Origin of the sequence: Exiguobacterium sp. s152 (genome assembly GCF_018618335.1) — a bacterium.
In the GTDB taxonomy this organism is placed as follows: Bacteria; Bacillota; Bacilli; order Exiguobacteriales; family Exiguobacteriaceae; genus Exiguobacterium; species Exiguobacterium chiriqhucha.
Window position 1 is genome coordinate 56,232 of record NZ_JACSLX010000001.1, and the last position, 113,816, is coordinate 170,047.

At 53.4% G+C, this 113,816-nt stretch carries 122 protein-coding genes and 1 pseudogene (2 of these 123 cut by a window edge); 26 read left to right on the forward strand and 97 right to left on the reverse strand.

The window, feature by feature from the left end:
• From KNP72_RS00305 to KNP72_RS00350, 10 genes are all read right to left on the reverse strand, one after another.
• Nucleotides 1-398 carry the 5' portion of a DeoR/GlpR family DNA-binding transcription regulator gene (locus KNP72_RS00305; protein WP_214720213.1) on the reverse strand. The gene continues 373 nt to the left of window position 1, outside the view, so only the first 398 of its 771 coding nucleotides appear in the window; it begins with the start codon at nt 396-398; its stop codon lies off the left edge, out of view.
• Between the two features lie 240 nt (nt 399-638).
• Nucleotides 639-1,253, reverse strand: a complete 615-nt coding sequence (gene plsY / locus KNP72_RS00310) for a glycerol-3-phosphate 1-O-acyltransferase PlsY (protein WP_214720214.1) — start codon at nt 1,251-1,253, stop codon at nt 639-641.
• A gap of 11 nt (nt 1,254-1,264) precedes the next feature.
• Complete coding sequence (locus tag KNP72_RS00315; RefSeq protein WP_214720215.1) at nt 1,265-2,179, reverse strand: M15 family metallopeptidase; 915 nt, start codon at nt 2,177-2,179, stop codon at nt 1,265-1,267.
• Nucleotides 2,180-2,254: 75 nt separating this feature from the next.
• Complete coding sequence (locus tag KNP72_RS00320; protein WP_214720216.1) at nt 2,255-2,674, reverse strand: acyl-CoA thioesterase; 420 nt, start codon at nt 2,672-2,674, stop codon at nt 2,255-2,257.
• A 30-nt stretch (nt 2,675-2,704) separates the two neighbouring features.
• Nucleotides 2,705-4,966 (reverse strand): AAA family ATPase, encoded by a 2,262-nt coding sequence (locus KNP72_RS00325; protein WP_214720217.1) that lies wholly within the window; start codon nt 4,964-4,966, stop codon nt 2,705-2,707.
• Nucleotides 4,967-5,023: 57 nt separating this feature from the next.
• Entirely contained in the window at nt 5,024-5,707 is a 684-nt protein-coding gene (locus KNP72_RS00330) for a hypothetical protein (protein ID WP_214720218.1), read from the reverse strand.
• Between the two features lie 102 nt (nt 5,708-5,809).
• On the reverse strand, nt 5,810-7,378 hold the full coding sequence (locus KNP72_RS00335) for a BCCT family transporter (protein ID WP_214720219.1): 1,569 nt from the start codon (nt 7,376-7,378) through the stop codon (nt 5,810-5,812).
• Between the two features lie 126 nt (nt 7,379-7,504).
• Complete coding sequence (locus KNP72_RS00340) at nt 7,505-7,993, reverse strand: DUF3939 domain-containing protein (RefSeq protein ID WP_251128795.1); 489 nt, start codon at nt 7,991-7,993, stop codon at nt 7,505-7,507.
• A 111-nt stretch (nt 7,994-8,104) separates the two neighbouring features.
• Nucleotides 8,105-10,819: an aconitate hydratase AcnA gene (acnA, locus tag KNP72_RS00345; RefSeq protein WP_214720220.1), complete on the reverse strand. Its 2,715-nt coding sequence runs from the start codon at nt 10,817-10,819 to the stop codon at nt 8,105-8,107.
• A gap of 197 nt (nt 10,820-11,016) precedes the next feature.
• Nucleotides 11,017-12,612, reverse strand: coding sequence for a peptide chain release factor 3 (locus KNP72_RS00350; protein ID WP_021067575.1), 1,596 nt, complete (start codon nt 12,610-12,612; stop codon nt 11,017-11,019).
• Between the two features lie 193 nt (nt 12,613-12,805).
• On the opposite strand from KNP72_RS00350, the gene KNP72_RS00355 reads away from it, so the two are divergent.
• The 3 genes from KNP72_RS00355 (at nt 12,806) to KNP72_RS00365 (ending at nt 15,439) form a co-directional block, all read left to right on the forward strand.
• The gene (locus KNP72_RS00355; RefSeq protein WP_021067576.1) at nt 12,806-13,237 is read left to right on the forward strand and encodes a DUF2621 domain-containing protein; all 432 of its coding nucleotides are present in this window, start codon (nt 12,806-12,808) and stop codon (nt 13,235-13,237) included.
• A 310-nt stretch (nt 13,238-13,547) separates the two neighbouring features.
• Nucleotides 13,548-13,880, forward strand: a complete 333-nt coding sequence (locus KNP72_RS00360) for a DUF485 domain-containing protein (RefSeq protein ID WP_214720221.1) — start codon at nt 13,548-13,550, stop codon at nt 13,878-13,880.
• Nucleotides 13,877-15,439, forward strand: a complete 1,563-nt coding sequence (locus KNP72_RS00365) for a solute symporter family protein (protein ID WP_214714766.1) — start codon at nt 13,877-13,879, stop codon at nt 15,437-15,439. The genes KNP72_RS00360 and KNP72_RS00365 overlap by 4 nt, the downstream gene beginning before the upstream one ends.
• 34 nt (nt 15,440-15,473) lie before the next feature.
• On the opposite strand, the gene KNP72_RS00370 is transcribed toward KNP72_RS00365, so the two are convergent.
• Both KNP72_RS00370 and KNP72_RS00375 read right to left on the reverse strand, forming a co-directional pair.
• Nucleotides 15,474-15,926 carry a CcdC family protein gene (locus KNP72_RS00370; protein WP_034797347.1) on the reverse strand — a complete coding sequence of 151 codons (453 nt, stop codon included), beginning with the start codon at nt 15,924-15,926 and terminating at the stop codon, nt 15,474-15,476.
• Nucleotides 15,927-15,945: 19 nt separating this feature from the next.
• On the reverse strand, nt 15,946-16,644 hold the full coding sequence (locus tag KNP72_RS00375; protein ID WP_021067580.1) for a cytochrome c biogenesis CcdA family protein: 699 nt from the start codon (nt 16,642-16,644) through the stop codon (nt 15,946-15,948).
• A gap of 192 nt (nt 16,645-16,836) precedes the next feature.
• Here KNP72_RS00375 and KNP72_RS00380 point away from each other — a divergent pair, with 192 nt between their 5' ends.
• Nucleotides 16,837-17,019 (forward strand): aspartyl-phosphate phosphatase Spo0E family protein, encoded by a 183-nt coding sequence (locus KNP72_RS00380; protein ID WP_214720222.1) that lies wholly within the window; start codon nt 16,837-16,839, stop codon nt 17,017-17,019.
• A gap of 81 nt (nt 17,020-17,100) precedes the next feature.
• Here the strand turns inward: KNP72_RS00380 and KNP72_RS00385 are convergent, their stop codons facing one another.
• The 7 genes from KNP72_RS00385 to KNP72_RS00415 form a co-directional block, all read right to left on the reverse strand.
• Nucleotides 17,101-18,864 (reverse strand): ABC transporter ATP-binding protein, encoded by a 1,764-nt coding sequence (locus KNP72_RS00385; protein WP_021067582.1) that lies wholly within the window; start codon nt 18,862-18,864, stop codon nt 17,101-17,103.
• Nucleotides 18,854-20,608 (reverse strand): ABC transporter transmembrane domain-containing protein, encoded by a 1,755-nt coding sequence (locus KNP72_RS00390; protein WP_214832251.1) that lies wholly within the window; start codon nt 20,606-20,608, stop codon nt 18,854-18,856. Before KNP72_RS00390 ends, KNP72_RS00385 begins: the two co-directional genes overlap by 11 nt.
• Before the next feature lie 129 nt (nt 20,609-20,737).
• Nucleotides 20,738-20,968 (reverse strand): YneF family protein, encoded by a 231-nt coding sequence (locus tag KNP72_RS00395; RefSeq protein ID WP_021067584.1) that lies wholly within the window; start codon nt 20,966-20,968, stop codon nt 20,738-20,740.
• A gap of 123 nt (nt 20,969-21,091) precedes the next feature.
• Nucleotides 21,092-23,083, reverse strand: coding sequence for a transketolase (gene tkt / locus KNP72_RS00400; RefSeq protein WP_214831770.1), 1,992 nt, complete (start codon nt 23,081-23,083; stop codon nt 21,092-21,094).
• Nucleotides 23,084-23,281: 198 nt separating this feature from the next.
• Nucleotides 23,282-23,515, reverse strand: coding sequence for a DUF896 domain-containing protein (locus tag KNP72_RS00405; protein ID WP_021067586.1), 234 nt, complete (start codon nt 23,513-23,515; stop codon nt 23,282-23,284).
• A 60-nt stretch (nt 23,516-23,575) separates the two neighbouring features.
• Nucleotides 23,576-24,220, reverse strand: coding sequence for a YneB family resolvase-like protein (locus tag KNP72_RS00410; RefSeq protein WP_214720224.1), 645 nt, complete (start codon nt 24,218-24,220; stop codon nt 23,576-23,578).
• A gap of 72 nt (nt 24,221-24,292) precedes the next feature.
• Nucleotides 24,293-24,529 carry a hypothetical protein gene (locus KNP72_RS00415; protein ID WP_021067588.1) on the reverse strand — a complete coding sequence of 79 codons (237 nt, stop codon included), beginning with the start codon at nt 24,527-24,529 and terminating at the stop codon, nt 24,293-24,295.
• A gap of 205 nt (nt 24,530-24,734) precedes the next feature.
• Between KNP72_RS00415 and lexA the strand changes: the two genes are divergently transcribed.
• Nucleotides 24,735-25,355, forward strand: coding sequence for a transcriptional repressor LexA (lexA, locus tag KNP72_RS00420; RefSeq protein WP_021067589.1), 621 nt, complete (start codon nt 24,735-24,737; stop codon nt 25,353-25,355).
• Nucleotides 25,355-25,795, forward strand: a complete 441-nt coding sequence (locus tag KNP72_RS00425) for a metal-binding protein (RefSeq protein WP_214720225.1) — start codon at nt 25,355-25,357, stop codon at nt 25,793-25,795. The genes lexA and KNP72_RS00425 overlap by 1 nt, the downstream gene beginning before the upstream one ends.
• 85 nt (nt 25,796-25,880) lie before the next feature.
• Here KNP72_RS00425 and KNP72_RS00430 read toward each other — a convergent pair.
• From KNP72_RS00430 to hflX, 6 genes and pseudogenes are all read right to left on the reverse strand, one after another.
• A pseudogene (locus KNP72_RS00430) lies at nt 25,881-26,411 on the reverse strand (P-loop nucleotide/nucleoside kinase family protein).
• Between the two features lie 20 nt (nt 26,412-26,431).
• Nucleotides 26,432-27,535: a DNA alkylation repair protein gene (locus KNP72_RS00435; RefSeq protein WP_214831771.1), complete on the reverse strand. Its 1,104-nt coding sequence runs from the start codon at nt 27,533-27,535 to the stop codon at nt 26,432-26,434.
• Nucleotides 27,536-27,691: 156 nt separating this feature from the next.
• A complete protein-coding gene (gene glnA, locus KNP72_RS00440; RefSeq protein WP_214831772.1) occupies nt 27,692-29,032 on the reverse strand; it encodes a type I glutamate--ammonia ligase in 1,341 nt (446 codons plus the stop codon).
• A 46-nt stretch (nt 29,033-29,078) separates the two neighbouring features.
• The gene (locus tag KNP72_RS00445; RefSeq protein WP_214761285.1) at nt 29,079-29,477 is read right to left on the reverse strand and encodes a MerR family transcriptional regulator; all 399 of its coding nucleotides are present in this window, start codon (nt 29,475-29,477) and stop codon (nt 29,079-29,081) included.
• Between the two features lie 93 nt (nt 29,478-29,570).
• Nucleotides 29,571-30,866 carry a methionine gamma-lyase family protein gene (locus tag KNP72_RS00450; protein ID WP_214832253.1) on the reverse strand — a complete coding sequence of 432 codons (1,296 nt, stop codon included), beginning with the start codon at nt 30,864-30,866 and terminating at the stop codon, nt 29,571-29,573.
• A 7-nt stretch (nt 30,867-30,873) separates the two neighbouring features.
• Nucleotides 30,874-32,118, reverse strand: a complete 1,245-nt coding sequence (gene hflX, locus KNP72_RS00455) for a GTPase HflX (protein ID WP_021067595.1) — start codon at nt 32,116-32,118, stop codon at nt 30,874-30,876.
• 102 nt (nt 32,119-32,220) lie between these two features.
• On the opposite strand from hflX, the gene KNP72_RS00460 reads away from it, so the two are divergent.
• Together KNP72_RS00460 and KNP72_RS00465 are read left to right on the forward strand one after the other, a co-directional pair.
• Nucleotides 32,221-33,219, forward strand: coding sequence for a site-specific integrase (locus KNP72_RS00460; RefSeq protein WP_214831773.1), 999 nt, complete (start codon nt 32,221-32,223; stop codon nt 33,217-33,219).
• 62 nt (nt 33,220-33,281) lie between these two features.
• Nucleotides 33,282-33,677, forward strand: a complete 396-nt coding sequence (locus KNP72_RS00465; protein WP_214831775.1) for a hypothetical protein — start codon at nt 33,282-33,284, stop codon at nt 33,675-33,677.
• Here the strand turns inward: KNP72_RS00465 and KNP72_RS00470 are convergent, their stop codons facing one another.
• On the reverse strand, nt 33,678-34,226 hold the full coding sequence (locus tag KNP72_RS00470) for a GNAT family N-acetyltransferase (protein ID WP_214720230.1): 549 nt from the start codon (nt 34,224-34,226) through the stop codon (nt 33,678-33,680).
• A 145-nt stretch (nt 34,227-34,371) separates the two neighbouring features.
• Between KNP72_RS00470 and KNP72_RS00475 the strand changes: the two genes are divergently transcribed.
• Nucleotides 34,372-35,529: an MFS transporter gene (locus KNP72_RS00475; RefSeq protein WP_214831777.1), complete on the forward strand. Its 1,158-nt coding sequence runs from the start codon at nt 34,372-34,374 to the stop codon at nt 35,527-35,529.
• Nucleotides 35,530-35,646: 117 nt separating this feature from the next.
• Nucleotides 35,647-36,195 (forward strand): DUF4256 domain-containing protein, encoded by a 549-nt coding sequence (locus KNP72_RS00480; RefSeq protein ID WP_029595342.1) that lies wholly within the window; start codon nt 35,647-35,649, stop codon nt 36,193-36,195.
• A gap of 24 nt (nt 36,196-36,219) precedes the next feature.
• On the opposite strand, the gene KNP72_RS00485 is transcribed toward KNP72_RS00480, so the two are convergent.
• The 24 genes from KNP72_RS00485 to KNP72_RS00600 form a co-directional block, all read right to left on the reverse strand.
• Nucleotides 36,220-36,702, reverse strand: coding sequence for a hypothetical protein (locus KNP72_RS00485; protein ID WP_214831779.1), 483 nt, complete (start codon nt 36,700-36,702; stop codon nt 36,220-36,222).
• Nucleotides 36,702-36,872 carry a hypothetical protein gene (locus KNP72_RS00490; RefSeq protein WP_214831781.1) on the reverse strand — a complete coding sequence of 57 codons (171 nt, stop codon included), beginning with the start codon at nt 36,870-36,872 and terminating at the stop codon, nt 36,702-36,704. The genes KNP72_RS00485 and KNP72_RS00490 overlap by 1 nt, the downstream gene beginning before the upstream one ends.
• A gap of 320 nt (nt 36,873-37,192) precedes the next feature.
• Nucleotides 37,193-38,374, reverse strand: a complete 1,182-nt coding sequence (locus KNP72_RS00495; protein WP_214831783.1) for a glycine C-acetyltransferase — start codon at nt 38,372-38,374, stop codon at nt 37,193-37,195.
• Nucleotides 38,375-38,389: 15 nt separating this feature from the next.
• Nucleotides 38,390-39,466 (reverse strand): L-threonine 3-dehydrogenase, encoded by a 1,077-nt coding sequence (gene tdh / locus KNP72_RS00500; protein WP_214831785.1) that lies wholly within the window; start codon nt 39,464-39,466, stop codon nt 38,390-38,392.
• Between the two features lie 169 nt (nt 39,467-39,635).
• Nucleotides 39,636-39,896, reverse strand: coding sequence for a stage V sporulation protein S (locus tag KNP72_RS00505; RefSeq protein WP_012726477.1), 261 nt, complete (start codon nt 39,894-39,896; stop codon nt 39,636-39,638).
• 26 nt (nt 39,897-39,922) lie between these two features.
• A complete protein-coding gene (locus tag KNP72_RS00510; protein WP_214720407.1) occupies nt 39,923-40,717 on the reverse strand; it encodes a TIGR00282 family metallophosphoesterase in 795 nt (264 codons plus the stop codon).
• A 48-nt stretch (nt 40,718-40,765) separates the two neighbouring features.
• Nucleotides 40,766-42,328 (reverse strand): ribonuclease Y, encoded by a 1,563-nt coding sequence (gene rny / locus KNP72_RS00515; protein ID WP_029595337.1) that lies wholly within the window; start codon nt 42,326-42,328, stop codon nt 40,766-40,768.
• A gap of 187 nt (nt 42,329-42,515) precedes the next feature.
• Nucleotides 42,516-43,565: a recombinase RecA gene (recA, locus tag KNP72_RS00520; protein ID WP_021067612.1), complete on the reverse strand. Its 1,050-nt coding sequence runs from the start codon at nt 43,563-43,565 to the stop codon at nt 42,516-42,518.
• Between the two features lie 76 nt (nt 43,566-43,641).
• Nucleotides 43,642-44,868 carry a competence/damage-inducible protein A gene (locus KNP72_RS00525; protein WP_214831786.1) on the reverse strand — a complete coding sequence of 409 codons (1,227 nt, stop codon included), beginning with the start codon at nt 44,866-44,868 and terminating at the stop codon, nt 43,642-43,644.
• A gap of 67 nt (nt 44,869-44,935) precedes the next feature.
• Entirely contained in the window at nt 44,936-45,514 is a 579-nt protein-coding gene (gene pgsA, locus KNP72_RS00530; RefSeq protein WP_021067614.1) for a CDP-diacylglycerol--glycerol-3-phosphate 3-phosphatidyltransferase, read from the reverse strand.
• Nucleotides 45,515-45,545: 31 nt separating this feature from the next.
• The gene (locus KNP72_RS00535) at nt 45,546-46,397 is read right to left on the reverse strand and encodes a helix-turn-helix domain-containing protein (protein WP_251128796.1); all 852 of its coding nucleotides are present in this window, start codon (nt 46,395-46,397) and stop codon (nt 45,546-45,548) included.
• 48 nt (nt 46,398-46,445) lie between these two features.
• Nucleotides 46,446-47,222 carry a YmfK family protein gene (locus tag KNP72_RS00540; RefSeq protein ID WP_021067616.1) on the reverse strand — a complete coding sequence of 259 codons (777 nt, stop codon included), beginning with the start codon at nt 47,220-47,222 and terminating at the stop codon, nt 46,446-46,448.
• Nucleotides 47,223-47,319: 97 nt separating this feature from the next.
• Nucleotides 47,320-48,015, reverse strand: coding sequence for an elongation factor P 5-aminopentanone reductase (gene ymfI / locus KNP72_RS00545; RefSeq protein WP_214831790.1), 696 nt, complete (start codon nt 48,013-48,015; stop codon nt 47,320-47,322).
• A complete protein-coding gene (gene yfmH / locus KNP72_RS00550) occupies nt 48,012-49,271 on the reverse strand; it encodes an EF-P 5-aminopentanol modification-associated protein YfmH (protein WP_214831792.1) in 1,260 nt (419 codons plus the stop codon). Before yfmH ends, ymfI begins: the two co-directional genes overlap by 4 nt.
• Complete coding sequence (yfmF, locus tag KNP72_RS00555) at nt 49,268-50,506, reverse strand: EF-P 5-aminopentanol modification-associated protein YfmF (protein ID WP_214720411.1); 1,239 nt, start codon at nt 50,504-50,506, stop codon at nt 49,268-49,270. The genes yfmH and yfmF overlap by 4 nt, the downstream gene beginning before the upstream one ends.
• 8 nt (nt 50,507-50,514) lie before the next feature.
• Nucleotides 50,515-51,066, reverse strand: a complete 552-nt coding sequence (locus KNP72_RS00560; protein WP_214831794.1) for a cob(I)yrinic acid a,c-diamide adenosyltransferase — start codon at nt 51,064-51,066, stop codon at nt 50,515-50,517.
• A 52-nt stretch (nt 51,067-51,118) separates the two neighbouring features.
• Nucleotides 51,119-52,822: a sensor histidine kinase gene (locus KNP72_RS00565; protein WP_214831796.1), complete on the reverse strand. Its 1,704-nt coding sequence runs from the start codon at nt 52,820-52,822 to the stop codon at nt 51,119-51,121.
• The gene (locus tag KNP72_RS00570; protein WP_021067622.1) at nt 52,822-53,538 is read right to left on the reverse strand and encodes a response regulator transcription factor; all 717 of its coding nucleotides are present in this window, start codon (nt 53,536-53,538) and stop codon (nt 52,822-52,824) included. The genes KNP72_RS00565 and KNP72_RS00570 overlap by 1 nt, the downstream gene beginning before the upstream one ends.
• A gap of 159 nt (nt 53,539-53,697) precedes the next feature.
• Nucleotides 53,698-54,882, reverse strand: coding sequence for a c-type cytochrome biogenesis protein CcsB (gene ccsB, locus KNP72_RS00575; RefSeq protein ID WP_214831798.1), 1,185 nt, complete (start codon nt 54,880-54,882; stop codon nt 53,698-53,700).
• A complete protein-coding gene (resB, locus tag KNP72_RS00580; RefSeq protein WP_251128797.1) occupies nt 54,882-56,429 on the reverse strand; it encodes a cytochrome c biogenesis protein ResB in 1,548 nt (515 codons plus the stop codon). The genes ccsB and resB overlap by 1 nt, the downstream gene beginning before the upstream one ends.
• 19 nt (nt 56,430-56,448) lie before the next feature.
• Nucleotides 56,449-57,030: a redoxin domain-containing protein gene (locus KNP72_RS00585; RefSeq protein WP_214720414.1), complete on the reverse strand. Its 582-nt coding sequence runs from the start codon at nt 57,028-57,030 to the stop codon at nt 56,449-56,451.
• Nucleotides 57,031-57,166: 136 nt separating this feature from the next.
• The gene (locus tag KNP72_RS00590; RefSeq protein ID WP_021067626.1) at nt 57,167-57,925 is read right to left on the reverse strand and encodes a pseudouridine synthase; all 759 of its coding nucleotides are present in this window, start codon (nt 57,923-57,925) and stop codon (nt 57,167-57,169) included.
• A complete protein-coding gene (gene scpB / locus KNP72_RS00595; protein ID WP_214831800.1) occupies nt 57,926-58,519 on the reverse strand; it encodes an SMC-Scp complex subunit ScpB in 594 nt (197 codons plus the stop codon). It abuts the gene before it with no gap.
• Nucleotides 58,497-59,264, reverse strand: a complete 768-nt coding sequence (locus KNP72_RS00600; protein ID WP_214720415.1) for a segregation and condensation protein A — start codon at nt 59,262-59,264, stop codon at nt 58,497-58,499. Before KNP72_RS00600 ends, scpB begins: the two co-directional genes overlap by 23 nt.
• Nucleotides 59,265-59,342: 78 nt before the next feature.
• Between KNP72_RS00600 and KNP72_RS00605 the strand changes: the two genes are divergently transcribed.
• Nucleotides 59,343-59,813 carry a DUF309 domain-containing protein gene (locus KNP72_RS00605; protein ID WP_214720416.1) on the forward strand — a complete coding sequence of 157 codons (471 nt, stop codon included), beginning with the start codon at nt 59,343-59,345 and terminating at the stop codon, nt 59,811-59,813.
• An 11-nt stretch (nt 59,814-59,824) separates the two neighbouring features.
• Here KNP72_RS00605 and KNP72_RS00610 read toward each other — a convergent pair whose 3' ends face one another.
• The 6 genes from KNP72_RS00610 to xerD form a co-directional block, all read right to left on the reverse strand.
• Entirely contained in the window at nt 59,825-60,181 is a 357-nt protein-coding gene (locus tag KNP72_RS00610) for a GCN5 family acetyltransferase (RefSeq protein WP_214720417.1), read from the reverse strand.
• An 89-nt stretch (nt 60,182-60,270) separates the two neighbouring features.
• Entirely contained in the window at nt 60,271-60,711 is a 441-nt protein-coding gene (locus KNP72_RS00615) for a peptidylprolyl isomerase (RefSeq protein ID WP_029334855.1), read from the reverse strand.
• 114 nt (nt 60,712-60,825) lie between these two features.
• A complete protein-coding gene (locus KNP72_RS00620; protein ID WP_214756568.1) occupies nt 60,826-62,127 on the reverse strand; it encodes a pyrimidine-nucleoside phosphorylase in 1,302 nt (433 codons plus the stop codon).
• 28 nt (nt 62,128-62,155) lie between these two features.
• Nucleotides 62,156-62,965, reverse strand: a complete 810-nt coding sequence (locus KNP72_RS00625; RefSeq protein WP_021067633.1) for a purine-nucleoside phosphorylase — start codon at nt 62,963-62,965, stop codon at nt 62,156-62,158.
• Nucleotides 62,966-62,978: 13 nt separating this feature from the next.
• A complete protein-coding gene (gene deoB / locus KNP72_RS00630) occupies nt 62,979-64,145 on the reverse strand; it encodes a phosphopentomutase (RefSeq protein WP_214831801.1) in 1,167 nt (388 codons plus the stop codon).
• A 23-nt stretch (nt 64,146-64,168) separates the two neighbouring features.
• Entirely contained in the window at nt 64,169-65,053 is an 885-nt protein-coding gene (gene xerD, locus KNP72_RS00635; protein ID WP_021067635.1) for a site-specific tyrosine recombinase XerD, read from the reverse strand.
• Nucleotides 65,054-65,278: 225 nt separating this feature from the next.
• Here xerD and KNP72_RS00640 point away from each other — a divergent pair, with 225 nt between their 5' ends.
• Genes KNP72_RS00640 through KNP72_RS00655 form a run of 4 tightly spaced genes read left to right on the forward strand, consistent with a single transcriptional unit; the run spans nt 65,279 to nt 68,696 of the window.
• Entirely contained in the window at nt 65,279-66,277 is a 999-nt protein-coding gene (locus tag KNP72_RS00640) for an ROK family transcriptional regulator (RefSeq protein WP_214831802.1), read from the forward strand.
• Nucleotides 66,278-66,288: 11 nt separating this feature from the next.
• Nucleotides 66,289-67,470, forward strand: a complete 1,182-nt coding sequence (locus KNP72_RS00645) for an MFS transporter (RefSeq protein WP_214720422.1) — start codon at nt 66,289-66,291, stop codon at nt 67,468-67,470.
• Nucleotides 67,467-67,847 carry a VOC family protein gene (locus KNP72_RS00650; RefSeq protein ID WP_021067638.1) on the forward strand — a complete coding sequence of 127 codons (381 nt, stop codon included), beginning with the start codon at nt 67,467-67,469 and terminating at the stop codon, nt 67,845-67,847. Before KNP72_RS00645 ends, KNP72_RS00650 begins: the two co-directional genes overlap by 4 nt.
• A gap of 12 nt (nt 67,848-67,859) precedes the next feature.
• The gene (locus tag KNP72_RS00655) at nt 67,860-68,696 is read left to right on the forward strand and encodes a Cof-type HAD-IIB family hydrolase (protein ID WP_214831803.1); all 837 of its coding nucleotides are present in this window, start codon (nt 67,860-67,862) and stop codon (nt 68,694-68,696) included.
• Between the two features lie 46 nt (nt 68,697-68,742).
• On the opposite strand, the gene fur is transcribed toward KNP72_RS00655, so the two are convergent.
• Nucleotides 68,743-69,222, reverse strand: coding sequence for a ferric iron uptake transcriptional regulator (gene fur / locus KNP72_RS00660; protein WP_016509373.1), 480 nt, complete (start codon nt 69,220-69,222; stop codon nt 68,743-68,745).
• 112 nt (nt 69,223-69,334) lie between these two features.
• Nucleotides 69,335-69,865 (reverse strand): NUDIX domain-containing protein, encoded by a 531-nt coding sequence (locus KNP72_RS00665; RefSeq protein ID WP_214831804.1) that lies wholly within the window; start codon nt 69,863-69,865, stop codon nt 69,335-69,337.
• A gap of 76 nt (nt 69,866-69,941) precedes the next feature.
• On the opposite strand from KNP72_RS00665, the gene KNP72_RS00670 reads away from it, so the two are divergent.
• Nucleotides 69,942-70,772, forward strand: coding sequence for an aldo/keto reductase (locus KNP72_RS00670; protein ID WP_214831805.1), 831 nt, complete (start codon nt 69,942-69,944; stop codon nt 70,770-70,772).
• 3 nt (nt 70,773-70,775) lie between these two features.
• On the opposite strand, the gene KNP72_RS00675 is transcribed toward KNP72_RS00670, so the two are convergent.
• Entirely contained in the window at nt 70,776-71,315 is a 540-nt protein-coding gene (locus KNP72_RS00675) for a PadR family transcriptional regulator (RefSeq protein ID WP_021067642.1), read from the reverse strand.
• 127 nt (nt 71,316-71,442) lie between these two features.
• Here KNP72_RS00675 and KNP72_RS00680 point away from each other — a divergent pair, with 127 nt between their 5' ends.
• Nucleotides 71,443-71,757 (forward strand): thioredoxin family protein, encoded by a 315-nt coding sequence (locus tag KNP72_RS00680; RefSeq protein WP_029595313.1) that lies wholly within the window; start codon nt 71,443-71,445, stop codon nt 71,755-71,757.
• A gap of 39 nt (nt 71,758-71,796) precedes the next feature.
• Here KNP72_RS00680 and KNP72_RS00685 read toward each other — a convergent pair whose 3' ends face one another.
• From KNP72_RS00685 to KNP72_RS00725, 9 genes are all read right to left on the reverse strand, one after another.
• Entirely contained in the window at nt 71,797-72,726 is a 930-nt protein-coding gene (locus KNP72_RS00685; RefSeq protein WP_214831806.1) for an NAD(P)/FAD-dependent oxidoreductase, read from the reverse strand.
• A complete protein-coding gene (locus KNP72_RS00690; RefSeq protein ID WP_214831807.1) occupies nt 72,723-73,304 on the reverse strand; it encodes a CDP-alcohol phosphatidyltransferase family protein in 582 nt (193 codons plus the stop codon). Before KNP72_RS00690 ends, KNP72_RS00685 begins: the two co-directional genes overlap by 4 nt.
• Nucleotides 73,304-74,191 carry an ABC transporter ATP-binding protein gene (locus KNP72_RS00695; protein WP_214831808.1) on the reverse strand — a complete coding sequence of 296 codons (888 nt, stop codon included), beginning with the start codon at nt 74,189-74,191 and terminating at the stop codon, nt 73,304-73,306. Before KNP72_RS00695 ends, KNP72_RS00690 begins: the two co-directional genes overlap by 1 nt.
• On the reverse strand, nt 74,188-74,889 hold the full coding sequence (locus KNP72_RS00700; protein WP_214831810.1) for an ABC transporter permease: 702 nt from the start codon (nt 74,887-74,889) through the stop codon (nt 74,188-74,190). Before KNP72_RS00700 ends, KNP72_RS00695 begins: the two co-directional genes overlap by 4 nt.
• The gene (locus tag KNP72_RS00705; protein WP_214831811.1) at nt 74,886-75,659 is read right to left on the reverse strand and encodes an ABC transporter permease subunit; all 774 of its coding nucleotides are present in this window, start codon (nt 75,657-75,659) and stop codon (nt 74,886-74,888) included. Before KNP72_RS00705 ends, KNP72_RS00700 begins: the two co-directional genes overlap by 4 nt.
• Nucleotides 75,646-76,815, reverse strand: coding sequence for an ABC transporter substrate-binding protein (locus KNP72_RS00710; protein WP_214831812.1), 1,170 nt, complete (start codon nt 76,813-76,815; stop codon nt 75,646-75,648). The genes KNP72_RS00705 and KNP72_RS00710 overlap by 14 nt, the downstream gene beginning before the upstream one ends.
• 34 nt (nt 76,816-76,849) lie before the next feature.
• Nucleotides 76,850-77,596: an SDR family NAD(P)-dependent oxidoreductase gene (locus KNP72_RS00715; RefSeq protein WP_214831813.1), complete on the reverse strand. Its 747-nt coding sequence runs from the start codon at nt 77,594-77,596 to the stop codon at nt 76,850-76,852.
• A complete protein-coding gene (locus KNP72_RS00720; protein ID WP_214831814.1) occupies nt 77,593-78,570 on the reverse strand; it encodes an MBL fold metallo-hydrolase in 978 nt (325 codons plus the stop codon). Before KNP72_RS00720 ends, KNP72_RS00715 begins: the two co-directional genes overlap by 4 nt.
• 101 nt (nt 78,571-78,671) lie before the next feature.
• Nucleotides 78,672-80,108, reverse strand: a complete 1,437-nt coding sequence (locus KNP72_RS00725) for an NADP-dependent glyceraldehyde-3-phosphate dehydrogenase (protein WP_214832257.1) — start codon at nt 80,106-80,108, stop codon at nt 78,672-78,674.
• Nucleotides 80,109-80,335: 227 nt separating this feature from the next.
• On the opposite strand from KNP72_RS00725, the gene KNP72_RS00730 reads away from it, so the two are divergent.
• Complete coding sequence (locus KNP72_RS00730; protein WP_021067653.1) at nt 80,336-81,211, forward strand: chemotaxis protein CheV; 876 nt, start codon at nt 80,336-80,338, stop codon at nt 81,209-81,211.
• 43 nt (nt 81,212-81,254) lie between these two features.
• On the opposite strand, the gene KNP72_RS00735 is transcribed toward KNP72_RS00730, so the two are convergent.
• Complete coding sequence (locus KNP72_RS00735; protein ID WP_214831815.1) at nt 81,255-81,632, reverse strand: Hpt domain-containing protein; 378 nt, start codon at nt 81,630-81,632, stop codon at nt 81,255-81,257.
• A 141-nt stretch (nt 81,633-81,773) separates the two neighbouring features.
• Here KNP72_RS00735 and KNP72_RS00740 point away from each other — a divergent pair, with 141 nt between their 5' ends.
• The gene (locus KNP72_RS00740; protein ID WP_021067655.1) at nt 81,774-82,709 is read left to right on the forward strand and encodes a magnesium transporter CorA family protein; all 936 of its coding nucleotides are present in this window, start codon (nt 81,774-81,776) and stop codon (nt 82,707-82,709) included.
• 37 nt (nt 82,710-82,746) lie between these two features.
• Here the strand turns inward: KNP72_RS00740 and KNP72_RS00745 are convergent, their stop codons facing one another.
• Nucleotides 82,747-83,865, reverse strand: a complete 1,119-nt coding sequence (locus KNP72_RS00745) for a PP2C family protein-serine/threonine phosphatase (protein ID WP_251128798.1) — start codon at nt 83,863-83,865, stop codon at nt 82,747-82,749.
• Between the two features lie 155 nt (nt 83,866-84,020).
• On the opposite strand from KNP72_RS00745, the gene ytzI reads away from it, so the two are divergent.
• Nucleotides 84,021-84,188 carry a YtzI protein gene (gene ytzI / locus KNP72_RS00750; protein ID WP_021067657.1) on the forward strand — a complete coding sequence of 56 codons (168 nt, stop codon included), beginning with the start codon at nt 84,021-84,023 and terminating at the stop codon, nt 84,186-84,188.
• 24 nt (nt 84,189-84,212) lie between these two features.
• On the opposite strand, the gene KNP72_RS00755 is transcribed toward ytzI, so the two are convergent.
• A complete protein-coding gene (locus KNP72_RS00755; protein WP_214831816.1) occupies nt 84,213-86,339 on the reverse strand; it encodes a DNA topoisomerase III in 2,127 nt (708 codons plus the stop codon).
• A gap of 124 nt (nt 86,340-86,463) precedes the next feature.
• Here KNP72_RS00755 and KNP72_RS00760 point away from each other — a divergent pair, with 124 nt between their 5' ends.
• A complete protein-coding gene (locus tag KNP72_RS00760; RefSeq protein ID WP_214831817.1) occupies nt 86,464-87,333 on the forward strand; it encodes a DMT family transporter in 870 nt (289 codons plus the stop codon).
• Here KNP72_RS00760 and KNP72_RS00765 read toward each other — a convergent pair.
• From KNP72_RS00765 to KNP72_RS00775, 3 genes are all read right to left on the reverse strand, one after another.
• Nucleotides 87,328-88,710, reverse strand: a complete 1,383-nt coding sequence (locus KNP72_RS00765; RefSeq protein WP_131471238.1) for an MATE family efflux transporter — start codon at nt 88,708-88,710, stop codon at nt 87,328-87,330. The genes KNP72_RS00760 and KNP72_RS00765 overlap by 6 nt on opposite strands.
• 81 nt (nt 88,711-88,791) lie before the next feature.
• Complete coding sequence (locus KNP72_RS00770; protein WP_214831819.1) at nt 88,792-90,045, reverse strand: peptidase U32 family protein; 1,254 nt, start codon at nt 90,043-90,045, stop codon at nt 88,792-88,794.
• Between the two features lie 9 nt (nt 90,046-90,054).
• Complete coding sequence (locus tag KNP72_RS00775) at nt 90,055-90,957, reverse strand: peptidase U32 family protein (protein ID WP_214831820.1); 903 nt, start codon at nt 90,955-90,957, stop codon at nt 90,055-90,057.
• Between the two features lie 150 nt (nt 90,958-91,107).
• Here KNP72_RS00775 and KNP72_RS00780 point away from each other — a divergent pair, with 150 nt between their 5' ends.
• Nucleotides 91,108-91,902, forward strand: a complete 795-nt coding sequence (locus KNP72_RS00780) for an SDR family NAD(P)-dependent oxidoreductase (protein WP_021067663.1) — start codon at nt 91,108-91,110, stop codon at nt 91,900-91,902.
• Between the two features lie 67 nt (nt 91,903-91,969).
• On the opposite strand, the gene KNP72_RS00785 is transcribed toward KNP72_RS00780, so the two are convergent.
• The 7 genes from KNP72_RS00785 to rnz are packed head-to-tail and all read right to left on the reverse strand — an operon-like array spanning nt 91,970 to nt 96,625.
• The gene (locus KNP72_RS00785) at nt 91,970-92,290 is read right to left on the reverse strand and encodes a hypothetical protein (RefSeq protein ID WP_214714680.1); all 321 of its coding nucleotides are present in this window, start codon (nt 92,288-92,290) and stop codon (nt 91,970-91,972) included.
• A 35-nt stretch (nt 92,291-92,325) separates the two neighbouring features.
• Nucleotides 92,326-92,871, reverse strand: coding sequence for a hypothetical protein (locus KNP72_RS00790; RefSeq protein WP_214831821.1), 546 nt, complete (start codon nt 92,869-92,871; stop codon nt 92,326-92,328).
• Entirely contained in the window at nt 92,847-93,806 is a 960-nt protein-coding gene (locus KNP72_RS00795; protein WP_214831822.1) for an ATP-binding cassette domain-containing protein, read from the reverse strand. The genes KNP72_RS00790 and KNP72_RS00795 overlap by 25 nt, the downstream gene beginning before the upstream one ends.
• On the reverse strand, nt 93,775-94,443 hold the full coding sequence (locus tag KNP72_RS00800) for a hypothetical protein (RefSeq protein WP_214831823.1): 669 nt from the start codon (nt 94,441-94,443) through the stop codon (nt 93,775-93,777). The genes KNP72_RS00795 and KNP72_RS00800 overlap by 32 nt, the downstream gene beginning before the upstream one ends.
• Nucleotides 94,421-94,813, reverse strand: a complete 393-nt coding sequence (locus tag KNP72_RS00805) for a DUF4430 domain-containing protein (RefSeq protein ID WP_236355691.1) — start codon at nt 94,811-94,813, stop codon at nt 94,421-94,423. Before KNP72_RS00805 ends, KNP72_RS00800 begins: the two co-directional genes overlap by 23 nt.
• Before the next feature lie 14 nt (nt 94,814-94,827).
• Nucleotides 94,828-95,718: a hypothetical protein gene (locus KNP72_RS00810; protein WP_214831824.1), complete on the reverse strand. Its 891-nt coding sequence runs from the start codon at nt 95,716-95,718 to the stop codon at nt 94,828-94,830.
• Nucleotide 95,719: 1 nt separating this feature from the next.
• Nucleotides 95,720-96,625 carry a ribonuclease Z gene (rnz, locus tag KNP72_RS00815; protein ID WP_214831825.1) on the reverse strand — a complete coding sequence of 302 codons (906 nt, stop codon included), beginning with the start codon at nt 96,623-96,625 and terminating at the stop codon, nt 95,720-95,722.
• A gap of 75 nt (nt 96,626-96,700) precedes the next feature.
• On the opposite strand from rnz, the gene KNP72_RS00820 reads away from it, so the two are divergent.
• Nucleotides 96,701-96,874, forward strand: coding sequence for a hypothetical protein (locus KNP72_RS00820; RefSeq protein ID WP_021067671.1), 174 nt, complete (start codon nt 96,701-96,703; stop codon nt 96,872-96,874).
• 44 nt (nt 96,875-96,918) lie between these two features.
• Here KNP72_RS00820 and KNP72_RS00825 read toward each other — a convergent pair whose 3' ends face one another.
• Nucleotides 96,919-98,049, reverse strand: coding sequence for a M20/M25/M40 family metallo-hydrolase (locus KNP72_RS00825; protein WP_029595289.1), 1,131 nt, complete (start codon nt 98,047-98,049; stop codon nt 96,919-96,921).
• Between the two features lie 179 nt (nt 98,050-98,228).
• Nucleotides 98,229-99,218, reverse strand: coding sequence for an aromatic acid exporter family protein (locus KNP72_RS00830; protein WP_214720388.1), 990 nt, complete (start codon nt 99,216-99,218; stop codon nt 98,229-98,231).
• Between the two features lie 109 nt (nt 99,219-99,327).
• On the opposite strand from KNP72_RS00830, the gene KNP72_RS00835 reads away from it, so the two are divergent.
• Nucleotides 99,328-100,365 (forward strand): N-acetylglucosaminidase, encoded by a 1,038-nt coding sequence (locus KNP72_RS00835; protein WP_251128799.1) that lies wholly within the window; start codon nt 99,328-99,330, stop codon nt 100,363-100,365.
• Nucleotides 100,366-100,458: 93 nt separating this feature from the next.
• On the forward strand, nt 100,459-101,223 hold the full coding sequence (fadH, locus tag KNP72_RS00840) for a 2,4-dienoyl-CoA reductase (protein ID WP_034777934.1): 765 nt from the start codon (nt 100,459-100,461) through the stop codon (nt 101,221-101,223).
• Nucleotides 101,224-101,255: 32 nt separating this feature from the next.
• Here the strand turns inward: fadH and KNP72_RS00845 are convergent, their stop codons facing one another.
• The 8 genes from KNP72_RS00845 to KNP72_RS00880 form a co-directional block, all read right to left on the reverse strand.
• Complete coding sequence (locus KNP72_RS00845) at nt 101,256-101,843, reverse strand: HD domain-containing protein (RefSeq protein ID WP_214831827.1); 588 nt, start codon at nt 101,841-101,843, stop codon at nt 101,256-101,258.
• Nucleotides 101,843-102,517 (reverse strand): metal-dependent hydrolase, encoded by a 675-nt coding sequence (locus tag KNP72_RS00850; protein ID WP_214753165.1) that lies wholly within the window; start codon nt 102,515-102,517, stop codon nt 101,843-101,845. Before KNP72_RS00850 ends, KNP72_RS00845 begins: the two co-directional genes overlap by 1 nt.
• A 39-nt stretch (nt 102,518-102,556) precedes the next feature.
• Entirely contained in the window at nt 102,557-103,279 is a 723-nt protein-coding gene (locus KNP72_RS00855; RefSeq protein ID WP_214831829.1) for an amino acid ABC transporter ATP-binding protein, read from the reverse strand.
• A complete protein-coding gene (locus KNP72_RS00860) occupies nt 103,276-103,935 on the reverse strand; it encodes an amino acid ABC transporter permease (protein WP_021067679.1) in 660 nt (219 codons plus the stop codon). Before KNP72_RS00860 ends, KNP72_RS00855 begins: the two co-directional genes overlap by 4 nt.
• Before the next feature lie 57 nt (nt 103,936-103,992).
• Nucleotides 103,993-104,781: a transporter substrate-binding domain-containing protein gene (locus tag KNP72_RS00865; RefSeq protein ID WP_029595285.1), complete on the reverse strand. Its 789-nt coding sequence runs from the start codon at nt 104,779-104,781 to the stop codon at nt 103,993-103,995.
• Between the two features lie 183 nt (nt 104,782-104,964).
• The gene (locus tag KNP72_RS00870; RefSeq protein WP_021067681.1) at nt 104,965-105,306 is read right to left on the reverse strand and encodes a DUF952 domain-containing protein; all 342 of its coding nucleotides are present in this window, start codon (nt 105,304-105,306) and stop codon (nt 104,965-104,967) included.
• Between the two features lie 55 nt (nt 105,307-105,361).
• On the reverse strand, nt 105,362-105,790 hold the full coding sequence (locus KNP72_RS00875; protein WP_214720382.1) for a BrxA/BrxB family bacilliredoxin: 429 nt from the start codon (nt 105,788-105,790) through the stop codon (nt 105,362-105,364).
• Nucleotides 105,791-105,824: 34 nt separating this feature from the next.
• Nucleotides 105,825-107,018 (reverse strand): class I SAM-dependent methyltransferase, encoded by a 1,194-nt coding sequence (locus tag KNP72_RS00880; RefSeq protein ID WP_214831830.1) that lies wholly within the window; start codon nt 107,016-107,018, stop codon nt 105,825-105,827.
• A gap of 90 nt (nt 107,019-107,108) precedes the next feature.
• Between KNP72_RS00880 and KNP72_RS00885 the strand changes: the two genes are divergently transcribed.
• Entirely contained in the window at nt 107,109-107,885 is a 777-nt protein-coding gene (locus tag KNP72_RS00885; RefSeq protein ID WP_214831832.1) for a sporulation protein, read from the forward strand.
• Nucleotides 107,886-107,966: 81 nt separating this feature from the next.
• Here KNP72_RS00885 and KNP72_RS00890 read toward each other — a convergent pair whose 3' ends face one another.
• The 6 genes in view from KNP72_RS00890 to KNP72_RS00915 are tightly spaced (at most 21 nt apart) and all read right to left on the reverse strand, a layout consistent with a single transcriptional unit that may run on beyond the window.
• Entirely contained in the window at nt 107,967-109,286 is a 1,320-nt protein-coding gene (locus KNP72_RS00890) for a dihydrolipoamide acetyltransferase family protein (RefSeq protein WP_214831834.1), read from the reverse strand.
• 11 nt (nt 109,287-109,297) lie between these two features.
• Nucleotides 109,298-110,275, reverse strand: coding sequence for an alpha-ketoacid dehydrogenase subunit beta (locus KNP72_RS00895; RefSeq protein WP_029595281.1), 978 nt, complete (start codon nt 110,273-110,275; stop codon nt 109,298-109,300).
• Nucleotides 110,275-111,273: a thiamine pyrophosphate-dependent dehydrogenase E1 component subunit alpha gene (locus KNP72_RS00900; RefSeq protein WP_214720401.1), complete on the reverse strand. Its 999-nt coding sequence runs from the start codon at nt 111,271-111,273 to the stop codon at nt 110,275-110,277. Before KNP72_RS00900 ends, KNP72_RS00895 begins: the two co-directional genes overlap by 1 nt.
• Nucleotides 111,274-111,294: 21 nt before the next feature.
• The gene (gene lpdA / locus KNP72_RS00905) at nt 111,295-112,704 is read right to left on the reverse strand and encodes a dihydrolipoyl dehydrogenase (RefSeq protein WP_214831836.1); all 1,410 of its coding nucleotides are present in this window, start codon (nt 112,702-112,704) and stop codon (nt 111,295-111,297) included.
• Nucleotides 112,688-113,779 carry a butyrate kinase gene (gene buk, locus KNP72_RS00910; RefSeq protein ID WP_214831838.1) on the reverse strand — a complete coding sequence of 364 codons (1,092 nt, stop codon included), beginning with the start codon at nt 113,777-113,779 and terminating at the stop codon, nt 112,688-112,690. Before buk ends, lpdA begins: the two co-directional genes overlap by 17 nt.
• A 1-nt stretch (nt 113,780) precedes the next feature.
• Nucleotides 113,781-113,816, reverse strand: the final stretch of a protein-coding gene (locus KNP72_RS00915) for a Glu/Leu/Phe/Val family dehydrogenase (protein ID WP_214720377.1). Its footprint extends 1,086 nt past the window's final position; the window shows 36 of its 1,122 coding nt (coding positions 1,087-1,122); its start codon lies off the right edge, out of view; its stop codon occupies nt 113,781-113,783.

Below are 113,816 nucleotides of genomic sequence, written 5' to 3' on the forward strand. Positions count from 1 at the left end.
TTGGCCCGTTGTTCAAAGAGCGCCTTGGCGACCATGAGCGACGGAGTGACGACGGTCAAATTTCGTCCACGAAGTCTGGCCGCAACTTGCTCTGGGGCGACGCCGTGTCCGATATACAGCAACATATCATCCTCGACGAGCTGAAACGCCGTATAGGCGATGCGACGAATCCCGTCCATGTTCGAGATCATCATCGGTTGGAATGAGACGCTCTGATGGAGCACCGCCCCGCCATACACCCGCTTGATTCGATGCTCTTTCTCAAGCTCTTCTAAGTAGCGGCGAATTGACTCCCCCGAGACGTTCAACCGTTCAATCAACTCGCTCGTCTTCACTTTGCCTTCCCGTTCAATCCATTCAACAATCTTTTGTTTACGTTCTTCTCCAATTAAAGACACTTCCCTGCCTCCTCCGCAAATATCGCTTCCTTTTTCAGTGTAGCGAACGGATGTAAATTTAACGTAAACAGAAAGTAAAGAACGGGCAAATCCAACAGTTTTTTCGAACTTTTCGGCAAAAATCAACGGAAATCCACAAAAAGACAGCCTCATCAAAATGGTTGAAGTTTCACCTTCTCGTTATTTAATGAAAAAACGACCATCCCTTCTCTGTATATCGAGCAGGATGGTCATCGATTGTTACTTTCGCTTTTGAAACAGCGGCACTTTAGGCTCTGTGCCCGCACGGATTCGTTGCCAGTTCGAGCGGTGCTTGATGATGATGAACAAGGCGAGCGGGACAATGACGATGAGCGGCAACCAGTCTTTGGCGATGATGCCATAGGCGACGACGGTCACGATGCCAACAACAGAAGCTGCTATCGATGAGAGCGACACCATCTTTGAAATTAGCAACGTCACGATGAACGTGCCGACGACGACGACGAAAAACCATGGGAACGCAGCAAGCAGGATACCCGCGCTCGTCGCCACCGATTTTCCGCCCTTAAATTTGGCGAAGATAGGGTAAGAGTGGCCGATGATGGCCGGAATCCCAGCGAGGAGCAGACTCATTTCGCTTCCGAATAGAAGCGGCAATAATGCCGCGACCAAGCCTTTCCCCATATCCCCTAATAGGACGATCGTACCCGCTTTCTTCCCAAGCACGCGAAACGTGTTCGTCGTGCCCAAGTTCCCGCTCCCGTGCTCGCGGACATCGACTTTATAGCCGAGCTTACCGACGAGGAGGGCGAACGGGATTGAACCGAGTAGATAGCTGATGATGATAATGATGATTTCTGTCAAATAAGGCATCGCGATTCCCCTTAATTCATGGATTGCTCGAGGTAGCGTTCAAACGGGACGTTCGTCTTATGAACGTTCGTCGCATGCTCCACCCCGATGTAGCGTAAGTGCCACGGTTCAAACATATAACCCGTCTCCGCCTCATAGGCGCGTTGATAGCGGACGATGAACCCATACGTATGGGCATTGTCGGCCAACCACTTGCCTTCTTTCGTCTGTTCAAGGCTCTGTGTCAATTGATACCCGACCGAGGCGCTCGAGACGTCTATGGCGAGTCCCGTCTGATGTTCTGAATGACCCGGCGGTGCCGAATACTTCATCGCTTGTTCTTTTCCGTCTTTGGCGACATAGGCGTTGAACAATTGCACTTGATAGTCGTATGAACGGAACGCGCTCGTCCCTTTCAAATCGATTCCGGCCGTTTTCGCACCGGTCATCAATTTTTCGATTGCCTGTGCCGCTTCTTTACGGAGCATCCTCCGCTCCCCGGACGCCGTGTCGACAAAGTCGATGTTCGCCGTCACGAGGTCGTTCGGTTTGTAACCGGCCGGCAAGGCGATTTTTTTATTGACGAGGATAAGCGTATCGAGTTTCACGTTCGCCATCCCGTTTTGTTCAAGCGGCTGGCTCGGCGTTTGAGCCGGTTCTTCTACAGGCGGTGCTTCCACAACAGGTGCTTCTTCGGCCTCAGGTTCGTCTGCTGCCGGTTCTTCCGCAGGCTCGTCTTCTGCAGGGGGCTCGGCTTCAGTCGCCGGAGCTTCTTCAACCACTTCGTCTTCTGTATCCGTCGACGCAGCGGCCGGAGTTTCTGTTTGTTGTTCGGTTTCAGCCGGTTTGTTATCGGCTTCTTCCGTTTCGTTTTGGTTGCTCGTGTTACAGCCCACCAACGTGAGCGTCAAGGCGCAGCATACCATCAACAGAGATGGTTTTCGCATGCGATCTTCCCCTTTCTTTGTACAAAAAATACCGTCAAGATATGATACCATACTGACGGTACAAAAGAACCACTGTTATGTGACGGGACTCATGACACGCATATACATGTCATGCCACTCTGGAAACTCGCGGTCGAGACGGACCGGCTTGAAGTCGCCCTGTTTGACGACGACGTGGGTCGTCTTCGCCGAACCGACGAGATTTCCGTCTTGATCGGTCAACTCATAGCCATAGACGGTCCGAATCTTGGAATAGCTGTCGACCCATACCCGGACGTGGACCGTATCGCCGAACGTGACGCTCTTCTTATAGTCGACCGAGACGTTCGTCACCGGAGAGACGAAGCCCGCCTGTTCCATGTCTTTATATTCGACCCCGAGCTCGCGCAATAATTCAGTACGAGCGATTTCGAGATACACTAAATAGTTCGCATGATAGACGATGCCCATCATGTCGGTCTCTTGGTAGCGGACCGGAATCTGAATCGTATGCATTAAATCGTCCTCGCTTTCAAGGTCATTATATTATAACTTGGTCTTAATATCTACTACTAAAATCTGATTCAAGTCGTCAGTTTCAGCCTGTCTTTCAATCAAACGGTATGACTGTCTCGCGATGGCTTCATCAATCAACGACAGTGCCGTCCGCGCGTTCGGCCGGTCGATACCAGACAGTCGCTCTTTAAGCGCTTGCTCCACCGTATCGTCATACGTATAGCCAAATTTCGCGGCATACGTCTTAGCAATCTCGACGAGTTGGTCGGTCGAATAATCCTCGAACTGGATGGTTCGCTTAATCCGACTACTCAGTCCAGGATTGGACTCGATCAATCGCCGCATCGGCGCCTCGTATCCCGCCATGACGACGACGAGGTTGTCCCCGTGCTTCGGCATCTCGTCGACGAGCGTATCGATTGCTTCACGACCGTAATCGTTCGGTCCGCCGTTCAAACTATAAGCCTCGTCAATCAACAACACACCGCCGAGCGCATCGCGGATGGCAGCCTTCGTCTTCTGTGCCGTCTGACCGACATAACCACTGACAAGATCGGCCCGGCTGACGACTTTCAAGTGTCCGCGTTTCAAGTAACCGGTCTTCTTCAGCAATTGGGCATAAAGGTGGGCGAACGTCGTCTTCCCTGTCCCGCTGTTGCCGACGAGTGCAGCATGAAGTTGGACAGGTGCCGTCTTCAATCCAAGTTCGCGGCGCCGTTTTTGAATCGTGACGAGCGCCTCGATTTCACGCAGTTGCCGTTTCGCCTCTTCCATCCCGACCAAGTCGTCGAGCGTCGGGGCTGACGTGTCCTCGGTCGCATCCATCTCAAAATCGATTTCCGTCAACAAGGCCATCTCGTCGAGCGGGGCATCGGCACCGAAGCGAGATCCTTTTTTGAACATGGCGTCGAGTAAAATGTTATGCACCGTGCGCGCGTTCCCGAACGTGGCGTCGACCCGTTCCCGGTCAATCCGCGCAATCAAGGCGCGCTTCGCCTCGACCGTCAGGACGTAATTGTTCTCCGCTGCCACTTTCTCGCCGATGGCGACGAGCTCGTCATCACTGTAGTTCGGCAACTCGTAATGGTTCGATTCCGGGAAACGCGAACGTAGTCCCGGATTGGCCAATAGAAAGTGACGCATCTCTTCCGGATAACCGGCGAGGATGACAACGAATTTCCCAGCGTACTCACCACTCGTCATCGCGGCGACGAGCGTATCGATGGCTGCCTGTCCATAGTCACTCCCGCTCGCATCCTGACGTTTAAGCGCGTACGCCTCGTCGATGAACAGGACTCCGCCCTCGGCTTCTTTCACTTTGTTCATGACTTGCTCTTCCGTCTGTCCGACGAACGCGCCGACGAGACTCGACCGATCCGCCTCGACGACGTCGGGACGAGCGAGCAAACCGAGCTCAAAATAAATCTCGGCCATGAGGCGCGCGAGCGTCGTCTTACCGGTGCCTGGGTTTCCCGTGAACACGAGATGGAGCGAAGGTTGGTGTTTGGACGAGAAGCCTGCCTTCTCCCGTTCTTTTTGAAACAAGAGGAAGCGGTACCACGCTTTGACACGTTGCTTCACGTCCGTGAGCCCGATCATCGCCTCGAGTGATTCAATCGCGCTCGACCGAACTTGTTCCGTCTGTTCCGGCAAATGTTCGACGATCGTGGCCAGTCGCTGTTTGACGAGCCCGACCCGCTCACCGAAACGGTGGAACGCCTCACGGCTGAAGTAATTGCCTTGCATCGATGCCAAGAGCGAGGCCGTGTCATCTTCGAGTGCGGCCACTTCTTGCATCGCCTCGATGACGACAAGGAATAACCGCTCGAGCTGTCCTTTGAATTCCGAGTCCCGAAGGTCGGATTTGGCACGGTCAATCTCGTCGTGAAGCTGTTCAAGTTGCTCGAGCAGTTCCGACGTCTTCGCTTCGTATTCGGTTAAAATTTGGACTTTCATCGACGCGTAATCCGCCTCACGTAATTTCGGCCATTCGACGTGCAAATGTTGTTTATGACGTCGCAACACTTCGTATAATTGACTGACGCGGAGAGCTGGCGGTAATGCGTTGAGCGACTCCAATTCCTTGACCCAACGATGTAATAACGGGTCGATAGTCTGGCGCGCTTCGAACCGTCTCGTTGCGAGGAGCGTCAAGGTGCGAATCAACTCTTGACGGTGACCGGTCGCGCGCGACCAATGGGCGTAAGACAATAGCGCCGCTTCCTCGATGCGTCCACCCGCTTCCCAGGCCGTCAAGTCCGATTGCACTTGATCCAAGGTGATCTGTTTCATAGTATTCTCCTTTTTAGACGACAAAGGAGCCGACGTTTTAGTCTGCTCCTCGCCGGATTATCGTGATTCAAAAGAAGTCATCCGAATCGAATGGAACAACTTCCCGTTGTTTCGTGATTCGGCAGCGAGCAAGATTCGCTCGTTCGCGTCGACGTAATACGTGACCGCTTCTTCATTGTCGTCTTCACTGAATATCGATGGGTACTTTTCGACCCATTCTGCCGGGACAGCTTCAGGTGACTCTTTCTTGACGAACGCTTGCGCGGTCCGTCCGATAATATCGACGTCACCTTCGCTCGAACCGAGCGTCCCATCGTCGAGCCATTTACGAATCTGTTCATTCGTCGCCCGCGACAAGAATGGGTGCGGAGCCACGGCGCCGGAGCTCGTCTCTTGACTATTCGTCTCCTCGCCGTCCGGGTTGAACTCACGATAAACGGTTCCGTCCCACTCGGCCCGGGCACCAACGTTAGGGCCCTCCACGACCTCAGACACGAAGTGACCGTCATCATCGTATGTCACTTCATATTCGCGAACTTCCAACGTCTCGCCGTTTTCCGGCAATTTTTTCTCTTCATATCCGATTATGACGGATGTATAGAACGGTTCGGCCCGGTTGACGCGGCCCTCGTCGTCATTCAAGTTCATGATCGAGTAAAAGTTATAGGCGAGCAGGGCGCCGACAATGAGGATTCCCGCAAAAATCACCCAACTCAATCGCTTTTTAACATGTTGTTTCATAGAATGCCCTCCCAATCTTCTTCACTTACTATCCTACACTAGCGAGAGGGTCCTGCAAAACATTTACAACCAAAAAAGGGCCTCGACCGAGACCCTTTCCTTTTATCCGAGCTTATCTTCTTCTTCCTGCTTATACGCTTCAATATACTTGTCCCGTTCGTCCGGTTCATCAGACAAATCTTTGAACAAGGCGACAATCATCAAAATTAATACGAAGATGAACGGGAAAGCGACCAGGATGGCGACCGCTTGTAGCGCTCCGAGTCCACCGACGTATAAGAGCACGGCGGCAATCGATGACTGAATGAGACCCCAGATGAGCTTGATCCGCATCGGCGGCACAAGTTTTCCGTTCGTCGACAACATGCCGAGCACGTATGTCGCCGAGTCCGCTGACGTGATGAAGAAGACAGAGACTAAGAAAATGGCGACGACACTAAGGATCGTGCCAAAGCCACCAAACGTCTCGAACAAGGCGAACAGACCGACTTCCGTGCCGATTTCGTTGACCGTTGCAATCAAGTTTGCCCCACCGTTCAAATCAGCCCAGATGGCCGCACCGCCAAAGACGGAGAACCAGAGCAGACCGAACGAGGTCGGCACGAGCAAGATGCCGATAATGAATTCACGAATCGTACGTCCTTTTGAGACACGAGCGATGAACGTCCCGACGAACGGGGACCATGAAATCCACCAAGCCCAATAGAAAATCGTCCATCCGTTGATCCATTCGCGTTCCACCGGCTCAAACGCGGCCGTCCGGAAACTCATCGACGGTAACTGTTGCAAATATGTCCCGATCGTCTGCGTGAACAGATCGAGGATGAATGCACTCGGTCCGACCATGAGCGTTGCGATCAAGAGGACGATGGCGAGAAAGATGTTCGTATTACTTAAGATACGAATCCCTTTCTCAAGCCCCGTCGAGGCACTGATCATATAGAGTACCGTCACGACGGCAATGATAATCAATTGGGTCGAGAACGCGTTCGGTACGTTCGGAATCAAGAAGTGAATCCCGCCGGCAATTTGCTGGGCCCCGAAGCCGAGCGAAGTCGCCACACCGAACGCGGTCGCGATGATGGCCAACACATCGACCGTCCGTTTGACCGGTATTTCGTAGCGGTCTTTGACGAGTGAGCCGATGGTCTCCCCGATCGTCGCCGGACGCCCTTTCCGGAACGTTGAGTAAGCGATGGCGAGCGCGATCATCGCGTAAATCGCCCATGGGTGCAAGCCCCAGTGGAAAAACGAATATTGCATCGCCGTACGGGCATCGCCCTCAGGTGTGCCCGAATCGAATGGCGGCGCGTGAAAATGTGAAAGCGGTTCGGCTGCCCCCCAGAAGACGAGTCCGATCCCCATCCCGGCACTGAACAACATGGCGAACCATGACAGATACCCGAATTCCGGACGATCCGTGTCTTTCCCGAGTCGAATTGACCCGAACCTCGAGAAGATTAAAAAGATGGCGACAAGTAGAATTCCGGTCGCACTGAGTAAATAAAACCAGCCAAAGCCGTTCGAGAGCCAGCCTTGCAGTTTCGTCGTCACATTTAAGAGACTGGCGTTACCGAGGATACTCTCTGGGATGACACCCCAGATCGTGAATAAGACCGTAATGATGGCTGAAACGAGAAAAACGGTCGTTACTTTGCTTTTCCTTTCCATAATCTCACTCCTATTCAATTTTCTTATTTTCATATACGTTTTCCACCGTAACATAGTTTGTAAACCAGACTCAACCCCGCGACGTGCTCGGACGACCATGTCAAAAAAAGTGACGATGGCATGTCGTCACTCTGGCGGTTTCGGTTCCAAGGACACGATTAACGTCTCGTCAACGACGTAATAGGGCCGTTTCGGCAGTACTTTCAAGTAGCCGCCTTCACGTAATCGAGTCAAATCCAATTGCAGTGTCTGTTGAAATTTTCGAAACGGTATTTTTTTTTCTTGTTCAAAGTATAAATCGAGCGCCCGTTGCACTTGATCCATCTCATAGACCAATTCCCGTTCGTCCTCAGGGACGATATGAAACGTTTCTTTTGACATATAGAACCGCTGTCTCGGTTTACCGGGCAAGTGTTTTTTCAGTCGAGCCAAATCGATTTCTTGCGTCTCGTCGAGCAAGACCGTACGATTGAGGCCTTTCGGTAACGTCTGTTCATATTCATGGATGGCTTCGCGCAGCTGCGGAAGCGTGAGGTCGAACTCTTCCTCCGCCACTTCCTCTTTTTGCGTCATTCGTTGCCACCAGTTTTTACCTGATTTCGTCTGTCGTTCCATACACTCCCCCCTCTCACCATTCTCTTCCCGATATGAGTCATCCTCTCACCTTTTATTCGCATATTCACAAAAAAAAACCTTCCTTTTTTGCAAAGGAAGGTTTTACGTTGCTTATTTCAATTTGTTGCGGAGAACCATCTGCAAGATGCCGCCGTGACGGTAGTAATCGATTTCGACTTCAGAATCGAAGCGAGCGACGACTTTGAACTCGGTCACTGTGCCGTTCTCATGTGTTGCTTTGACGTTCAGGATATCACGTGGGCGGACTGACTCGTCGACTTGGATGTCGATCGCTTCTTCGCCTGTGAGTCCGAGAGAGTCGGCCGACTCCCCGTCCATGAACTGAAGTGGCAAGACACCCATCATGACGAGGTTCGAGCGGTGAATCCGTTCGAAGCTCTGCGCGATGACGGCACGAATTCCGAGCAAGTTCGTTCCTTTGGCTGCCCAGTCACGTGACGAGCCCATACCGTAGTCGTTTCCAGCGAAGACGACAAGGCCTGTGCCTTGCTCTTTGTACTTCATGGCCGCATCGTACATCGGCATGATTTCGCCCGTCGGCCAGTACGTTGTAAAGCCGCCTTCAGTGCCTGGTGCGACTTGGTTACGGATACGGATATTCGCGAACGTACCGCGCATCATGACTTCGTGATTTCCGCGGCGTGAACCATACGAGTTAAAGTCGAGCGGTGCGACACCTTTCGATTGAAGGTATTGGCCGGCTGGTGTCGTTTTCGAGAATGCTCCAGCTGGTGAGATGTGATCGGTCGTGACCGAATCGGCAAACTTCCCGATGACACGAAGGCCGTTCAATGCGTGAACTTCTCCAGCCTCTGGCTCGAGGTTTTCGAAGAACGGTGGGTTTTGGATGTACGTCGAGTCGTCTGAGAAGTCATACAAGTTGCCTTCTGGGACGTCAAGCGCGTTCCAACGTTCATTGCCCGTGAAGACCGTATCGTACTCTTTGCGGAACGCTTCCGGTGAGACGACGTCTTGTACGACCATCTTGATTTCATCGTTCGATGGCCAGATGTCTTTGAAGAAGACTTCATTGCCATCTTTGTCCGTTCCGAACGACTCGTTCATGATATCGAAGTTGACCGACCCAGCGAGTGCGTATGCGACGACGAGTGGCGGTGACGCCAAGAAGTTCGCTTTTACGAGTGGGTGGACGCGGCCTTCGAAGTTACGGTTCCCCGAGAGGACCGACGAGACGAGCAAATCGTTCGATGTGATCGCTTCTTCGACTTCGCGGTCGAGTGGACCCGAGTTGCCGATACATGTCGTACAGCCGTAACCGACGGTGTTGAAACCGAGTTGGTCAAGGTATGGCGTGAGACCGGCTTTGTCGAGGTAGTCGGTAACGACTTTCGAGCCCGGAGCGAGCGACGTCTTCACGAATTTAGGAACGGTGAGCCCGCGTTCGACGGCTTTCTTCGCGACGAGACCTGCGCCGACCATGACGTATGGGTTCGATGTGTTCGTACAGCTCGTGATGGCTGCAATCGCCACGTCACCCGTGCGCATGTCGACAGCGCCGTCCGTGTAGTTGACAGCTGCCGTCTTTTCAAGCTCAGCTTTTTCAAGACCGAAGCCGCTGTGTCCGGCTGGCGCCGTCACGCTGTCGACGAATGCCGACTGAAGGTCTGACAAGTTGATGCGATCTTGTGGACGTTTAGGTCCAGCGAGCGACGGCTCTACTTTCGACAAGTCGAGCGTGAGCGTTTTCGTGAACGACGGGTCGGCCTGGTCTGGCGTATAGAACAAGTCGTTCGCTTTCGAGTAGGCTTCGACGAGGTCGATCAATTCTTCTGGGCGACCTGTCGTGCGCATGTAGTTGAGCGTCTCTGTATCGACTGGGAAGAAGCCACATGTCGCACCATATTCAGGTGCCATGTTGGCGATTGTCGCCCGGTCCGAGAGCGGCATCGTGTGAAGCGACGGTCCGAAGAACTCGACGAACTTGCCGACGACTTTCTCGTTACGGAGCATCTCGGTGACGACGAGCGCGACGTCAGTCGCTGTGACACCCGGGTTGACTTCACCGACGATTTTGACGCCGACGACGTCTGGTACCGGGAAGTAAGACGGTTGTCCGAGCATGCTCGCCTCGGCTTCGATTCCACCGACACCCCAACCGAGGACGCCGAGACCGTTGATCATCGTCGTGTGCGAGTCTGTCCCGACGAGTGAATCTGGATACGCGACATTGCCTTCATCATCGTTCTTCTCGAGGACGACCGAAGCCAAGTACTCCAAGTTGACCTGGTGAACAATCCCTGTCGCAGGCGGTACGGCACGATAGTTATCGAACGCTGTTTGCGCCCAACGCAAGAACTTGTAACGCTCTTCGTTGCGCTCGAACTCGATGTCCATGTTTTTCATGAGTGCGCCGGCAAATCCGTACGCATCGACTTGGACCGAGTGATCGACGACGAGGTCGACCGGGATTTCTGGGTTGATTTTGTTCGGGTCTCCCCCGAGATCGCTCATTGCTTTACGAAGCGAAGCGAGGTCAACGACCGTCGGAACCCCTGTAAAGTCCTGAAGAACGACGCGAGCCGGTTTAAACGGAACATCGATGTCTTTCGAAACTTCGGCAGTACCCCATTTAGCCAAGTTTTCGACGTGTTCTTTCGTGATGGCGCGGCCATCCTGTTGGCGAAGCACCGATTCGAGCAAGACACGAATCGAGTACGGAAGTCGACTAAGTTCCGTCACCCCTTCTTCTTCAAGCTTTTTAAGCCGGTAATAATCGTACGCTTGTCCATTGACCTCGAACTGCGTCCGAGATTTGAAAGCGTCTAATACGTTCGTCTGTTCCATACGATATCCCCCTTTTTGAAAGCGGCGACTTAGGCACGTGCCGTAATCGCTTACTTATCACATGCTTATCATAATACAACTATAGCGTGACGTAAAATACATTCCGTCACAAATTAGTCATAAGTAAAACTTATCAATAGTGTCAGACTCACTGAAACAAGAAAAGACGGCCCTTGGACTAGAGCCGTCTTTAATCATTATTCTGCGCCAATCTCGACGTTGACGTCGAGGGCGTCGACGAGCGTGAGCTCATCTTCATACCGTTCTTTGAAGCGATCGAATGTGAACTCGTTGGCGAACAAGAACACGGGACGCTCCCAACGATCCGTCACGAGCATGTTGCGTGAGTCCTGGAACGGCTTGAGCGCCTTCAACTCCTTGTCCTTCACCCAACGCGCAACGCTGTACGAGACTGGCTCCATACGGATGTCGACGCCGTATTCGTTGTTCAAGCGATACTCGAACACTTCGAATTGGAGTTGACCGACCGCACCGAGATAAATCTCGTTATATTCGTTGCGATACACTTGAATCGCTCCCTCTTGGGCGAGCTGCTCCACACCTTTGTGGAAATGTTTCGACTTGAGCGAGTTGATTGGCGAGACGCGCATGAACAGTTCAGGCGGGAACGTCGGCAACGCCTCGAACGCGATTTTCTGTTTCGACGTCGTGATTGTATCGCCGATTTGGTACGTCCCCGAATCGTAAATCCCGATCACGTCTCCAGCGAACGCCTGATCGACCGTTTCGCGGTCGTTGGCCATGAGCTGCGTCGATTGACTCAATTTAATTTTCTTCCCTGTCCGCGTGAGTGTGACGTCCATGCCGCGCTCGAACACGCCCGAACAGATGCGGACGAAGGCGATGCGGTCACGGTGGGCCGGGTTCATGTTCGCTTGAATCTTGAAGACGAAGCCGCTGAACTCTTCTGACGTCGGGTCGATTGGACCGACATTTGACTTACGGGCCTCAGGGGCCGGTGACATGGCGAGATAGTGGTTCAAGAACGATGTCACACCGAAGTCGACGAGGGCCGTCCCGAAAAAGACCGGAGTCAATTTCCCGTGCTGAATCGCATCGACTTCGATTTCATTGCCGGCACCGTCGAGAAGATCGATTTCGTCTCGAAGGTTCGTCAAGTTCTCTTCCGTCAAATAGTCGGCGAGAATCGGGTCATTGACGCCGTCCTCGTTTAACGTGAGCGTCGATTTTTCACCGCGGAACAAGTGAACTTCGTTCTTCAGACGGTCGTACACGCCTTCGAACTGCATCCCGCTCCCGATCGGCCACGTGACGGCGACCGAAGGCATGCCGAGCACTTCTTCGAGCTCTTCCATGAGTTCAAGTGGGTCTCTCGCTTGGCGGTCCAATTTGTTCATGAACGTGAAGATTGGAATTCCCCGCATCCGACAGACTTGGAATAATTTCTTCGTCTGCGTCTCAATCCCTTTGGCCGCATCGATGACCATGACGGCACTATCGACCGACGTCAACACACGATACGTGTCTTCCCCGAAATCGTTGTGTCCGGGCGTGTCCATAATTGAGACGACCTTATCTTGATAGACGAACTGCATGACCGACGAGGTGACCGAGATCCCACGTTGTTTCTCGATTTCCATCCAGTCCGACTTGGCATGCTTGGAATTTTTGCGGGCTTTGACCGTCCCCGCCTCACGGATGGCACCCCCGTGAAGGAGCAACTTCTCCGTCAGCGTCGTCTTACCGGCATCTGGGTGCGAGATGATGCCGAAAATACGACGCTTCTCAACTTCTTGTTTTAATTGATTCATGTATGGCTCTTTCCTTTCTGGACAATACGATTTATACGATGTCTTGCTCACTGCAACGCTATCTATTCTAACGAAACCGGCCCGTTTCGTCCATCTTTATAGTAGGGAATGAATAGCTGTAGCTTTTGTATCGCGCCCCTTTTTTGTATACTTAGCTTGAATGATCGTGAAATGACAGAACGGGGGAAAAACGATGCCAGAAAACTTAATGATGTATTTCATTGTCTTCTGGGGATTCGTGATGATCGGGTTAATGTCGATCGGCGGTTACTTTATGTTCCGTAAATTTTTGAAACGAATGCCAAAAGAAGATGGACGCTCACTACTCGACATCGAGGATGACTACATCGACAAGACGCGCCACTTATGGACGCCGGAGACGCGAACGTTGCTCGACCGCCTCGTCACGCCGGTACCAGAGCTGTTCCGCGACGTCGCCATCCGCAAGATCGCCGGTAAGATCGGACAATTCGCCCTCGAGACCCGGGCCCGTGAAATGACAACCGAGCTCGTCGTCAAAGGCTATATCGCCGCAACACCAAAACGGGATCATAAGTTCTTAAAGAAGGCACTAGAAGAAGAGCAAATCGACTGGAAAGTGTATCAACATTACTTCCAACAATGAGACGAGACGTCAGGACATGTGCCTGGCGTCTTTTTGTTCACTCTTGATGTCGACTCATCGTAGCCGACTGATTATGTTTCCTGCTTACGAAATTGTGCCATACGACTAATAGGTCAAAAGTACCCTTTTCACGAGTGATAACTATCTAAAGATAATGTTCATAATATAGACAATATTGGAAACGCTTACATTAAAGTGGTATGACCAATCTTAGTATAACAATTTCGTTTTCCGCAATAAAAAATGGATAGCTTTTCCTTTATTTACATTTCTATAATGTACGTATCTTGATGCCGAAGGAGGTTTTTATATGCATGATGTCACACAAGTTACGCAAACCGACAGTACCCGCTCCGCCGAAGCGATTGTCGAGAGCCAGACGTTTCACAAACTGATGCGAGAAAAGAATCGGTTCATTGTTCCATCCATCATCTTCTCCCTTATCTTCTACTTCACGTTGCCAATCTCGACAAGTTACTTCACCTTTTTGAATATCCCGGTCGCCGGAGACATCACATGGGCCTGGGTGCTCGCCTTCGCCCAATTCTTTATGACCTGGATGTTCTGTGTGATGTACAGCCGCCGGGCCCGTCGGTTTGACGAACTCGTCACCGCCATCAAACAAGAGGAGGACGACCGATGAACTGGACCGCTATTTTATTATTCCTCGCGATTGTCGGGCTCACGCTCGTCATCACGTTCTTCGCCGCTCGTAAAACGAAGACCGCGAGCGACTTTTATACGGCCGATGGAGGGTTGACCGGTTTCCAAAATGGGCTCGCCATCGCCGGGGACTATATGTCGGCAGCTTCTTTCCTCGGGATTGCCGGGATGATTGCCCTCGCCGGATTTGACGGTTTCTTCTATTCAATCGGCTTCTTGGTGGCTTATCTCGTTGTGCTCTACCTCGTGGCCGAGCCGCTCCGTAACCTTGGCAAGTATACGATGGCCGATATGATTGCGGCTCGATTCAACAAACCGCGCGTGCGCGGTGTCGCCGCCATGAACGCCATCGTCATCTCGATTTTCTATATGATCGCCCAGCTCGTCGGGGCCGGCGCGCTCATCGAGTTATTGCTCGGCATCCCATACACGACGAGTGTCGTCGTCGTCGGGATTTTGATGACGGTGTACGTCGTCTTCGGAGGGATGACCGCGACGTCATGGGTACAGATCACGAAAGCTGTGCTATTGATGATCGGGACCGCCATCATCTCGTTTCTCGTGTTCGCTCGCTTTGACTTCTCTGTCTTCACCATGTTCTCCGAAGTGAGCAAGGCGACGCCGCTCGGCGACAGTTTCTTGAACCCAGGCAACAAGTTCAAGCTCCCGCTCGACACGATCTCGCTCAACTTGGCACTCGTCCTCGGGACGGCGGGGCTGCCCCACATCCTTATCCGTTTCTTCACGGTCAAAGATGCACCGACAGCACGCCAATCGGTCGTCTATGCGACATGGATCATCGGTGCGTTCTACATATTGACAATCTTCCTCGGATTCGGGGCTGCCGCATTCGTCGGCTCGGATGCCATTATCGCCGCCAACCCGGCCGGGAACATGGCCGCACCGCTCCTGGCCCAAGTGCTCGGCGGCGACTTGTTGTTCGCCTTTGTCGCGGCAATCGCATTTGCCACGATCCTTGCCGTCGTCGCCGGCCTCGTCCTTTCGGCCGCCTCGGCATTCGCCCACGACTTCTATGGACATATCGTCCGTAAGGGAGAAGCGACTGAGAAAGAACAAGTCACGGCTGCCCGCATCGCTTCGATCGCTGTCGCCCTCGTCTCGATGGGACTCGCGTTTTTCGCACAGTCGATGAACGTCGCTTTCCTCGTCTCGCTCGCTTTCGCCGTGGCCGCCAGTGCGAACTTGCCGGTCATCTTGTTCACGATTTACTGGAGACGGTTCAACACCGGAGGAGCCGTGTTCGGCATGATTGTCGGCTTGTTCTCGTCACTCTTCCTCGTCGCCATCAGCCCGAACGTATGGGCGCCGGACGGTTCCGCCATCTTTATCGGTGAGGCTCTGTTCCCGCTCACGAATCCGGGCATCGTGTCGATCCCGCTCGGTTTCCTCGCCGCTATCGTCGGGACGTACGTGACGAAGTCAGATGAAGTCGCCGGAAACTTCGAACGGATTCTCGTCAAGGCCAACACCGGAATCGATGCCGAGACCGAAGCAGCCATGACCAAAAAATCTTCTTAATCGACAAAACGGCGTCCCTCGCAAGGGACGCCGTTTATGATGCTACGATTTGTTTGTACTTTTGATACATGGCGATGCGCCACGGGACAATCATGCCCCAGGCGATCAAATAGAACAGGCCGCCCGTCGCGAATATGTTTACCTCGTCCCCGAGAAACGCCTTCATGACCGTCCGGATGGCCAATAAGACAAACACGACGATAAAGAACGCTTTCGAACGGGATAGATAAACTTCCCCGTCACGTTTCTCGAAATTCGACGTCTTGATGAGGAACACGCTGAAAATCAATCCGACGATCAGCGCCTCTCCGACCTCGAGCCAAGTCAGCCGAAACGCCGGGACGAGAAATTGTAACATGCCCGTCGACATCGCCAGCGGCGGAATCAAAATCTTTTTCGCATTCGTCGGACGTGCTGACGCTTTGACGCGAACGAAGCTCGCAATCAAGCCCATCATCAGTGCGACGAGGGTCGATCCCCAAAATATCGACATTCGGTCAACCCCTTTAAAATCCGGTGAATCCTACTAATTCGCTCATCCAAGCAGCGAAGCGGTTCATTCCATCAAAATATAATACGACACCGAAAGCCATCATCAAATAGCCTCCGAATCTTGCTACCTTGGCACTGTTGCGTGCCAAATACTTGATTTTGCCGACAAAACCGGCCATGACGAGGAACGGGATGGCAAAACCGATGACGTAGGCCAACATGTACCCCATTCCCTGACTCGGGTTCGAGGCCGCGAGGGCGATGACGCCAGCAAGAATTGGTCCGGTACAAGGTGTCCACCCTGCCGCGAAGCCGATGCCGATGAGTGCCGTCCCAAAATAGCCACTCTTGCGCTCTCCCAATGCGAGCTTTTTCTCGCGCATCATAAAGCGTGGTTGCCATAGCCCTGCCAAGAAGACACCAAATACGAAGATGAGGATGGCACCGAACATGCGCAAGCTATCTTTGTATTGAATGAACACGTCGGCGATCAGCGAGGTCGACAAACCGAGCACGAGAAAGACGATGGAGAAACCGAAGAGAAATGAGAACGTATGAAACCATGCCGTGCGCTGCCGCAGTCCTTCACTCTTCAAATCAGAGACAGAGACCCCAGTGATATACGATAAAAAGACTGGATACAACGGTAGCGTGCACGGAGACAAAAATGACAAGACGCCCGCCCCAAATGCGAGCCAAAGGGTAACTTCCATGCGATCTTCCACCTTTCAGCCCCATTATAGCGAAAACCTTTTCAAAATGCTCGAATCTTTTTCTGCAACGATTTTTTGAGTGAAATTGTAATCTTTGAAATGGAAATGAAACTTGTAAACAGTAGTGTTAGATGCTAAGATTTGGATATTCCTAAGAAACAGTTTTGACTTTATAACGATGGGGGAAATACCGTGGCGGTCATCACAGCTGAAAACTTACATTATGCCATTGAACAGAAACGCGATGAACTGTACGAAATCGCTTCACAGCAAAGTTGGACGTCTCCTGAAGTGATTCACGTCAGCCAAGAGTTAGACAAGCTGATCACACGTCACGTCCTGGCTATACATGCTTCAGAACACCTAAATTTTTAAATGAACGGCTCTCCGCATCACATTTGTGGAGAGCCTTTTCATGGAAAAAAAGACGCCGGTATTGGCGTCTTTTTTTGTAATTTATGACATCAGACGTTGGCCTGATTGAAGTTCATACATCTTTTTGTAGAGCCCGTCTTGTTTCAATAACGATTGATGATTACCTCGTTCGACGATTTCACCTCGATGGAGGACGAGAATCAAGTCGGCATCTTGAATTGTCGAGAGCCGGTGTGCGATGGCAATCGTCGTCCGACCACGTCTCATCCGCTCGAGGGCGAGCTGAACGCGCTCCTCGGTCTCGGTATCAATCGAACTCGTCGCCTCATCCAAAATCAAGATTTTCGGATCCCGGGCGACCGTCCGGGCGAACGCGAGCAATTGCCGTTCCCCGCTCGAGAACGTCGCCCCCCGTTCACCGACCGTATGCCCGTAGCCGGCCTCGAGTTTCTCGACGAACGTATGGGCTTGGACGAACTCAGCTGCTTCCCGGACTTTGTCCGAGTCAATCGTCGGGTTAAATAGTTTTAAGTTGTCCTCAATCGTCCCTGTGAACAAGAACGGGTCTTGGAGCACAAGGCCGACTTTGGCTCGAAGTTCGGCTTCCTCGAACTGCTCAATCGGATGCCCATCGATCGTGATTTGTCCTGATTGATACGGATAGAACCGAGTCAACAAGTTGATGATTGAACTCTTTCCGCTCCCGGTATGACCGACGAGCGCGACTGTCTCTCCCGGCTTGGCGACGAACGAGATGTGTTTCAATACGTCGACTTCTCCGTCATAGCTGAACGTGACGTTTTCGAAGCGTACTTCTCCGGAGCCAATTTCAGCCGTTCCCTCCAAGCTCTTTCCTGGGGCCGGTTCATCCGTGTCCAAGACTTTGAAAACTCGGTCCGCTGAAACGACCGCCTGTTGAAATTCGCTCAAGCGTTGCATGATATCGAGCACGGGACGGAAGATTCGTTCGATATAGCTGATAAAGGCGTAGACGACCCCGACTTGTACTTGCTCGGTCGTTGACAAGACGCCGTAATAGCCGAGCAGCCCGATAATTGAGAAGGCGAGCAACAATTCGATGATCGGTCGCAATAACATACTGTCGAGCTTCAAGTTCCGATAACGTGCTTCTTGGTGGGCCTCGTTCGTCTCTTCGAATTGGCGGACAAGCCGCTCTTCTTGACGGAACTGTTGAACGATTCCCATCCCGTTAATCGACTCATTCAACTGTCCGTTCAATTGTGACAGCAGATCACGCACTTGGGCGAAATACTTCGTCGAGTAGCGACGATACACCCAGATGATGAGCCAGAACAATGGCACGAGCACAAGCCCCATCGTTGCGAGCGTCGGTTCGAGGATATAAAGGAACACGTATGTCCCGAGCAGCTGCACGGCCGATTGGACGAACGTGCTCATCACCCCGACGTAAAGCTCCTTGACCGCCTCGGTGTCGTTCGTAATCCGCGAGACGAGAACGCCTGCTGGCGTCCGGTCGAAATAGGCGAGACGCATGCCCATGACGTGACGGAAAATATCCATCCGAATGTTTTGAACGATTTTTAAGGCAATCTTTTGGAATGAAATCGACTGTAAATAGTCGAAGATGATCGCCGACACATGCAAGACTAAATAAACGACGAGCAATGTGACGACCCAGTTCGTCGGATAGACGCCTGGCGTCACGAACTCGTCAATAAAGACCTTGATTAAAAACGGTCCCGCGAGCTTCGCACCGGTGGCGAGCAACAAAAAGACGAAAGCGAGACTGAGTGGGCGTGAGTAACGATTCGTATAGGCCAATAGACGTTTGATGACCGCCCATTCCTGAACGTCATGCTTCATGGTGGCCACCCCCTTCTACGATTGCTTCGAGCTGTTGACGATCATACGTATCTTTGTACCATCCCGGTTCGCGAATCAAGTCCTGATGCCGGCCCCGTTGGATGATACGACCGTCTTCGAGAACGAGAATCTCGTCGGCGTGCTCGACCGCAGACAGTCGGTGCGCGACAATCAACCGAGATTGATCGGGATTCCCGGCCCGGAAATGCTCGATGATCGCTTCTTCCGTCTTCGCATCGACGGCGGAGAGAGCATCGTCTAGAATCAATACGTCTGCCTCGATCATGAGGGCACGTGCAATCGAGATGCGTTGTTTTTGGCCGCCCGATAGCGTCACGCCCCGTTCGCCTACAAGCGTGGCATAACCTTCTGGTAACCGCATGATGTCATCATGCACTTCGGCGATTTTAGCTACTTCCATAATCTCGTCAAGTTTTGCTTCCGGTTTTCCGAACGCGATATTGTTTGCAATCGAGTCGCTGAACAAGAAATGGTCTTGCGGGACGACGGCGACTTTGTCGAGCAGGAGTGACTTTTTCACCTGTCGGATATTGATGCCCCCGATTTTAATCGTGCCGTCATGGACGTCATACTCCCGCGTCAACAATCGAACGATTGTCGTTTTACCGGAACCGGTCCGCCCGACGATACCGAGCGTGTGGCCGCGTTCGATTCGGAACGTGACGTCCTGCAGGACAGGCGTCTCATCATAGCGGAAGACATGAATGTCCGCCTCAATCTCCGAATGGGCAAGTTTCGCCGCCGCCATCGGGTCATCTTGAATCTCAGGTTTGACGGCGAGCATTCGCTCGATTCGGTCATAAGACGCACGACCGCGTTCGACGATATTGAACAGCCAGCCGAACGCGAGCATCGGCCAAGTGAGCAAACTGAGATACGCCGTGAAACTGACGATTTGACCGATTGTCAGCTCGCCTTGTTCAATCAAATAGGCACCATAGCCAATCGATAAGATATATGAGAGGCCGACGATTCCGAAGATGGTCGGGTCGTATAGGGCATCGATTTTGGCGACGCGGACGTTCTTCGCCATGACTTCGTCGGATAACTTCTCGAACGAGTCGACGTCGCGGCCGACTTCCCCGGCCGATTTCAATACCCGGACACCGCTGACGCTCTCTTGGACTTTATCATTCAGTTCGGAGAATGCCGCCTGAGCGACCCCGAACCGATTATGTAATAGTTTCCCGTATCGTGTCGTTAACGCGACCATGATCGGCAGCGGCAACAGCGCTACGACCGTCAACTTCCAACTAATCGTCGTCACCATCGTGATGATGACGAACGTCCCCATAGTAATGCTGTCGACGAGTGTCAAAATCCCCGCACCCGCCGTCGTCGAGACGGCTTGGACATCGTTCGTCGCATGGGCCATCAAATCCCCGACCCGCGACTTCTTATAAAAGCGTTGATCTAAATCGGTGAAATGGCGATAGAGCTGACTCCGCAACATCCGACCGAGCCGAATCGAAGCCCCAAAGATAAAGTACCGCCAGAAGAAGCGGGCCACATAGTTTCCGATGCCGACGGCCGCGAGCCCGCCGAGCAACATCCACAATAAATCTGTTTCGAGCGATTCTCGGTTGATCTCATCGACGATTCGGCCGATGATGCGTGGCGGCACGAGTTCGAGCGCCGCAACGAACATGAGTAGGACGATACCGAGCGCATACGTCCGCCATTCGAGCTTGAAGAACCAAGCTAATTGTTTGAATACACGAATCTGAAACACCCCCTATGTTGTCTTGAATTCAGACTATTCTTTTAGATTAGCGAAAGTTTGTTCGATTGTCTAACAAAAAATGGATACAAAAAGCACTTTGCGGGCGCAAAGTGCTTCGGTCGATCCGGTTTATTTCTTTTCGTTCTTCATTTGAACGTTCATGGCGCGCATCACTTGGTTGACTTTCTTCTGTGACGGCTTTTGACCCATTTGCATCATCAATGTACGAATCATATCTTCGTTGATCGGTGGGTTCTGTTCGAGGTAGTTCATCATGTATTTACGAGCGATAAAGAAACCGATCGCAATACCCCCGATTAGTGCTGCCACGATCAGAAGAATCCAGAATAATGTACTCAAGGCTTAACCTCCTCTACCATATGAAACATCGTTTTTTACTATACACTATATTACGCTAATTCGCTAGTCGTCTGTAAAAAAAGTGGTGACCCAAAACTCCGGGCCACCACTGATAGTAAGCGATTAAAGTGATTTGACAGCAGCGACGACGTTGTCGACCGACATGCCATATTCTTTCATGAGGAGATCCCCAGGGGCAGAGGCACCGAACTTGTCGATTCCTAGTACTTTACCGCCGAATCCGACGTATTTGTACCAGCCGAGTGTCGCACCCGCTTCAAGCGAGACACGCTTCGTGATTGACGAAGGAAGGACCGACTCTTTGTATTCTGCTGACTGTGCTTCGAACAATTCCCACGAAGGCATCGAGACGACAGCCGCGTTCACGCCGTCAGCCGCGAGTGCTTCGCGAGCTTCGACGAGGACGTGTACTTCAGAACCTGTACCGAGAAGGAGGACGTCCGCCTCGTTCGAGTTACCGGCGACGACGTAGCCACCTTTAGCCGCTTCTTCAATCGACGTGCCTTCGAGTTCTGGCAACGCTTGACGCGTCAAGACGAGAAGTGACGGTGATGATTTCGTCGTGATCGCTTGCTTCCAAGCCGCAATCGTCTCTTTTCCGTCAGCCGGACGGAGAACAGACAAGTTTGGCATCGCACGGAAGCTCATCAAGTGCTCGACCGGTTCGTGTGTCGGGCCGTCTTCGCCGACCGCGATCGAATCGTGTGTCAAGACGAACGTCGATGGGATTCCCATGAGGGCCGCGAGTCGTACCGCTGGACGCAAATAGTCTGAGAAGACGAAGAATGTCGCGCCGTAAGGAAGGACACCACCGTGGAGTGCCATACCGTTGACGGCAGCTGCCATTGCGAATTCACGGACGCCGAACCAGATGTTGCGGCCTGCTGGATCTTCATCGAAGTCCGCAGCACCTTTAATCATCGTGTTGTTCGAGCCTGCGAGGTCAGCCGAGCCACCGAAGAGTGTCGGCACCGCTTTAGCGATTGCGTTCAGTACTTCACCGCTCGTTTGACGTGTCGCTTTCTTCGAACCGATTTCGAACGTTGGCAACTCGCTGTCCCAACCTTCTGGGAGCTCGTTGTTCACTGCACGCTCGAACTGGGCACCGAGTTCAGGGTGTGACGACTTGTAAGCCGCGACGAGTTCGTTCCAGTCCGCTTCCGCTTTGGCACCTGGCTCAACGACTTTCTCGTTGAACAAGTCGTACACTTCGGTCGGTACGTAGAAGTTTTCGCCTTCCCACTTATAGAACTGCTTCGTGAGCTCGATTTCAGCTTCGCCGAGTGGTGCACCGTGTGATGCCGATTTGCCTGACTTGTTCGGTGAACCGAAGCCGATAACCGTCTTCACTTCGATGAGGGTCGGTTTCGACGTTTCCGCCTTCGCTTCGTCGATTGCTTTCGCGATTGTATCGATGTCCGTGCCATCTTCAACGCGAATCACTTGCCAGCCGTAAGCGTTGAAACGATCTTCGACACTTTCTGAGAACGACTTGTGAAGGTCGCCATCGAGTGAGATGTCGTTTGAATCATAAAGGACGACGAGCTTTCCGAGTTTCAAGTGACCAGCGAGTGAGGCAGCTTCTGCCGACACGCCTTCCATCAAGTCACCGTCTCCGCAAATCCCGTATGTGAAGTGGTCAACCACTTTAAACTCATCACGGTTGTAAGTCGCTTCCAAATGCTTTTCAGCCATCGCCATACCGACTGCCATGGCAATCCCTTGGCCAAGCGGTCCAGTCGTCGCGTCGACACCAGGCGTGTGACGGTACTCTGGGTGTCCAGGCGTCTTCGAATCCATTTGACGGAACGATTTGAGGTCGTCGAGTGAAAGGTCGTAACCAGATAAGTGAAGAAGCGAGTACAAGAGCATCGAACCGTGTCCCGCTGAAAGAACGAACCGATCGCGGTTGAACCAGTTCGGGTTTTTCGGGTTGTGACGCATCTTATCCGTCCAAAGTGTGAACGCCATCGGAGCCGCACCCATCGGCATCCCCGGGTGACCAGAGTTCGCTTTTTGGACCGCATCAATCGAGAGCGTCCGAATCGAGTTAATCGCTAATAATTCTTTAGTAGTTGTTTCCACTAATTTCATCCTCTCTGTTGTTACAAAGTTTCTACCCGTCATATTTTAGCATACTCATTCGTGTGTCACAACTAATTAATTAGTATAACACATTGAATGGAATCGTTTACTTCCTTTCGTCCAAAACCAGTCCAATAAGTCCCCCTGATCCCCGTTCGCGTATAACAAACATGCACACCCTATATGAAATAGGATGTGCATTCGTGGTCACTCCGAGCGATGCCGTTTCTGCTCGTCTTTCAATTTTTCAGGCGTTACATCGTTCCCGTCCGGATCGACGACCTTCATCCCCATCATCTGTGATTTGAATGATTGGCGGAACGCTTGCAAATATTGTTGGCGCAGCGCTTGCTGCTCGTCCATCTCTTCTGATGACAGTCCATCTGTCTTGGCTTTGTTGGCGAGAAAATTGATTCGCTCCAACTGTTCAGGTGCTAGCATCAGGCTCGCCCCCTCTCTACTGAATTTGTTCTTCTACTGTACAAAATCAGCGAGCAGGAATCAAGTTTCTGGCACTGATACGTGCTCCAAATAACGACGGTTCACGGTCGCTTTCGACACCTCATAGCCAAAACCACGTAGCGTGGCGGCAATTTCAGCGAACGTCAGTCCGCGCTCGCGCAGTTGGACGATTTCTTCAATCGGGACTTCGATTCGGCTCCGACCGCCTTGATCGTGATGTTGGATGTTGCGGTGCGGGTTGAACCCGTTCGCGACCGCCCGACGCATGCCGCGTGAGATTTTCGCATTATGGATTTTACGCTGGTACTCCTCGACGACACTGACAATTTCAAGCACCATCTTCTCAGCATCCGAGAAAACGTATTCATCGGACGATTGCATCGTCAACAAGCGGACGTTATGTTTCATGAGCGTATGCAAGATGGCGATTTTCGCGTTCCCTCGTCCGAGGCGGCTGTCATCGCTCACGAGCACGGCATCGAGATTAGACGTCGAGACGTGCTCCAACAAATCGAGCAACCCCGTCCGATTGACCTCATACCCACTCTCTTGCTCACTGATCACATCGACGATTTCGGCGTCAAGACGTTTCGCCATCCGCGTCAGTTCGTCCGCTTGGCGACCGAGTGACGTCTCTTGCGTGGACTTGTTCGTCGACACGCGACAATAAATGACGACTCGCATCCCGTCACTTCCTTTCTTTCCATTCGCCCTCTACGATACACAGTTTCGGGGGCTGTTCGCAATCAGAAAAGATTATTCGGCGGCGAACCACGTCGTCTTGTCGTCTTCTTTCTCAGCGCGTTCGGCGAGAAGCTGTGCCTCGAGCGACTCGGCCTCCGTCAAGGCGACTTCTTCTTCGACGCTGTGCTCGATCACCGGTTCGGTCGCGACGACATCGACGTCGTGGCGCATCTCCCCGACCATATAAAACGCGAACATTCCAAGTGCCAACATGCCGACTAAAATGATTCCATTGATTGTGTCTCTCATAACGATTACCTCCTGGGAATAAGAATACACGTTCTCGAGAACGTCTGTTCGTTTATCTGTTCTCATCATAAAACAAGAACTTCTGTTCGGTCAAGTAGAAAAAAACGAACGAATGTTTGTGCGCTCATGTGTTCTTGTGTTAAACTAAACCCATAAAGAATAGGATGCGTTCGCAGGTTATTCGACATAATCGAGGTGAAATCCATTGAAAAAAATGTCAGCAAGACAACAACAGATTCTTGATTTTATAAAAGCCGAGGTCCGGGCGAAAGGGTATCCACCTTCCGTTCGTGAAATCGGAGAGGCAGTCGGACTCGCATCGAGCTCGACCGTCCACGGCCACTTGGACCGTCTAGAGAAGCGTGGATTGATTCGACGTGACAAGACGAAGCCACGTGCCATCGAGATTTTAGATGAAGAGATGTCAGTCGTGGAAGACCATGATGCCGTCATGTACGTGCCGGTCATCGGGAAAGTCACGGCCGGTACGCCGATCACGGCGATTGAGAACGTGGAAGAGCACTTCCCGCTCCCGGCCCACGTCGTCGGTTCCGACAACGTCTACATGCTCTCTGTCTCAGGGGACTCTATGATTAACGCGGGGATCTTGGATGGGGACCGTGTCCTCGTCCGTCAACAGAACACGGCCGACAATGGAGAGATTGTCGTCGCCATGACGGATGAAGGTGAAGCGACCGTGAAGCGGATTTATAAAGAAGCTTCGAAAGTTCGCCTCCAGCCGGAGAACGACGAGCTCGAAGCGATGTATTTCGATAACGTGTCGATTTTAGGGAAGGTCATCGGTGTATACCGCACGATTCACTAATGGCTAGTGGCAAGACACATACCCGTACGAATCTCGTGGCAATCGGTGCTCTTGCGATTGCCACGCCTTTTATTGACATCGATGTTCCGACCGTGTTCCTGCTTGGCGCCCTAATCGGGACGTTCTGGCTCTCCCCGGACCTTGACTTAAAGTCGGACGCCTATTATCGATGGGGACCGCTTCGGGGCTTTTGGCTCCCTTATGTGAAGATTATGCCCCATCGGTCGTTATTCTCGCATTTTCCGCTCTTGAGCGATCTGATCCGGGTCATCTATCTCGGTTTCCCGCTCACGCTCGTGCTCACGGTCACGCCGTATGAGGAAGCTGTCAGATCGTGGCTCGACCTGAACGGGGCAGCATGCTTCTTCGGACTCGCTTTCGCGACGACGCTACATACGACGCTCGACTATGCGTCCACGTTCTTCAAACGTGCGTTTTAAGCAAATGCTTATGCCATACACCCAAAAGGGCAACCCGTCTATTAGACTGGGTTGCCCTTTTTAAACGTCTGAAGATATTAACGGATTAATCATATTCGACAATTCGAATTCCTTCCGACTCAGAAGGTGCTTCAAAAAATGAAGTGACATGATTGAACACTTCTTTTGTGTCAAATGCTGCCCGTTCAGGCATTTCTGTCCGCCTTTTAGCAATTCGTCTCATACACTGCTCGTCGCTAAGATTCAGATAAATCAATTGATGGTCTGCCCCAACCTTGTTCGCTATGACAAGAAACCATTGACGTAGACCGATTGTGTTGGCAGGGAAATCCATCACGACATTTGTCCCTACTTCAAGCATACGCTGGACAGTTGTTTCTACGATTGGTTTGAGCAGTTCAGAGTGTCGTCAGTAATCTTCGAACATATGAATCTGATTAGGATAAAGTGCCTGCAACCACTCATCCTCGGACAACCGTACCGCATGCTCTTCGAGCTCGAGTCGCTTGGATACCGTTGATTTCCCTGCCCCCATCTTCCCACAAAGAAAAAATAATATTCCTTTTCCCATCGTGATCATCTCTCCTGTCCACACAGATTTGGGTGCTGACATCATATTGTTTCGCAAAGTATGATTCAATCATCGCGTTTATACAACATGATATGATTCTCAGCGACTTCGCGTCCATTGACCAGCAAAACGACACGATGCTCACCCGGATAATGTCGGCGCGTCGTCAAATCTGCCCAACTGTGCATCCTGTTCGCTACCAGTCGCGCACCCCCGGCGACGATTTTATTCGCTAGCAGAAATGCCTTACGACTCGCTTTCCCGTTCGCTTTTATGAAATCGATGGCGTATTCGACCCGAATATATGCAGCATCGCCTGGACGAATCGACACATCGTATTGAATCTCGCACGCCTCCCCGATACTGAGCATGTTCGGATGTATCGAAATCGATGCGTTGACGGTTAAATCCGTTTCTTGCGCATAACCGAACAGCGTTAAGGCGTCGGGGTGAGCGGATTTGATCAATGTTCGACACCCATGTCTGATGACCCAATCGGTATGATCATGTTCGCCCTGCCATCGACGCGAGACCGCGAGCACGGCTTCCGGGTTATCTTTCGAGATATCGTTGAGGTTGTTAGCGACACTTTTCCTTACATATAATGATGGGTCTTCTTTCAATAACTCTAAAACCGCCAACACTGGAGCCGGGTCTGCTTTGAACATCGGTAACGATTCCGCCCACGGAAGACGAGGGCGGCAGCCTTCACTCGCCAATCTCCGCACATGCTCATTCGGATGCTTGGCCCATGCCATCATACGATTCATCACTCGCGTCGAATCACGAAGCAGAAAAGGTCGGATCGCGAATTCCGAAGACGATTTCTGCGTGAAGAGTTCGAGCGCTGACATCGAGCGTTCCCAATGTTCTTCCGCCTGTCCATACACTTCTACGAAGTCGGGAAAGAATAAATATGGAAAGCCGACACAATCGTCTGCAATTTCTATCAAGACGTCTATAGCCGACTCGTAGTGTTGAGGTAAGTACTCCCCGAGCTTTGTCGAGATACGGCGCATACGCCCTTTCAGCGCTAACGCTTCCCATGACTCATCTACGATCGATGCGACAAATGCCTCTATGTCAAACGATGGGTAGACGGATTGTACACGTCGTCCAAATCCTAGCAAAAAGTCCTCATGATATACCTCTCTTAACGGTGCTGCCACGTCTTCCACCTCCTTCAGTTTCGTCTAGTCCGCTCATCTAGCCATACATGCTTCCTCATTATATAGACTGATAGAAAAAGAGTCCTGAACGAGTCTTCACAAGAAGAACTCATTCAGGACTCTGATTGATAGGGTTAACGTCCCCAGTTCATCGACTTAGTAGAGCGTCATGTACTGATCGCGTTCCCACTCTGTTACTTGGGTGCGGAACATATCCCACTCGATTTCTTTCAACTCGAGGAAGTGTTCACCGATGTGGTCACCGAGAGCATCCATCACGACTTTATCGGCACGGAGTACTTCGAGTGCGTCAAAGAGTGTAGCCGGAAGATCATCGATTCCGTTGGCAACACGTTCTGGCTTGTCCATCACGTAGATGTTGCTGTCAATCGGCTTCGGTGCCGTCATGTCTTTCTCGATTCCGTCGAGGCCAGAAGCCAAGAGCGTCGACAAGGCGAGATACGGGTTCGCCGCTGGGTCAACCGAACGCACTTCGATACGCGTCGAGAGGCCACGGGCCGCCGGTACACGAACGAGTGGTGAACGGTTGCGCGCGCTCCATGCTACATAGCAAGGTGCTTCGTAACCAGGCACGAGGCGCTTGTACGAGTTGACAGTCGGGTTACAGACAGCCGTGAACGCACGAGCGTGCTCGAGAATCCCTGCCGTGAAGGCGCGGGCTGTATCTGATAATTCCATGTCGCCGTTCGGGTCGTAGAAGACGTTCGTGTCACCTTTGAAGAGCGACATGTTGGCGTGCATCCCTGAACCGTTGACACCGAAGAGTGGCTTCGGCATGAACGTCGCGTGAAGACCATATTTCGCTGCAATCGTCTTGACGACGAGTTTGAACGTTTGGATGTTATCAGCCGTCGTGACCGCATCTGCGTATTTGAAGTCGATTTCGTGCTGACCTGGTGCGACTTCGTGGTGTGATGCTTCGATTTCGAAGCCCATGTTTTCGAGCTCGATGACGATCTCTTTACGGCAGTTCTCGCCGAGGTCGACCGGTGCCAAGTCGAAGTAACCGCCTTGGTCGTTAAGTTCGAGTGTCGGTTTGCCGTTCAAGTCTTTCTTGAAGAGGAAGAACTCAGGCTCTGGTCCGACGTTGAACGCTGTGAAGCCGAGCTTTTGCATGCGCTCGAGGTTACGCTTCAAGCTGCCGCGCGGGTCACCGCTGAACGGTGTGCCGTCCGGGTTATAAATATCACAAATCAAGCGAGCGACTTTACCGCTGCCGTCTGTCCACGGGAAGACAACCCATGTGTCGAGGTCTGGATAGAGGTACATGTCTGATTCCTCGATGCGTACGAAGCCTTCGATCGAAGAGCCGTCGAACATCATCTTGTTATCAAGTGCTTTGTTCAATTGGCTGATCGGCACCTCGACGTTTTTAATCGTACCGAGGATATCCGTGAATTGAAGACGAATAAAGCGTACGTCCTCTTCTTGTGCGATCCGTTTGATGTCTTCTTTCGTGAACGTTTTTCTGGCCATGGTAAAATGTCCCCTCTCACATTGTGTAATGGTTAATGTACTGGCGTCATCGATAAAAACGTGACAACTCACCTTGAATGAGCGACGTCTTATTGAAACGGCCAGCTTCTTGAAGCTGTGTTTTCAATAATTTGTGTAACTCTTGTTCAGAGATCTTTGGTGGTTCCTCGACCGGTGCTTTTGGTGATTCCACTTCTTTGGCGTCCGCATTGTCGAGCATATGGCGAATCGCCGCCAAATTGAAGCCTTGATCGATAAAATCCTTGATCGCGAGTAGACGTTCGACATCATTAAAGGAATAGAGCCGTCGTTTCGATTCCGTCCGACTAGGCGAAATCAGACCCTGTTCTTCATAGTACCGAATCTGCCTACCTGTCAGTTGGGTCAAATCTTGAACGATTCCTATCGGAAACAACGGGTTGGAGCGACGAAATTGATCGGCCATCTCTTACCCCTCCTTTTCTGTCTCACACTGTGAGAATAATACATGACAACTAACCTGTCAAGAGATGTTAAGAAAGTTAACATGACATTTCGGTTACAACTTTTGTGAGATTTTGTCACGGTCAAATGTGACGAGCTCTTTCGTCCGCAATTGGCTCAAGGCGAGCATGAGCGCGACCTTGACGTGGGCGTACGTCAAGCCGCCTTGCACGTAGGCCGTGTAAGGGGCACGGAGCGGTCCATCGGCCGATAGTTCAATCGACGAGCCTTGAATGAACGTCCCGGCCGCCATGATCACATCATCTTCATAGCCCGGCATATAGGCCGGTACCGGCAACGCATGGGCATTGACCGGTGACGCCATCTGGATGCTCTGACAGAACGCGATCATTTTGTCGCGATCGCGGAACGTCACGGATTGAATCAAATCGGTCCGAGGCGTCGTGTAGTGCGGGTCGGTCTCGAAACCGAGCAATCCGAGCAGGCTTGCCGTCAAGTGAGCCCCTTTCAAGGCTTGGGCGACCGTGTGCGGCGCCATGTAAAACCCTTGATACATCTCTTGGAGCGAATAGAGTGACGGACCGGCCTCGCTGCCGATACCCGGCGTCGTCATGCGGAACGAGCAGCGTTCGACGAGTTTTTTCGTCCCGGCGATATAGCCACCCGTCTTCGCCAAACCGCCACCCGGGTTCTTGATGAGCGAGCCTGCCATGAGATCGGCCCCGACGTGGGTCGGTTCGATCGTCTCGACGAACTCGCCGTAGCAGTTATCGACGAATACGAAGACGTGCGGATGCGCCGCTTTGATTTTTGCGATTGCATCCCCAATTTCTTGGACCGGAATGCTGCGTCGGTTGGCGTATCCTTTCGAACGCTGGATCCCGACGAGCTTCGTCTCAGGCCGAATCCGTGCGATGACGGTCTCGACATCGATTTCGTCGTCTTTCAACTCGACCGTGTCGTAGCCGACACCGAGCTCTTTGAGCGAACCGCGACCGTCTCCCCGAATCCCTACGATCTCTTCGAGCGTATCGTACGGTTTGCCGGTAATATAGAGCAATTCATCCCCTGGCAACAACACACCGAACAAGGCGATCCCGATGGCGTGCGTCCCCGAAATGATTTGCGGGCGGCACAGGGCGAGGTCCGCCCCGAACACGTCGGCATAAATCGATTCGAGCGTGTCGCGTCCCATATCGTCATAGCCGTACCCGGTCGTCGGATTGAAATGGAAATCCGACACTTTATGCTTCTTAAACGACTCGAGGACACGGTATTGGTTGAACTCCGCTGTCGCCTCAATCGTTTCAAAATATGGTTTTACCCGTGCTTCCGCCTCGGTCACGAACGGGGCCAATTCATCATAATACGCAATCTTTTCTTGCCACATCATTGTTTCACACCTCAAATTGTTTCAGCGTCGCATAAAGACGCGTGTCTTCTCTCATATAACCGACAAGTTCGACCGAACCGTCATCGAGGAACTTCTCCTCGAGCCGATACATCGAGTCTTTGGCCGGATGGTAATGCTCGAACGAGCGGACCGGCAAGATGACGTGTACTTTCGTCAACACATCCGCAATCTTATCTTCGATCGCGCCGATGAGCGTCTCGATATCGTTCGAGTCGAGCGCCGAGATGACGAGCGGTCCGCCGACGAAGTCTTCGGTCAACCGGTCTTTCTTATTGTATACCTCGAGCTGCGGCAACTCACTCGCGCCGAGTTCCGTTAAGACCGAGTTGGTCGTGTCGATCTGGTTCATGTAGTGCGGGTTTGACGAATCGATGACGTGCAAGACGAGGTCAGCCCCGAGCACTTCCTCGAGCGTCGAGCGGAACGCGGCGACGAGTTTCGTCGGCAAGTCGCGAATAAATCCGACCGTATCCGTGATGAGCACTTTCCCGCCGCGTGGCAATTCGAGCTCACGCGTGAGCGGATCGAGCGTCGCGAACAATTCGTCCTGTTCGTACGTATCGGCGTCCGTCAAGCGGTTGAAAATTGTTGATTTTCCGGCGTTCGTATATCCGACGAGCGCGACTTGGAACACACGGTTCTCTTTCCGACGTTCGCGGTAACGGTCACGGTGCGCGACGGTGCCTTCGAGATTTTTCTTAATCTCATCGATGCGGCGCTTGATGTGCCGGCGGTCCGACTCGAGTTTCGTTTCACCCGGTCCCCGTGTCCCGATTCCGCCACCGAGACGTGACAGTTGCGTGCCTTGTCCGATTAAACGCGGGAGCAGGTAGTTCATCTGGGCGAGCTCGACTTGGAGCTTCCCTTCTTTCGATTGGGCCCGTCCGGCAAAGATGTCTAGAATCAATTGCGTCCGGTCAATCAGTTTCATCTCGTCCGGGTCGTTCAGCGAGATGCGGATGTTCTTCGACTGGGCTGGCGACAGCTCGGCGTTGAAAATGACGATGTCCGGCTCAAACTGTTCGATGAGCACCGCGAGCTCCTCGACTTTCCCTTTCCCGATGAACGTGCGGCGGTCGACTTGTTGCCGTTTCTGGTCGAGACGGGCGACGACCTCACCTCGTGCCGTATCGACCAATTCGACGAGTTCCCCCATCGATTGTTCATATGTCCAATCGTCGACAGTCGGTAATTGACATCCGACGATAATGACTTTCTCTCGTTGCATAAAAATCCCTCATTCCTATAAGTCTCATCCTCCATCTTACCACGAAACGGCGAATGGAGAACGTCCGTTTGTGGTACGATATGAGGAGAAGGAGGAACGTCCATGACGAAACGTAGAAAAGAGTATCCATTGCCTGAATATATCGAGGCGTACTTGTTCCATCTCGGCGCGAGCGGCCGTCAACCGTCGACGCTGAAACGCTATCGATACGACTTGATCGATGTGCACAAATACTTTCATGACCATAACGTCGAGCTCGATGCCCCGGAGGCGTGGCTCGCCGTCCCGCTCGAATCGTGGAAGACGTTCGTCAACGACTTCCTCATCGAAGAGAAGCAATACCAACAGGCGACGGTCGCCCGAATCGTCACCGTCATCAATAGCCTGACCGTCTTTTTAAATCCGCTCCGGAAAAAGATGCTCGCCTATGCCCAACCGGCTCATACGCTCACCGTCGACCAGATTGCCTTGCCGACCGAGTTCAGCAAGCTCGTCCGGACAATCCGTTCGACAAGCGGGCTGAGTGAGAACCAGCTTCAGGCGCATCCGTATCTCGTCAATCGGAACGAGCTAATCGTCACGTTGTTCTATAAATATGGACTCCGGGTGCACCATATCATCCGTCTTCGGATGAACGACCTGCATCTCGCGAGCCATGAATTCGACGTCTATGACCGGCTCGGCAACCGGTTCACGTTGAAACTCAGTCAAGAGGACCAGACACTCCTTATGAACTATTTGGCTGACATCCCGACGCCGGTCCGTCCGCGTTGGTACTCGGACGATCCCGTCTTCGTCTCGTTCGACTTCTCCCGGATGACGTTCCGTTGGGTGTATGCGAAGAACCAGCCGAAACAGCTGACGATCGTCATGATTACGAAGATGATGCGCCAATTGAATGAACGCAGCGGTCTCAGCCGTTCGGTCACACCGTCGATGCTCCGGAACGCCCACGTCTTGAAGACGTATGCGATCGACATGACGTCACTTGAACGGATGAACGTGACGTGTATGCATAAAGAGTCATCGCTCCGGCGCTATGAGCAGGCGTATGCGGAGTTCGGCGCAACGCTCTATGAATCAGGGGGCGTCACCCCGTAACCCGTCGTCATCTTTGCAGGTGACGGCTTTTTTTACTTGATGATCCGAAAGGTGGGCGTACCGTGTTTTTTCAAAAAATCCAATCTGCTCTCATCAGTCTATTCATTATTCCTTTCGTGTTGCCGCTCTTCTTTCCCTACGCGCTCGATTTGTCATATGGACCGAGCGTGGCCGTCTATTTGCTCTATGCGATCCCCATCGTGTTCATCTACGGGACGTTCACCTCTATACTGTCCGAGTATATAAGCCAAAAGACGCCATTCCGTTCGAAACGGGTGACGTATTTCGTGTTCCATCTGATTGCTGGCTGGTTGTTCGTGGTCCCATATGGACTGTTATTCGATCCATCCATCTTCGAGACAGGTATATTCAACCTCGCATCGTTACTTGGCGTGTCGAGCGCCTTCATTTTCTATGCGGTCGACCAACTGCTTGGCCATCATTTCAAAACGCTGTAGTCAGTGGGCCCACTCATTTCGCAACAAGCCGTATACGACGTGGTCGACGTAGCGGTCATATAGCCACTCCGCGTTGCGAAGCACCCCTTCTTCGAGGAAACCGAACCGTTCCGGCAAGGCCCGACTCTTCACGTTTCCGGTCGCGACCCGAATCTCAATTTTATCAAGTTTCAAGTCACGGAACCCGTAATCAATGACCGTCTCGAGCGCTTGACTCATAATGCCCTTCCCTTGAAAATCTTGGCCGAGCCAATAGCCGACCGTGCCGCACTTGATGCCTCGGTCGATATCGTTGAAGCCGATTGTCCCGGCGAGCTCACCCTGATACACAATCGCGAACGATTTCGGATAGCCGCCCGTCTCCATCAATCCTTTAATTCGCCCTTCGATGTTTTGTCGTGAATCCTCGACCGTCTCGGTGTAATCGAGCCAACCGAGCCACTCGCGAAGGTATGGCTTCGACGCCATCGTCAACTGGAACAACGCCTCCGCGTCATCGATGGTGAACATTCGTAGTTGAAGCTGGTCATTAATGTCATAGTGTAACATGTCGTTTCCCCCTCTTACTTTCCAATTATTGTGTTCTTCATCATTTTATCGTAAACTATTTGTAAATAATTTGAAAGCGGTGAAAGTATGTAAGTCGACATCATGTCATCCACCCAAAATTGAATAGTTCTGGAGGAGAGTCATGATGAAGTCGTTTTACCTGCTGCTGGTCAGTCAATGGCTGGCCAATATTGGTGACGTGCTTTATATCGTCGCCTTGATCGCTTTGTTATATCAACAGACCGGTTCCGCCCTGGCTGCGGCCAGTTTCCCGATTGCCGTCACAATCGGCATGACCGTGAGCGGTCTGTTCTTTGCCCGCGTCTTATCTCGGTTCACCCTCGGTCAGACGCTGCTCGTCACGCAACTGTTGAAGACGACCTTGCTCGGGGCCGTCATTTGGTCGGAGTCGATTCTCGTCCTCGGCCTCGTCGTGCTCATCGCCTTCTTGGATGGGTTCGCCCGTCCGGTCCAAGCGTCGTTCATCCCCCGGCTGACGACGAATCGCCAACAAGCGAACAGTCTCGTCCAAGGGTCGAACCAGTTCATCCAGCTGGCGATGTGGCCGCTCGGTACGATGGTCGTCGCTTCGTTTTCAAGCGCGATTGCCTTGACCGTCGCGTTGATGTTATTCATGCTCTCGACGCTCGTCACGCTTCGCTTCGTCCGTTCACTCGACCGCGACGTGACGGTAGAAGATGGTGAATCAGACATTTCCCTTAGAGACAGCCTCGCCATCGTGCGAACAGTACCTCATGCTCGATTAATCACGGTATTCGTCACGTTCGAGTCTTTCGTCAGCACGCTCTGGATTTCGGCGCTTTTGCTCGTCTATCTGGAACGACACCTCTACATCGATACGGGCTGGTGGGGGACGATGAACGCGAGCTACTTGATCAGCATGATTCTGGCCAGTGCATACTTGTATCGCGCTCAACGGACCAGTTCGCTTGCTTTCAGCTCCCTACTGTCGGTCGGGGCTGCCTTGTTGTTCGGCGTGACGTCTCATATCGTGTTCGCACTCATTGCGCTCGCAATTCAAGGATACGCCACCCAACTCCGCATCATCCAGACGAACACGGTGCTCCAAGAAACGACACCTGCCTCGCAACTTCCGTACGTCTATAGCGTCCAACAGACGGCTTATACCCTCGCCTTCAGCATCGGCAGCCTGACGTTTGGAATGCTCGCGGACGGATTGCCGATTGCCATCGTCTATTTGATTGGCGCAGGTCTGACCGTCCCGCTCATCTGGCTAGGTCGACAAATCGATTTGACGGAAGATGTGATTCAATCTGCATAATAAGACGGCGCCTTCTTGCTTTGAGAGGGCGCCTGTTTTTAAACTTATTTCGGTTGCTTCAGATTCATTCTGCATAGCGTATACTAAAAGAAAACGCTGATTAGGAGGAAGCTAAATATGAATACGTTATCAAATCATGAAAAAGACGAGATATTGCAAACTCTGCATGTTCGATTTAATGACCACCCGGAACGGCATCCTGATTTCACTTGGCACGACGTCTTGACGCGTCTTCAAGCAAACGACCAGAAACTCGGCGTGCTTGCCGAGATGGAACGGACTAGCGGTGAGCCAGATGTCATTCGACTTCCGAATGGTGCCTTAGCTTTTTGCGACTGCTCACCTGAAAGCCCGAGTGGCAGACGCAGCCTCTGCTATGACGATGCGGCGTTAGCGGCACGAAAAAAAAACAAACCGGATGGGAGTGCCGTCGCATCAGCTGAGAAGATGGGAATCGAGCTACTCGACGAAGCAACGTATCGCCATCTGCAGACGCTCGGCACGTTCGACTTGAAGACGTCGAGCTGGATTGCCACCCCGGAATCGATTCGTCAAAAAGGCGGCGCCTTATTCTGCGACCGGCGCTACGACCAGATCTTCGTCTATCATAATGGTGCCGATTCGTATTATGCGGCCCGAGGATTCCGCGGAATGTTCATCCTTTAAGCAAGGCCACGTGCCTTGCTTTTTTTATGTGAAGAGCCAATTGAAGACGATGGGGACATACTTGACGAAAAATAGACTCACCGGGACGATGGCAAATGCTCTAAACACCCACATATACCATCCGTTATATTTTCGAGTGAAAAAGATCAACGCACTATATGTGACTGCATTCCCAGTAACATCTGGTTCTTCCATCCCTTGCGCAATAATTTCTTTCCATCCTGGAAGTAGACCCGGCGCAAACGAGGCCGCAAAGTCCGGCGTGATATCGTACTTCAACCGCACATACCAGGCGATTATATACACCGATATGAAAAGCAGTGACCACAGCGTCAGAGCAATATTAAGTAACAGCCCTTTCCAACTCTCACTCCGAAAATAAAACACACCAATTAAAATCAACACGCTAAAGATGACGTTGATAATGAATGGGGGTGAAATCGTCAGGATAGAAAATGTTTCGGCGTACATGATTGTTCCGACCGCTAAATTCGTGTTTTGCTCCATCACCACGTTCTCACTTCATTCACGTGCGGTAATAGCTCATCATACAATTCAACGTATAGTATCCCCATCCCCATGCCAATCCCGAGGAGCAACAGAAGTGCTCCTATGTGCTTTGTCGTCATGCAGACGATGATGACATGAAGCACGAGCGTACCAATAATGCTGTCCACAGTCGTACTATCCCCTGATACAATTCGTTTCGGCTTGATCAGCAAATACATGCCGGCGGTTGATAAAATGATACCTAGACAGACGCTTAAAAATAGAACAGTCGCTAACATCTTTCTTTTAAACTCCTTTATGTATGAAAATACGGTATGTGAAATAATAAATATCTAAAAACTATGAGTTACCTGTTCAAATTTTAGAGCCTGCCTTCCTATATGTCTACCAAAAATTTCAAATGAATGTACGAATGGGCATGATTGTTTATCTCACGACCACATCGCCCCAATAAAAAAACTGCAGACGATTTGTCTGCAGTTCAATCTTACGCGTGGAGTGTGACGTTCAATTCTTCGGCGACCGCCTTGAAGGCAGCGAGCGCACGTTCGAGGTCGTCACGGGTATGTTCCGCCGTCACGATCGTCCGAATCCGGGCCTTGCCTTTCTCGACCGTCGGGAAGGCGATGCTCTGTGCGAACACGCCGTGGTCTTTCAGCTTATCCGAGAATGTGTGCGCGAGCGTCTCTTCACCGAGCATGACCGGTGTGATCGGCGTCGTCGCATGGCCGATATCGAAGCCGAGATCACGAAGACCCGTCTTGAAGAACTCGGTGTTCGCCCAAAGCTTATCGAACAGCTCCTCTTCTTCTTTCATGACACGGATCGCCTCACGGTTCGCCGCGACGACCGCTGGCGGGTGTGACGTCGAGAACAAGAACGGACGTCCCTTTTGAATCAAGAAGTCACGAATGTCGTTCGAGCAGGCGACGTAGCCACCGAGGACACCGATCGCTTTCGACAGCGTCCCGACTTGGAGCGCGACCCGGCCGTCAAGCCCGAAGTGGTTGACCGTACCGCGGCCGTTTTTGCCCAGCACGCCCGAGGCGTGGGCATCGTCGACCATGACCGCCGCGTCATACTTCTCGGCGAGCTCGACGATTTCTGGAAGCGGCGCGATGTTGCCGTCCATCGAGAAGACGCCGTCCGTGACGACGAGACGCGTCCGATAGTCCTGCGTCTCTTTCAACGCCGCCTTTAAATCGGCGAGGTCGGTGTGCTTATAGATGCGGCGAGCCGCTTTCGTCAACCGGATGCCATCGATAATCGAGGCGTGGTTGAGCGCGTCACTGATGACGACGTCCTCCGGACCGAGGAGGGCCGACAAGACGCCGAGGTTCGTCGCGAAGCCCGACTGGAACACGAGCGCCGCTTCCGTATGTTTGAACTCGGCGAGCTCGCGTTCGAACGCCTCGTGCATCTCGAACGTCCCGGCAATCGTCCGGACCGAACCTGTGCCGGCCCCGAACTGTTCGACCGCTTCAATCGCCGCTTGTTTCAAGCGCGGATGGTTGGCGAGTCCGAGATAGTTGTTCGAAGACAGCTGGACGAGCGATTTGCCGTCGATCGTGACTTCGTTCGCTTGCGCCGACTCGAGCGGCACGAGTGAGCGGAACGTGCCCGCTTGTTTCATTTCATTGACTGCTTCTGTAATATGTTCAAATGCCATATCGATTCCCCCTGTTTATGGTAATAAGACCACTTTACCGCACTTCCCGGCCCGCATGAGCTCGAAACCTTGCTCGAACTCCTCGAGCTTGAACACGTGCGTGATAATCGGTTCTACGTTCAGCTGACCTGTCGCGAGTAGCGTCGACACTTGACCCCACGTCTCATACATCTTACGTCCGGTGATGCCCTGAACGCGCACCCCTTTGAAGACGACGTCACGCGTCAAGTCAATGGCGACCGGCTTGGCTGGTAGTGACAACACATTGACGTCCCCGCCGGCCGTGACCATCTTGAACGCCTGGTCGATGGCGACCGGATGCCCGCTCATCTCACAGACGACATCGATGCCGTCCCCATCGGTCTGATCCATGATCAGCTCGAGCGGATTTTGCTCGAGGCTATTGATGACGACGTCCGCCCCCATGTCTTCGGCGAGCTTCAACCGGTACGGGTTGACGTCAATCGCATAGACGCGGCTCGCGCCCGCCGCTTTGGCGACGCCGACGGCCATGAGCCCGATTGGCCCACACCCGACGATGGCGACCGACTTGGCCGACACGTCACTCGCGAGCACTGTATGGACGGCGTTTCCAAGCGGCTCTTGAATCGAGGCGAGCTTGGCCAGCATCGACTCTGGATTGACCCACAAGTTCTCTTCAGGCATGACGACGTATTCAGCGAAACAGCCTTGCGTGTCGACACCGATGATTTTCGTGTTCTTACAGATATGATACTGCCCGCGCAAACACTGTTTACATTGGTGACAGACGATATGAGTCTCGGCCGATACGGTTTGTCCGATTTGGATGCGTTTCGTTCCTTCCCCGAGCGCCACGACTTCCCCCGCGAACTCGTGACCGAACACGTATGGCGGTTTGACCCGGCTCTTTGCCCAGTCGTCCCACTCATAAATGTGGACATCGGTCCCACAAATCGATGTCGCTTTCACTTTGATTAACACTTCCCCGGTTCCTGGTGTCGGGACTGGCACTTCGACCAATTGGGCCCCGAATCCGGCCGTATGTTTTTGAATCGCTTTCATCACAGGTGTCGTTGCTTCCTTCTCTGTCGTAGACACGAGCTGTTCCATTGAAAACGTCCCCCTCTTCATCTCTTAATCGAACTTCACGTTCTCTTTCATCTTGTCATAAAATGACGAACCTGAGAAGATAGAACGTCGATTTTCCAGACAAAAAAGAGAAGCCATCCGCGCCGATGGCTTCTCTTACAAGAATAGGACCTATGTCCCGACCGCAAGCTCATCGTGGTTCGATGATGAGCTTGATTGCCGTTCGTTCTTCTCCGTCAATCATAATGTCGGTGAACGCAGGGATGCAAATCAAATCCAGCCCGCTCGGCGCGACGAAACCACGCGCGATCGCGACCGCTTTGATGGATTGATTGAGCGCTCCAGCGCCGATTGCTTGAATCTCACACGTTCCTTTTTCACGAAGTACGCCAGCGAGTGCACCCGCCACGGAGTTAGGATTCGATTTTGCCGAAACTTTGAGTACGTCCATTCTTGTTTCCCCCTCGGGTAGGTTGTTCAATCAAACCATACGGTCTGATCATCTAGGTGTATGCGTTCGATTTTCGTGGCTCGTTTCGATTGGTCATCGATTGTGATTAAAACTCCATTTAGTTGTTCCCGTCCCTCGGCAACTTCAAACCGGACCGGGAGCTGGGTGATGAATTTTCTTAAGACGACCTCGGCATCCATGCCGAGCACCCCGTCGAGCGGACCCGTCATCCCGACGTCAGTGATGTACGCCGTGCCATTGTTCAGGATGCGGTTGTCAGCCGTCTGAACGTGCGTATGGGTGCCGACGACGGCTTGGACGCGACCGTCAAGGTGATAGCCCATCGCAATCTTCTCACTCGTCGCCTCGGCGTGCATGTCGACGAAAATCGCATCGACCTCGCCGCGAATCTCTTCGACGAGCGCGTCGACGGTGCGGAACGGACAGTCGAGCGACGGCAGGAACACCGTCCCCATCGCGTTGATGACGGCGAGCTTCTTCCCGCCTTGTTTCAACACCATCATCCCGACACCGGGCGTACCGGTAGGATAGTTGGCCGGGCGGACGATGCGGTCGGCATCATCGATCCAGTCAAAGATGTCACGGTTGTCCCAAGTATGATTCCCCATCGTCACGCCGTGGAATCCAAGCTCGAGAAATTGTTGATAGATTTTTTTTGTGATACCGCGTCCGTTGGCTGCGTTTTCACCGTTGACGAGCATGAACGTCGGGCTATATTTGCTTTTTAAGCGTCCGATTTGGGCGCTCAAGATGTCGCGACCTGGTTTTCCGACCACGTCGCCGATAAATAAGATTTTCATAGTCTTGTCCTCCTCCAATAGAAAAAGCGGAGAATGTCTCCGCTCTTGTTACTTCGCATAATCGACGGCACGCGTTTCGCGAATGACCGTCACTTTGATTTGGCCTGGATAGTCAAGCTCATCTTCGATCCGTTTACAGATGTCACGGGCCATCTTGTTCGCCACGACGTCATCGACGACGTCTGGGCGGACGATGATCCGGACTTCACGTCCCGCTTGGATGGCATATGACTTCTCGACGCCTTCGAACGACTCACAGATCGCTTCGAGGCGCTCCAGGCGTCGGATATAGCTTTCGAGCGTCTCTTGACGGGCTCCTGGACGCGCCGCTGACAAGGCGTCAGCCGCTGCGACGAGAACCGCGATCGTCGATGTCGCTTCGACGTCCCCATGGTGCGAGGCGATCGAGTTGATGACGACCGGATGCTCTTTGTACTTCGTGGCGAGCTCGACACCGATCTCGACGTGGCTGCCTTCGACTTCATGGTCGATGGCTTTCCCGATATCGTGGAGGAGACCCGCTCGCTTGGCGAGCGTGACGTCTTCCCCGAGCTCGGCGGCCATCATGCCGGCGAGGTGGGCCACTTCGACCGAGTGGGCGAGCACGTTTTGACCGTAACTCGTCCGGTAACGCATTCGACCGAGCGTCTTGACGAGGTCCGGGTGGACTCCGTGGATGCCGGCTGAGAATGTCGCTTCTTCCCCGTATTCACGGATGCGTTCATCGACTTCACGACGTGATTTCTCGACCATCTCTTCGATGCGGGCCGGATGGATCCGACCGTCTTGAACGAGTTTTTCGAGCGTCATCTTGGCGATTTCACGACGGACCGGGTCAAATCCAGACAGGATGACCGCTTCCGGCGTGTCATCGATGATGAGGTCGATGCCGGTGAGTGTCTCGAGCGTGCGGATGTTACGTCCTTCACGTCCGATAATCCGCCCTTTCATCTCATCACTCGGCAAGTTGACGACTGATACGGTCGTCTCGGCGACGTGTTCGGCCGCATAACGTTGCATCGTGAGAGACAAGAGGTGTTTCGCTTTTTTATCAGCTTCTAATTTTGCTTTTTGCTCGATTTCTTTTTGAAGGAGAGCAGCATCGTGAAGCGCTTCCTGCTTCGCTTCGTCCATGATGATGGTCCGTGCTTCTTCTTTCGACAAGGCTGCCACGCGTACTAGTTCTTGGCGTGCCTCCTCATATAATTCCTCCACTTTGCTCTCGAGCGTTTCCGCTTCACGCTTCCGTTTCGCGAGTGCAGCCTCACGTTCATCCAAGGCGTCTTCTTTCCGTTCAAGCATGTCTGCTTTCCGGTCGAGAAGCTCTTCCTTTTGGACGAAACGATTTTCTTTCACTTTCTGCTCTTCACGTCGTTCGCGCAATTCTTGTTCGGTTTCATTGCGAAGTTGAATCATCTCTTCTTTTACTTCAAGCCGTGCTTCTTTTTGCATCGCTTCCGATTGTTGTCGCGCTTGCTCTACAATCTTGGTCGCTTCCGTCTCGGCACCTTGAATCTTCGCTTCGGCGATCGATTTACGCACAAAAAAACCTGCAACAAAAGCTATCGGCAAAAGGAGGATCAGAATAAGCTCTAATAGCCATTCCATCATGTTCACCTCCCTTTCGCAAGGTTATTTTATTTTTTCATGAATGAAAACGCGAGCGAGCCCGCGTATAGCTTTATTGTACTTATTTACCTGTTAGAATGCAATGCACGGACAGGATAGAACTACCAATTCATCAAAAAAATTATACTAAAAAAATCTCGCCTGAACCATGTCAGGCGAGAAAGGTTACTTACTCTTCGTCTAAAAGTGAGAGGACGTCATCGTTGTCAGCTTCGACTGTGACCGTCTTTTCACCGTTGAGACCGTAGTGGTCGCGGATCCGTTCTTCAACCGATGCGGCCACCGACGGGTTCTCTTTCATATACTGCTTCGCGTTCTCACGGCCTTGACCGAGACGCTCTTCGTTGTACGAGTACCACGCGCCGCTCTTTTGAACAATATCGAGGTCGGCCCCGATGTCGATGAGCTCGCCTTCACGTGAGATGCCTTCGCCGTACATGATATCGACTTCTGCCGTCTTGAACGGTGGCGCGATCTTGTTTTTGACGACTTTGATTTTCGTCCGGTTCCCGACCATGTCTTGACCTTGTTTGAGCGTTTCAGCACGACGGACCTCGAGACGGACCGACGAGTAGAACTTGAGGGCACGACCACCAGGTGTCGTTTCCGGGTTACCGAACATGATTCCGATTTTCTCACGGATTTGGTTGATGAAGATGACGATTGTCTTCGACTTGTTCGTCGCACCAGACAATTTACGGAGCGCTTGGCTCATGAGGCGGGCTTGAAGACCGACGTGTGAGTCTCCCATCTCCCCTTCAATCTCGGCTTTCGGAACGAGTGCCGCAACCGAGTCGACGACGAGGATATCGACCGCACCAGAGCGGACGAGGGCTTCCGCGATTTCAAGGGCTTGTTCCCCTGTATCCGGTTGTGATAAGAGCAACTCATCGATGTTGACGCCCAAGTTTTGTGCGTATTTCGGGTCGAGCGCGTGCTCGGCGTCGACGAAGGCAGCTTGTCCGCCACGCTTTTGAACTTCAGCGATGGCGTGAAGCGCCACCGTCGTCTTACCTGACGATTCAGGTCCGTACACTTCGATAACACGACCACGTGGATAACCACCTGCACCGAGCGCGATGTCAAGGGCGATTGAGCCTGACGGGGTCACCGAAACTTGCTGATCTGTATTTTCACCGAGGCGCATGATTGAGCCTTTACCGAATTGTTTCTCAATTTGGCGTAATGCCATTTCTAACGCTTGTTTACGATCACTCATAGATTAATGAGCCTCCTTTGATTGATACTTTCATTATAAGCGAAGCGAAGACGATACACAAGTTTTTTGCGAACGTTTATTCGCCTTTTTTCATTTGTTGCAGGAGCGCCCACATTCCGTCTTTCGTAGCCCGGGCTTGAATGACATGCCGCTCTTGATGCGGGTAATCACGTTCAATCACGTCAATCCCGTCCGGTGACCGGATGCCGATGAACACTTTTCCGACCGGCTGACCCGAATTTGACGTCGGACCGGCCTCGCCGGTGAACGCCAGCCCATAATCCGTTCCGGTCTGACGCGTCAGACCGAGGATCATTTCAAAGGCGACTTCTTTTGAGACGACCGAGTGTGAATCAATTGTATCAAGGGACACCCCTAAAAACCTATTTTTTAGCTCGTCGGAGTACGTGACGACCCCGCCCTTGAACACCGAGGATGCTCCTGGAACGGCCGTGAGCATCGCTTGGGCTTGACCGCCCGTGAGCGATTCGGCAATCGACAGCGTCGCCTGACGCGCTTGTAACTCGTGAATCAGCCGTGCGGCGAGCGTATCGTCGTCCGAACCGAAGTAAAAGTGACCGACCCGCGCCAAAATATCCTGTTTGACCCGTTCAATCATCTCCCGCGCCACGGTCTCAGTATCGGCGCGGGCGCTGATGCGCAGTCGTGCCTCGCCCGATTCGGCGTACGGGGCGACCGTAGGGTTCGACCCGGTCATCAAATCGGCGACGGCCGCGTCGAGCGCCGACTCGCCAATCTCATAAAAGCGCAGCGATTCAGAGACGATGGTCATCCCGCCGAATTTTTCTGGGAACGTGGCGTCGACGATCGCTTTCATCTCCCACGGGACACCCGGTAACAACAGCCATGTCGGTTCGTCCTCGATCCACATCCCGGGCGCGAGACCGACCGGGTTGGTGAGCACTTCGGCCCCGGTCAAGACGTCGGCTTGCCGCGCGTCCCCTTCGTTCGGCTCGCGTCCGCGCGAGGCGACGAAGCGACGGATCGTCTCGAGCGATGCCTCGTCACGGATGAGTGGACGGCCGAGCACCTCGGCGAGTGTCGTCTTCGTGATATCATCCGCCGTCGGCCCGAGCCCGCCGGTGACGATGACGAATTCACTTCGTGATCGCGCTTGTTCGAGTGTCGCTCGCAAACGTTCCTGATTATCTCCGACGACTACATGATACAGCACGGACAACCCATATTTCGACAGCTGTTCTGATAAGTAACGGGCGTTCATGTTCGTGATTTCCCCTAAGAGCAGTTCAGAGCCTACCGCAATGATTTCGGTGCGTTTCATCCAAATTCCTCCCCCAATAAAAAAACGAGCTGTTCGGCCAAGCTGAACAACTCGTCTATGCCGATGGTTACATCGACTTTACAATGATCTTATAGTTTTGTGCGAAATATTCGGCCCCTGAGTAAATGGTCAAGACGAGCGCGAGCCACATCGCCCATTCGCCGAACGGGATGCCGACATAGCTGAAAATCGGGTTGCCGAACAGCAGGAAGATGATGGCAAAGAGTTGGACCCATGTCTTCGCTTTGCCCGACTTCCCGGCCGCGACGACGATTCCTTCATCGGCCGCCACGAGACGAAGTCCCGTCACCGCGAACTCACGCGAGAGAATGACGACGACGACCCATGCCGCGACGAGATCCATCTCGACGAGCAGGACGAGTGCCGCCGTGACGAGTAGTTTGTCAGCGAGCGGATCCATGAATTTCCCAAAGTTGGTGACCAAGTTGTGCTTCCGGGCGAGATGCCCGTCAAGCCAGTCAGTGATAGCGGCAATCGTAAAGATGACCGCGGCGATGAATTGATGGAGCGGTACGTCCGCCCCGAGGAAAGCGATGTCTCCCCAATCAAAATCTACGGCGAGTAAGACGACGAACACGGGGATGAGCAACACCCGTAACATCGTCAAACGGTTAGGTAGGTTCATCGAGAACTCCTCCTCTAGAAGGAGAGTCAACTTATTCTGCGTCGACTCTCTTTACAAATATATTTTGTGTGACCGGCGAGTCGGCTAATTCAAGCTCCCGGCCATTGACAACAATTTTCTCGACCCCACCGATCAAGCCGATTCGGATGCGAAGCGTATCCGTCTCCGCGTCCTCGATTACAATCGGGTTTTGTTTCGATTGGTTCGGATATTCCGGAGCGAGGAACGCTCCCTCGAGTGAGGTGTCCCGAACACCGACATATGTCGCCGGCGACTCTTTCACATGAATCTCCGTCGTCAGTTTATCGGCCGTCGCGATCTCATATGTGAGGTCTGCCCCGTTCGTCGACGCGACTGCAATCGGTCCCGTCTCTTCTGCCGGTTCTTCTTCGACCGGTTCTTCGGCCGGCGGTTCTTCTTCGACCGGCTCTTCTTCCGGCACGTCCTTGTTTTGATCAATGGTTACACCCGAGTTCGTCTGTTCAGCCGGTGACGCGTTTTGGTCGCCGAAATCAAGGTTTCGGACGACGTAATAGACGGCCGTCATCAACAGGAACGCGACGAGCACGAGCATGACTTTCGGTACCCAACGCGAGACACGGCTCGACGTCTCGGACGCTTTCGAATAGGTTTGCTTTCGCGATAATTGAACGGTCGGTTGCGGCTCGATTTTCGGCAAGTCTTTCGCATACGTCTCGTACAGTTCATCGACATCAAGTCCTAACGATTCCGCATACGTTTTAATGAACGCCCGTGCATAGAACGAGCCAGGGAGATTTTTGTAATCACCTTCCTCGATCGCGATGATATAGCGTTTTTGAATCTTCGTCGTCTGCTGGATTTGGTCGAGCGTCAAACCGCTCGCCTCACGCCTTTGTTTCAAAAAAGTCCCTAGTTCTGTCACAGGGGTCCACACCTTCCATTCAAGTAGTTATTCAAACCATTCTGCCTCACGATGTGTCTCTTGAGGAATGATAATCTCCTCATCTTGTGAGTTCCTCAGTTCGATGATGTAATCAAAGTCTTCGAACACGCAATCGGTGTTGCGCACGTATAGGTCCGGATGCTCGATGACTTTCACGGACGGCAACCGCATGACTTCTCGAATCAATTGACGATGGCGTTCATCCATCGTCCGGGTCGAGACGGCACCGTCGATGATATAGACGTGGTCCCCTTCGCGTTCTTCTTCGAACAACGAGGTCCTCACCGTCTGCTTCATGAGCGTCGATGACAGGAACAGCCAGCGCTTGTTCGCACAGACGCTCGCCGCAACAATCGACTCGGTCTTTCCGACACGCGGATTGCCGCGCACCCCGATCAACAAGTGCCGTTCTTCTTTCATCAGTTCGGCGACGAAGTCGACGAGGACACCTAAGTCCTCGCGGACGAATTTGAACGTCTTCTTGTCGTCATTGTCGTGCTCGATGTAGCGCCCATGTCGAATCGCGATTCGGTCTCGAAGCTTCGGTCGCCGGAGCTTGATGACGACGATGGCTTCCATCTTGCGCAAAATATGTTCCAGACGATGGACGTGATCCGCGGCCGGGGCCTTTAACAGCATGCCGCGGCGCTGGAGATCGACGCCGTTAATCGTCACGATTGAGATTTGAAGCATCCCCATCAGGGAAGCGATATCCCCCAGGATACCGGGCCGATTTTGGCAAAGTTCATATTCGAGATACCATTCTTCGAACTTATGATCCATCTCGTCCACCCTTTCCGATGTGTGCTCGCTACCTTGTTCATTCTAAATTATTTTAGAAGAATTGAAAAGAACTCGTTTCAGTCGTGGCGACAAAGTTTTATACCCAACCGCCATCGATGCGGAGCACGGCACCCGTCATATAGGCGGCGGCAGGAGAGCAGAGGAAACGAATCGTCTCCGCCACGTCCTCAGGTCCGCCTAACCGGCCGAGCGGAATCTCCTCACGGGCGGTTTGTTTCGTCTCTTCTACGGTATCATTCATCGGAGTGTCAATCCACCCCGGCGTGACCGCATTGATGCGGACATGGAACGGTCCCGCCTCACGGGCGAACGCTTTGACGAATCCGAGCTGGGCGGCCTTGACCGTCGAATAGAGGACTTCCCCGGCCGCACCAACCTCACCCCAGACGCTCGAGACGACCACGATGTCCAGGGGGCGGTCGTACGCTTTTTGCCCGACGACGTGCTGCACGAGCCGGACCATCGAGCGGACATGAATCCGGTACAGCCGATCGAGTTCGAGGAGCGACTGGTCGACGAGCAACCCGTAGGCATGATTGCCGGCGACGTGGATGATGCGGTCGACCGGTCCGAGTGTGCCGAGCCAAGCCTCGAGCCCGGCCACATCATCGAGGTCACACGTGACGACGTCAGCCGTCAGTCCTTCGCTCGCGACGAATGCACGGAGCGATTCTGCTTGCGTATGCGCCTGCAAGATGAGGTCATCGTCTCGGAACGACAGGGCGACGGCACGGCCGATCGCCCCGCTCGCTCCCGTGATGAGCGTCGTCACGGTTTCTTAACGATGCAGACGGTCCGGTGATCGGCTTGGAATAGACGGTCATACGCGGCGTACAGATCGTCGAGTGAAATCGCATCGAGCAAATCAGGGATGTCGAACATGTTGCCGCCGCTGAGCGCGTAACGTGAGAACTGGTTGGCGATGAACTCCGGTGAGTTGAGTGCCTTCAAAAACTGTCCTTTCATCATGCGCTTCTTGCGATCGAGCGTCTCGGCGCCGAGTTCGAGCGGACGCTCGAGGGCGGACGTGATACGGTCGACGAACGGCTCGACGTGCGGCGTCTCCATCGACAGGACGGCGAAGGCGAACGTCTCTTCTGACGTATAGTCGAACGAGAACGCGTCATCGATCAATCCTTCGGCATACAGTTCCGCGTAGAGCGGCGCCGTCGTGTCGAACAAGGCGTGCATGAGGAGCTCGACGATGAGCTCTTGCTTCATGCCGTCCTTGCCGGTGAGCGGTGTATCCTTATATCCGATCATCACTTTCGGGACGGAGACGTCCATCTCGATGATGCGTTCGGCCAGATGCACCGTCTCCGGCTCTTCGATTTCTTCCCGCGCCGTCAACAGCGGCTGCGGGAACGTCTTCGCCGCCTGGTTGGCGGTGATTTCGGCGAGAATCGCGTCCGGGTCGATATTCCCGACGACGAACAGCACCATGTTGCTCGGATGATAAAACGCTTGGTGGCAACGATACAAATCGTCCGCCGTGATGGCACTGATCGAGTCGATCGTCCCGGCGATATCGATTTTGACCGGGTGTTCGGCGTACATCGCCTCAATCAAACCGAAGTAGAGCCTCCAACCTGGATTGTCTTGATACATCTGAATCTCTTGACCGATGATGCCTTTCTCTTTTTCGACCGATGCTTCTGTAAAGTACGGCGCTTGGACGAAGTCGATTAACGTCTTCAAGTTCTCACTGACGTTCGACGTCGCACCGAATAAATATGCCGTCCGGGTGAACGACGTGAACGCGTTCGCCGACGCACCGAGGCGTCCGAATTGTTGGAACACGTCGCCGTCCTCTTTCTCGAACATCTTATGCTCGAGGAAGTGGGCGATTCCGTCCGGTACGTCGACCCAGTCCTCTAGCTTGAACCGACGATCAATCGACCCGTATTTGGTCGTGAACGTGGCGTACGTTTTCTCATAGCCGGTCTTTTTCAATAAGTAAACCGTCAATCCGTTCTCGAGGACGGTATAATGTAGCGTCTCTCCGACGTTAGGAAAATCGAGTTTCATGCGGTTCCCCCCTTTAAACAATAGACGGCCTGTAGCGTCAATCGGTTCGCGAGCGCGGCCACGTCTTGACGCGACGTCCGTTCGATAATCGCCATCTCTTCGTCGAGCGAGAACGGACGGATGTCCGAACCGCTCATCCAAGCAATCAATTGACGCGGATTGTCGCCGAGTTGACGACGCTGATGGAATAACATCGCTTTCGTCTGTTCGAGCGTCTCATCCTCGAACGTGCCGGCTTGAAGGTCGACTAGCTGGTCGGCGATAATCGCCTCGGTCTTGGCCTGGTTCGAGGCATCGATTCCGGCGTAGACGAACAGCATCCGGCTGAGCGAGCTATACTGCGAGGCCGCGTAATAGGCCAAGCTCTCTTTTTCGCGGACGTTCATGAACAGTTTCGAGTGCGGGAAGCCGCCGAATAAGCCGTTGACGACTTGCATCCGGACGGCGTCCTCACTTCTCGGGTCGATGTCGACTTGATAGGCAAGGTGCAACTTGCTCTGATTGATGGCTTGATGTTCCTCGAGCCGTTGAAACTCACGGTCGACCGGCTGGGGATACTCCCGAACGAGACGTTCTCCGAGCCCTTCGAGCGGGGCGAACGCGTCCGTCACTTGTTCACGACTGACGTCTCCGACGACATAAACGTCGACGCGGTCGTGACGGATCATCGATTCATACGCTTCGAACAACGTCCGAGGTGTCACGTGCTCCAACTGGTCAAGTGTCCCAAGCGATGGGATGGCGAGTTCTCCGCCGAGCAGCTCTTGCAGACGTTGTTGGGCAAAGCGCATCTTGTCATCGTATACCGATTCGATCCGTTGACGCTGAAGGCGGGTCTCTTGCTCAACGATGAGCGGTTGGAACGCCCCGTCATAGGCGTTCGGACGAAGTAGCACTTCCTCGAGCAGTTTGATGGCTTGAGCTAGCACCGGTTCGCCGACGAGTTCGTCGTTCACGACTTCAAGCTGGAACTGGATGATATGCTCTTTGCCGACTTTCGAGGCCCCGGCGTACAGGCTTGCGTCATACAGTTGTTCGAGCGGTGTATGGAACAGTTCGATCGACGGATAGGCTTCCGTCGCCTTCTCCATCACATACGGCAACAAGGCGCGGGCTGCAATCGTCTCAGGCGACAATGGCGCCGCGAACGAGACGAGACATGTCGTCGTCTTGAATTTTTGGGTCGGGTAGACCGAATAGTGCAATCGCTGTTGAAATTGTTCGATTCCTTTCATAACTGGATCTACTCCTTCTTCTTTTTCGTTTTAAAGACATCGGCACCGCGGGCATATTCTTGGTCGGGCACACCGGCCACGACGTTGGCGTAACGGGCCGCAGTAAATAAGTAATCACTCAATCGATTGTAGTACGGGAGTTGACGGACGGCCGCATCGACATTGACAAGTTCTCGTTCGACACGGCGACAGACGGTGCGCGCCACATGCAGGCTTGCCGCTCCGACACTGCCTCCCGGCAAAATGAACCGGACGAGCTCAGGACATTTGGCCTCAAGCTCGTCAATCCACGTCTCAAGCTCCGTGACGATTACTAAATCGACTTGTTGCGGCGGGTCATGTTTATACATCAGCTCCGAGCCGAGATCGAACAAGTCGTGCTGGATTCGTGTCAATTGGGTCCGGAGCGTCTCGTCCGTCTGATGGGCGAGCGCGAGACCGATCTGACTGTTCAACTCATCTAACAGTCCCATCGCCTGGATGTGGGGATGGACTTTCAAGACGCGTCCACCGATGAGCGACGTCTCGCCCTTGTCCCCGCCTCGTGTGTACAGTTTCATGTCATTTCCTCCTTTAGCCACAAATGGTGACCCATAGGAGTCACCATTGTCGTTATACCTGCGGTTGCGTGTACGGGAGACGGATTGTGAACGTCGTCCCTTCGTCGAGCGCGCTTGAGACGTCGACCGTGCCGTGGTGGGCATCGATGACGTTCTTGACGATGGCGAGACCGATTCCGGTACCTGCCTTGCCGCCGCTCGTCCGTGCTTTATCCGCTTTGTAGAACCGTTCGAACACGAACGGTAAATCTTCTTTCGGGATGCCGCTGCCCGTGTCGGACAGACGGATCATGAAGCCGGTCTCTTCTGCGCTCGCTTCGAGTCGAATCGAACCGGACTCGGTATGTGCGATGGCATTGCCGATTAAATTCGTGAACACTTGTTCCAATCGGTCCCCGTCCGCCTCAATCGTGTGACGCGGAGCCTCAGTCGAGAGGGTGATCCCTTTCTCGTTCGCCATCTGGTTGAACTTGCGCATGACGCGCGGTAAAAACTCACCGAGGTCGAACGTCGCGAATTGCATCGTCTCTTTGCCCGATTCAATCCGTGCCAAGTCGAGTAAATCGTTGACGAGACGGGCGAGCCGGAGTGACTCATCATAGATGATGGAAGCGAATTCTTTCGTCGCATCATCACTCTCGGTCATGCCGTCGATAATCGCCTCGGAATACCCTTGGAGTGTCACGAGCGGGGTCCGGAGTTCATGGCTGACGTTGGCGACGAAATCGGTCCGCATCTTGTCGAGGCGATGGCTCTCTGTCGTGTCACGGATGACGACGACGGCCCCTTCGAAATCGTCCTCGCCAAGAAGCGGTGTCACGGTCAACGTGTAATAATGGTCGTGCTGTTTCACTTCAATCGTCTTCTCCGGAGCCCCGGCGACGACGTCCTCATAGAGCGACAACACGACTTCGTGCGGTTGCTCGTCAATGAGGAGCGGTTGGGCTTGAGGATTCGTCACGATGACGTTCGCATGGCGGTCGAGGGTGATGACCCCATCGGCCATCGACCGTAAAATCGAGGCCAATTGTAGCCGTTCCCGATCGAGCGCGTTCACATACGTCGACAGCTGGCTGCTCATCGCGTTGAACGAGCCGGCCAGTTCGCCGATCTCATCGTTCGACTTTTGAACGAGGCGCAGGTCGAACTGCCCTTCCCCTGTCTTGTTGACGGCGTCGCGCATCTCCCGGAGCGGTGCCGTGATGCGCGTCGATAAGAAGAACGCGAACACGGTCGTGACGATGATGGCCGAGGCGACCGTCCAAAAGATGATCGTCCGGGCCCCTTCGTTCGCACTCGAGATCGCATCAAGCGGTTCAATCAAATAAAGCGTATACTCGCCCGTCTCGAGTGAGAACGTCGTCCGGTATGCGAGCGCGGCCTGGTCGTCAAACGACGAGAAGTTCCCGATCGACGTCTCTCCGACGGCTTGATACGCTTCCCAGTCTTGACGTCCGAGTTCGGTCATGAGCCCATCGACTTCGGTCCCGAAATTCGAGCGGACCGTCCCGTTCTCCAATATATAGTTGGCGCCGTACACTTCGATGATTTGATCAACCGTCCGCGATGCGTCCCCTTCTTGGAGCAGTACGGATTGAACTTGTCCCCCGAGTTTGGCCAAATGGCCTCGTTCCTGATCGATATGAAACGAGTTGAAAAACTCGAGCATCAGAACGGAGACGATGAACAAGATAAGACTGACCAATACGAGAATCGTCAACCACAGCTTTGTGACGATGCTATTGCGGCGAATCATCACTCACTGACGACTTCGAACTTGTAACCGACACCCCATACCGTCGTAATCATGTGCGCGGCTTCTGGAGAGACCCGGTTCAACTTTTCCCGGAGTCGCTTCACGTGTGTGTCGACCGTTCGAAGGTCTCCAAAGAATTCATAGTTCCAGACTTCTTTTAATAGCTGTTCCCGTGAGAACACTTTGTCAACTTGCTTGGCCAAGAAGAACAACAGTTCATATTCTTTCGGCGTGAGCGCAATCTCTTCTCCGTCGACCGTGACACGGTGCGCGTCGTTATCGATCGTCAAATGCGGGAAGACGATTAAGTCTTTTGATTTTTCAGCCGTACGTAAATATTTGGTCGATCCTGAACGGCGGAGGAGCGCCTTGACGCGCAGGACGACCTCACGCGGGCTGAACGGTTTGACGATATAATCGTCGGCCCCGACCTCGAACCCTTGGACACGGTCGACTTCTTCCCCTTTCGCCGTCAACATGATGACCGGCGTCGCTTTCGATTTGCGAAGTTCGGTACACACCTCGACACCGTCCATTTTCGGCATCATCAAATCGAGCAAGATGACATCGAAATTATGCTCGAGGGCGAGCTGTAACGCCTCTTCCCCGTTCGTCGCTTCGACAATCACGTACTGTTCCCGTTCCAAATACATTTTTAATAGTCGGCGAATTCTTTCCTCGTCGTCGACCACTAAAATTTTTGTTTTATTAGCCATCCACTAAACCTCCTAATCGAACCATTACAAGATGTAGCGTTTGTTGCACAATTGTGAACATTTCGCTCTCTTTCATAACTATACCACTCTATTATTTGGCTTCACAACGGTCAGTTGATAGCGCCATGAAAAAAGAAGCCACCGGAGTGACTTCTTTGTTTACGCATATGAATGCAAACCGGCGATGACAAGGTTGACGAAGACGAGGTTGAACATGATGACGGCGAATCCACCGACACAGAGCCAAGCCGCTTTCGTTCCCGTCCAGCCACGCTGGATCCGCATATGCAAGTAATAGATATAGATGAGCATCGTGATGAGCGCCCACACTTCTTTCGGGTCCCAGCCCCAGAAACGGTTCCAGGCGATTTGGGCCCAAATCATGGCGAAGATGAGGCCCCCGAGAATGAACACCGGCAAGCCGATGGCGATCGAACGGTAACTGATCTCGTCAGCGAGGTCGAGGTCGACCTTTTTCGCGAGCGGCTGTAACGCCTCGGCGACGCGCTTGCGTAAGATGACGAAACGGAGCAGCACATAAATCACAGCGCCGGCGATGACCGACCAGATGAGTGTGTTCAATTTCAACGTGTTGATGAACGTCGGCAACTCGAGTGACAAGCCGCTGGCACCAGAGACAAGTTGCGCCCCTTCCGGTACGAACAGCATCGGCATGAAGTACTCATACGACTCTTGCGTTCCGCGGTCGTTCGTGAACTCGACGACGCCACCGGCACCAATCGCCTTGAAGAGCATCGAGACGAGAATGAAGCCGAGCGTACACATGAGCACGAACATCGTGACTTCGAGCCATGTCCGAGACTTCGACTGCTCGCGCATCGACGTCTCGTTCAGCAAGAAGATGAGGCCTGATGCAAAGCTGATGGCCAGAATCCCTTGTCCGAGCGCTGCGGTCGTGACGTGAATCTTCAACCAGACACTGTTCAAGGCTGGGATGAGCGGTGCCACTTCGCTCGAGAACATCGAGGCGAAGGCGATGACGAGCAAAGCCACCGGCATGGCGAACAACCCGAGCACATCATTCTTATAAATGCCATACACGACGAGGAAGCCAAGCACCATCATCATTCCGAAGAACGTCGTGTATTCGTATAGGTTCGATACCGGCGCATAGCCGACCCCGACCCACCGTAAAATAAAATATCCCATTTGGGCGATAAAGCCGATGACCGCCAGCATGAACGCATATTTTCCATAGGCGATACGGTTGACGTTGCGGTCTTTGCGCATCCCGCTGACCGCGATTGTGAACAACACAGTCGCGACAGCGTACAGGATGAACGCGATGAAGAGCAAACGACTGCTCCACTGAATCCAATCCATTATGATTCCCCTCTTTCATTGGTTGAGTTGTCGTCTGTCTTTTTTTCAAACCGTGCCTGATCTTCCCAGATCGGCAGGCCATGTTTCTCTAGGAGCGGTGTGATTTCGCGGTTAAGTGAAGATGGGTTCTTGTTCGTGAAACCGGCGACAAGCACGTCCGTTTCGCCGTGACGGCGAATCCAGATGCGACGGTGCGGCCAATACATACCCATTACAATCCCGACCATGAAGATGATTCCACCGACGATTAACACTGGATACGTCGAGTCACTCTTGACGCGAAGACCGCTCGTGCTCGCCATCTCCGTCCCGGCGAATTGGACCGCATAGCGATTCTCCTCGTCGGCAACGTTCAAGCGAATCCCGATCAAGTTCGATTCGGTCGTGCCGTCCGGTGTGTCAATCGCCATGAAGAAAGCCGGGTTGAGCGCCCGTGGCGATTTCGTATTCGGCTGACCGTCCTTGACTTCAAAGTCCGGGTATAAGTCGTTCAGTTTGACCGTGACGTCACCGAGGTCGTATGTCGTCTCCGGATTTGTCAAATCGACCGTGAACGGTCCGTATACGTCGCCTGTCTCTTTATCAGCGACGTTGAATGACATTGACAAGAACTCTGGACGACTCGAATACTGTTCTTGATACACTTCATATTTTTCAAACTTGAACGGATGGTTCACTTTCGTCGAACCGGTATCGACTTCCTCGAGTTGCGGCGATCCGTCCTCGTTCGTTCCGGTCTTCTTGAACAGCGTCAATTCCGTCTCATAGTTTTTTGGGACAGCACCCGCTTTTTCGATTGCCTCGGCAAACTTCGCATCTTCGGCGTTGTTTTCCGGATCATACATTTCTAAAATAAATTGATCATTGCGGAGATAATACTTATCATCCGTCGCCTCGAGCGGAACCGTATCGCCTTCGCGCACCCATTCGAGCGTGTCCGTATGGAATGCCGGAAAGACGCGCAGCATCGCCCCGATGAAGAAGATGACGAGCCCGATGTGGTTGACGTATGGGCCCCAACGGCCAAAACGGTATTTTTCGGCGAGTAAGGCGTCGCCGTCACGCTTCACTTGATAGCGCTTCGCTTTTAAGGCGTCGCCGAACGCATCGATTTGTTCGTCCGAACCTTTTCCCTCTCCAATCAGACGTTGTCCGCGCATGAAGCGATCGGTACGTCGGACCGGCTGGTTTTTCAACGCTTTATATAGCGGGAAAAATCGGTCGATTGACACGACGATGAGCGATAAAGTCAGCATGACGATCAACGTGATGTACCACCACGATGTATAGAGGTTATGGAATCCTAACGTGTAATAAATCGTTCCCGGTGTCCCGTACTCGTCCGTATAATACTGGCTCGCCGGCAACTGTTGCGGAATATACATCTCTTGCGGGAAAATCGTTCCGACCGCCGATCCGACGATGATGAGCCCGATGAGCCACAGACCGACCTTGACCGATGCAAAAAAGCTCCACACCCGATCAATCCATGACCGTGGACGACGCTTCGATCGTAAATCGGCGCCGTCGTATTTCATATCTAGCATATGTGCGCCCCCCGTTCGCTTACAATGACTTTTCGGCCAACTCCATCAGTTTCTCTTTCGTGAGTTCACCTTCGTACTTTTCAATCACTTTGCCATCCGCATCGATGACGAATGTGACCGGCAAGTTATAAATCCCGTACGCCTTCTCGACTTCGCTGCGCGTGTCCATCAAAATCGGGTAGTCGAGCTTGACGCCGAGGTCGTTCACAAAATTATCGACCCGGAGCGGTGTCTCACCGACATTGACCGCCCAAAAATCGACGCCCATGTCTTGAAGGGCTGCATAGTTGTCCTGAACGACCGGCATCTCTTTCTCGCACGGTTCACAGAACGTGCCCCAGAAGTTCAAGAGTAGCCCTTTGCCGTCGTATGTTTCACGCTCGACCATCGTTGTCCCGTCTAAACTGACGAGCTTGAAGTTCGGCGCATCGTCACCGGCCTCGACCCGTCCGTCGTTACCGGCTTGTTCAATCAATTGCATGATGACGACCGCTCCTGCGAACAGGACCATCGTCATGATCATGAGCCGCCAAAATGACCGTTTTTTCTTATGGGCCATCGCCTGATTCATGCGATCACCCGACTTTGTTTCTTTCGTCATGAGTTCACACCATCCTTCAGTTGTTATTGTACTGAAAAAACACCAAAAACGCACATTAACAGACTTTTTTCATCTTTTTGTCACACAATCTCCACAAACTAAAAAATCATCCTATCTCAGGACGATTTTTTAGTTGTTATTTTTTCTTTTTCTTGCCTCGTTGTACAGGGGGTACGGTCGGGTTGGCAAGTTCACGCAACTTGGATACTTCTTTGCGTGACAGTTCACGCCATTCGCCCGTCGTGAGACCGTCGAGCGTCAAGAAACCGAACTGTTCGCGCTTCAATTTGATGACTTCCGAACCGACTGCTTCGAGCATGCGGCGGATTTGACGGTTATGGCCTTCCGAGATGACGATTTCTAGAATGGCCGAGTTTTTCTTATGGTCGACCGTCTTCATCTTCACTTGGGCACTGCCCGTCTTATATCCATCATCGAGCTCGACGCCCGACTCGAGTTGTTTCATCGCGATATACGAAGGAATGTTCTTCACTTTCGCCACATAGCGTTTCGGGATTTTGAACTTCGGATGGGTCATCATGTTCGAGAACTCTCCATCGTTCGTCAAGATGATGAGTCCCGTCGTGTTATAGTCGAGACGTCCGACCGGGAAGACACGTGATCCGGGTGGGACGAGGTCGGTGATTACTTTACGACCTTTATCGTCTTCGACCGTCGAGACGTAACCGCTCGGCTTGTAGAGGACATAGTAGACATGCTCTTCTTGTTCGATTTTCACACCGTCGACTTCGACTTCAGACTTCGGTCCGACTTTCGTCCCGAGTTCGCGCACGACTTTCCCGTTGACGCGGACCCGTCCATCTAAAATCATTTCTTCGGCTTTGCGCCGTGAGGCGACACCTGCTTGGGCAATCACTTTTTGTAAACGTTCCATTTATTCATTCTCCAATCTATCTTGCATAATCGCAGACGGCTGGCCGAAGAACAAATCGCCTTCGTCCGAGAGCTCGTCTCCAAACGTTAATGGGGGCAATTCATCAAGTGAATTAAACCCGAAATGGTCCAGGAAATGCTCGGTCGTGCGGTACAACTTGGCCCGTCCGATCGTCTTGGCCCGTCCGGCCGACTCAATCAACCCTTTTGATAACAGCGTATGGATGACGCGTTCGACTTTGACGCCCCGAACTTCTTCGATATCGGCCCGGGTGACCGGTTGCTTGTACGCGATGATGACGAGCGTCTCCATCGCTGCCCGAGACAAGGCTTGTTCGGCCATCGTGCCGACGTAACGCTGAATATACTCGGATACCTCGGGCACCGTCACGAGCTTGTACACGCCCGCCGATTCAATCAATTGGAACGGGCGACCGGAGTCTTTAAACGATACTTCTAGCTTACTCAACTGTTCGCGGGCGGCGGCTTCCGAAATGTCGAGTGTATCCGCGAGGGCACGCACTTCCATCCCTTCTTCGCCGACAACGAACAGTAGACTCTCAATAATCGTTTCATAAGACAGCAACGGCTTCATTCCTTTCCTTTGATGATTCGACGAACGAGATTTGAATGTCCCGTTCTTCTTGTTTGGTCGTGACGACACGCAACTTGATTAGCTCAAGCAACGCCATGAACGTGACGACGAGGTCGGAGACATCGGGCCGCTCCTCAAAAAACGAAAAGAACGAGGTCGTCCCTGCTGCCGAGACGTGCTCGTGCAACCGCGTCATCTGCTCTTCGAGCGTCCGTTCTTCGCGTTTGATCGTCTTCTTACGGCGTTCTTTCCACCGCTTGCGCTCGACCATCTTCGAATAGGCGTGCAACAAGTCCGAGAAGTTGAGCGGTCCGTCGTACGGTTGGACGAGGTCGGACATATAGCGCGTCAAATCTTGGCCCGGGCGGCTGTACAGTTCGAGCCGAGACTCTTCCTGCTCGCGCATGAACACGACCGCTTCTTTATAGGCCTTATATTCAATCAACTGTCGAATCAACCCTTCGCGGGTCGGTTCTTCGCCGAAGTCAGGAATGTCATCCTCTTCGACCGGTACCGGTGGCAACAGCTGCTTGCTCTTCAATTGGAGCAACGTCGCCGCCATGACCAAATACTCACTGGCCACATCGAGCTCAAATTTTTGCATCGCCCGGATAAAGGCGACATACTGGTCCGTGACCTCGGAGACAGAGATGTCCGCGATGTCGAGCTCCATCTTGCCGATCAAGTGGAGCAGCAAGTCGAGCGGACCTTCGAACGTATCGATTTTGACGTTGTACGCTTCCATAGAGACACCTGCCATTTACATTTTTGCGCTTTAGTATAACATGTTTTGTAGTACCGTGACCACGAAAGGAGAAATTTGATGTCAACGCCTTTAATCCAGTATACGCTCTTGTTTGAATGCCATGCCGATTATTTCGAATGCCACGAAGTGCTCGAGGAAGCTTGGCAAGACGGAGGCCGTCAAGATTTAGGTTACGCCGCCTTGATTCAGTACGCCGTCGCCCATTACCATGCCCGCCGCGGCAATATGGCCGGGGCGAAAAAGAGCATCGCGGCGTTGCAGCAAAAGCTTGGATTGGCCGCGACCGAGCTCGAGGGGCACGGCATCGACGTGGACGCGTTCGCCAAGGACCTGGGTCGTTGGCCGCTTCCCGAGACGCTCCCGCTCGACAACCCGACGCGGCAACGAATCGAGCGTTTGAAGCCCACTTTCGAACCGACGACGCTCACGTTTGACGAGCTCGTCCATAAACATATATATCGAGACCGAACACCGGTCGTCAACGAGCGTCTCCGGGCGCTCGAGGCACGCAAAAAAGCTAGGCGCTGAGCCTAGCTTTTTTAGATTGCGACTTGATTCCATTTATCGAGCAAGTCCCCGGTCTTGCCTCGACCGACGAGCGTCAAGTCGAGCGGCAATAAGTTGCGGGTCTCATCGAGCAGTTCGTAAGAACGCTTCTCGCCGCGGAACGACGGAGACAGCGCGATATGATGGATGATCATCGTCGTCTCTTGTTGCTCCATCCCGATAATCCCGACGAAGTCTTCCCCGACTCTCCAGAGATAAAGGAATTTGGCAGGATCATCTTCATAGGACCGAACGAGGTCGAGCAAGGCGAGCGGAGATTTGTCGCTACATGAGAACGCGAGCAAGCCCATCGCCGTCTTTTCGTACGATTGTTTGTATTTCACCAGCATTGCTGGTTTCACCACCTTTAGTCATTCATGTTTCACTAAGTGAACACGTGAGAGACATGGCTCATTGTGCCATAACGTTCAGGCAGAAATCAATTCTCGTCCCAAACTTTAACTTCGGCCATCTTCGTGCCTTGACGAAGTTTGACCGCGTGCTCAAGACCAGACGTCACTTTTCCGAAGACCGTGTGGACACCGTCGAGATGTGGTTGTGGCTCATGGACGATAAAGAACTGTGACGAGCCCGTGTTGCGTCCGGCGTGTGCCATTGAAAGCGAACCCGCTTCATGTTTGTATGGGAACGATGTCGATGTCTCACATGGGATCGTCTTGCCTGAACCGCCCATGCCTGTCCCGTCTGGGCAACCGCCTTGGCTGACGAAACCTGGGATGACCCGGTGGAACGTCAAACCGTTATAGAAGCCGCTGTTCGCGAGCTCCTCGAAGTTGTCGACCGTGATTGGTGCCGCATCGTGGAACAAGTCGAATTCGATCATTTCGCCGTTCTCTAATTTCATAGATCCTTTTTTCATGAAAAGTTACCCCTTTATGTTCATATTGTCATTCTCACTCACACATTGCCCATTCTATCAAAAAAAACCGTCTGTCTCCACTATTTTGTGGAAACAGACGTTCTGACTTGCCGCTTACTGGATGACGGCGTGGACGAGTGGACGCGCCGTCGGCTCTGTCGCACCGATTGTGTACGCGTGGTCCATCCGCTCGAGCGCAGATGTCATGTCTTCTTTGTTCGAACGGAGCACGGCGATCACGTCACCGGCCTCGACCTTGTCACCGACTTTCTTCTCGAGCGTGATACCGGCCGCGAAGTCGAGCTGATCATCTTTTGTCGCGCGACCTGCGCCGAGGAGCATCGCTGCCACACCGACTTCGTCAGCGATAATCGACTCGACGTAACCTGCTTGTTTCGCGACGAACGTCGTCTCATACTTCGCTTGCGGAAGTTTCGACAAGTCATCGACGAGCGACGCGTCGCCACCTTGTGCCGCTACGAACTGCCGGAACACTTCGAGGGCATGACCATCCGCCATCCGTTTCTCCAGGTCAGCATACGCCTCGTCGAACGTCGGATAGAACTCGCCGAGTACAGCCATATGGCCGGCAATCGTGAGGGCGATCGTCTTCAAGTCGTTCACGTCTTTGCCCGAGAGGACTTCGATCGCTTCTTTCACTTCATTCGCGTTCCCGATTTCGAAACCGAGCGGCTGGTCCATGTCCGTGATGACGGCAACCGTTTGACGGCCGACGTTCTTCCCGATGGCAACCATCTCTTCAGCAAGCGCTTTTGCATCATCGAACGACTTCATGAACGCGCCTGAACCCGTCTTGACGTCGAGGACGATACTGTCGGCACCGGCCGCGATTTTCTTCGACATAATCGAACTCGCGATGAGCGGGATTGAATCGACCGTCGCCGTCACGTCACGGAGTGCGTAAAGACGTTTGTCGGCAGGCGTCAAGTTACCCGTCTGACCGATAATGGACATCTTGATATCGTTTACTTGCTTCGTGAACTGTTCTTCCGTCAACTCGACGTTGAAGCCAGGGAACGATTCGAGCTTATCGATTGTCCCGCCCGTGTGGCCGAGACCGCGCCCGCTCATCTTCGCGACCGGAATGCCGATTGACGCGACGAGCGGAGCGACGATTAAGCTGATTTTGTCACCGACACCGCCGGTCGAGTGTTTATCGACTTTTTTACCTTGGATGTTCGACAAATCGATGACGTCACCAGATTTGACCATCTCCATCGTCAAGGCTGCCGTCTCTTTCTCTGTCATGCCGTTAAAGTAAATCGCCATTGAAAGGGCCGACATCTGATAGTCAGGGATCGTCTCGTTCGTGAAGCCTTCGATGATGAAGCGAATCTCCTCTTCGTTTAATTCGCCACCGTTACGTTTTTTCAAAATCAAATCGACCATGCGCATAAGTTTCGTCCTCCTAATTGGGTAGTGGTTACATGCTTTGAATCGTGCCGCGTACGAGTGAAAGGAAGTCTTGACGGACGCGTTCTGTCGTCTCGATGACCTCTTCATGGTTGAGCGGTTGATCTAAAATCCCGGCTGCCATGTTCGACACGCACGAGATGCCGAGCACACGCATATCCGAATGACGGGCCACGATAACTTCAGGTACCGTCGACATGCCGACGACGTCGCCGCCGAGGAGGCGTGCCATCTTCACTTCGGCTGGTGTCTCGTATGTCGGACCTGTGTTTCCGAAATAGACGCCTTTTTGAATCGAGAGGCCGAGCTTCGCAGCGACACCTTCCGTCAACGTGACGAGCTCTTTATCGTACGCTTCTGACATATCTGGGAAACGTGTCCCGAAGTCGCTCGCGTTCTTGCCGATGAGCGGGCTCGTGCCGAAGAAGTTGATGTGATCCGTGATGATCATCAAGTCCCCTGGGTTGAACGACTCGTTGCAAGCACCGGCCGCATTCGTGACGATGAGCGTCTCGACACCAATCAATTTGAGGACGCGGACCGGGAACGTGACTTGTTCCATTGAGTAGCCTTCATAGAAGTGGAACCGTCCTTGCATCGCGACGACGCGTTTTCCTTCGAGGTCACCGAAGACAAGTTGTCCAGCGTGTCCTTCGACGGTCGATACCGGGAAGTGCGGGATGTCCTCGTAAGGGATTTTGACCGCGTTCTCGATCTCGTCGGCGAGGACGCCGAGTCCTGAGCCGAGGATGAGTCCGATTTCTGGTGTTCCGTTCATGCGTTCCTGTAAAAATGCCTTTGTTTCGTTCCAATTTACCATGAGTAGTGCCTCCTCAAATTTCGTTTAAGAAACTCTTTCCGTGTGCTGGTGCATCGACATCGAAGTTATCCGCGACTGTGGCGCCGATGTCGGCGAACGTTCCTCGAATCCCGAGGTCGACTGCTGTCGCGCCGTGATGATGAACGATGAGCGGCACGTATTCACGCGTATGGTCCGTGCCTGGTGCCGTCGGATCGTTCCCGTGGTCGGCCGTGATGATAAGCAAGTCGTCTTCACGCAACTTCTCCATCACTTCCGGTAGACGGGCGTCATACTCTTCAAGCGCGATCGCATAGCCTTCTGGGTCACGGCGGTGACCGAAGAGTGCGTCAAAGTCAACGAGATTCAAGAAGCAGAGTCCTTCGAAGTCTTCATCGAGCGATTCGACAAGCTTATCCATCCCGTCCATGTTCGACTTCGTCCGAATCGCTTTTGTGACGCCTTCGCCGTCATAAATGTCGCTGATTTTCCCGAGGGCGATCACGTCTTTCCCGGCCGTCTCGAGCGTGTTCATGACCGTCTTGCCGAACGGTTTGAGCGCATAGTCGTGGCGGTTCGATGTGCGGACCCAAGCGCCAGGTGTTCCGAGGAACGGGCGGGCGATGATGCGACCGAGCATGTACGGGTCTTCGCGCGTGATTTCACGGGCGTATTCGCAGATGCGATACAACTCGTCGAGCGGGACGACTTCTTCATGCGCCGCGATTTGAAGCACCGAATCAGCCGACGTGTAGACGATCAAGGCGCCCGTGTTGACGTGTTCTTCACCGAGCTCATCCAAAATCTCTGTGCCTGATGCCGGCTTGTTGCCGATGACGTCACGTCCGCTGAACTCTTTGAGACGATTGATCAAGTCATCCGGGAACTCCTCAAAGACGCGGAACGGCGTATCGATATGAAGGCCCATGATCTCCCAATGGCCGGTCATCGTGTCTTTCCCGGCTGAAATCTCTTCCATACGTCCATAGGCGCTAGGCGTCTCAGACGGTTCGATGCTTTCGATCGGTTTAATATTCGCCAAGCCGAGACGGCCCATATGCGGCATGTTCAACCCACCGTGTTCACGAGCGATATGCCCGAGCGTGTCTGAACCGACGTCTCCGAACTGGTCGGCATCTGGGGCTTCCCCAATCCCGACCGAGTCCATGACGACCAAGAAAATACGTTTAAATTTCTTCACAAAAAGTTCCTCCTTTAGTGTCTTTACGCACGCGGATGATGTTTTCGATAGACATCGTGGAGTCGTGCCTTATTGACATGTGTGTAGATTTGAGTCGTGGAGAGGTCAGCATGCCCGAGCATCTGTTGAATGGCCCGAAGGTCGGCGCCGTTCTCGAGCAAGTGTGTCGCGAACGAATGCCGGAGCACGTGTGGCGTGATCTCTTTTTGAATGCCAGCCTCTTTGGCCCGTCGTTTAATCATCTTCCAGAATCCTTGACGACTGAGCCGACCACCACGTCCGTTCAAGAACAACGCCTCGGTCTCCCGACCACCAAGCCCGTTACGTGCCTGTTGGATATAGCGTTCGACAAAACTTTGGGCGACAGATGACACCGGGATAATCCGGGCACTCTCGCCTTTGCCTTCACACTGTAGATACCCCAATTCGAACTGTAAATCATCCAAATCGAGCCCAAGAAGTTCACTGACGCGCATACCTGTTCCGTAAAGCAGTTCGAGCATGGCCCGATCGCGCAGCGCGAGCGGGTCAGACGTCGGAACGCTGTCGAGCAATCGCTCGACTTCGTCTTGCGACCACGTGTCCGGTAGATGGCGCTCTGCTTTCGGCGTCTCTAAATAGAGCGCCGGGTCAGTCGTTGCCCCACCCGTCATCTTTAAATGATGATGGAACGTCCGAATCGAACTGACGGCCCGCCGCAATGATGAAGCAGCCCGACCGGCTTGCGACAACTCTTCCATATGCTTGACGATATGTGCCCGCGTGACTTCATTCCATTCAGTCACCCCGAGTTGGGTCAACGTCGATAAGTACTGGGTCAAATCGCTCGCATAGGCTTGTCTCGTGTTCGTCGACATTCGTTTTTCTACCGTCATGTACTGCAAAAATGACTCGACTTGCGAACGCATGACATCCCCCTCCTTCCTTGTTACACCTGAATACGCTTACATCATATCACTTATGTAAACCGTTGTGAAGACGTCTGACCTCATTTTTTTAAAAGCTTTTTTGTGACAGATTTGGGTGAGGTTTTCATCCATATATTTCGATTGAGGGCTTACAAATCTCATCATGATTTGTTACACTCAAGTCGACTTATTAAAATGATTTAAAAAGTTTGGGAGGAGTCGTCCATGGAACAGACCACTACTAATCTGACGGTCGCCGTCAGACGTCAACTCGTCTTATCCGGTCATTCGACCATCGCCGCCATCTCGGAGGCGACCCGGCTCAGCTTTCCGACCGTCAAGAAGCAGTTGGAGCAGTTGATGGAGGCCGGTGAAGTGTTCGAACACGGTTTTGAGGATTCACGCGGTGGTCGCCCAGCCAAACGTTACATCTATAATGAGCGGTTCACGCACGGATTGACGCTATACGTCGAGAAGTCGGTCGTCCGCTATCGTCTCATCGATTGCAAGGGCGCAACGATTAACGACGGGACGCAGGAGATTCTAAACGGGGACCACCTCGGTGCGCTCGGCTCGGTGCTCGACCGACAGTTGGACCGAACCCCCGACGTGAGCGCAATCTCCATCGGTGTCGCGGCGGCTGTCGCGGACGGGACGGTCATCTTCGCCCCGGACTATCCTACGTTCGCACACCTCGACTTAAAACATTGGGTCGAGTCACGCACAGCTCGCCCTGCCGTCATCGAGAACGACATGAACGCGGCTGTCTATGGATACGGACACACGCACGAACTCACTGGCGACCAGTCAATCGTCTACATCTATCTGGGAAAAAACGGACCCGGTGCCGGGATACTCATCAACGGACAGCTCATCCGTGGAAAGACCGGGTTCAGCGGGGAGATTTCGTTTCTACCACTCTATGACGACTCGACGTTTCATGACCGGATAGCGAGTGAGCGGTCGGCCCCGGCCCCATTGTCGGACGCCGCGCTCGATGCGCACGGTCGGCTCGTCGCGACCTTCACCGCGACGCTCAATCCGCACGCCATCATTTTTTCGGACGTCGATCTCGTCGATACCGAGTTGGAGGGGATTCGGAACGCCTGCCAGCGTCATATTCCGGCGGCTCACACCCCAGATTTATTGATCGGCATATGGGAGGAAGATTATTTCGCAGGCTTAGCTCGACGTTGCGTCGGGTTGATCCTTGAATCGATTTGAAGAGGTGAATTATGACAGGATTTTTATTATTGACCGTGATTTACATTGCCTTTATCAGTCTTGGCCTGCCCGACGCCTTGCTCGGTGTCAGTTGGCCGTTAATGCACGTCGAGTTCAACGCCCCGATCTCAATGGCCGGATGGATTTTTATGACCATTGCCGCGGGCACGATTTTATCGAGCCTACTCAGCGGTAGGTTACTCGAACGATTCGATACGAAGCAAGTCACGTTCGGCTCCGGACTCGTGACGGCAATGTGTCTGCTCGGCTTTTACGCGGCCCCGTCCTTGATCTGGCTTTTCGTCCTATCGATTCCACTCGGACTTGGTGCCGGGGCGGTCGATGCCGCGCTCAACCATTACGTCGCAGAAAACTATAAGGCGCACCATATGAACTGGCTCCATTGCTTCTGGGGCGTCGGAGCGACGGGCGGACCGCTCGTCATGGCCGGCGTCTTGACGGAGAGCGGTTGGCGTGACGGCTATTTAATCGTCGCATTGATTCAATTCGCGCTCGCCTTCCTCCTGCTCCTGTCGTTCCCGCTCTGGAAGCGCGAAAACAAAACGGAGCCCTCACCGCTCGAACGACAAGAGACGGCCGTGACCGCGCTCGAACGAAAGATGCCGAAAGGCCTCTCGTATGCGCTAGCCACGTTCCTTCTCTATTGTGGGATTGAGGCGCTCATCGGCCTGTGGGCCAGCAGTTACCTCGTCCAGATGAAACAGTTCTCTGTCGCGACGGCTGCGACGTGGGTGTCAATCTATTACGGCAGCATCACGCTTGGTCGCTTCCTGAGCGGGTTCCTCTCGTTCCGCTTCACGAATCGACAGATGATTCGGCTCGGGCAAACCCTCGCTTTAATCGGTAGCCTCGTGTTTCTCATTCCGGCGACCGGAGCGATGTTGGTCGGATTGATTTTTATCGGGCTAGGCTTGGCCCCGATTTACCCGAGCATGCTCCATGAGACGCCGCAGCGGTTCGGAAAGGAACGGGCAAAACGGTTGATGGGATTCCAGATGGCGTTCGCCTACACGGGCAGCACGTTCCTGCCCCCGCTATTCGGACTCATCGTGTCTCAGACGTCGCTCGGCTTATTTCCGCTCGTGACCGTCTTGATCATGCTCGGAATGCTCTGGAACACGGAACGCTTGAATTTGATCATGCACCAACCATCAAAGGAGGAACTTACATGAAAATCGAACACATCGCCATATGGGTGAACGACCTCGAACCGATGCGCCGCTTCTACGAGACGTACCTCGGGGCAACTGCAAACGATAAGTATACGAACGAACAAAAACAGTTCGAATCCTATTTTCTGACGTTCCCTGATTCGACATGCCGGCTCGAGTTGATGCGACGCCCGGACGTCCAAGGCACACCACGCGAAACGATCGGCTACGCGCATATCGCGTTCGCGCTCGGTAGCAAAGAGGCGGTCGATGCGTTGACACGACGACTCGAAGTCGACGGGTATCCGCTCATCGACGGACCGAGGACGACGGGAGACGGTTATTATGAAAGTGTCCTGCTCGACCCCGAACAAAATAAACTTGAATTGACGATTTAAGGAGATGAGACGATGATTCAGGCGATTTTACTCGACCTAGACGGAACGTTATTGACCGACCAGAAGATGATTTCACCGCGCACGAAACAGATCTTGCTCGACCTCCAGGCGGAAGGCAAAAAAGTCGTACTCGCCTCCGGACGGCCGAAACGGGGTATCGAACCGTTCGCCGAAGAGCTTAGACTGCATGAATACGGGGGACTCATCGTCTCCTCGAACGGGGCGTGCGTCACGGATGCGGCGACTAAAGAAACATTGTTCGAACAGGCGATTCATCCGAACGACGCTCGTGCCATTTTGGATCATTTGACCGGCTTCGACGTCATTCCGATGATCAATGACGAGACGTATATGTATGTCAATGACGTCTTCAACGGCATGCTCGAGTTGAACGGTGAGCCGTTCAATATTATCGAGTACGAGTCGCGCGGCGGTCGGTTCCGATTACGGGAAGCACCCCGTCTCGCCGACGCCATCAATTTCCCCGTCTATAAGATTCTCGTCGCGGGACAACCTGACTATCTGCAGGCGCATGCCGCTTCGCTCGCCGGACCGTTCACGGACCGCGTCACCGGCATGTTCACGGCCGCCATGTACTATGAGTTCACAGACTTCGGCATCGACAAGGCCCGGGCGCTCGACCATGTGTTCCAAAACATCGGGATCAGCCGCGACCGTGTCATCGCGTTCGGTGACGGGCACAACGACCGGTCGATCATCGAGTATGCCGGCATCGGCGTCGCCATGGGCAACGCCGTCGAGGACATCTTGACCATAGCCACGGAAATGACGACATCGAACAATGAAGACGGGATCGCCACCGTCCTGTCCCGTTACTTGACGACGTGACGACATACAAAAGACAGGCAGCCTTTGAGAGGCTGCCTGTCTTGCTTTATCCGTTGATGACTGCTTTATGACCCTCGAGCGTGACGCCTTTGGCTTGGCAGACTTTACAGATGCCGTGAAACGTCAAGCGATGGTCTTTGATTAAAAATTCGTATTTGCTTTCGACTTTCTTCTCGACGTCGACAAGCAAGTCTTCCATAATCTCCTCCACCGAACCGCACTCGACACAGACGAGATGATGGTGCGAATGGTTCGCGCCTTCTGGTCTGAGGTCGAAACGGGCGACTCCGTCACCGAAGTTGACTTTGTCGACGACACCGAGCTCCGTCAATAGCTCCAGCGTCCGATAGACGGTCGCGAGCCCGATTTCCGGTGCGATGCTTTTGACGAGCATGAACACGTTCTCTGCGCTCAAATGGTCCGTCTCATTCTCAAGTAGAATCCGGACAGTTGATTCTCGTTGCGGTGTCAATTTATATCCTTTGGCGCTCAATTGCTGTTTGATCCGTTCAATTCGCGTTTCCATAAGGCGCCCCCTCTTAGCATAATTCACTATTCAAAGCATACCGAAGTTCGTCCGGTTTTTCAAATTAAAATGATTCCTATGTAAGTGTAACATAACTCACTCTAGATTAGAATCATTTCAATTTAGATAATTGCCACCACTGAATCGCCATAATCGTCTTCGCGTCAGTGATGCGTCCACTCGCCAGCAAGTCGACCGCCTCGTCGAACGTGAAGCGTTGGACTTGTAAAAACTCGTCCTCATCAAGGTTCATCGTACCGGCCGTCAAGCCGTGTGCGACATAGACATCGACCCGTTCACTGCAAAAACCGGGTGCCCCGTAAAATGAGAAGATTTTTTCGAGCGTCTCGGCCGTATAACCGGTCTCTTCTTCGAGTTCGCGCTTCGCGCTCGCGAGCGGTTCCTCACCGACTTCCAGTTTACCGGCCGGAATCTCGAGTGACATCGATTCAAACGCTTTCCGGTACTGCTCGACGAGGACGATGCGGTCGTCTTCATCGACGACGAGGACGGCGACGGCCCCGTTATGATAGACGAGTTCACGAACCGAGGTCCCTCCGTTCGGGAGCGAGACGACGTGTTTCTCAACGTTAAAGATCTTTCCTTCGTAAATGACTTCCCGTTCAATCGTTATCTCTTCCATTTGTATGTACCCCTCACTTTTCCTATATACTGTGATTATGATTCATATCGTCAGACGGAACAAGGAGGAATTATCAATGGCAGAGTTAGGATTAGGTACCATGTCGATTTTAAAACACGGGGAAGCAGAGGGTCGTCGGATTCTAGAGGCCGCCTACGACGCTGGGGTTCGGCATTTCGATACGGCCGACGTCTACGATCACTTCGAGGTGGAACGTCTAGTCGGTTCGACGTTCGCCGGACGCCGGGACGAGCTGTTCTTAACGAGCAAGGGCGGGAACGTGCGAACGGAAGATGGGATGCGCTGGGATCCGAGCGCCACGTATTTGGAGCAGGCGCTGGCCGATTCGCTCGAACGTCTCCAGACTGACTATTTGGATTTATATTACGTCCATGGCGGCACGATCGAGGACGATCTCGATGAGACGATCACATTCATGCGCCGGCAAAAACAAGCCGGGGTCATCCGACACATCGGACTGTCCTCGATTCGTCCGAACGTCATTCGCTATTGGCTCGAGCACGGTGAACTCGACGTCTTGATGACACCATATTCGTTGCTCGATCGTCGCATCGAATCGCTCGACCTCGACATCCCGATTGTCGGTCGCGGACCGCTCGCCAAAGGACTATTGACCACTGAGTGGTCCGAGCGCTTGACGGACAAAGGCTTCGAAGCATGGACTGCATCAGAGTTACGCGACGTGTTGCCGACGATCCCAACGCCGATTCAAGCTTACGCCCTTGCCGCCGCGAAACGAACGTGTGCCGTCGTCCTGCCGGGTGCCTCTTCGGTCGATCAATTGAACGACTTGATTGCCGCCAATCAAGCCGACGTCGATTCGGACAAACTTGATGAGCTGTTGGCACGGCTGCCTATTCACCCCTACACAAAACATGCGACCTGAACGTCAGGTCGCATCGGTGTCACGTTGTTTCATTTGTTCGATGGCCCAATCGGCCCAACCGGCGTAGTTTTCCATCATCCGAATCGCATACTCGCTCGTCAGTAAATAGCCGAGCGTATCGGCCTCGGACTGATGGGCCGCTTGAAACGCCCGGATTTGATGGGCGACTTGCTCGTGATGCGCTTTCGTCTCTTCGACGTAGCGAATCGCCTCGTCGAGCGGGAGCAACTGCAACAGGCTGACCCGAAGCAAGTTCTCGTCTTTCATTTTCGGTTGGTACGAGGTCGGTTGCCGCAACCAGTCAATCAACTCTTGACGTCCCGTGTCGGTGATCGAGTAAATCTTTTTGTCCGGTAAATCATGTTGGGCCACATGCTCAGAGGAGACGAGTGCTTCGTCTTCCATTTTTAACAGTTCACGGTAAATCTGTGTATGATGGGCGTGCCAAAAATGAATCATTTGCGCTTTGAACGTCGCGTTCAAGGCATAGCCGGTAGCGGGTTGATGGGTCAATAACCCGAGTAGTGCATGACGTAACGCCATAACCATCACCTATCCCTTGCGGTTCTATTTTTATTAGTGTATCACATATTACGGCGCGACCGAGAATGCCAATCGGTTGACGCCCATTGCGATTACACAGACAATATACGTGAAGGGAGAGATTTTTATGAAACCGATTCAATCCGATCAGCAATTCCAAGAAGCCATTCAAGATAAAGGCATGGTCGTCTTCACGACGTCATGGTGCCCGGACTGCCGTCGACTCGACATGTACGTCGACGAGCTCGTCAAAGACTACCCACAGTTCAACTGGTACGTCGTCGACCGCGACGAATTGCCGGAACTGTCGGACGCGCAAGAAGTACGGGGCATCCCCTCGCTTCTCTTCTATAAAGAAGGCGTTAAACAAGAGCATCTCCACTCGGCGAACGCCAAGACAGAGATGCAAATCCGTTCGTTCCTCGATACGTTGAACGACTAAACAAAAAGACGACCGTCATGGTCGTCTTTTTTCGTTCCTTCATGTAAATCGTTCGACGTAGCGTCGGTCGATTGTCCGTTTCAACCAAAACGGTAACCGCCCGTGCCACGTCAACTTCCCGTACGTCAAGAGTGCTTGTCCCGGAGTCGTCAGTAAGATATTGAGCGATGTCCGTGATTTGAACGGACGCTTTGTGCCGAGCAACAGACGTGCGACGTGTCGCCCTGAGCGGACGGCATCGACGCCGCCGTTCAATCGGGCCGCCATATCGCCAGTAATAAAGATATCGCGATAGACCGGATGCCGCAAATCGTCTTCGGTCTCGATGAACGCCGCTTCTTCCGCCAGTCCGGCCGCTGACCACCAGTCGTCAGCGACGACACCGGTCGCATCCAAGACGAGTCCGTCCCCTTGTCCGGATTGGAACGGGGCCAGGATGATCGTCACGCCGCTCCGGACGAGACGACGTGCCATACGCTGAGCGACGCGCCGTGGGAGTTCAGGCAACAGGCGACGCGCATACAATGTCACGCGTCGCTTTTGTCGGATGCATGCGAAGGCGAGCTCGACCCCGGCCTTGCCACCGCCGACGATGGTGACGGCCTCACTGTTGACAATGTCGTCCAAGACATATGACGTCATCGGTTTTAGTCCCGTCCCGAGTCCACGACTTTTCGCACCGGTCGCGAGCACGAGGAGATCATATCCAACTTGCCTGTGTTCGGTCTCGACAATCCGGGCAACCGGATTGAGCCCGATGAGGCGATTGGCGACCGGCGTGACGTCAGGGCGCAACCGTGTCGTCGCCGATTCCATCTCCCCGGCAATCACTTGCGGGAACGCGCCCGTGTATATCGTTTCGCGTCCCCCGATATACTTGACGTCATACCGTTCTTGGATCTCGTCGAGCCGAGCGAGAATCTCGAGCTGTCCGTGACCGAGCCCGACGAGGACGAGACGAGGCTTCATCGTAAAATTCGCCGCGCTTCGAACAACCGCTGTAAAATGGTCGACACTTCAAGGACGAGGAACATCGTCGCGATGACGCCAATCCATGTCGGGAATAAAATCATGAGCGTGAACAAGATGAAGCATTCCGTCCGTTCTAAAATACCAGGTTGGTAATAGAACGACTTCTCCGACCGGCGGGAGCTGCTCGCCCCGACTGCGAGGAACAACGTCATCGCCACGACGAACGATCCGAGCAACAGCAGAAAGACCGGCATATGCTCCGGATGGCGTAAGGCGAGCGCGATGACGACGGCAATCTCGACGATGCGATCGAACACGAGGTCGAGCACCGTCCCGAAGCCCGTTTTCTGCGAGCGACGCGCCATCGTCCCATCGAGGACGTCGAACAGACCGGACACCCATAATAGCAAGACGGCCGTCCACAGCATGTCGTTATAAATGAAGAGGCCGACCGAAACACCGATGATACCCCCGAGGACGGTCACCTCATTCGGGGTAAACTTCCATTTCAAGAGCCGATCGGCCCCACGTTCGATGACAGGACGAACGAACCGGCTACCGTATGTGTCTAACATCATATTCCTCCTTGTCTCTTACGTAAATAATACGTCTCACCGTCCCGGAACGATTCATCCCGTGGCAAGATGACGTAGTCCCCCTGCCCGCGGCGATATTCGCCAAGACGATGCCCGAAACGCGTGAACGACCGGATCAGCACGACCGTCTCGTCAGTCGGGGAATCCGTCACCTCGATCTGAAGCGAGGGATACAGACTGCCACCCAGTTCGATAAAGTCGCCGAACGTCGATTCCGTCTCGGATAAAGTTTGTGGGGTGCCGCTCGCGCGGACGCGCCCCGCTTCGAGCAGTGTCACTCGGTCAGCGACGAGCATCGCTTCTTCCCGGTCATGCGTCACGAGGAGCGCTGTCAATCCAAGTTCACGAACGAGGTCGCGAATCAAGCGTTGCAACTCGTATTTGAGATCGGGATCAAGGTTCGTAAACGGCTCATCGAGCAGAATAAGCCGCGGTGAAGCCGCGAGTGCCCGGGAAAAGCTCACGCGTTGTTGTTCTCCGCCGGAAAGCTCGTGAATCTCAGCGTCATAGCGACCAGGCAGCCGAACGCGGGCGAGCCACGTCTCTGCTTCTTGACGCGATTGGTTCGGTGTGGCAAGTGTCACGTTCTCCCCAACCGTCAAATGTGGGAACAAGAGCGGGGATTGCGACAACATCGTGATCCGGCGCAAGTGAGGCGGCACTCCGTCAAGCGGCGTCTCCTCCCACGCCACTGTCCCGGAGTCGTGTGTCTCTAATCCTGCGATGATGCGGAGCAACGTCGACTTTCCGGACCCGCTCACGCCGACGAGAGCATGAATCTCACCGTTCGGAATATCTAAATCAATGCCGCGTAACACGTCGCGGTCTTTAAAGCGTTTATAAACGCCTGATAATACTAAGCTCATTGCAACCGTCCTTTCACCAATCTAATCCAGATGCCGAACAGTCCGCCGAGCCCAAGATAGAGGAGGACCGGCACGAGGATGAGCACCCATGTATTCTGTAACGCAAGCGAGACGTCATTGCCTGCATAGGACTGATAAAGACGCGTTGTGACCGTCGGGACGAGACCCGCCCCGATCAATTGAACGAGCACGAATTGACTCAAGACGATAACCGTCGAGAACAAGACGATTGTTCGAATCGTCTCTTTCAAGAGCGGGAATAGCACGAGACCGAACCGGGTCCATGGGGCGAGCATCAACGTCTGTTCAAGAAGCGTTCGGCCAATCACATACATGGCGTTATATGCCAGCCGGATGGAATACGGCAACGTCGTGACGAGCAGGACGAGGCCAACTCCAATGTGTGTGCCGACAAGGCCGAGTTGCGCCAAAGCGATATACATGCCGAACATGCTAACCATGACCGGAATGAACAGTGGAAGGAACGTGAACCATTCGACTAAAGTTTTCCATCTCGACTCGGTGAACATGAGCCACCAAGCCGTACCGATACCGAGCCATACGTTGACGAAGCCGAGGGTGATGACATAAATGACCGTGTTTCCGAACGCCTCATCCCAACTGAACGCGGCCGGGAACGCCAAAAACAGCCCGATGAATGGGAACAGGATCAAGCCAGCGGTGAGAATCTGACTCATCGTCTCACCCCCCGTTCGATACGTCGTCGTCGTTTAGCCGTCACCGAGTAGGAGCCGATGACACCAATGAAGATGAACAGCGTCCAGATGAGGGCGACCGCATACGACTCGTACGCATTTAAAAATAATCCGGTCGTCAATCGTTCGTAGGCGAGTACCCCGAGCAGTTCAGGGAAGGTGACCCCTAACAAGGCCGGCACTTCATAGGCAAACGAGATAAAAGCGACGAGCACCCAAAACGAATCGAGGAGCGGTTTAACGAGGAATGGCCATTCCGCCACTTTAAATTGTTTAAACGGCGTGAGTTGAAGTGTTTTCGCCATATCCAAATAACCCCGATTCAATTGGGCATACGTCCCAATCACCATCAAAAACACGAACGGCACTTCTTTCCAAACATACGTCAAGATGACGACGAGATGGTGGCGTTCATTCGCCTCAATCAATCCATAGAATGGGAAGGCCCCTGAGAACAATAGATAAAATAAATACGCGGCTGCGACGTGCGGTATGAACATCGGCCACCTGAGAAGTGACGCGAGCCACGTCGACCGATGTCGATACACCGAACGGGCGAGCCACGTCCCGATGACAAGTGAGAGGACCGTCGAAACGACTGTCACATACAGCGTCACGGCGAGACTGGCACGCCACGCCGCATCGTTTAACTCAGACCAGTCGAATCCTACGGTCTCGTAAATCAGAAAGGCAACACCGGTGAACGGTAATGCCAGAACGAACAGACTAAGCCATAGACTACTTCGCGACACGGTCCCACTCCTCACGAATCGCATCGATCACGGCCGGCCCATAGTCAGGAATCGAGCGTTCGGCGAGACTTACCGGGTCAGGATAAGTGACACCTTCATCGAGCTTTAAGAATGCGTCACGGTCTGCCGTATCGAGTTTGGTCAAATCGAGCGACGTCCCGTCTCCCCAGTACGTCGAGTCTTGTTTGGCGAGCTGGGCTTCGGGCGACAATAACTCATTGATGACCACGAGCGCACCGTTTGGATTTTTGGCGTTAAATGGAACGGCGAGAAAATGCGTCGAGGCGATTGAATGTTCGAGCACGAGTGCACGTGTCCCACTAGGAAACACGCCATTTTCACGCTCAGCCTCAGCGCGTCGTTCATTGAAGCCCATCGTCATCCAGACGTCACCCGCGGCGTACAACTGGTCGAGCTGGGCCAGCGATTTCGGATACGTAGTCCCTTGTTTCCATAGGGCCGGCGACCACGTCGCAAGCTTCTCCCAGAACTCGTCTGGAATCTCATCGTTACCGGCCAAAGTCCCATACTCGGCGTAGAGCAGATGGCGGACGAACGCGTTTCCTGTGAAGTCTGTCACTTCAGGATACGTGAAACGGCCAGGATTTTCTTCGGTCCAACGATGTAATTCGTCGAACGTCGTCGGCGGATTTTTGACTTTGTCCGCATCATAGTGCATGACGAACTGCACGTTCCCCCAAGCGACTTCGAGCCCGTTCGTCGGAGTTCCCGCATCGGTCGCTTGCGCTTCCTCATTCAATAGCTTGGCGTTCGGGATTTTGTCGAGCAGGTCACCCTGCAACAATTCCGCCTCTGCAGCATTACGGAAATTGTCTCCATTGATCCACATGAGGTCAATCGTCCCTTCTTCTCGATTCGCACGCTTGTCGAGCGACAATTGGCGCACAAACTCGGCCGTGTCCATCGGGACACGGTTCAACTCCACGTCATACGTCTCTTTCAGGCGGGGCGCGACATACTCATCGATATAGCGATTGATGCCGTCATCGCCTCCCCACATATAAAAATTGACCGTCGACTGTTTCGCTTCTTCAGCCGCCTGATCGAACGTCGGTGCGATTTCGGCGCGCGTCGTCCCGCAGGCAGCGAGGAAGATGAGTGACAGCATCAAGCCAAACTGTTTCAATCGGCGCATCGTGTCTCCCCCTTTTTTCTCTATGTTGACGCATTTACTTTTTGTCAAATCCCCGTTTTGCGAGCCGTTCGAACATGACCGGGCACATTGCGTACAGTTTCGCGCCAAGTTCCATCCACCACGGGGTGTTCACTTCACGTTTCGACGCCTCACATGCCGCGACGACGCGTTTCGCAAGGCGATTGGGATCGAGCATAATCGATTTCACACTCGCTTCGTAACGTCCACTCTTGTCGGCCCGGAGAAAGAACGGTGTCGCAATAGGTCCCGGGTTGACGGTCAGTACATGAATCCCAGCCGGCTTCAGTTCCAACCGAAGCGCGTTCGAGAACTGGAGCAGCGCCGCTTTCGATCCGGCATAGACGGCCGATTTCGGAGTCGGGACTTTTGCCGCTTGCGAGCAGACGTTGATAATCGTACTGCCACGGCGCATCGTTCGCGCACAATCACGCGCCAGCAACATCGGTGCGGTCGCGTTCAAGCGCATCGTCTCCTCGATGACGTCGGTCGTTTGATCGACGACCCGGTCGAACTCGCCGATTCCGGCATTGTTCACCCAGACGTCGATTGCTCCATATGTACGTTCGACTTGCGCCACGAGCGTGTCATAGTCGGTACAGACGTCGGCCACCATCCAATCGGCCGATAACTTCTGTCCGAGTTCGCGCAACCGCTCCTCGTTCCGTGCAATCAACGTCAACTTGGCACCCGACTCATAAAAAGAATGCGCCAGCGCGGCCCCAAAGCCGCTCGACGCACCCGTGATGACAATATGTCTCATTCTAAGATGTCCTCCACTCTCACATAAATCCATTTTCCATCCGTCAACTGTTTGACGACGCGCCCACGTTCCTCGAGTAACGTCAACCGGGCGAACACCTCACTGAAGACGAGCGGCATTGCCCGCCGCATCTTGCGTCCATACAGGCGCATCGACCAATCGAACACGCTCAAGCCGTCCACCCAGTCGTTCAGGAGCAGTTCACTTCGCTCATAGCGCTGACTGATGCGGGCCTCAATCAATGGACGCGGTTTGTGAATCGGTTCCCCATGTCCGCTCACGACGAGCTTCAAGTCGACCGACTGCAGTTTCCGCAGCGAATCAAGATACAGGACGACCGGCGAAGCGAACCCTTCCTCTTCGTACGGCTGTTCGATGAGCGGGTTCGGTTCGACCGCATCGATCAAATGGTCGCCCGCGATCAACACGCCACCTGGGCCGAGCAGTCCGAGCTGGTCACTCGCATGCCCGGGCAGATGGATTGTCTTCCATGCCCCGTCACTCGTCACGTCCTGCCCGTCCTCGAATGTCATCGTCACAGTCGTCGGGCCGATCCAGCGCAACGCCTCCCGATAATCGGGCAATTTGTTCACAATCGTCTCCGGGGTCCCGAACCAGTGCGCCAAATCATGCAAAAATTGGTTGCCTCGTTTGATGAAGTTCGGTGTCTGTTCTAAATAGCGAACGAGCTTCTCATGTCCGTAGACGGGAATCGAGGCGTCACGCAGACGCCACGCCTGACCCGCATGGTCGGCATGATGGTGCGTCAAAAATAAAAAATCAATATCCGCGAGCGTCAACTCAAGCTCGGCCAGTTGTGTCGTCAAAGAGGTCCACGCCTCTTCCGTGTCCGGTCCGCAATCGACCATAAAGAAACGGTTCATGTGTTCGACGACATAAACGTTTACGTTGCCGACCTCGAATGGCGTCGGTATATCGAGTCTTGCCAGTTGGCTTGAAATCCAGTTCGCCACGTCCCCACAACCCCTTCCACCTATCTTCACTCATTATACCTGTCGATAAGAATGGATTTCAATCACACAAAAAAAGGAGAGGATTTCTCCTCTCCAATCACTTATAAGTTGATGACGGTAACTTTATCGCGTGTCATCGTCTCGAGGCTGCGTCCAATCCCTTGGACCCCGAGGCCTGATTGCTTCACGCCGATGAACGGGAAGTGGTCAGGGCCGCGTTCTGTGCGACCGTTCACTTGGACTGTACCGACTTCGAGCTTGTCGGCGACCGTGAAGGCGCTGTTCACATTTTGCGTGAACACGCTCGCTTGAAGACCGAACTCAGACTCGTTCGTGAGTTCAATCATCTCGTCGAGTGAGTTAACGCGGATGACCGGCAAAACTGGTCCGAACGGCTCTTCCCAAGCGACACGCATTTCACGTGTGACGTGGTCAAGGAGCGTCGGGTGCAAGAGGTTGCCGTCGCGCTCGTTTCCGTGGACGACCGTCGCTTGCTTGTTGACGGCATCGTCAATCAAGCCTTGGACGTAATCTGCAGACTTCTTGTCGATGAGTGGAACGATGAAGCTGTTATCGACCGGTGATCCGACCGTGAGCTTCTCGACACGATCTTTCAACATTCCGACGAGTTCGTCTGCTTGGTGCTCGAGCACGAAAACGCGCTTGATCGCCGTACAGCGTTGTCCTGAATATGAGAACGCCCCGCTGACGATTTGATCAGCCGCCAGGGTTAGGTCCGCATCTTCAAGGACGAGGGCCGGATCTTTCCCGCCGAGTTCGAGCACGACAGGTACCATCGATGCTTGTTGTGACAAGTGTTGACCTGTCCCGGTACCACCTGTGAACGTGATCATGTCGATGCCAGGGTGTGACGTCAAGTAGTCACCGATGACCGACCCGCGTCCTGTGACGAGGTTCAATAGACCGCTCGGAAGACCTGCGTCTTGAAGCGCCTCGACCATTTTCACACCGCTGATGGCGCCTTGTGTCGCTGGTTTAAACACGACCGCGTTACCAGTGATAAGAGCCGGTGCGATTTTGGCTGCTGCCAAGTTGACCGGGTAGTTGAACGGTGAAATCGCGAGGACGACACCGAGCGCTTCTTTCTTGATGATCGCCATCTTGTTTTTCGAACCGCCAGGGAATGAGTCCCCTTGCATGAACCCGCCCGTGAAGCGAAGACCTTCTTCGGCCGTATAGCGGATGATTTCCGCCGTCCGGACGACTTCTTTCTTCGCGTCGCTCAAGTTCTTCCCGACTTCGCGCATGATGATTTGACCGATCTCATCAACGCGTTCTTCGAGTTTGTCCGCCCAAGCGTACAACAGTTCGGCACGCTTGTTGACCGGAAGCGCCGCCCATTCCTGTTGTGCGCTTTTCGCGCCGTGAATCGCCTCGTCGACTTCGTCGCGAGACATCGCCTGGACGTGCCCGACGACTTCATCTGTATAAGGTGAAACGAGTTCGATTGTTTCGTTCGTTGTCGATTCCTGCCATTGTCCATTAATTAAATATGGATACGTGTTCATACTCATAATCTCTATCTGCCTCCTGAGTAAGCTTTGATATCTCGTTGCCACCCCCATTGTATGCAAAATCAAATCGGTTGAACAACTATAAAGATTCAGTTTATGTAATGTAAACGGTTACTCGTCAATTTTTTGTCAATTCCGCCTCGACTTTGCCACTTTCAACTGAAGATGTTCATCAAATCGACCGATAGAAGAGATGAGAGTACGTGAACTAGGAGGGACCACCAGTGAGCATGGATCATAATATTTTACTTGAGGCAGGCACGAACGAATTAGAGATTGTCATTTTCCAGTCAGGCCCGTTCATTTTCGGGATTAACGTCATGAAGGTACGTGAGATCATCACGATGCTTCCCCTCACTCCGCTCCCGGGCACTCCGGAAGCAATCATGGGGTTGATTGAGCTCCGCGGTGAGGTCATGACGGTCATCGATTTACCGATGGTCATCGGACATCCGCGTGACGTCGGAGACAACGATCGCTTGATCGTCTGTGAGTTTAACGGAGAGAAATCGGTGCTCCGCGTCGATCAAGTGACAGAGATTAAACGTATCTCTTGGGAACAGATTGACACGCCGTCTGATCTCGCGCGCGGCATGCAAGGAATCACGAACGGGGTCGTCAAAACAGGCGACCAGATGATTATCCTTCTTGACTACGAGCGCATCGCCCTCGAACTGTCCCGTAAAGACATCATGGCCCGTGAATCGGTCAAACGACTCGGTGCCCGGGAGCGCTCGAACAAACACGTCTGGATTGCGGAAGATTCGGAGATGTTGCGGACGCTCATCATCGATACGCTCGATGACGCCGGCTATTTCAACACGACGATCTTTAATAACGGGAAGGAAGCGCTCGATGCGTTCGAACAGAGCGACGTCCATTGTGACTTGCTGATCACCGATATCGAGATGCCACAAATGGACGGCTTGCATTTGACGAAACGACTCCGTGAGATGGATCGTTTCGCCGACCTGCCGATCATCATCTTCTCTTCGCTCATCTCGGACGACTTGAAACATAAAGGCGACGCGGTCGGGGCGAACGCCCAAATCACGAAGCCAGAGATTGGCATGTTGATTGCCACACTCGACGAATTTTTAGCCTAATCCGAAAAACGGGACTTCGCCTTGCGGCGAAATCCCGTTTTATTTATGATAATGCATTCAAGCGCGCTTCCCATTCTTGGTCGAAGCGGCGCATATCGGCTTCGATGTCGTCGAGAATCGGTTCGAGGTTCGAGGTTTCGTTCGTCTCTCCAGCCACTTCGAGCTGATGGAACCGGGCGGCCGTCTCGTCGAGGCCGACAGAATAGGAGGCCCCTTTCAACAAGTGGGCGAGCTGTTCGATTTGTTCATGGTTTCGTTCCATCACCATGCGTCTCAATTCCGGGAATCTCGCCTCGAATTGGCGGATATATGTCTCGGCAATCTTTTTTAAGAAATCTTTATTTCCGCTAGCGATTTGATGGAGCTCCGCCAACTTTTCTTCGTTAAACAGAGCATTATGGGGCGTTTGTGACAACTCCATCCCTCCTTTGCTTCAATCCTACTAACATTCCTACCCACTGTAGCATGTTTTCGAGAAAAAACAAAAAAACTCCTCCTTTTCCGATTGCACTCTCCCATTCGCGTACCTATAATTAGGTTGAGCTAAGGTAGGAGGAACATTATGCTAACGATTTACCGTACCGACGCATCTGGGCGTGTCGACGAAATCGAAGACTTTGACAAAGGGAGCTGGATTCAACTCGTCAATCCGACGAAAGATGAGGCCGATCAAGTCATCGCCGCCTCCGGCATTCCTGAAGATTTCGTCTACGACCCGCTTGATATTGAAGAAAAACCACGATTTGAAAAAGATGATGAGGGCCTCCTCATGATCATTGACGTCCCATACGTCGAAGAAGACGACACAGGACGCGCCTATAATACGATTCCACTTGGGATTATCGTCACGGGACGACACTTCATCACCGTCTGTTCGCGTGATCTAGACGTGCTCAATTTGTTCGCCAACGGAAAAGCCCGTTTGTTCCGGACGAACTACCGGAGCCGGTTCGTCTTTCAGATTTTGCACCGAGTAAGCATGACATACTTGCGCTTTCTTCGCCAAATCGATCGGCGCATGGACGAGCTCGAGCAAGAGTTGCAACGTTCGATGCGAAATCAGGAAATCTTTCAATTGATGAACTTACAGAAGTCGCTCGTCTACTTCATGACGTCGCTCAAAGCGAACGACAGCGTCCTCGACCGCATCGTCAAGACACCGAGTCTCGAGAAGCACGAAGAAGACGAGGAGTTGCTCGAAGACGTGTTCGTCGAGCACCGTCAGGCGATGGAGATGGCGTCGATTTATAACGATATCATCAGCATCAAGATGGACGCCTTCGGTTCGATCATCTCGAACAATGTCAACTTCGTCATGAAGTTCTTGGCCTCGATTACGATCGTACTTAGTATTCCGACGATGATCTCTGGAATATTCGGGATGAACGTCCAAGTGCCGTGGGAAGGACAACCGATTGGCTTCGTGTTCGCCATTACGATGATGATCGGTTTCTCAAGCCTCGCCTTTTACATTTTGTGGCGCAAGCGATATTTCTAAAAAAGATGGTGTCGTCCGTTGCGGCGACACCATCTTTTTACATCAATTTGACTGTGACGAGACACAAGTCATCGTCGATCTCGATTTTAGGGACGAGTTGTTCGGCGACGTGACGCGCGTAGTCAAGCCCGTATGACGCGACGTCCTTCTCGAGCCAGCGGATGCCGTCGTCGATGTCTTTGCTGTAACATTCCATCAATCCGTCTGTATACATGTGCATCGTCATCCCCGGTTCGATGTCGACTACCTTCGACTCAAAATTCGGCTCCTCGAACATGCCGACCGGGACACCGGTCGTCTCGAGACGAGTCACACCCGAGTCCGACGTCACGATGACCGGCGGATGACCAGCATTGACGTACTCGATTTGACGCTTCGTCGTGTCGATATAACAATAAACGGCCGTGAAATAGCTTTGCATGTCCTCTCCCGAGAACAAGAACGTCATCTGGCGGTTCAACTCACTCATCACATCGACTGGGTATTGGACGTTGCTGACGAGACCGGGCAAAATCGACCTAATCCCCATCGTAATCAACGCAGACGAGACACCATGCCCCATCACGTCGAAGATGATGACCCCATACCGATCCGGTGCGACCTGGAACCAGGCATACATGTCCCCGGCCAGTTTTTTAGACGGCAAGTATAGAGCCCGGACGTCAATCTCATCGTTGCTGATGGGCGGGGTCAACGCGCTCTGTTGAATCTTTTGCGCGAGATCGAGGTCGTATTGGAGCCGCGCCTCATATTTTTTGCGTTCATCGACGGCCGCTTTGTAACGGAGTGCGGAGCGGATGCGCGCGAGCAGTTCCGTGATTTTAATCGGTTTCGTCGTATAGTCGGACGCTTCAGCGTCGAGACCTTCTGCGATTTGCTTTTCCTCGGTGCGACCCGAGACCATAATCACGGGAAGTTCCTCATAGCCGCTCATCTGTCGAATCCGTTTGCACGTCTCGATTCCAGAGATTCCTGGCATCTCGACATCAAGCAGGACAAGGTCGTATAGCGACGGGGCTTGCGGGTCCATCAGGAGCGCGAGCGCATCTTCACCACTCGAGACCGAAATCGTCTCATAATCATGTTGATGCAATAATTGTTCGAGAACCATCGTATTGACCGGTTCGTCGTCCACAATCAAAATCGCCATAGTCATCCCTACTTTCTCTGTCAGTGTTCTTCTGCATATTATTGTATCATATCTAATCGCTTCATTAGGTATTTCAATGCTGTGACAGTTCGAAGTGGTTCAAAGATGGAGAATCTCGTTTGTTTTTGGCATACTGGAAGTACGAAAGCGAGGAATGCCGCATGGGATGGATATTCGCTGTGAGCGGTTTGATTATTTTGCTCGTCTTAATCGCGTCAATCGTTGTCATTCAAAAAGGATATGCCTATAAAGACAACAAGGACGACATCGTGCTCGATTACGATGAAATCAATCGCCGCATCACTGAAGAAGAACAGCAGAAAAAATAGAGCCATCGGCGGATGGCTCTATTTTTATTTAAATTCGAATCGAAGTGCCCCTTTTTCAAGATAGAGCGCGGCATCGAACGTCTTGTCCCCTTTTTTGAACGTGTGCACGTTCGATTGCCCGCCGTTAATCATCTGTTTCAGTTCATCTTTGGCAATTCCGACGCCGAGTACTTGTTTCGACATCGTAAACTTGCAACCTTCGCGAAAGCCGCTACAACCGATGAATTTCGCATGCTCGACGAGTCCCTTGCCACAGCTCGGGCAGACGCCGAACGATGCTTTCGGCCGCGCCGCCGACTTCTTCCCGAAACGTCGTGCTTCAATCGTATAGCCTTCCGGGTTCGCCGTCTCGACTCGCGCTTTCGCCTCTTCGACGAGATGAATCGACATCTTTTTCGCCTGGTCGATAAATTCGGCGGCCGAAGCCGATGCCTGCCCGATTTCGTTGAGACGTTTCTCCCATTTGGCCGTCATGGCCGGTGAAGCAAGGATACTGTCACCGAGCACGTCAATCAACAAGCGCCCTTTATCGGTCGGGACGAGCTCTTTCTTTTGTAGGTCGACATAGCCCCGCTTCTTCAATCCGTCGATAATATTGGCTCGTGTCGCCTCGGTTCCAAGCCCCTCGACTTCTTTCATGATATGAATCAGTTCTTCATCATCGAGCTGCTTACCGGCCACCTTCATCGCCATGATGAGCGCGCCTTCTGTATACCGTTTCGGTGGCTCCGTTTGTTTCGATAATACTTCGACTTTCTTTTCCGTCAACGGCTCCCCGAGTGTGAGCGCCGGGAGTTCGACGTCTTTGGACTTCATCTCGACGACTTGACGATAGCCGGCACTGACGACGACCGTCCCTTTTGCCCGGTACAGGTCGTCGCCGTCCATGAGGTCGACCGTCGTTTTCTCAAGCTTGGCCGGAGGGGCGAACGCCGCAAGAAAGCGACGGTTAATCAAATCGTATAGTTTTGCCTCATCCCCGCTAAGTCGGGCCACATCGCCACACGCCTCGGTCGGGATGATCGCATAGTGATCACTGACCTTTTTCGCGTTGACGTAGCGGCTGTTCCGGGACGGGTTCTCGGTCAACACGTCTTTCAACTCGGCATAGGCCGCCGACTTCAATAGCCTTGCTTTCGTCTGTGGGAACAACGTTGCCTCGTCCGGTGTGACGAAACTTGAGTCAGTCCGCGGATAACTGATCCATCCTTTCGTATATAGCTTTTGAGCGATGTCGAGCGTCTTCTTCGCCCCGAAGCCGAACCGCTTGCCGGCTTCGGCCTGCAAACCCGATAAACTGAACCAAAACGGCGGGTATTCCGTCTTGTCCTCTTTGTCAATCGAACGGACAATCGCCGTCCCGGTCGCCCGGTTGACGACCGCGTCGGCTTGTTCGCGAGTCTTTAGTTTCGTCGTCTTACCGAGCGTGTATTTCGCTTTGAACGTGCCGCGTCCTTTTTGAAGCGTCGCCTCGACCTCAAAATACGGCACTGGGACGAACTGTTTAATCTCACGTTCGCGATTGACAATCAAAGCGAGCGTCGGAGTCTGGACACGGCCTAGCGAAAACACGTCCTCGATGCCGATCGTCTTCAACAGCGTTGTATACGCTCTTGATGCGTTCATGCCGACGAGCCAGTCGGCACAGGCGCGACTCATTGCTTCGTGATAGTACGGGATCGTCTGGTCGCCTGGTAGCAGTGCGGCAAAACCACGGTCGACCGCCTGCTCGGTCAAACTCGAGATCCATAGGCGCGACAAAGGTTTTTGATTGCCGGCGAGCCGTAAAATGAGACGGACGATGGCTTCTCCTTCCCGCTCGGCATCGGATGCGATGATGACGTCGGTGATGGACCGGTCGTGCAGCCATTTCTTAATCGTCTGGAACGGTTTCGACTTGCCTTTCGAGATGCGATAGTCAAATCGGTCCGGCACGATTGGGAGCGACTCATATTTCCAAGACTTCCATTCCGGCTTATAATGGGACGGTTCTTGCAGCTCACATAAGTGACCGACCGCCCAGACGACGATGGCGCCCTCTGGGAACCGGGCACATGAAGCGATCTCAATCTCGTCTTTTTTCTTTTTTGATGGATACGGCGCAGCCAGTTTTTGGGCCTGCGACGGTTTCTCCGCAATAATTAATCTCATAGGATCCCTACTTTCACAGTCATCCGAAATCTCGTCGGAACGACACTTTCGAGAAAGAATGTATTTTCTTATCTATTCTATAATATCATTAGAAGAGTATGTACAACATAAAGGGGGATGTCTCTTGTCTTATCTTATCTTATTCGCCGCCGTCTTCTTCTTATCGACGAGCGTCTTGTTCGTCAAATGGACGTCCGCACCGGCCGAGACGGCCGCGTTTTACCGTATGCTGATCACGTGCCTGATGTTGTTGCCCTTCGTCGATTTCAAATCGCTCCTCGGGACACGACTCATGACACGATATGCCTTGCTCCTCAGCGGGACGTTGCTCGCGTTCCATTTTTGGCTCTGGTTTTTATCGCTCGATTATACAACCGTCGCCAGCTCGACGCTGTTCGTCACTTCGAGCCCGATTTTTGTCTTAATCGGGAACGCATTGATTTTTAAAAAGAATCCGACCCGGAAAGGGTTAGCCTTCGCGCTCATCGCTGTCTTCGGAGGTATGCTTGTCGCGGCAGGCGACATTCAACTCGGACGTGAAGCGCTGTTCGGGGACTTGCTCGCTTTAATCGCCGCTCTGCTCATCGCCGGCTATTGGCTCGTCGGCCAACACGTCCGGACCGAGATGAACACGAATACATACTCGTTCAGCGTCTATCTCGTCGCAGCGGTCGTCCTCTGTTTCATGCTTCTCGTCCGGGGGACGACGTTCACCGCGTTCGAATCGGTCAACTGGTGGTATTTCCTCGCCCTCGCCTTCTTCCCGACGATTTTAGGACATAACTTGTTCAACTATGCGCTCGCCCGTGTCAGTGCGACCGTTGTCAGCATCACCATCCTTGGCGAGGCGCTGTGGGGCATGCTGTTCGGGTTCGTCTTCTTCGACGAGCGTCTCGGCATGATGCAATGGGTCGGTGCGGCCGTCCTGCTCGGCGGAATTTACTTGTTCCTAAAAGAAGACGCCCGTTCCACAAGAACGGACGTCGCTTCATAAATTGGTTGCTTTCGCTTCGATTTCGTCTTCTGACGGGCGGAATAAGAGCTTGCGATCCCAAACAGCCATCCCGACCGCGGTCAGGAAGGTCATCGCATCAGCGATTGGGAACGCGAGCCAGACACCGAATACGCCGAAGAAGTTCGGCAGGATGAAGACGAGGGGAATCGTATAGAGCGTCTGCCGCGACAGCGACAAGAACATCGCGACCCGGGCCTTCCCGAGCGATTGGTAGATGCCGTTGACGAGCATTTGGACGCTCGGGAGGAACGAGACGGCGAACAACACATGAATCGCCGTCACGCCGCCGGCAATCAAGTTGGCGTCGGTCGTGAACATGCGCATCAGTTGTTCCGGAATCAACTGGAGCGTCAACCAGATGATGACGGCAATGGCAATTCCAGCCCGCATTGCCGTCCAAATCGTTTCCCTCATCCGGTCGAATTGTTTGGCGCCGAAATTGTAACCGACAATCGGCTGCATGCCTTGGACGATACCCATAATCGGCATCCCGACGAGCGCCATGAATTTATTGATGATCGCAAAGATGGCAAGTTCCTCGGTCCCGCCGTATGTTCCGAGCATGACGTTGACCCCGACGAATAAAATCGACTGGGACACCATCATGATGAACGAAGATGAGCCGATCGCCATAATCTCCTTCAATTCGCCGAACCGTAATCGAAACTTCCGCCATTGGAAATCGAGATCGGTGCGGCGATTTTTTGAGAAGAAGAAACGGAGCATGAGCACAGACCCGACGACTTGAGCGAGCGCCGTCGACCAAGCCGCCCCGTAAATGCCCCAGCCGAACGTGAAGATGAATAGCGGCGTCGTCACCAAGTTGACGACAACAGTCGTGAGCATCACTTTCATCTGATAAGGCGCCTGTCCTTCAGCCCGTACCATCGCGCTCGCCGCGAGTGTGAACATGAAGAACGGAGAGCTGATGAGCACGACCGATAAGTATTGTCGGCTCAGTTCCATGATGGCCGACGTCGCTCCGAACACTTTCAAGATGTCATCCAACATGAAAAAGGCGGAACTGACCGCAAAAGCGGCGAACACACCGACGAGGACGAGCACGTTCAAAAACGTGACGGCGGCACCGGCATCGTCGCCTTTGCCGAGTTTCCTTGAACTGATGGATGCCCCGCCCAACCCGACAGCGCTCGAGACGGCCATAAGAATCATTTGAATCGGAAAGGCGATCCCGATGGCAGCCACGGCAGTCGACCCGATGCCACGGGCGACGAAGATTGTATCAATGATGTTGTACAGTGCCGTCACTAGCATCCCGATCATTGCCGGTAGCGACAGTTTGAACAGCAGACGTCCGATTGGATCGGTCCGGAGCTGCTCCGTATTCTGATTCATGCTTCCATCCCCTTTGTCGTCTATGTTAACAGGTTAGCAAGATTGGATGGAACGGTCGACTATGTTGTCTTGCCGGATGTGTCAGACCGGGCTCGGCACAGGTGTGTTCACGACGCCGGCTTTTCGCTTGCGCATGATGAAATCGGTCGCGACCGGTTGCTCGACCTTGACACGTACCGTCATCATCGCCTGGTTCGCCGTCTCGAGGCTTTCTCCCGACTCATCGTACAGCTCATCGATACGCTGCGAGAAACGGACGAAGCCGGGACCGAAGAACTCGACTTCTTCCCCGCGTCGAAAATGGTTCCGTTGCTCGAGTGTCGCTATTTTTGTCGTCGGTTCATACGAGATGACGCGTGCCGCGAATGTATATTGCGGGATGGCGCGCGGCTTACCGAACAGTTGCTCGTTCTCGGTCGGGACGCCGTAATAGAATCCGGTCGCGAGTTCTCGTTGTGCCGCTTTCCAGATTTCTTCTTCCCACGCCGGATTAAACTCGAAGCCCTCAGGGTCGTCACAGTACGCGTCGATGACTTGACGATAGACGTTACAAACGGTCGCCACATAGTGAATCGATTTCATCCGTCCTTCAATTTTCAAGCTGTCGACACCAGCGTCGACCAAGTCCGGAATGTGACGTACCATCGCCAAGTCGACCGAGCTCATCGAGAACGGTTCCTCGTCGCGTGCTGCCATCTCGTCAGTCAACAGTTCGTCCGCCTCAAAGAATCCGTACTTCCAACGGCACGACTGGGCACAGCCACCCCGGTTCGCATCGCGGAGCGCCATATGGTTCGATAAGGTGCAACGTCCCGAGTACGAGATGCACATCGCCCCATGGACGAACGTCTCGATTTCGACATCGACTTGCCGTTTCATCTCTTTGATTTCTTCCATCGATACTTCCCGGGCGAGAACGATTCGCTCCAATCCTTCCTCTTGCCAAAAGCGGAGCGTCTCATAGTTCGTCGCTGACGACTGCGTCGACAAATGGACCGGAAGTCCCGGCGCATCCGTGAGGCATACCTCAATCATGGCCGGGTCGGACACGATGACGGCATCAATGCCGATATCGCGAAGCTTGCAAAAGAACTCGCCCGCGCCATCGATATCGCCTTCATGGGTCACCATATTCGCGGCGACATACACTTTTGCCCCGCGCGTATGGGCGAACGCGACGCCTTCGGCCATCTCGTCATACCCAAAATTGCCGGCCCGAGAGCGGAGTCCGAACTGTTGTCCCCCGATAAAGACCGCATCGGCCCCATACAAAATCGCCATCTTCAATTTTTCTAAGTTGCCGGCCGGTGCTAATAATTCTGGACGTTTTCTCATCTTAATCCCTCACTTGATCTCTTCTGGATTTCGTAACAATAGTCCCGTCCCGAGCCGGAATTGTTCCGGCTGCAGTTCGGCGAGACGCCGTTCCATGACGAGACGATCGAATCTACCGTTCAACAAATCTGAGCGGGCCTTATCAAACAACCGGACGATATCGACGAATGCATCACCCGCGTGCCAACCCTCGAGCTTCCATGTGTGAAGGCCGCCTCTTATTAAGGTGGGCAGTTGTCCCATAAGCGTCAAATCTTCAGAGAACACATGCGTCCCGTTTTCATCTTCATACACTGGATAGCGGCTGTCCGCATCCGATGGTTCGCTCACATAATATTCGCGTGCTTCTGCCAACGTGTTCGATCGGCCAATCTCATTGAAGTAGTTCGTCAAGAGCGGACGTTTCGAATGATGGATACACGTCGGTCCGTATACTTGGACTTCGACCGGCAATCCGATTTGCTGTTGAATCAGTCCGAGTTCAGTCAACGTCACTTCACGGGCCGCGATTGCCCCAATCGCATCGCGTTTGCCCCAAAATTGAATGTGTCGGGCCGACGTGACGAGCGTTTGAGCATCATACCAATAGGGGATATTTGCATTACGGATTAAGCGGATGGCGCCCGGGTCACCGGCCGTCACACTGTCAACCCCGATTGTTTTTAAAGCCGATAAATAGTCAGGCAGCGTCTCAATCTGATGATTGTGCATCAAATTATTGACGGCGACGGTCACTTCTTTGCCATAACGGTGGGCAATCGCTGTGACTTCTCGCACAGCTTCCAACGACCAGTCTCCCTTATGGCGTAACCCGTATGTTGCTTCTCCGATATAGATGCGGTCAGAGCCCGCCATAATCAGCGCTTTTGCTTGCTCGACGCCCTGTGCTGTAGTCACTAGCTGTATCATCATCTGGTTTCTTCTCCTCACTTTGTGAGTCTAATCACATATTCTTGCTATACTCTAGCATACGTTTTGACGTCGCAGCCGAGCAGGAATTTAACAACTCGTGAAGAAATCAGTAACAATGTATGACTTTTTATATCGAAGGAGTGGACGATTTTGACAAAAACAGCCTTAATTACTGGAGCCTCGACAGGAATCGGACTCGATCTTGCCGTGTTAGCGGCCCGGGATGGATTTGATTGTATCCTCGTGTCTCGCAACGAGCCTCGGTTGCACGAATTAAAAAAAGTACTGGAGAAACGTTACCGTGTCAGCGTACACGTCTTCGCCCTCGATTTGTCTGAACACCAAGCCGTAAAACGACTGACGAGTGCAATCGCCGATGCCGGACTGACGGTCGACTTTTTAATCAACAATGCCGGTTTCGGAACGGCCGGCGAGTTTATCGAGCTCGATGCCGAGACCGAGGCCGAAGAGGTCCGTTTGAACGTCAACGCCTTGACCGAATTGACGAAAGCTTATTTGCCGGGCATGGTGGAACGGAATCATGGCTATGTGTTGAACGTCGCATCGGTCGCCGCCTTCCAACCTGGTCCGTATATGGCGGTCTACTACGCGACGAAGGCCTACGTGTTATCGCTCACCGAAGCGCTCCATGCCGAAGTGAAAGGAACAGGCGTGCACGTGAGTGTCCTCTGTCCAGGTCCAACCGATACCGGATTCTTCAATCGGGCCGGCAGCGAGATGATGGTGTCAAAAATGCCGTCTCATCTCGTCGCTTTCTTCGGCTATAAAGGCGTCATGACCAACAAACGCGTCATCGTGCCGGGTGTGTCGAACCAACTGCTTGTCGCCGCGGCCAAACTCATGCCGCGCGCAGTCAGCCTTGAGATTTTGCGCCGCTTCCAAAAACCATCAGATGCTGGATCGGAAGACGTCTCGACGATTTAACCCATGTATGCACGTTAAAAAAGGAGGAGGTCCCCCGGGGGACTTCCTCCTGCTTTATGTGATTTGATTATGACCGCGCCAACTGAATCATGCGCCGGATGAGTGTTATGCCCGGAATACACACCATCAGTGTCGTCGCCACGACGACCGACCAAGCCAATGTGCTTTCGAGTGTGAGCGCCCGTTCCGTCAGCCCGCCGAGGACGCTTCCACCTTGGACGGACAAGACAATCATGAGTGCCGGCCAAACGCTGGCCCCGAGGATACTGAGCATCCCGTAGCGCGTCCGTAGTAGCCGACGTGACATCAAAAACAGATTGAGCCCCATAAACAACAGTCCGATGAAAAGAAACCAACCGATTTCAACCAGATTGACGTATCCGCTCATGCACGTGTCACCTCACTCGGTGTGATACCTAATTGTTACCCGTCTTCCCGCACAAATATGCGAACGAACAAATCATGCAACAAGATGAGGAAGACGGCGTTCCCGATGCCGTGGGCCACATCGAACGGTAGACTGAGCACGAGCAGTTTGATGAAGTCGGCCCCGATGACTTCCGCGAACGAAAGATTGGCCGTCCAGCCGAAGAGAAAACCGGCCCCCAGACCTACGAAAGCTAGGAGCCACCTTGAGTGACGAAGCAGAGGTTTAAGTAAAATGACGACGAGTACGACGAGAAGCCATCCTAAAAATTGAAACAAGACGAACGGACCGAGTCCGAGCAACAGTCCCGATAAAATCGGGACGAACAACGCCAGCATCGCGGCGCTCGTGAACCCGAAATACAAGGCCGTCAATATGAGCAACGCCGTCGACGGTTGCACGTTCGGGATGGCCACGAATAACCAGCGCCCGATGACGGCGAGCGCGAGAATCTGTGTCAGAACGGCGATCGGGATGTCCGTCCGCTCAAATCTTGACATGATTCCCGCCGCAATGATTAGGATGAGGACGTATGTGACCATAGCGCACTCCGTTTCCTATACTCGTCTAAATCGCCATCGAAGACAATCGTACCGTTCGACAGGCAAAGGATACGGTCCGCCGCCTGAATCAGTTGCTCATCATGTGTCGCACACAAAACATGTGCCGTCATGGCTTTCTCGGTTAACGCTCGTTCAAACTGAGAGCGCTCTTGCTCGGTCAAGCCCACGCTTGGCTCATCCAACAAGAACAGCGAAGCTTCGGAATCGAAGACGGCCTGCAGTTGAGCGACGCGACGATTCGCCGCATGCGGGAACGGGCCGTACTCTTGCTCGGCCGGTAAATAAACTGGCCGCTCGCCCCATTTAACCTTCCCATACAAGGGACGCACGCTTTTGGCAATCAATTCGAGCAACGTCGATTTCCCGCTCCCGTTCGTTCCGATACAGATGGTCAGTCCTGCCTGATTCGCCTCGTATGACACATGCTCGACCGCATAGGAAGCCTGCAACGGATGGCGATAGGACACGTCCGTCACGAAAAGTTGGGGCTGATTCATGGTCGGATTGACGTGAAACGGGTCGGATGGGGTATGTTCGCGCGCCCTGTCCGTGTATGCAATCCGAACGCCGAGCCCGGTCAACCTGCTGAGCAACATCGTCAAATGCTCGACCCGAAACCGATCCAAATGTCGAAACGGCTCGATTAAGACAATCGCCTCGGATGAATCGGCCAGTGCGTGAGCGATTCGGACGAGTTGCCGTTCCCCACTTGAGCACTCGTCGAATCGCTTATGAAATAGATGATCGATTTGAAGAATGGCAGCCAGTTCGGCTCCTCGCAGGGCGTCACTCCCAGAAATGAGCGATGCGACTTTCCCAGCAAGCGGAGTGTCGAGGCGAACGACTCGCGCTTGTTCTTCCCTCACCCACTCCTCGAATTCATCACGTCCGTCTGCCAAGGATAACCAACGCATCGCGCACCCCTCCCTTCGTCAAATATGGATACAGAAGCCAAACAACCGGTGTGACCATAGCCGCAGTCGCCCCGAAACTAGCGAGGACGAGGCATTGGCCCCAGTCATGTCGTTCGAAGCGTCTCATCCGATTCGTCACATATACCGGCTCGAGGCGTTGGCTTTCGATACCGACGACGACGGCCTCTTGCCAGTCACGTCGCGGATGACTGGCCAACGATAAACGGACCGCCCGTTCCATCGTCGGGACGAGCGCCCAACCGCCGTACAGCAACCTTGTCGAACGAGGCCATTTGTTCAAGAACGGCAATAAACGCTCGAGGCGCATGAATCGATTGACCCAAATCATACCGAACAAAAAAGTCGCGAGTGGAATCAATTGATTTGTGACACCACCGACCGAAATCCTCCAACCGAGAACGAACGGGGCAAGTGAAATCAATAAGAACGCGAGGATAACACCGAGCATCGCCAGTGGAAACCGTCGTTCCATCAGTAACAAACCGAACAGACCGAGGAGGAGCCAAATCGAGTCATTCAAGTATGTCAACACGTACAAATGGACGAGTAAGAAGAAAAGGAGCGTGACCGGATGTCTGCGCTCCCAATCTGCCTCATTCGAAGAAAGAAATCGCATCTTCTTCGAACCGCCATTGAATGATGTCGGTCGATTCGACTTCTTTGGCTCCGGCGCCTTCATCGCCCGGGCTACCATTGAAGGCGTAAACCCAGCCTGAGGATTGTCCGGCCGACTTCTCTTCAATTCCGTCAACGGCCGTGACATAAGTCATGTCTCCGTCGCCGACCGATTCAATGTCAAGCTCGGTCGCTTCAAGGGCATCGAGTACCGTCGCCCCTTCTTCTAAGCACACACTCTTCTCATTGAACAGCGTCTCTTCGGTCGCCGCATTGTAAACAGAAATCGTCGGCTCGACATCACAAGCCGCTTCCTCGGTCGATGTCGTATCCCCTCCGCATGCGGTCAAAAGCGGGACTAGTAAACTCATCAGAAGCAATTTTTTCATAAATCAGTCAAATCCTCTCGTTGATGGATAGAGTAGTTGTATAGAATCGTGTATTTCTCACCCGTCGTCCGCCCTTGCTGGCTCAATCCCGACAATTGAATGCTGTTGGCGAGCACCGGCTCGCGTTGCAACCAGAACTTGACGAGGCGATTATCCCGATTGATCATGAGCATCGACTCATTCTCGAACGTGTACATATCGTACAGCCCATCGAATGAGAACTGGAGGAACGGGGCATCGACTTGGGTCGTGAATTCAGACCAGGCCGGTTTCCGGATCGCGTCGAGCATATGTTCAAAGTCGACGAGTTTCTCGAAGAACGCACTTCCCGAGTCCTTATTCAGTTCATCGACTTGACGATACGTCAGCTCGCCCGATTCGTCGTAGTTGATTCGAATCTGTTGATACGAATTTGCGCGTTCGACCATGAGCAAATATTCGAGCGAACGGAGTTCACCGTCCTCGCTGAAAATCATTTTGCTTCGGTCGAGTTTGATGGACTCACTGTTGATCCGGCGCAGAATGTTGTCCGTCATCTCGTCAAACGTCTCGTCTTTAATCGACACCGTTCCAATCTGTTGTGACTCGGCCCGGAATTCGGATTGATCAAAGAGCGGGACGAACAACAGGACGATGAAGAAAAAGAACCCGACGAGCGCCCCGTACCATTTATAGCGGCTATTGCGTTTCGGGAAGAATAAGAACGACATCAGGAATCCGATTGGAATATGAAAGCCACCAATCGGGAATGAAACGATCCCGAGCAATGAAAAAAATAAAAATTTGATAAGAAAGTTTGGTTCTGGTTCTTTCAGTTGATTTAAGCGTAAACCTAGCAACGTACTGATGACGAAAAAGCCTAGCCATACGTATAGTTGTACTGTCACGTTAATCCCCCACTGTAAACTCGAAGAAGTCAGTCGCTACATGGCTATCTGGAAACACGGTGCGTACTTCATCCACAAACGCCTCGTCTCGACCTTGATAGCGGGCCGAGATATGCGTGACAATCAAACGGCCGACTTGCGCCGTTTTTGCGAGCGTTGCCGCCTCGACTGTCGTCGAGTGGCCGTATTGACGGGCGAGTTTCGCCTCTGCTTGCATGAACGTCGCTTCATGAACGAGCACGTCGACGCCAGTGGCGAGGATGGCTGCGTTCGGACAAGGGACCGTATCGCCTAGAATCGCCACGACCGGTCCTGGGACCGCGTCAGTGACGTATTCTTTAGAGACGTACGTTTTCCCTTCAAACTCGAACGTGTCAGACTGCTTGATCGTCCGATAAATCGGTCCGCTCGGGATGCCGAGCGCCATCACTTTTTCGACGAGCAATGCGCCCGGTCGTTCCGGCGCTTCAATACGGAATCCGTACGACGGGAAGCGATGGTCGAGTCGTTTGACGATGACGAGGTGACCGTCCTGTTCGAACGTATCGCCGTCCTCGTACTCGACAATCGTCAAGTCATAGCCGAGATAAGAACCCGTCACTTTCATCGTCAACTCGAGCCATTTCTTGATGCCTTTCGGTCCATATAAGGTGAGCGGGCTCGACCCGTCGAGCGCTGAACGCGTTGACAAGAACCCGGGCAGACCGAAGACGTGATCGCCGTGAAGGTGTGTCACCCAAACGGCGGAGACTTTGCGCGGTTTTACTTTCGTATGCAGCATCTGGTGCTGCGTCGCCTCGCCACAATCGATGAGCCACGTCTGTTTCGCAAGCGTGACTGCCAACCCGGAGACGTTCCGTTGTTTCGACGGCATACCAGAGCCAGTTCCTAAAAATTGTAACTTCATAAATGATAATGTCCTTTCTTGTCGTCCATTCCATGCTATACTGTAGGCAATCGTTGAAAAAGGATGTGATCCGTGATGAAGAAAGTTGAACATTCCGACTCGATCTATCAACAGATCCGGGAACGGGCGACTTCAATGAATCGCAAACACCAACAAGAATTAGGCACCTCAATCCTCATTCACGACATAGCGATGGAACTTCACTGTTCAGACGAACTCGTTTTAGAATCGTTGGAGTTCGCCGCATAATAGCTCGAACACATAGGAAGAGCCGACATCACGTCGGCTCTTTTTCATTTCGTTTTAGGTGTCGCGACGAGCTCGACAATTTGAACGACATATTCAACCAACTTGTACAGTTCGACGAGTGGCATACGCTCGTTCGTCGTATGAATTTCTTCATATCCGACAGCAAGGTTGACGGTCGGAATCCCACCGCCGGCAATCACGTTGGCGTCAGAACCGCCGCCCGAATGCAAGATTCGAATTGGACGGCCAATCGCTGTCGCGGCTGCTTTCGCCACTTCGACGACTTCGTCCCCTTCTTCGAACTTAAAGCCTGGGTACATGATGTCGATGTCGACTTCCGCACGTCCGCCATGTTCTTCAGCTGCGTCAAGATACGCTTGTTTCATCGCTTCGGCTTGTGCTTCCATTTTTTCATGAATCAATGAACGCGCCTCGGCGAGGACTTCGACGTAGTCGCAGACGATGTTCGTGGCACGGCCGCCTTCGAAGCGTCCGATGTTTGCCGTCGTCTCATCATCGATGCGGCCTAATTTCATCTTCGCGATTGCTTTCGCCGCGATTTGAATCGCCGATACACCTTTTTCCGGGGCTACACCGGCATGAGCCGTCTTGCCATAGATTTTGGCGTTCACTTTCGCCTGAGTCGGTGCTGCGACGATAATGTCGCCGACCGGGCCATCCGAATCGAGCGCGAATCCGAACTTCGCATCAATTTTCGAAAGATCGAGCACTTTTGCCCCGACGAGCCCAGATTCTTCTCCGACTGTAATCACGAACTGGATTTGACCGTGTGGAATCGCTTGTTCCGTCAACACGCGAACGAGTTCGATCATCGCCGTCAATCCGGTTTTATCATCCGCCCCGAGGATGGTCGTCCCATCCGTCACGACGTAACCGTCTTGAATACTCGTCTTGATCCCTTTACCTGGTGTGACCGTATCCATATGCGCCGTGAAATAAATCGGGTCGACGCCTTGTTTAGTCGCCGGTAGCGTAATAATCAAGTTGTTACCTGAATGAGCCGTTTTCGTCGACGCATCGTCTTCATAGACGTCGCATCCGAGCTCTGTGAAGACCGCCTTTAAATGCTCGCAGATGACTGCTTCTTCTTTCGTCTCTGAGTCGATCCCGACCAGTTGTAAAAATGTGTCAAGCACTCGTTTCTCGTTTACCATGAAAACATCCCTCCATCCAAACATTTCTAGGTTATTATAACAAACTCGTGCCGTTTGCACGAACCTTTTCCATTCTGTACAATGAGGACAAACACATTTGGAGGAACGTCATGAGTAAGAAACAGAAAAAGCGTCAACGCATTATTCAAATCGGTGTCGTCGTCATCGTATCCATCTTTTTATTGAGCACGTTTTTGTCCGGGGTGGCCATGTTCCTGTAACAGAAGGATATACCGCTCTTTTAAAATCAAGTAGCTTTTCACGTCCGACAAAATATTTAATAGCGATGAACGTACCTCAAATTCCTCACGCGACGTGGGGAGGGGTACGTTTTTTCGATAATGCTCAATCGTCTCTTCGAGCTCCCGCAGGAACGTCGAAGCGTCGGCCCGTTGATTGACGTTGTCGCCGACGCGTCGGAGGAACGTCGCGACAGGTTTGGCTTCATTGACGACCATCGTGATCTCCCGGGAGTTCTCGGCGATGCGCTTCAAGATGTCATACTGCCGTTCTCGCATCCGAAAGTACAGGTAATCCATGTCTTCGTTCCGCTTCCCAATCGAGTTCCCCATGCGACGGAGCGCAAGGTCTTTCCCTTGTTTCAAATAATCCCGTGTCTTCAAGAGCATCATCGAATGGTTGTTATAGACGCCCGTCTCGACACAGGCGGCCACATCATAAAAGTGAACGGCGAGAGCCCGGTCGATATTGTCCTTGATGCGCTCGATCTCTTTATCGAGTGTCGGCATGTACATGTTGACGACGAGTCCTACCCCGACACCGATGGCAATCAATAACAACTCGTTCACGAACAAATCGAACGAGAACTGCCCTTCCGTATATAGATGGGTCAAGATGACGACACTCGTGATCATGCCGTCCTGCAGTTTGAGCTGTTGAACGAGCGGGATGAACATGACAAAATAAAGTGTGAGCGTCGCCGGTGAATAACCGAGCAAGGTGAACATCAATGCCCCCATGCCAATCGCAATCAGGCTGGCCATGACCCGCTCATAGGAAGCCCGAAACGACTTTTTCCGTGTCTCCTGAATACTGAGGATGGCGATGATGGCTGCGAAGACGTAGTAATCGAGATGAATCGTCTCGGAGATGAGCATGGCGATCCCGGCTGCTGCCGCCGTCTTAAGCGTACGTGATCCGATTTTCATAATATCTCCTCCTCTCTCACAAAATTGTTCACTAGTTTCTTCCGTTTGGCAATCCATATGTTTGGAAGTGATCGTATTGAAAAGAAAAAAACGTGGCGTGATTCCCACGATGCTAACGCTCGCCCTTGCCGTTTTAGGTTTCCTTTGGCTCCAAGACCGTCCGAGCGGGGCGTATACCGTTCAGACCTATGACAGCGGGGACGTTTCGACCCGATCATTTGAGTCACTCGACGAGGCGCGGGCCTATATGGAACGTGGGGGCAACCGTGCCCTGCTCGATGCGTCAGGCGACGTCATCGACTTCATTGGCACTGGCATCGCCGTCACACCGACCGACCGAATCACAAACCTCTATCAGGACGCCGAGTTTAAGAAACGGCAGTCGTATGTCGCCGGCGGGACCCGACTCCGTCTCGTGCAGACGGCCGACAAGCATTTGTTGGTGAACATTTCCGGCGCCGACGTCTACGTGAAGCCGGCCGACATGAAGCTTTATCCGGACGCTGTCGTCGAGCGTCGCGGCTTCTATCAGATGCGGGACGGGCAAGTGTTCCATACCGTCGAGGCGAACGGCAACTTGGCCGGGACGTTCCTCGTCGGACCGGCGCCGCAACAGTCGTCCGACCGCTATTATACAGAGGACGTGCGCGACGTGTTCGATTCGCCATACCAGTTCGCTTCGATCGCGTCGAAGGCACCGTATTCGGCTCGCGAGCTCGACGCATTTCTCGGCACACTCGACGACAGCCCGCTCGCCGGTAAAGGCGACGCCTTCAAAGATGCCGAGGCAGAGTTCGGCATTAACGCCTTGTTCCTCATGGCCGTCGCCGGACACGAGTCCGGGTTCGGTACATCAGCCATCGCCCGGGAAAAGAATAACTTGTTCGGCTTCCAGGCGACCGACAACGATCCGAGCGGAAATGCTGCCTCCTATCCATCTGTCGAGGCGAGCATCGACGCAGCGGCTCGACTATTCGCCGAAAAGTACGTGACGGGCGCTTATGACCGGGGGCCGTTCCCTGGCAATAAACAAGAAGGCGTCAACGTCAATTACGCCTCAGACCCGTATTGGGGCGAAAAAGTCGCCGGGACGATGTATCGCATCGACCGTGAACTCGGATTGACCTATTTAGAGCAGCTGAAGTGATGGCCCAACGGCCGTCACTTTTTTTTGCAGGAATCGCCCCTTCGCTGAGCGAATACCTAAATGAACGACCATTCATTCCAAAGGGGGATTTGTATGAAAACGATTTGGATCACAGGTGGCTCATCGGGGATGGGCAAGGCGATGGCGCTAAAATTCAAAACCGAGGGTTGGAACGTCGCCATCAGCGGCCGCAACGAAGAGCGGCTACAAGAAGCGATGGGCGAACTGGAGGCCATCGGGGCCGGAGCAGCGATGGCCGTGCAACACGATGTGCGTGACTACGAGGCGTGTTCACAAGCACTCGATCAAATCAGCGAACGGTTCGGACCGGTGCATGCGCTCGTCAATAACGCAGCCGGCAACTTCGTCTGTCCGACGCTCGACTTGACGCCGAACGGCTGGACGAGCGTCATCGACATCGTCTTGAACGGGACGTTCAATTGTACCCACGTCCTCGGCAAACATTGGGAACGGGAGCAACTGCGGGACGGCTCCATCATCAACATGGTCGCCTCCTACGCCTGGCAAGCGGGCGCCGGTGTCGCCCCGAGCGCCGCCGCCAAGGCCGGGGTGCTCAATTTGACGCGGACGCTCGCCGTCGAATGGGGGTATCAGTTCGGGGCACGCGTGAACGCGATCAGCCCGGGCCCAATCGAGCGGACCGGTGGTGCCGACAAACTCGCCGTCCACGTCAAAGAAGTCGAGCGCATCCGTCGTAACGTGCCGCTCGGACGGTTCGGCACACCCGAAGAGATTGCCGACCTCGCCTATTGGATGGCGTCGGACGAGATGCGCTATTTGAACGGAGAATGTATCTCGCTCGACGGCGGCCATTGGCTCAATAAACATCCGTTCTAACCGAAAACGGCCGAGGAGATTCCTCGGCCGTTTCATATGTCTTGTCCCGTCCATTCCGCTTCGAACCTGTCCAAAAATGAGACCATGAATGCGTGGCGTTCCCGGGCGATTCGTCTCGCCCGTTTCGTATGCATCTGATTCGCGAGCCGGAGCAACTTCTCCTCGAAATGAGCGATCGCGCTTTTCGGGTCACCCTCGCCGTGGAGGCTATTGCCTCGTGCGCCGGCAAATTGGAACGTCCGGGCGATGCCGATTGCCCCAATCGCGTCGAGCCGGTCGGCGTCTTGCAGTATCGCGCTCTCACGTGACGACGGGGACCGTCCTTTTGAAAAGGACGACTCTTCAATCATCCTCAGGACGTGTGCCCGTTGTTCGGGGTCGATCGGTAACGTGTCAAGGTGACGTGCGACGAGACCTTTGTCACGTCCGAGCTTCTCATCCTCGACATCATGCAAGAGCGCCGCGAGCGTCAAAGCGAGACCGTCGACCGCTTCGCCTTCCGCGAGATGCATCGCCAAACGGCGGACGCGGTCGAGATGAGCCATGTCATGCCCGGTATGGTCTCCGGCATGGAGCTTTGTCACGTACCGCTCGGTCTCGAGCACCGCTGGATGACTCATCAAATCTCGATCGTCGTGTTCGGCTCAATCAAGAGACCGCGTTGATGCAATTGATCGCAGAACGCTCGAGCGTCTTGTTTGATGGGCGGGAACGTATCGAAATGGATCGGCACGACTCGTTTCGCTTGGAGCCAGTGCGCCGCGTCGAGCGCGTCGACCGGTCCCATCGTGAAGTTGTCTCCGATCGGGAGGAAGGCGACGTCGATCTCGAAGCGTTCGCCATACAGTTTCATATCCGAAAATAGTGCCGTGTCCCCGGCGTGATACACCGTGAGCGCGTTCGTCTCGATGATGAATCCGCCCGGCATCCCCATATAGACCGGGACGTCGCCCATGTCGAGGCTCGAGCTATGGAACGCCTGCGTCATCGTGACGCGGCCGAACGCGAACGAATGGCCGCCCCCGATGTTCATGCCGTGCACTGAGAAGCCCTTCTTCTCGTAATATGTCGCCAGTTCGTGCGTCGCGACGATCGTCGCGCCCGTCTGTTTCGCAATCAACTCGACGTCTTCGATATGGTCGAAATGAGCGTGGGTGAGCAGGATGTAGTCTGCTTTAACGCTCGCCGGGTCGACATCCGTATGCGGGTTGCTCGTCAGGAACGGGTCGATCAAGACGGACGTCCCGTCGATATCGAGTTGAACGGTTGCATGGCCATAGTATGTGATCTTCATAGAAATCCTCCCTTTCTGTTATCAGATGGATCGTTTCAGTTATAAGACTTTTTCTAAGAAGCGTTTCGCACGGTCGGTCTGCGGATTGAGCAGCAGGTCGGCCGGTTTGCCTTCCTCCATCAAGATGCCTTCGTCGAGGAAGAGGACGCGGTCAGCTACTTCACGGGCGAAGCCCATCTCGTGCGTGACGACGACCATCGTCATCCCAGTCTCGGCAAGCCCTTTCATGACGTCGAGCACTTCGTTGACCATTTCTGGATCGAGCGCTGACGTCGGCTCATCGAACAACATGACGTTCGGCTCCATAGCGAGCGCCCGGGCGATGGCGACACGTTGCTTTTGTCCGCCCGACAATTGGCTCGGGTAGGCATCAATCTTCTCTGATAATCCGACGCGTTCGAGGAGCTTTTTCGCCCGTTCGATCGCCTCGGCCTTGCTCACTTTCAAGACGTTGATCGGCGCGTACGTCAAATTGTCGAGCACGCTCATATGCGGGAACAAGTTGAACTGTTGGAACACCATGCCGATGTTTTGACGAGCCTTCGAGACGTTCGCCCCTTTTTTCGTTAGCTCATAGCCGGCGACGCTGACCGTGCCGGACGTCGGCACTTCAAGCATGTTCAAGCAACGGAGGAACGTCGATTTCCCGGAACCGGACGGACCGATGACGGCGACGACTTCCCCTTTCTCAATCGATGTCGTAATACCTTTGAGGACCTCGAGGTCACCAAATTGTTTGTATAAATCCTTTACTTGTATCATCTGCCATCACTCTTTCTAAGCCGTTTTTCTAGACGTTGACCAAGATACGTCAACACCATCACTATTGTAAAGTATATCACACCGGCAAACAGGAGCGGTTCAAAGTAGATCGCCTTTTGCCCACCGACGATTTGCGCCCGGCGCATGATGTCGAGCACACCGACCGTCGAGACGAGCGCCGATTCTTTCGTGAGCGTGATCATCTCGTTGACGAGGGCCGGCAAGATGTTTTTGAATGCCTGCGGCAAGATGATCGACCGCAGTTGTTTGACGTACGGTACGCCGAGGGCATCCGACGCTTCCCACTGGCCTTTATCGACCGCTTGAATCCCGGCCCGAATGATTTCCGAGATATAGGCCGCCGAGTTGAGTGAGAACGCGATGACGGCCGACTGGTACGGTGTCGTGATATAACCGGTCAATTGTGGCAACCCGAAGTGGATGATCGCGAGTTGCAAGATGAGCGGTGTCCCGCGGAACACGGCCGTGTAGGCGTGTCCGATGAAGTTGACGAGACGGTTCGGGACGATTTTGAATGTGGCGACGACGACGCCAAGCGTGATCCCGAACAAGGCCGAGACGAGCACGACTTGGAACATGACCGGGATCCCTTCGAGAATATACGGGATAGAATCATAAATCCGACTAAAATCCATTGTGAGTTCCTCCTAAAAAAAGGCTGACTGATATTTTCAGTCAGCCTTCTTCAATCTTTATTCAGCTGGTGCTGCTTCTTGTTCGAACCATTTTTGTGCCAACTTCTCGATTTCTCCTGAATCAATCATCTTGTTCAATTCTTCATTGAATTGATCGCGGAGCTCGTCGTCCTTACGGAAGGCAGCGGCTGAACCGGCCTCTTCCTCGTCGACGATTTCAAACGTCGTGAGTTCGCTGTCTTGATCGAGATATTTCTTCGCGACCGTGTCCTCGATGACCATCGCATCGATGCGGCCGGTCTTGATTTCTTGGATGATTTCTGGAATCTTGTTCAAGGCGACGATTTCAGCACCCGGGATTTGCTCTTTGGCAATTCCTTCTTGAATCGATCCGAGTTGGACCCCGACTTGTTTCCCGTCCAAGTCCTCAAGCGACTGAATGGCATCCCCTTTTGACAAAATCAAGTTCTTCGCCGTGAAGTAGATGTCTGAGAAATCGGCGTTCTCTTTCCGTTCTTCTGTCGGTGTCATACCCGCCATGACGAAATCGACACGACCGGCGTTGAGCGCCCCGAGCAGGCTCCCGAAGTCCATGTCTTCAATTTTCAATTCGTAGCCCATGTTCTCGGCCACTTGCTTGGCGATATCGATATCGAATCCGACAATCTCATCCCCGTTCGCCGTATCGACGAATTCATATGGGAAGTAGTCCGCACTCGTCCCCATGACGATGACTTTGTCATCTTCATCGGTCGACGTCGAACCTCCTTCGTTCACGTCTGCCCCACAGGCTACAGTAAAAGCGGCTAGGCTTGCGATACATAATGCTAGAAAACCTTTTTTCATGTTCATCGTCCCTTTCTTCAATAGGATGAAATTATCAGAACTTTAACAAAATTATGACATATATGCGAATGTTGCTCAACTGTTCTCTGACTCATCATATGTCCGACTTGTTCTTCAACCACTATATACACATAATTATTACTTGTAAAGTATATTCATGCATGAAATCTAAAAAAAATACGGTCACATTCGCTCGTAAGCAAAATAAGTGACCGTACCATTGTCCCGAGAGCCGTAGGGTTGCACTCGTTTGACCGAAGCGATGGGAATGGCGCTATACACGTGGGGATAGCGTTCCCCGTCCTCGTCAAACTCATAGTGGAGCAGGCTGCCGAGACGTCCGACATGGAACGAGACGAGCACGACTCGCTCCCCATGATAATGTCGACGCACGAATTTCCCGATCTGTTGCGGGGTGCAACAACGAATGTACCCTTCCGTTTGGAGGGTCGGCTCGTTGATCTCGCCGCGCGACAAAGCAATCGTATATTCGGCCTCGCTCATGATTTTGACGACTGGTTCCATCTCATCGATCCCTTCTTAAGAAAAAGCGCAAAGGCAATGCCTCTGCGCTCACTTCTTAGGCGTAGTAAATATCGAACAACGTCTGTAACTGCTCGACGAGCTCTTCGGCCGTCGATGACTCGATTGTGCTCCGTTCGACCATCGTGACGATATTGCCGTCTTCTAACAGCGCGATCGATGGTGACGACGGGGCGTAACCTTCGAAGTATTCTCGGGCGCGGTCAGTCGCTTCACGGTCTTGACCCGCGAACACAGTCACGAACTGGTCCGGTTTGACGCCATCCATCTTATTCACGTACGCTGCTGCCGGACGAGCGATGCCACCGGCACAGCCACATACCGAGTTGACGAGCACGAGCGTCTTGCCCTCTTTCGTTAACGCCGCGTCGACTTCTTCCGGTGTCGTGAGTTCAGTGTACCCTGCAGAGCGTACCTCATTGCGAGCTTGTTCGACTACATCTTGAAAGTATAATTGAAAATCCATATTGTTTCCCCTTTCGACTTGCGTCTGTTCTTTCTTATTTTACGTCTAGTGGATCGGTTAGGACAAGTCTATCGCTCAATTGTCCTTCGAGGAACGGTGTCGCGTTCAACAGCGTCTTGAAGGCCACATAGCGGGCCCGCGCTTCAGCGGTCGCTTCCCGGTTCGTCAAATAGGCCCGGATGAGGATGTTCTTCGGCGTGTGCTCCATATCGATGAACTCGAGGAGTTGCGCCTCATAGCCGACGAGTCCAAGTAATTCGGCCCGAATCGAATCGGTGGCGAGCGCCGCGAACCGTTCTTTGACGAGTCCATGCTGCAACATGACGTCAAGGCTCGGTGCCTCAAGTTGACGGTTCAATTCTTTTTGACAACACGGCACGCTCAAGATGACTTTCGCCCCCCAACGCACGGCCCGAGCGAGCGCCATATCTGTCGCAACGTCGCACGCATGAAGCGTGACGACCATATCGACCGCCGTCTCCCCTTCGAACTCATTGATGTCACCGACGAGGAATTCGAGACGTTCATAACCGAGGTCGCTCGCAATCCCGGCACATTCCTCGATGACTTCCTTCTTCAAATCGAGTCCAGTGATATGGACGTCATAACCTTTCATCTCATGCAAGAAATGATAGAGGGCGAACGTCAAATACGACTTTCCTGAGCCGAAATCGAGAATCCGGATGGTCCGGTCGGTCGGTAAATGTTTGATCGAGTCTTCGATAAATTCGAGGAAACGGTTGATTTGCTTGAACTTGTCGTACTTTTGGCGCTTTACTTTTCCATCCTCGGACTGGACGCCGAGTCGGATGAGGAACGGTACCGGCTCATCGAGCGGCAACAGGTACTTCTTCTCCCGGTTATGACTCAGCTTCACTTGTTTGACGGCCGTCTCGCGCTCCTTGAACGTCACTTTGAACTTTTTAGACAGTTGAAAGTGGAACTCGGACGCCTTTAACTGGAACTGTCCTTGGCGGAACGTCTCGAGCAATTCATCGAGTTCGACGACCGCCTCGTCCGGTGTGAGATTTTTATGTTTCATCACCCGTTCAAATTGGTATTCGAATTGTATATGGTACTCGCCTTTCAACAGGACCGGCTTCAATTTGACCCGGCGTAAATCGTTCGACTTTTGACGCGGTTGACTGATTGTCGCTGTGACGAGCTCGTTCTGGCGAATCACATCAGCCAGCCGTTCGGTTAATGCTGTATGTTCCACTGCGTTCATCCTTTTTTCAATAGTTTCGAAACTTTTGTTCACGTGTATTCGTACATACTATTACACGAACACGTGCAAACGTCAAAGGAGGATCATTGTATGTTCAAAAAGTTATTATCATCGATTGGAATCGGCGCCGCGACGGTGGATACACGACTCGAAGAGAGTGCCTGTGTGCCAGGCGGAACACTGAATGGTGTCGTCCATATCAAGGGCGGCAGCACCGAGCAATCGGTCGACCGGATTTACATCTTCTTCAACACGCTCTATAAGCATGAGGTGAACGACAAGACGACGTATTCGACGTTCACGATCGAGAAGATTTTGTTGAACGAAGCGCCGTTCATGATCGGTCCCGAAGAAGTGAAGGAAATCCCGTTCACAATTGACGTGCCGTTCAACACGCCGATTTCGGTCAGCCAATCGAAATCCTGGATCGAGACCGGTCTCGATATCGCCCAGGCCGTCGACCCGAAAGACGAGGACTCGATTCTCGTCAAACCGAACCAGGCCCAACAAGTCGTCCTCGACGTGCTCGACGACATCGGCTTCCGCTTGAAGAAGGCCGATACGGAGATGCTTCCGGCCCGCCATCGTTCCGGCCGTCTCCCGATTGCCCAAGAGCTCGAATACTCGCCGAACGGGACGAGATACGGACGTAAACTCGATGAGCTCGAAGTCGTCATGCTCCAAACAGAATCGTCGTTGGACTTATTGATTCAAGTCGACAAGAGCGTCCACAATCTCGGTAGCCTGTTCGCCGACTTGACCGGGACCGACGAATCGACACACCGCCTCAGCTACACAAACGCCGAGCTCACTTCGCCCGAACGGATTCGCCGCGATCTCGAGGCATTGATTGAACGTTCCATCTGAACCATGTTGCCACGGAAAATTCCGTGGCTTTTTTATTTTCCATATGAAAAATCCTGCCTTCGACTGAAGGCAGGACATGAATCAATAGAGCGTATACGTGTCTGGGTCGATCGATTCGAGTGACTGCTTGATCGCCTGCAAGAACTGACCGGCGACGAGACCGTCGAGGACACGGTGGTCGACCGACATGCACAAGTTGACCATGTCACGCGCCGCGAACATCCCATTCACCCAAACCGGACGTTTCACAATCGACTCGACCGACAAGATCGCTGCTTGCGGGTAATTCAGAATCGGTGCCGACTGAATCGAACCGAAGGCACCCGTATTGTTGATCGTGAACGTGCCGCCCCGCATCTCGTCCGCTTTCAAGCGGTTGCCGCGGGCACGGGCCGCGACGTCTTGAAGTGCGACGGCGAGACCTTTGATGTTCTTCTCGTCCGCGTTCTTGATGACCGGGACGTAGAGGGCGTCGTTCGCCGCGACGGCGACCGACAGATGAATGTCTTGATGGATTTTGATGTGATCGCCCGCCCATTCCGAGTTCATCATCGGATGTTTTTTGAGCGCCTCGATCGCCGCTTTCATAAAGAACGGCATGAACGTCAGTTTGACACCTTCCCGTTTGAAGAACTCGTCTTTCAACTTGGCCCGAGCCGTGACGAGGTTTGTCACATCGACCTCGATCATGAGCCACGCATGCGGGGCCTCATGTTTCGAGCGGACCATGTTGTTCGCAATCGCTTGACGGACACCTGCCGTCGGAATGAGTTCGACTCGGTCCGACGACGCGCCGGTTGCTGCCACAGATGGTGACACGGAAGGTGCCGCGGCCGTCTCAGGTACGTCGAGCTTCGTTTGTGTCATCGTCTCTTGGACCGGCACTTGCGTCGCCGCTTCCGGCTTGACTGGACGGCCTTCCGATAAGTAACGGAGGACGTCTTTGCGCGTGATGCGACCACCGAGGCCACTGCCGTCGAGTTCGTTCAAGTCAATCGCGTTCTCATTGGCGAGTCGGATGACGGCCGGCGAGAAACGGCCGTTATTCTGTTTTCGTGGCGCGGCCGACGCTACAGTGACCGCTTGCTTCGTCTCGACTGGGGCCGCTTCGACTTGTGCCGGTTCTGGTACCACTTCTGCTTTCGCTGGCGCCGAATCGGCACCTTCGACTTCCATGACGAGGACCGGTGTGCCGACGGCGACCGTGTCGCCTTCACTGATTAAAATCTGTTTCACGACACCGGCACTCGTCGCCGGAATCTCAGCGGTTACTTTATCGGTCATGACCTCGGCGAGCGGCTCGTACTCCTCGACGCGGTCACCTGGTTTGACGAGAAACGTTGTGATCGTCCCCTCAGTGACACTTTCCCCGAGCTGTGGCATCTTAATTGTCTGTTCCATATGACCCCTCCTTAAAAGGCGGCGAGCTGACGTGCCCGCTCCGCGATTTTTTCAGGGGATACGATGAAGAACTTCTCCATCGGTGGTGCATACGGCATCGACGGAACGTCCGGTCCCGCCAAACGCTCGATTGGCGCATCGAGTTCGAACAGCGCTTTCTCCGCGATGATGGCCGCGACTTCCCCGATGATGCTGCCTTCCTTATTGTCCTCGGTGACGAGGAGCACTTTCCCGGTCTTCTTGACGGCTTCGACGATTCCCTCTTGATCGAGCGGATAGATCGTGCGCAAATCGAGGATGTGCGTGCTGATGCCTTCAGCTTCGAGCGTCTTCGCCGCTTCCTGGGCCATGTGGACGCAAAGACCGTACGTGATGATTGTGATATCGTCACCTTCCCGCTTGACGGCGGCCTTGCCGATTTCGACCGTATAGTCGTCGGTCGGAAGGTCGGCTTTCAAGAGGCGGTACGCCCGTTTATGTTCGAAGAAGAGGACCGGGTCGTTCGAACGGATGGCTGCTTTGAGCAACCCTTTCGCATCGACCGGGTCAGATGGGATGACGACTTTGAGTCCAGGCGTCGAGTTGAACATCGCCTCGACCGATTGGGAGTGATAGAGTGCGCCATGAATCCCGCCGCCGAACGGTGCACGGATGACCATCGGGCACGTCCAATCGTTATTTGAACGGTAGCGGATTTTTGCCGCTTCGGAGACGATTTGGTTGACCGCTGGCATGATGAAGTCGGCGAATTGCATTTCGGCGATCGGACGCATGCCATACATGGCCGCCCCGATCCCGACACCTGCGATTGCGCTCTCGGCGAGCGGTGCATCGATGACGCGGTCCTCGCCGTACTTCTCAATCAAGCCTTGCGTCGCGCGGAACACACCGCCTCGGACGCCGACATCTTCCCCGAGCACGAAGACGTTCTCATCGCGTTCCATTTCTTCATGGATCGCTTCATTGATCGCTTCAATAAACGTTTTCATCACATTTCCCCCTCGTACACATGGTCCATCGTCGATTCAGAAGACGCATATGGTGCCTTATCGGCGTAAGCAGTCGCCTCATTGACTTCACGATCGACGTTCGCCTCGATCTCTGCGAGTTCTTCCTCGGTCATGACGCCATCTTCAATCAAACGCTTCCGGAACAATTGATTCCCGTCACGATTCTTAAGGTCGGCCAACTCTTCGACCGAGCGATACGCTTTGTCATCGTCATCCGACGAGTGCGGTACGAGACGTTCGACTTCGGCTTCGATGAGCGTCGGGCCTTCGCCGCGAAGGGCGCGGGCACGGGCTTCTTTCACGGCGACATAAACAGCAATCGGATCTGTCCCATCGACCGTGACGCCTGGCATCCCGTAACCTTTGGCGCGGTCCGATACGCGCTCGCAAGCGAGTTGCTTCGAGAGCGGTACCGAGATGGCGTATTTGTTGTTCTCACAGAACAAAATCACAGGCAACTTATGCACGCCCGCGAAGTTTGCACCTTCGTGGAAGTCACCTTGGTTCGATGAGCCTTCTCCGAACGAGACGAACGTGACGAGTTCTTCTTTTTTTAGTTTGGCGGCGAGCGCCACACCGACCGCATGAGGCACTTGTGTCGTCACCGGAGACGAGCCCGTCACGATGCGGTGCTGTTTCGAACCGAAATGGCCCGGCATTTGACGACCGCCCGAGTTCGGGTCTTCCGCCTTGGCGAACGCCGACAACATCAAATCGCGAGCCGTCTGTCCGAAGTGGAGGACAACGGCGACATCGCGGTAATACGGAAGAATGTAGTCCGTTCCTTTTTCAAGCGCGAACGCCGCCCCGACTTGGGCCGCCTCTTGTCCTTGACACGAGACGACGAACGGGATTTTTCCGGCACGGTTCAATTTCCACATGCGCTCATCGATTTTACGGGCGCGGACCATCGTCTCGTACATCGCACCGAGGTCTTGTTTCGTCAATCCTAGTTCCTCATATGAATTCACAGTCATCTGTTCCATTCTGTTTCCTCCTTAGGCGTGAATCGGTAATCCGTCAACGGCCAGTGCCGCTTCTTGGAACGCTTCGCTCAGCGCCGGGTGAGGATGGACGAGTTGGCCCATTTCCCATGCCGTGGCGTTCAAGACGAGAGCGAGTCCGCCTTCTGTGATTAATTCCGTCGCTTTCGGCCCGACGATGTGTACACCGAGCAGGTCGTCTGTCGTCTTGTCCGACACGAGTTTGACGAATCCATCCGCTTGTCCTTCGATGCGGGCCTTGCCGAGGCCGTTGAAACGATACGTGCCCGTTTTGACTTCATGCCCGGCTGCTTTGGCACCTTCTTCGGTCATGCCGACCGATGCGACTTCTGGGACCCCATAGACACAACGCGGGATCAAGGCGTAATCGAGCGGAGTCGGCTCGTGACCGAGAATCGTCTCGACCGCCTTCACTCCTTCTGCCGAAGCGACATGGGCGAGTTGAAGTTTGCCGATGCAGTCTCCGATGGCGAAGATGTGACGTTCTTTCGTCCGATACTGCTCATCGACTTGGATGACACCGTTCTCGACGACAATCGACGTGTTCTGTAACCCGAGATGCTCCGTATTGGCGACCCGTCCGACCGAGACGAGCACACACTCGACCGAGATCATCTCTTCGCCGACCGCGAGCGAGACGGCATCGGTTGCTACTTCTGTACGCTCCGGGTCGACGGTGACGTTCTTCAACACACGGACGCCCCGTTTTTTCAGGAGTCGCTCGACTTCCCGTGACACCGCCTTGTCTTCGAGCGGCAACAGACGCTCCCCGACTTCAATCAGCGTGACCGCGACATCAAGGTCGATGAGCATCGAGGCCCATTCGACACCGATGACCCCACCGCCGACGATGGCGATGGATTCTGGCAACTGTTCGAACTGGAGCAGGTCGTCCGAGTTCAAGATGCGTGTATGGTCAAACGGCAGGCCTGGCAGTTCGCGCGGAATCGATCCTGTCGCGATGATGAGCTGGTTCGGCAAGATGAGCTCGGACTCCCCGGATTCGTCTTCGACCGCGACCGTTCCCGGCTGCGGCGAGAAGATGCTCGGTCCCAAAATCGATGCCTTTCCGCGAAACACCTCGATTTTACCTTGCTTCATCAAATGCTCAATACCTTTTTCTAGTCCCGCGACCAAGTCGCGTTTGAACGACTGGGCCCGCTCCATGTTGAACGAAACGGATCCCGTCTCAACACCGTACGTGCTCCCGTGTTTTGCCGTCTGATAGACGTGGGCCGCTTTCAACAACGCCTTCGTCGGGATGCAGCCTTTATGTAGACATGTCCCGCCGAGTTTCTCGGCCTCCACGATTGCGACAGTTTTCCCGGCTTGGGCCGCCTTGATGGCTGCGACATATCCGCCAGGACCGCCGCCGATGACGACGATCTCAAATTCTCGTGCCATGTGTATCCCCCTCATATTCTCGAACTGCTTCTTCATGTCGGATGGCCCGGAGTGCGCCTTCGGCGAGTGCCTTCAGCTCATCTTCGCCCGGATAGATGTGGACCGGCGCCAAATAGCCGACGCGCGCACTGATTTGCTCGGTCAGCCAAGTCGAATAGGCGATGCCACCCGTCAACAGAATCGCGTCGACGTCGCCGCGTAGCGTGGCGCCATGTTTGGCGATTTCCTGGGCGACGCGGTATGCCATCGTCTCGTAAAGAAGAGCGGCCTGTTCATCACCATCTGCCATGCGCTGTTCGATCTCGATCGCGTCGAACGTTCCTAGGTGGGCAAACAGCCCGCCGCGTCCGACGATTTTTTGTTTCATTTCCGACTCTTTATACCTGGTACTATAACATAGTTCTACTACCTGTCCAACAGGAATCGAGCCTGCCCGTTCCGGTGCGAGCGGCCCGTCGCCGTCTAGTCCGTTGTTCACATCGATGACGGCCCCTTTGGCGTGGGCACCGACTGTGATACCTCCCCCGAGGTGGGCAATAATCAAGTTGAGCTTATTGTAATCGCTTCCATTTTCGGCTGCGAAACGTTTTGCGACAGCCTTTTGATTCAAGGCGTGAAAGATGCTGCGACGATTGATCTCTGGCATTCCCGTCGCACGCGCGAGCGGGCTGAGCTCATCGACGACGACTGGATCGACGATGAAATTCGGTACCTGAAATAATTCACCGAGTTTATAAGCGAGTAATCCACCCAAGTTCGAGGCATGCATCCCGAAGCGACCGCTCGCCAAATCCTCACGCATGAGCGGATTGACGGCGTACGTCCCCGATGTCATCGGGGCCAGCAATCCCCCGCGACCGACGATTGCGGACAAGTCCTCGCCCGCAATGCCCGTTTCGGCCAATAAGTCCCGCACTTCGCGTTCTCGATGCGGGAGTTGCTCCGGAAGTGACAATCCTGTGACGTCGGCCTCGTGACGGACGGTACGAGATAAAATCTCGTCCGCTCCGTCAAACAAGCCGACCTTCGTCGAAGTCGAACCCGGGTTGATGGCGAGAATGAGCTGTCGTGTCATCTCAGCGCCCACCGAGTAAGCTCTTTTCGACTTTCAA

Excerpts from the sequence above, each read along its gene's own strand:
- KNP72_RS00525 (WP_214831786.1), bottom strand. The coding sequence starts at position 44,868 with ATGAAACGCACCGAAATCATTGCGGTAGGCTCTGAACTGCTCTTAGGG.
- KNP72_RS00590 (WP_021067626.1), bottom strand. The coding sequence starts at position 57,925 with ATGGAACGTTTACAAAAAGTGATTGCCCAAGCAGGTGTCGCCTCACGG.
- KNP72_RS00505 (WP_012726477.1), bottom strand. The coding sequence starts at position 39,896 with ATGGACGTACTCAAAGTTTCGGCAAAATCGAATCCTAACTCCGTGGCG.
- KNP72_RS00650 (WP_021067638.1), top strand. The coding sequence starts at position 67,467 with ATGAAAATCGAACACATCGCCATATGGGTGAACGACCTCGAACCGATG.
- KNP72_RS00320 (WP_214720216.1), bottom strand. The coding sequence starts at position 2,674 with ATGCATACGATTCAGATTCCGGTCCGCTACCAAGAGACCGACATGATG.
- lpdA (WP_214831836.1), bottom strand. The coding sequence starts at position 112,704 with ATGGCACGAGAATTTGAGATCGTCGTCATCGGCGGCGGTCCTGGCGGA.
- tkt (WP_214831770.1), bottom strand. The coding sequence starts at position 23,083 with ATGAAATTAGTGGAAACAACTACTAAAGAATTATTAGCGATTAACTCG.
- KNP72_RS00510 (WP_214720407.1), bottom strand. The coding sequence starts at position 40,717 with ATGAAAATCTTATTTATCGGCGACGTGGTCGGAAAACCAGGTCGCGAC.
- ytzI (WP_021067657.1), top strand. The coding sequence starts at position 84,021 with ATGGGATGGATATTCGCTGTGAGCGGTTTGATTATTTTGCTCGTCTTA.
- KNP72_RS00730 (WP_021067653.1), top strand. The coding sequence starts at position 80,336 with ATGGATCATAATATTTTACTTGAGGCAGGCACGAACGAATTAGAGATT.
- KNP72_RS00655 (WP_214831803.1), top strand. The coding sequence starts at position 67,860 with ATGATTCAGGCGATTTTACTCGACCTAGACGGAACGTTATTGACCGAC.
- KNP72_RS00900 (WP_214720401.1), bottom strand. The coding sequence starts at position 111,273 with ATGACTGTGAATTCATATGAGGAACTAGGATTGACGAAACAAGACCTC.
- KNP72_RS00610 (WP_214720417.1), bottom strand. The coding sequence starts at position 60,181 with ATGCTGGTGAAATACAAACAATCGTACGAAAAGACGGCGATGGGCTTG.
- KNP72_RS00475 (WP_214831777.1), top strand. The coding sequence starts at position 34,372 with ATGAAGTCGTTTTACCTGCTGCTGGTCAGTCAATGGCTGGCCAATATT.
- KNP72_RS00865 (WP_029595285.1), bottom strand. The coding sequence starts at position 104,781 with ATGAAAAAAGGTTTTCTAGCATTATGTATCGCAAGCCTAGCCGCTTTT.
- KNP72_RS00755 (WP_214831816.1), bottom strand. The coding sequence starts at position 86,339 with ATGAGATTAATTATTGCGGAGAAACCGTCGCAGGCCCAAAAACTGGCT.
- KNP72_RS00745 (WP_251128798.1), bottom strand. The coding sequence starts at position 83,865 with ATGACTATGGCGATTTTGATTGTGGACGACGAACCGGTCAATACGATG.
- rny (WP_029595337.1), bottom strand. The coding sequence starts at position 42,328 with ATGATGGAATGGCTATTAGAGCTTATTCTGATCCTCCTTTTGCCGATA.
- buk (WP_214831838.1), bottom strand. The coding sequence starts at position 113,779 with ATGACACGACAGCTCATTCTCGCCATCAACCCGGGTTCGACTTCGACG.
- KNP72_RS00885 (WP_214831832.1), top strand. The coding sequence starts at position 107,109 with ATGTTCAAAAAGTTATTATCATCGATTGGAATCGGCGCCGCGACGGTG.
- KNP72_RS00700 (WP_214831810.1), bottom strand. The coding sequence starts at position 74,889 with ATGAGTCAGATTCTCACCGCTGGCTTGATCCTGTTCCCATTCATCGGG.
- KNP72_RS00805 (WP_236355691.1), bottom strand. The coding sequence starts at position 94,813 with ATGAGTTTACTAGTCCCGCTTTTGACCGCATGCGGAGGGGATACGACA.
- plsY (WP_214720214.1), bottom strand. The coding sequence starts at position 1,253 with ATGCCTTATTTGACAGAAATCATCATTATCATCATCAGCTATCTACTC.
- KNP72_RS00405 (WP_021067586.1), bottom strand. The coding sequence starts at position 23,515 with ATGCTAGCACCTGAACAGTTGGAGCGAATCAATTTTCTCGCCAACAAA.
- KNP72_RS00680 (WP_029595313.1), top strand. The coding sequence starts at position 71,443 with ATGAAACCGATTCAATCCGATCAGCAATTCCAAGAAGCCATTCAAGAT.
- KNP72_RS00605 (WP_214720416.1), top strand. The coding sequence starts at position 59,343 with ATGTCAACGCCTTTAATCCAGTATACGCTCTTGTTTGAATGCCATGCC.
- KNP72_RS00410 (WP_214720224.1), bottom strand. The coding sequence starts at position 24,220 with ATGCGAGTCGTCATTTATTGTCGCGTGTCGACGAACAAGTCCACGCAA.
- KNP72_RS00675 (WP_021067642.1), bottom strand. The coding sequence starts at position 71,315 with ATGGCGTTACGTCATGCACTACTCGGGTTATTGACCCATCAACCCGCT.
- KNP72_RS00870 (WP_021067681.1), bottom strand. The coding sequence starts at position 105,306 with ATGGAACCAGTCGTCAAAATCATGAGCGAGGCCGAATATACGATTGCT.
- KNP72_RS00425 (WP_214720225.1), top strand. The coding sequence starts at position 25,355 with ATGGCTAGTGGCAAGACACATACCCGTACGAATCTCGTGGCAATCGGT.
- KNP72_RS00495 (WP_214831783.1), bottom strand. The coding sequence starts at position 38,374 with ATGGCATTTGAACATATTACAGAAGCAGTCAATGAAATGAAACAAGCG.
- KNP72_RS00620 (WP_214756568.1), bottom strand. The coding sequence starts at position 62,127 with ATGCGCATGGTCGATTTGATTTTGAAAAAACGTAACGGTGGCGAATTA.
- KNP72_RS00325 (WP_214720217.1), bottom strand. The coding sequence starts at position 4,966 with ATGAAACAGATCACCTTGGATCAAGTGCAATCGGACTTGACGGCCTGG.
- KNP72_RS00450 (WP_214832253.1), bottom strand. The coding sequence starts at position 30,866 with ATGTGGCAAGAAAAGATTGCGTATTATGATGAATTGGCCCCGTTCGTG.
- KNP72_RS00330 (WP_214720218.1), bottom strand. The coding sequence starts at position 5,707 with ATGAAACAACATGTTAAAAAGCGATTGAGTTGGGTGATTTTTGCGGGA.
- ccsB (WP_214831798.1), bottom strand. The coding sequence starts at position 54,882 with ATGGATTGGATTCAGTGGAGCAGTCGTTTGCTCTTCATCGCGTTCATC.
- KNP72_RS00690 (WP_214831807.1), bottom strand. The coding sequence starts at position 73,304 with ATGTTAGACACATACGGTAGCCGGTTCGTTCGTCCTGTCATCGAACGT.
- KNP72_RS00570 (WP_021067622.1), bottom strand. The coding sequence starts at position 53,538 with ATGGCTAATAAAACAAAAATTTTAGTGGTCGACGACGAGGAAAGAATT.
- KNP72_RS00825 (WP_029595289.1), bottom strand. The coding sequence starts at position 98,049 with ATGGTAAACGAGAAACGAGTGCTTGACACATTTTTACAACTGGTCGGG.
- KNP72_RS00540 (WP_021067616.1), bottom strand. The coding sequence starts at position 47,222 with ATGGATCATAAGTTCGAAGAATGGTATCTCGAATATGAACTTTGCCAA.
- KNP72_RS00640 (WP_214831802.1), top strand. The coding sequence starts at position 65,279 with ATGGAACAGACCACTACTAATCTGACGGTCGCCGTCAGACGTCAACTC.
- KNP72_RS00355 (WP_021067576.1), top strand. The coding sequence starts at position 12,806 with ATGCCAGAAAACTTAATGATGTATTTCATTGTCTTCTGGGGATTCGTG.
- KNP72_RS00795 (WP_214831822.1), bottom strand. The coding sequence starts at position 93,806 with ATGCGTTGGTTATCCTTGGCAGACGGACGTGATGAATTCGAGGAGTGG.
- KNP72_RS00415 (WP_021067588.1), bottom strand. The coding sequence starts at position 24,529 with ATGAGAGACACAATCAATGGAATCATTTTAGTCGGCATGTTGGCACTT.
- KNP72_RS00485 (WP_214831779.1), bottom strand. The coding sequence starts at position 36,702 with ATGGAGCAAAACACGAATTTAGCGGTCGGAACAATCATGTACGCCGAA.
- KNP72_RS00480 (WP_029595342.1), top strand. The coding sequence starts at position 35,647 with ATGAATACGTTATCAAATCATGAAAAAGACGAGATATTGCAAACTCTG.
- KNP72_RS00695 (WP_214831808.1), bottom strand. The coding sequence starts at position 74,191 with ATGAGCTTAGTATTATCAGGCGTTTATAAACGCTTTAAAGACCGCGAC.
- KNP72_RS00735 (WP_214831815.1), bottom strand. The coding sequence starts at position 81,632 with ATGGAGTTGTCACAAACGCCCCATAATGCTCTGTTTAACGAAGAAAAG.
- yfmF (WP_214720411.1), bottom strand. The coding sequence starts at position 50,506 with ATGAAAGGAATCGAACAATTTCAACAGCGATTGCACTATTCGGTCTAC.
- KNP72_RS00785 (WP_214714680.1), bottom strand. The coding sequence starts at position 92,290 with ATGAGCGGATACGTCAATCTGGTTGAAATCGGTTGGTTTCTTTTCATC.
- KNP72_RS00375 (WP_021067580.1), bottom strand. The coding sequence starts at position 16,644 with ATGGAAGTTACCCTTTGGCTCGCATTTGGGGCGGGCGTCTTGTCATTT.
- KNP72_RS00860 (WP_021067679.1), bottom strand. The coding sequence starts at position 103,935 with ATGGATTTTAGTCGGATTTATGATTCTATCCCGTATATTCTCGAAGGG.
- KNP72_RS00800 (WP_214831823.1), bottom strand. The coding sequence starts at position 94,443 with ATGCGATTTCTTTCTTCGAATGAGGCAGATTGGGAGCGCAGACATCCG.
- pgsA (WP_021067614.1), bottom strand. The coding sequence starts at position 45,514 with ATGAACCTACCTAACCGTTTGACGATGTTACGGGTGTTGCTCATCCCC.
- KNP72_RS00770 (WP_214831819.1), bottom strand. The coding sequence starts at position 90,045 with ATGAGAAAACGTCCAGAATTATTAGCACCGGCCGGCAACTTAGAAAAA.
- KNP72_RS00895 (WP_029595281.1), bottom strand. The coding sequence starts at position 110,275 with ATGAAAACGTTTATTGAAGCGATCAATGAAGCGATCCATGAAGAAATG.
- KNP72_RS00740 (WP_021067655.1), top strand. The coding sequence starts at position 81,774 with ATGCTAACGATTTACCGTACCGACGCATCTGGGCGTGTCGACGAAATC.
- KNP72_RS00775 (WP_214831820.1), bottom strand. The coding sequence starts at position 90,957 with ATGATGATACAGCTAGTGACTACAGCACAGGGCGTCGAGCAAGCAAAA.
- KNP72_RS00565 (WP_214831796.1), bottom strand. The coding sequence starts at position 52,822 with ATGATTCGCCGCAATAGCATCGTCACAAAGCTGTGGTTGACGATTCTC.
- glnA (WP_214831772.1), bottom strand. The coding sequence starts at position 29,032 with ATGGCCAGAAAAACGTTCACGAAAGAAGACATCAAACGGATCGCACAA.
- KNP72_RS00560 (WP_214831794.1), bottom strand. The coding sequence starts at position 51,066 with ATGAAACTGTACACACGAGGCGGGGACAAGGGCGAGACGTCGCTCATC.
- KNP72_RS00360 (WP_214720221.1), top strand. The coding sequence starts at position 13,548 with ATGCATGATGTCACACAAGTTACGCAAACCGACAGTACCCGCTCCGCC.
- fadH (WP_034777934.1), top strand. The coding sequence starts at position 100,459 with ATGAAAACGATTTGGATCACAGGTGGCTCATCGGGGATGGGCAAGGCG.
- KNP72_RS00875 (WP_214720382.1), bottom strand. The coding sequence starts at position 105,790 with ATGGATTTTCAATTATACTTTCAAGATGTAGTCGAACAAGCTCGCAAT.
- KNP72_RS00625 (WP_021067633.1), bottom strand. The coding sequence starts at position 62,965 with ATGGTAAATTGGAACGAAACAAAGGCATTTTTACAGGAACGCATGAAC.
- KNP72_RS00460 (WP_214831773.1), top strand. The coding sequence starts at position 32,221 with ATGACGAAACGTAGAAAAGAGTATCCATTGCCTGAATATATCGAGGCG.
- KNP72_RS00585 (WP_214720414.1), bottom strand. The coding sequence starts at position 57,030 with ATGACGAAAGAAACAAAGTCGGGTGATCGCATGAATCAGGCGATGGCC.
- KNP72_RS00790 (WP_214831821.1), bottom strand. The coding sequence starts at position 92,871 with ATGGTCACATACGTCCTCATCCTAATCATTGCGGCGGGAATCATGTCA.
- xerD (WP_021067635.1), bottom strand. The coding sequence starts at position 65,053 with ATGCGTTCGCAAGTCGAGTCATTTTTGCAGTACATGACGGTAGAAAAA.
- KNP72_RS00365 (WP_214714766.1), top strand. The coding sequence starts at position 13,877 with ATGAACTGGACCGCTATTTTATTATTCCTCGCGATTGTCGGGCTCACG.
- KNP72_RS00845 (WP_214831827.1), bottom strand. The coding sequence starts at position 101,843 with ATGAGTCATCCAGCGGTGCTCGAGACCGAGCGGTACGTGACAAAGCTC.
- KNP72_RS00765 (WP_131471238.1), bottom strand. The coding sequence starts at position 88,710 with ATGAATCAGAATACGGAGCAGCTCCGGACCGATCCAATCGGACGTCTG.
- scpB (WP_214831800.1), bottom strand. The coding sequence starts at position 58,519 with ATGAAGCCGTTGCTGTCTTATGAAACGATTATTGAGAGTCTACTGTTC.
- yfmH (WP_214831792.1), bottom strand. The coding sequence starts at position 49,271 with ATGAAACTCGATTTTCCTAACGTCGGAGAGACGCTACATTATACCGTC.
- KNP72_RS00600 (WP_214720415.1), bottom strand. The coding sequence starts at position 59,264 with ATGGAAGCGTACAACGTCAAAATCGATACGTTCGAAGGTCCGCTCGAC.
- KNP72_RS00315 (WP_214720215.1), bottom strand. The coding sequence starts at position 2,179 with ATGCGAAAACCATCTCTGTTGATGGTATGCTGCGCCTTGACGCTCACG.
- KNP72_RS00820 (WP_021067671.1), top strand. The coding sequence starts at position 96,701 with ATGAAGAAAGTTGAACATTCCGACTCGATCTATCAACAGATCCGGGAA.
- KNP72_RS00855 (WP_214831829.1), bottom strand. The coding sequence starts at position 103,279 with ATGATACAAGTAAAGGATTTATACAAACAATTTGGTGACCTCGAGGTC.
- KNP72_RS00350 (WP_021067575.1), bottom strand. The coding sequence starts at position 12,612 with ATGAATCAATTAAAACAAGAAGTTGAGAAGCGTCGTATTTTCGGCATC.
- KNP72_RS00385 (WP_021067582.1), bottom strand. The coding sequence starts at position 18,864 with ATGAAGCATGACGTTCAGGAATGGGCGGTCATCAAACGTCTATTGGCC.
- KNP72_RS00880 (WP_214831830.1), bottom strand. The coding sequence starts at position 107,018 with ATGAACGCAGTGGAACATACAGCATTAACCGAACGGCTGGCTGATGTG.
- KNP72_RS00335 (WP_214720219.1), bottom strand. The coding sequence starts at position 7,378 with ATGGAAAGGAAAAGCAAAGTAACGACCGTTTTTCTCGTTTCAGCCATC.
- KNP72_RS00715 (WP_214831813.1), bottom strand. The coding sequence starts at position 77,596 with ATGAGACATATTGTCATCACGGGTGCGTCGAGCGGCTTTGGGGCCGCG.
- KNP72_RS00850 (WP_214753165.1), bottom strand. The coding sequence starts at position 102,517 with ATGAAGATCACATACTATGGCCATGCAACCGTTCAACTCGATATCGAC.
- KNP72_RS00710 (WP_214831812.1), bottom strand. The coding sequence starts at position 76,815 with ATGCGCCGATTGAAACAGTTTGGCTTGATGCTGTCACTCATCTTCCTC.
- rnz (WP_214831825.1), bottom strand. The coding sequence starts at position 96,625 with ATGAAGTTACAATTTTTAGGAACTGGCTCTGGTATGCCGTCGAAACAA.
- KNP72_RS00890 (WP_214831834.1), bottom strand. The coding sequence starts at position 109,286 with ATGGAACAGACAATTAAGATGCCACAGCTCGGGGAAAGTGTCACTGAG.
- KNP72_RS00645 (WP_214720422.1), top strand. The coding sequence starts at position 66,289 with ATGACAGGATTTTTATTATTGACCGTGATTTACATTGCCTTTATCAGT.
- KNP72_RS00830 (WP_214720388.1), bottom strand. The coding sequence starts at position 99,218 with ATGAAAATCGGATCACGTACGCTTAAGACGGCGGCAGCAGCCGGGATC.
- KNP72_RS00615 (WP_029334855.1), bottom strand. The coding sequence starts at position 60,711 with ATGAAAAAAGGATCTATGAAATTAGAGAACGGCGAAATGATCGAATTC.
- resB (WP_251128797.1), bottom strand. The coding sequence starts at position 56,429 with ATGCTAGATATGAAATACGACGGCGCCGATTTACGATCGAAGCGTCGT.
- KNP72_RS00470 (WP_214720230.1), bottom strand. The coding sequence starts at position 34,226 with ATGTTACACTATGACATTAATGACCAGCTTCAACTACGAATGTTCACC.
- KNP72_RS00340 (WP_251128795.1), bottom strand. The coding sequence starts at position 7,993 with ATGGAACGACAGACGAAATCAGGTAAAAACTGGTGGCAACGAATGACG.
- acnA (WP_214720220.1), bottom strand. The coding sequence starts at position 10,819 with ATGGAACAGACGAACGTATTAGACGCTTTCAAATCTCGGACGCAGTTC.
- tdh (WP_214831785.1), bottom strand. The coding sequence starts at position 39,466 with ATGGAACAGCTCGTGTCTACGACAGAGAAGGAAGCAACGACACCTGTG.
- KNP72_RS00445 (WP_214761285.1), bottom strand. The coding sequence starts at position 29,477 with ATGGCCGATCAATTTCGTCGCTCCAACCCGTTGTTTCCGATAGGAATC.
- KNP72_RS00670 (WP_214831805.1), top strand. The coding sequence starts at position 69,942 with ATGGCAGAGTTAGGATTAGGTACCATGTCGATTTTAAAACACGGGGAA.
- KNP72_RS00665 (WP_214831804.1), bottom strand. The coding sequence starts at position 69,865 with ATGGAAGAGATAACGATTGAACGGGAAGTCATTTACGAAGGAAAGATC.
- KNP72_RS00685 (WP_214831806.1), bottom strand. The coding sequence starts at position 72,726 with ATGAAGCCTCGTCTCGTCCTCGTCGGGCTCGGTCACGGACAGCTCGAG.
- KNP72_RS00835 (WP_251128799.1), top strand. The coding sequence starts at position 99,328 with ATGCTAACGCTCGCCCTTGCCGTTTTAGGTTTCCTTTGGCTCCAAGAC.
- fur (WP_016509373.1), bottom strand. The coding sequence starts at position 69,222 with ATGGAAACGCGAATTGAACGGATCAAACAGCAATTGAGCGCCAAAGGA.
- recA (WP_021067612.1), bottom strand. The coding sequence starts at position 43,565 with ATGAGTGATCGTAAACAAGCGTTAGAAATGGCATTACGCCAAATTGAG.
- hflX (WP_021067595.1), bottom strand. The coding sequence starts at position 32,118 with ATGCAACGAGAGAAAGTCATTATCGTCGGATGTCAATTACCGACTGTC.